The organism is Algoriphagus sp. oki45 (genome assembly GCF_036245605.1).
Taxonomy (GTDB): Bacteria; Bacteroidota; Bacteroidia; order Cytophagales; family Cyclobacteriaceae; genus Algoriphagus.
In genome coordinates this window covers 5,001-120,343 of the sequence record NZ_BTPC01000006.1, presented here as the reverse complement: position 1 = coordinate 120,343, position 115,343 = coordinate 5,001, and the positions used below count along the sequence as shown (strand labels likewise).

The following is a 115,343-nucleotide window of genomic DNA, read 5'->3' as shown; positions in this document are numbered from 1 at the left end:
AGTTTATTCATGCGTCAAAAGAAAAATAAAGGCTATTTTTAGCAAATATAGAACTGATTGATTCATAAATGAGAAATATACTTGTAACTGGTGCAGGGGGATCTTTGGGGTCCGCAGTGGTAGAAAAATTCAAAAGAGAAGGATATCAGGTGATTGGATTACTTCGCCCAAACAGTGGAGAAGAATCAGAAGAATCCGATTACACCTATGAGGTGGATGTGACTGATGAGAGCTCCGTCTCTGAATTTGTCAAAGAATATCAGATGCAGTATGGAGAATTGGATGCGGTAGCGATGATCGTGGGAGGATTTGCGATGGGGTCTATTGAAGAAACTACCCAAAAGGACCTGTTGGACATGTTTCATCTCAATTTTTTGAGTGCTTTTAATCTGGTCAAAGGATTCCTTCCTCTGATGAAAAAGCAGCAAAATGGCACCTTCCTTTTTGTAGGAGCTAGACCGGCCTTGCAGCCTACAGATGCCAAAGGAACTTTAGCCTATTCCCTGAGTAAAAAGATGGTCATCTCCCTTTCAGAGATTCTTGCAGAAGAAGTGAAAGGTACCGATATCCGGACCCACGTTTTTGTCCCCAGCATCATAGATACTCCGGCCAACCGGGAATCCATGCCAGATTCGGATTTTACGAAATGGGTGAACCCCGCTGATATCGCAGAGGCGATGCATTATGCGGTAAATACACCATCTTTGCGTCAAATGACTTTCAAACTTTACGGAGGAGTTTAAATCCAATGAAAAGAAAAATAACCTTAACCCTTTTTCTTGCTTTGCTGATACACTTTGCATCTTTTTCTCAAACTGAAGAGCAGCAGGTAGAGCAAGTGATTCGAAGTCTGTTTGAGGGAATGAAGTCCAAAAATGCAGACCAAGTAGCGATGGCCTTCTCTGAGGATGCCTTGATGCAGACCGTGATCGCCAAGCCGGAAGGCAGTGAAGTGGGAAGCAATGCAGTGGCTGATTTTGTCAAAAGAATTGCCACCACTCCTGAGACGACCACATTGGACGAACAAATCCTTGACTATCAGATCAAGATAGATGGTACCATGGCCTCCGCTTGGACTCCCTATAAATTTTACGTCAATGGAAATTTTAGCCATTGTGGAGTCAATTCCTTTCAGTTGGTCAAAAAAGCCGAGGGTTGGAAAATCGTATATATCATAGACACCCGTCGCAAGGAGAATTGCGATTGATTGTATGAATGAATTGAAAATGAAGGTTTATCAGGCTGCTATCGCCTCCCTGAAGACCAAGAGTGAATTACTTTCCCAAGAGCGGATAAAAATCATTGAAAGCATTCTCGAAGAGGAAAAAAACAGTGCCGGAGACAAATATGAGACTAGCAGGGAGATGATCACCCAAGACCTGAACTCCTTGGAAAAGCAAATCCAGCAAAACAAAAACGATCTCGAGGAACTTTATCGCCTTTTTTCCATCAAAGACACTCCTACCAGTGTTCAAGAAGGTGCTTTGGTCAAGTTGGGTACCGATTGGTTTTTGATAGCGGTCAGTGTGGGCAAAATCAATACAGAGGGAATCAGTGTGTTTTTGATGAGTAAAAATTCCCCTTTGGGATCTTTATTGATCGGAAAGAAAAAATCCGATCCGGTGGATTTTAGAGGGAAAACACAACGGATCGAAGAGTTATTCTGATTCTTCTTAATCTTCTTTTGGTACGAAGCTCATCAGTTCCTTGGCTCCATCGAGCAAGGTCAATTGGTCTTTGCCTACTTTGAAGTTTTTGACCTGACTCAGGGCCGCCATAAACTCATCTTCTCCAGTCCCCGGGCAGGTTTTTTTGGTCATAGCCCCTGGGTCAAGTTGCAGACCGGTTCCTTCCAGCGAGAAACCTCCGGAAAAGTTGTTGCAGCCGGCAAAGCCAGCCAATCTTCCTCCTTCCAGAAAGCTAAGGCTGGGGATCCCTTGAGAAAATTTACTAAGGTCAAGGCCTTGTCCCAAAAGGGTGTTTAGTGCCCAAGAATTCCCTGTAAGTAGGCTCAGTGGATTCAAGGAACTGCTGCTGCTGCATCCTCCGAAGGATAGGATTAAAATTGCGAGAATAAAAATTCGGATTGATTTCATGGTTTCCTGATTTTGGTTTCATCGAAAAATAGGAAAAATTTTCTGAACTCTCATTTGCCTTTTGGGCTAAGATTCTATTCCTGTTTTATGAAATGATTACTTTTTATGGGGATTTTCTGTAAAAAATGCAGAAAAATCGACTTTGTTTTTCGATTCTTTTGGCTAAACCGTTTTTTCGCTGTAGACTTGTCAAGTCAATTCACCGACTTATGGTATTTGCAGCTAATTCGTACGTTTTTTCAGATCCTTTCCAGATGACTGGTAAGGCGGCTGCTTTTTTCGGTACCAATACCGGTATGATGACCACGATGATTACGGGGTGACCCGTTATGATCTTTGAATACCCGCCCCCAAGGCCATTTTTAGGCCAGATTTAAATTTCCAGCAATCCCTTTTCCTATGAAAATCATCAAGTTTGGAGGTTCTTCCGTAGCCAATCCTGAAAACATCCAAAAAGTCTTTGCCATCCTGCAAAGCAAGCTCAAGCAGCATGAAATAGCCGTTGTTTTTTCTGCCTTCGGTGGAGTGACGGAAACCCTTTTGACTATTGCCCGACTGGCGAGAGAAGGAGATCAGGCCTATTGGGATATGCTGCAGACCCTGGAGGAAAAGCATCTTGATATCGTCCGGCAGCTTATTGCAGTACAGAATCAGTCCACAGTGATGACCTATGTCAAAGTTCGCTTCAAGGAATTGGAGGACCTTTTTCATGGGATATACCTGATCAAAGAAAATTCAGCTCGAACACTGGACTATGTAGCCAGCTTTGGAGAGCGCCTTTCTGCCTTTATCCTGGCAGAAGCTATGGCTGGTAAAGGCATTAAAACCCAATTTGTCGATGCTCGGGATGTAATTCGGACCAATGACCGTTTTGGACAGGCCCGAGTAGATTATGAGCAGACCAATCAGTTGATCAGGGAGTATTTTTCTAAAAATCCAGGGGTAAAAATCATCACTGGTTTTATTGCCTCTACTGCCAAAGGGGAAACTACCACCTTGGGCAGATCAGGGTCGGATTACACAGCGGCCATTTTTGCCGGAGCCTTGGATGCTGAGGATTTGGAAATTTGGACAGATGTCTCTGGGGTTTTGACTTCAGACCCTAAGTTGGTTTATACCGCATTTACCATTCCCCAGCTGAGCTACAATGAGGCAATGGAGCTTTCGCACTTTGGTGCCAAAGTGATCTTCCCAGCGACAATGCAGCCGGCGATGAAGAAAAATATCCCGATCTACATCAAAAATACCTTCGAGCCTGAAAATCCGGGAACGCTTATCAATGGCGATGTGAGTCACGGCGCTCTGATCAAAGGAATCAGCTCCATGTCTAATATTTCCATCGTGACCGTACAGGGTGCGGGATTGATCGAAGGAGGAGCTACGGTCAGTCGGGTATTCAAAGCCTTGGCCGATGCCAAAGTAAATATTGTGTTGATTTCTCAGGCTTCTTCCGAACACAGCATTTGCCTAGCGATCAAAACTCAGGAGTCTTACTTGGCGAAGGAAGCGATCGAGAAGGAGTTTTTCTACGAAATCAAATCCGGGGAAATGGATCAGGTTTCCCTTCTTCACGGTTTGGCAACCGTCGCGGTGGTGGGTGAAAACATGAAACAAAATCCGGGTGCTTCAGGCCGGATGTTCCGTGCTTTGGGGCAAAACAATATCAACGTCGCAGCTATTGCCCAGGGAAGTTCGGAGTTGAATATCTCTGCGGTGATTCCTCAGCCTGATTTGCAAAAAGCACTCAACGCCCTCCACGAGGCATTTTTCCTTTCTGAAAACAAAGTACTTCACGTCTTTTTGGTGGGAACTGGCTTGATTGGCAAGGCACTGATGAAGATGATTGCCCATCAGCAGCACAAGCTTTTGAAGGATAATGAACTTGACGTGCAGATTCACGGCTTGGCGAATAGCCGATACATGGCTTTCCATGAAGACGGGTTTGATCTAAAGCATCCCCACGAACTGAGTGAATCCGATCAACCGATGGATTTGGACAAGTTTATCACCCAAATGGAAGAGATGAACTTCTCCAACTCGGTCTTTGTGGATTGCACGGCAAGTCAGGATGTAGCGGATACGTATGCGCGGATTTTGGAAGCTAAAGTGGCCATCGTAACACCAAACAAGAAGGCAAACTCCTCATCCATGGACAACTACCGCGCGCTGAAACGAATTGCAAAGCGTCGAGGAGTCAAATTTCTCTACGAAACCAACGTGGCAGCTGGCCTTCCGGTGATCAATACCTTGCAGGATTTGATGCTCTCCGGCGACAAAGTCATCCGGATCGAGGCCGTGCTCAGTGGCTCGATGAACTTTATCTTCTCCGAACTCGAAAATGGAGCGCCTTTCTCAGAAGTAGTTAAAATCGCCAAAGATAAAGGCTATACCGAACCTGATCCTCGGGATGACTTGAGTGGAATGGACGTGGCCAGAAAAATTCTTATCCTTGGTCGGGAAGCCGAGCAGGAACTCGAATTTGAAGACATCACCATCCAAAGCATGGTGCCAACAGACTGTCAGCATGCCAAGACTGTGGATGAGTTTTTTGACAAGCTAAAAGGTCACGATGCTGACTTTGCCAAATTATTGGCTGATGCAAAAGCCAAAGGTGAAAAATTGCGCTTCATGGCCACGCTTGAAGATGGAAAAGCCAAAGTTGGCTTAAAATCTTTATCGGAATCACATCCTTTCTCCAGTTTGAAGGGAAGTGACAACATGATCTTGTTGACCACGGATCGCTATCATGATCGTCCGATGATCATCAGAGGTCCGGGTGCGGGAGCAGATGTGACTGCTGCGGGTGTGTTTGCTGACGTGATTCGAATCGGTAACTACACTCGAGAATAATGACCTCGGTTAGAGCTTTTGCACCAGCTACTGTCGCCAACGTGTCTTGCGGATTCGATATTCTCGGATTTGCGATTGATGCGATGGGTGATGTGGTGGAGGTGAGGGAAAAAAAGGAGCCCGGATTGCAGGTCGTATCAATAACTGGCGATGGAGGCAGATTGCCTTTTGAGGCCGAGAAAAATACTTGCGCGGTAGCCATACAGGCCATGCTCGACGAGTTAGGTCAGGAGGTTGGAATGGAAATTTACCTTGAAAAGGGACTTCCACTAGGTTCCGGCATGGGCTCAAGTGCAGCTAGCGCCGTCGCTGCCCTTGTCGCTGCCAATCGCTTGCTAGGTGAACCTTTTGAAAAAAAGCAATTGCTTCCCTTCGCGATGGTGGCTGAGAAAGTCGCCTGCGGTGCAGGACATGCAGACAATGTAGCTCCGAGTTTGCTCGGTGGATTTGTGTTGATTCGCGATTACCATCCGCTGGATGTGATCAAGCTCCATGTGCCGGATGGTTTGCATTGTACGCTTTTGCATCCGCATTTTGAGTTGAAGACTTCCGATTCCAGGTCGGTTTTGCGCGATAGCGTTTCCTTAAAGCATTCCACGATTCAGTCAGGAAATGTAGCTGGGTTGATTGCAGGGCTGTTTCAGGAAGATTTTGAGTTAATTGGTCGTTCCCTTCGAGATGTTATTGCGGAGCCTTATCGGGCTACTTTGATTCCAGGTTTTTACGAAGTAAAAGAGGCCGTCAAAGCTGCCGGAGCACTTGGGATGGGAATTTCGGGTTCTGGCCCGACACTCTTCGCCCTTTCCAAAGGAGAACAAACCGTCCAATCCATCATTGACGCAGCACAGCAGGTATATGATTCCATCGGTCTCGGTGTGGATGCCTACCATTCTGCGATTAATACCCAAGGAGCTATTGTCCTCGAATAACCCCCATCATGAAGTACTACAGCACCAACAATACCAATCATAAAGTTTCGCTCTCCGAGGCGGTCATCAAAGGACTCGCGCCGGACAATGGGCTCTACATGCCTGAGCGGATTCCTGTTTTGCCACAGGAACTCATCGAAAAGATGTCGGAAATGAGTTTTCGGGAAATCGGCTATACCGTGATTGGAGCCTTGTTTTCGGAAGATTTGAGTGAAAAGCAGATCCACGAACTCGTGGATCATACGCTGACTTTCGATGCACCAATCGTAAAAGTGGAGGAGGATATATACAGTTTGGAGTTATTTCATGGACCAACTTTGGCGTTCAAAGACTTCGGGGCAAGATTTTGCTCAAAGCTGATGAGCATGCTGGTAGGGGAGCAAAGCCAAAAAGTTCGGGTCTTGGTCGCTACTTCAGGGGATACCGGAAGTGCAGTAGCCAATGGTTTTTTGGGTGTACCAGGCGTGGAGGTGATTATCCTATTTCCAAAAGGAAAAGTCAGTAAACTTCAAGAACAACAGTTTACCACTTTGGGCCAAAACATCACCGCTTTGGAAGTGGATGGAGTTTTTGACGACTGCCAAACTTTGGTAAAGCAGGCATTTTTGGACCCCGAATTGAATCAAAAGTTGCTCCTAACCTCCGCCAATTCGATCAATATTGCCCGTTGGATTCCTCAATGTTTGTACTACTTCTACGCCTATTCCCGATTGCCAAAGGCTGGCAAAAAGGTTGTTTTTTCGGTGCCAAGCGGGAATTTTGGAAATATAGGAGCGGGGATTTTGGCACAGCGGATGGGCTTGCCGATCGACCGCTTCGTGGCAGCCACGAATGTAAACAAGGTGGTGCCTGAGTACTTGCATGGACTCCCGTTCCAAGCAAAGCCCTCGGTTCCTACCGTTTCCAATTCCATGGATGTGGGCAATCCAAGCAATTTTCCAAGACTTCAGGCCCTGTATGGCAGTGATGAGGAGCTGTTTCGGGAAAATGTCAAAGGCTATTATTACTCGGATGAGCAGACTGTCAGGGCGATTCAAGCTGTGCAGCCATTGGGCTATACCCTCGATCCGCATGGGGCAGTGGGGTATTTGGGTTTGAAGGACTTTATGTCAGAAAATTCAGGTTATGTCGGCGTATTTCTGGAAACAGCCCATCCGGGCAAATTCCGGGATGTGGTAGAGGAAGCTTTGGGAGAACAATTGGTGCTACCCGAGCGATTGGCGGCTTTTCTGCAAGGAAAAAAGCAGGTGATCCCGATGGGAAAAAGCTTTGAAGAGTTTAAGGGGTTTTTGGAGGGGTTGGATTGATGAAATAAAAAGTGATAGTATCATTTGATACCATCCTACTTTTTTGTTTTGAATTTCGAAAACCAATATCCTTCACTATTTTCAACCTCTATTTCAAACCTAATCTAACCATGCGTCAATCAATCCCTTACCTCAGTTTGCTGGTCTTTGCAGGAATCGCCTGTGCCCAGCCAAAGGAGACTACAGAAGTCCCTATAGCCGACACCACCGCTACCAAATTTGCTCATGCTCCATTAGTCGAGCATATCTATACCGCCGATCCATCTGCTCATGTTTTTGAGAGCAAAATTTTCATTTACCCTTCGCATGACATCGAAACCGATGTGGCCCAAGATGATATGGGTTCCCATTTTGACATGAAGGATTACCATGTTTTTTCTATGGAAAGTCCAGGAGGACCAGTTACCGACCATGGAGTTGCCCTCAAACTCGAGGATGTGCCTTGGGCAGGACGTCAACTATGGGCACCGGATGCAGCAGAGAAAGATGGGAAATACTACCTCTACTTCCCTGCCAAGGACAAGCAGGATATCTTCAAAATCGGGGTAGCTGTCTCGGATCGGCCGGAGGGACCCTTCACCGCCGAACCAGAGCCCATCGCGGGAACTTTCAGCATGGACCCCTCCGCTTTTCAGGATGGGGCCGAGTATTACCTTCTTTGGGGAGGAATCTGGGGCGGACAGCTTCAGTGGTATGAAGATCAAAAACTGGTCGAAGGACGAAAAGGCCCAACAGACGGCATTCCTGCAGCTGACCAAAAAGCGTTGATGCCCTACATCGCCAAGCTAGGGAGCTCTATGACAGAACTTGCGGATAAGCCTCAGGAAATCTTGATTTTGGATGAAAGTGGCGAGCCCATCCAAGCCGGAGACAATGCCCGAAGATTCTTTGAGGCAGCTTGGATGCACAAGTATAACGGGAAGTATTATCTGTCTTACTCCACGGGGGATACGCACTTTATCGCTTATGCAATTGGAGACAGTCCTTATGGCCCGTTTACCTATCAGGGCAATGTACTCGATCCGGTGGAAGGCTGGACGAATCATCATTCGATCGTGGAGTTTGAGGGGAAATGGTACCTTTTCTATCATGATACCCAGTTATCGGGAGATACACCACTGCGCAACATCAAAATGGCCGAATTGATCTATTTGCCGGATGGAAAAATTGAGACTGTGAAGCCAATGAAATAATTGAAAAAGCCAGAGTAATTCTGGCTTTATTTTTTTCGTTCGATGGTATAGCTTACCAAAGCGGATAGGGAGGATTTATATTCGGAGTCCGGAAAAGAATCTAAGATGGAAAGAGCTTCTTGGTAAAAAGCATTCATTATAGATTTAGCATAGTCTAATCCACCACTCTTCTTCACGAAATCAATCACCTCATTGACCGCTTTTTTGTCTTCGGAGCGATTGCGGATCAAGTAAATAATCTTCTTTTTGGTCAGCCAATCCGTATTTCGCAAGGCATAAATGAGTGGCAAGGTCATTTTCTTTTCCTTGATATCGATCCCTACGGGCTTGCCGATTTCGTCCTCGCCGTAATCAAAAAGGTCATCTTTGATCTGAAAAGCCATACCGACTTTTTCCCCAAAAAGCCTCATCTTTTCGCTTACTATTTCATTACTTCCCACACTGGAAGCACCCACCGAACAGCAGGAAGCGATCAGGCTGGCTGTTTTTTGCCGAATTATTTCATAGTAAACTTCCTCATCTACATCTAGCTTTCGGGCTTTGTAGCTTTGCAAAAGTTCCCCTTCAGACATTTCTTTGACGGCATTGGATACAATCCGTAGCAGATGAAAATCCCCGTGGTCAACACTTAGCAGTAATCCTCGAGACAATAAATAATCTCCGACCAATACTGCGATTTTATTTTTCCAAAGTGCATTAACCGAGAAAAATCCCCTTCGGTAGTTGGCATCATCCACCACATCATCGTGTACAAGCGTTGCGGTATGAAGCAATTCGATCAGCGCGGCACCTCGATGGGTAGATTCGTTGATTTCTCCACAAACTCCCGCTGTAAGAAAGACAAACATAGGGCGCATCTGCTTTCCTTTGCGCTTGACGATGTAGTTGGTGATGTGGTCGAGGAGCTTGACCTTACTCTTCATAAAGTCCCGAAACTTGTGCTCAAATTGAGCCATTTCGGCTTCGATGGGGACTTGGATTTGTTTGAGGTCTGGTTTCATCGGGGTTTTGGTGCCGTAAAAATAACATGGATTCCGGCTCCTACAAGGGTTTTGTTGGCATCTGGAATTCTAACAATTAGGAAGGCAAAACGTTCAGGCATTTTTTGTAATTTGTTAGACTGGAATTTATCCCAGCCTATCCATCCAGCACTATGAAGAAAATAAGAATTGAAATCAAATGGGGCCTGTTGTTCATTTTATCCGGCTTGATCTGGATGATTTTGGAAAAAAGCTTGGGATGGCATGATGTCCATTTGGAAAAGCATGCCACCTATACTCTGTTTTATGCTCCAATCGCAATCCTGATTTATGTTTTGGCACTCATCGACAAAAAGAGAACCGATTATCATGGTAAAATGACCTATGTCCAAGGCTTGGTTTCAGGCATTATTGTCACGGTGATAGTGGTTATACTTACCCCACTCAGTCAGTACATAACCCATACTTATATTTCCCCGGAATATTTCCCAAACATCATTGACATGTCTATTCAGCAGGGATATATGGATGAAGAGGAAGCCAAAGCTTATTTTTCCTTAAATAACTATATTTTACAGTCGTCCATTTTCGCGGCTTTTATGGGGATTTTGACCACTGCAGTTGTTAGTATTTTCATCCGTTCCAAAGGCTGAAATCCCAGCTTTGATTCTATGGTTCGTTTGGGTGAAGCCTTTTCTTTATCTTTGAGCCCTTTCCCTGTTTTAACCAGCATTTCCCTTGGAGGAGAATTACATCAAACATAAGTACGATCCTATTTTGCCCAAACAGGCAGAATGGCCCGTGGTCAAACTTGCCCGAGAGCGGAAGGAATTTGTACAGCGGGTAGCCGAGAGGGCAGAATCCAGAGTATTGGATTTGACCGGAAAAAATCCGGAGATTCTTAAGGAAGAACTAGAAACTACACTCTACCGGGAAAAACTCCGAATCAAACAAAACCCATGGGTAGTGGACCCGGATGATGAATATTCATTCTGGAATGAAGTGAAGCATGCTCTTTTGCAGATCAATTCAGAGTCCAAAAAATCCAAGATTGCTAAGCTGGATGCCTACAAGGAAGTGCTTCATAAGATCACGTCAAGATATTCCAATGAAATAGCATCCAATTTCAAAGCTTCCCATTACAAGTTTACCCGTCGTGTGGTCACCTTCGGGTTCTCCAGACTGCTCAATGCAGCCCGGGTGAAGGGCTTTAGATCCATTTTCAGCAACCAATACACGCTTCAGGACAAAATCCAGATCACTGGTCAGACAGATCAAATCCGGGATTTGGCCACCAAAGGAACCATCGTTATGGTGCCAACCCACTTTTCTAATTTGGACTCGATTCTGATCGGATGGATTATTTCCGTATTGGGTATGCCACCATTTATCTATGGTGCAGGACTCAACCTGTTCAATATTTCCATTTTTGCCTACTTCATGAATGCGCTCGGGGCGTACAAGGTGGACCGAAGAAAGAAAAATCTCCTCTATCTGGAGACGCTAAAGACCTATTCCAAAGAAGCCATTCAGTTTGGGTGCCATAGCCTCTTTTTCCCAGGAGGTACTCGTTCGAGAAGCGGAATGATTGAGTCTAAGTTAAAGCTGGGCCTACTTAGCACAGCCCTCGAGGCTCAGCGAACCAATTACCAAAATGGACAATCTGACGTATCGGGAAAAATCTTTATTGTCCCAGTGACTATCAATTACCATTTTGTACTGGAGGCTCCCAGTTTGATCAGTGATTACTTGAGTATCACCGGACAGGAGCGCTACTACAAGGAAAACGATGAGTTTTCTACCTCCTACAAAATATCCAAGTTTCTGGTGAAGTTTTTCACCAAAGGTTCCGACATCTCAGTTTCTATCGGGAAAGCAATGGATGTCCTGGGTAATTATGTCGATCAGGACGGGAACAGTTTGGACAAAAGAGGTCGAATCATCAATACCCAAGACTATTTTATTTCTGAAGGAAAAGTGACGGTAGATCATCAGCGCGAAGAGGAATACACTCACATGCTGGGTAAGCGAATCGTGGAGGAATTTCACAAAATCAATCGGGTTTTTAGCTCCCATTTGGTCGCTTTTGTAGCCTTTGAAATGATTAAAGCCCAAAACAGCAAATTGGATCTGTTTGATCTGATTCGATTGCCTGAGGAAGATATTGTAATTCCCTACGCAGAATTTAAAAAGTCCTGTCAGCTGGTTTTGGGTCATATCATGGAACTGAAAGAAAGAGGAAAAATAGGGGTCGCTCCACATATGTACAGACCAATGGACGAGATCATTTCCCATGGCTTGGACAATGTGGGAATGTATCATGCCAAAAGGCCTTTGCTGACCAATAAAGATGGGGACATCATTACCCAAGACATGAGTTTGCTTTATTTCTATCACAATAGACTTCACGGATATGCCCTCGAAAAGCTCTTCTGATTCGAAAATGATCGGAGTAGTCGGAATGGGTAGTTTCGGCACAGCGGTAGCCAATATGCTGGCGGAGAAAAATCCTGTTCTCGTGTATGCCCGAAAGGAAGAAGTGGTGCGAGAGATCAACGAGACTCACACCACCTCTGGGAGGAAAGTTCATCTGGATATACTGGCCACTTTTGATCCCGAGGAATTATGCCAACGATGCAATATCATTTTTTTCATGGTGCCTTCCGGAGCGTATTTTGAAGTGATCAGAAAGTTTGCACCCTACCTTTATCCCTATCACCTGATTATTCATGGGACTAAAGGGCTGGCTTTGAATTTTGAAGAGGGGCAAACTCTGGATAACCTAGACAAACTAAAGCGGGAGCAAATCCTGACTATGAGTGAGGTCATTCTTCAGGAAACTGTGGCTGTACGGGTAGGCTGTCTGGCTGGACCAAATATTTCTACCGAGTTGATACTTGGACAGCCGGCGGCCACAGTGATTGCCAGTCATTACAATGAGGTGATTCTAGAAGGGCAGAGACTACTCCGTTCGGAGCGATTTCAGGTTTATGGGAATTCGGATATCATTGGAGTGGAGCTTAGCGGAGTTTTGAAAAACATCATCGCCATTGCAGCTGGCGCCTTGGCTGGCTTGGGTTTGGGTGAAAATGCCAAAGGCTTGCTCATATCTAGGGGAATGGTCGAAATGGTGCATCTCAGCAAGGCTTTAGGCGGAAGCGTGCAGTCTGTCATCGGCTTGGCCGGAGTGGGAGATTTGGTGACTACCTGCAACTCTGTTCATTCCCGAAATTTCACTGTCGGTCATCGCCTAGCCAAAGGAGAACCACTAGCCCAAATCCTCAACTCAATGGAAGAGGTAGCGGAAGGAATCAATACCATTCGTATTGTCAATGCATTTATCAAGACAGCTGGTCTTCGCGCCCCTATTACCGAAAATCTTTATCGGGTTCTTTTTGAGGATCTGCAGATTGAAGAAGCACTTCAGTTTTTGATGAAGTATCCCTTCAGTGTGGATGTGGACTTTGTTTAGTCCGTCCATTAAGAGGAGGGAATTAGTTTTACCAGTAAACCTGGCCCTTCCGTGACAGCATAGATATATCCCTCCGGACTTTGGGCTACTTGTCTCACCCGGCCTATTCCAGGGAAGAGCTTTTCTTCTCCGCTTGCATTTATTCCGTTCATTTCTACTCGGGCGATATGGGTTCCGGCCAAGGCAGCTACCAAAATATTGCCTTTCCACGCTGGATATTTATCAGAAGTCACCATGGTCATTCCGCAGGTGGCTATGGAAGGAGTCCAATATTTGACTGGCTGCTCCATTCCTTCTTTTTCTGTAATATCGGTGATTGGGGTTCCGTTATAGTTGATCCCATAGGTGATCACCGGCCAGCCATAATTCTTCCCCTTCTCCAGCAGATTCAACTCATCTCCTCCGCGAGGACCATGCTCTACCTCCCAAAGTCGGTTGGATTCCAAGTCATAATACAATCCTTGAGGATTTCGATTGCCATAGGTCCAAATGGAAGAAACAGCTCCGGGGGTATTGATGAAAGGATTATCTGCCGGAATTCTGCCATCATCATGGATTCTGTGGATTTTGCCATGGGAGTTTTTCAAGTCCTGAGCATTGTTTTGGCTTCCCCGCTCCCCGTTACTGAAGTAGAGGTAATTTTCTCTATCAAAGACTACCCGGCTACCGTAATGCGTACCGCCATTCCAGGCAGGAGTGGTCACGATAAGTTCTTCAAAGTCGGTAATTGCATTTCCGCTAAGTTTAAATCTTGCGATGGTAGTGGCCCCACCATTTCCTACCGGCTTGGCGTAGGAGATGTATATCCACCCGTTTTGTGCGTGATTGGGATGGGTCGTGATGTCCAGAAGTCCTGCTTGCCCTGAGGCGTATATGGCTGGCAGTCCGGTGACCTTTTCCCCTGTATACTTATCCTCCTTGAAAATCAGAATCTCGCCTTTGCGCTCAGTGACCAGCATCCTTCCATCTGCCAACCAAGTCATTCCCCAAGGGTTTTGAAATCCGGTGTACAAGGTATCCACCTTTACGGTCATTTTCTCAGTTTGGGTGGTGATTTCCAAGTTGGGAAGGGGGGTGGGTTGAGTTTCAGAGTCCGTTGGTCCACAAGCAGTCGCAGTAGAAAAAAGAACAACATTCAAAATCCCCATCAAAGCTGTTTTCGTCAGTTTCATATTCCTCGTTTTTTCTTTAGGGAATAAACGAACAGAAAGTACAGGCAGTTTGAATGATGGCAGGATTTATCGTGAAATGCAAAAAAAATGGCCTTTTGGTTTGTCCAAAAGGCCATTTAAACAACAGTTTGGGATTATCTGATCGGGAGAAGCTTGACCAAAAGACCGGTCGCTTCCGTGATGGCGTAGATATACCCGTTGGGGCTTTCGGCAACTTGACGTACCCGCCCGATGTCTTGAAGGAGCTTCTCCTCGCCGACATAGGTCGTTCCGTTCAGCTCCACTCGCGCAATGTGTTGCTTGGCAAGTGCTGCTACCAGGATATTTCCTTTCCAAGCAGGATATTTGTCTGAGGTCACCAAAGTCATTCCGCAAGTGGCTATGGATGGCACCCAATAATGAACCGGCTGCTCCATTCCTTCTTTTTCAGTAATGTCGGTGATTGGAGTTCCGTTGTAGTTTTGCCCGTAGGTAATCACCGGCCAGCCATAATTTTTGCCTTTCTCGATCAGATTGAGCTCATCACCTCCCATCGGGCCATGTTCTACTTCCCAAAGCCTGTTGTTCACTTTGTCATAGATCATCCCTTGTGGATTTCTGTTGCCATAGGTCCAGATCGAACTAACATTCCCTAAAGAATCTGTGAAAGGGTTGTCTGCCGGGATGGTGCCATCATCCATAATTCGGTGGATTTTACCATGCGCATTGTTCAGGTTTTGAGCATTCATCGGGATGTTCCCTTTGTCCCCGTTGGAGAAATAAAGGTATCCATCGTTGTCAAAAACTATTCGGCTACCAAAGTGACGTCCTCCCTTCCAAGATGGTCCTGCCACGATTAATTCCTCCTGATTGAAGGCATTATTGCCGTCCAGTTTGAATCTCATGATCGTCGTAGCTCCGGTGCTGTCTTCGAAATGCTTGGCATAGGCGATGTAAATCCACCCGTTTTCTTCATACTTGGGATGGATTGCTATGTCCAGCAGGCCAGCCTGGTTGACCTCATGGACAGGGGGAAGGCCTTGGATTTTTTGTCCGGTGAAGGCATCATCCTGGAAAATTAGGATTTCTCCTTTTCTCTCGGTGATCAGCATTTTGCCGTCTGGTAGCCAGGTCATTCCCCAGGGATTTTCCAGTTCCGAATAGAGGGTGTCCACTTTGATCAGCAATTTGTCTGTCTGAGTGGCGAAAGTTTCATCGATCGGCTCCTCAGCAGCCTGCTTGGGTGCACAGGCAAAGCCTAGGAATAGAATTCCCGATAAGATGGCAATAGGTAAATAAGATTTTTTTCTGAGCATATTTTCAATCAATTAATCTCTGCAAATTAAGATTTTGGATTGGGAAAGAGAATTAAATTTTGCTCAACGGGCGAGAATCTCTTTTTCCATTGGGGTAGATTGGATGAGTCCTTTTACCTGTTCCACCATATTTCTGGATCCGATAATGAGAGGAGTACGTTGATGAAGGCTTTCTGGCTGAATGTCCAGAATTCTTCTATGGCCGTCAGTAGCCGTACCTCCGGCTTGTTCGATAAGCAGGGCCAAAGCATTGGCCTCATAGAGTAGCCTGAGTTTACCACTTGGATTTTTTTGAGTGGCAGGGTAGAGGTAAATTCCTCCTTTCAGCAAGTTTCGATGAAAGTCTGCTACCAAGCTGCCGATGTATCGGGATTGAAGTTTTTCAGCTTTGCATTGCCGGACATAGGCTGCTATCGCGGGTTCCCATTCCTGTTCCAAGCCCTCATTGATGGAATAAATTTTTCCGTCTTCGGGAGCTTTCATATCCGGGTGGGAGAGAAAAAATTCCCCGAGGCTATTTTCATAGGTAAACCCATTGATGCCGCAACCTGTCGTATACACCAGCATGGTTGAGCTGCCATATAGGACATAGCCTGCTGCCACTTGCTGATTTCCGGGCTGCATGATATCAGCCTCAGTGATAGGGCTTCCTACTGGAGTTTTTCTTCGGTAGATGGAAAATATCGTCCCTATGCTGATATTCACATCGATATTGGAGCTTCCGTCGAGCGGATCTATAGCGACCACATATTTTCCTGAATTATTCTTCAAATCAATCACAGCATCTTCCTCTTCGGAAACTATGGCACAAACTTCGCCACCTTTACTCAGCGCCCGCATGAATCGGATATTGGCGATGACATCCAGCTTTTGCTGCTCCTCGCCCTGTACGTTGGTTTGTCCGAAAGCTCCACCGATATTGGCTAGTCCGGCGCGGTTCGTTTCGCGGTTGACAATCTTGGCTGCAAGTGCAATGTCCCTCAGGAGCTGAGAAAGCTCACCGGAGGCAAAAGGAAAGTCGCTTTGCTTGAGCTTGATGAATCGGTCTAGGGTGATTCCTACGGAGTAGGCCAGATTGCTTTGATCCGGCTGGTATGGTAAAATTTTCATTCTTGGAAAAGTACAATTATTGGGTTTATACTCTCGAAAATTAGATAATATTCTTCATGGCAAAAAACTTCATTTACAAATTTGGCGGGGCTTCGGTCAAAGATAGTTCTGCAATTGAAAACTTATCAAAAATTTTGCGTAATCGATTGCGGAATCAGCTCGTGATTGTTGTCTCTGCAATGGGTAAGACCACCAATTCTTTGGAAGAGATTATTTGGAAAAAAATGGGGAATGAAGATTTTTCTCAGAATTGTTCAATTTTGAAGGGCTTTCATCTAAAAATCTGTCAAGAACTTTTCCCCGAAGAGCATCCGGTTTTTACTCTTTTGGAAAACCTTTTCATCAAGCTTGAAAAAGATCTCGAAAGACCGCTTACCAAGCAAACTTACGACGAGTATTATGACCGGATCGTAGGATATGGAGAGTTGATTTCTTCCCGAATTGTAGCAGAATATCTCTGTCTTCAGGGGCAAGTGGTGGTGTGGAAGGATGCGCGCGAGGTGATTCATACCGATTCTGACTTTCGCTTTGCCAAAATCAACTGGGAAAAGACCAGAATTCAAACCCGAGCTCAATGGATTCCGGTTTTGGAGCAGTTTCCTATTTTGACCCAAGGATTTATCGGTTCTGATCCAAAAGGTAAACCGACTACTTTGGGAAGAGAAGGCTCGGATTTTACAGCTGCCATTTTGGCTACCAGCTTGGATGCTTCATCTGTGACGATTTGGAAGGATGTCCCGGGAGTGCTCAATGCGGACCCCAAGCTTTTTCCAAATACCCAAAAATTTGAGGAATTGGCCTATCCTGAGGCAGCTGAAATGACCTACTTTGGAGCTTCTGTGATTCATCCCAAGACGATCAAACCCTTGGCTAATGCAGGGATTCCCCTGTTTGTCAAATCTTTTCTTGAGCCAGATGCCCAGGGAACAAAAATCCACCAAGATGCTCCATCCCAATCGATTCCTACCTTGGTGCTCAAAAAGAATCAGGTGTTGATCAGTTTCAAAGTCACGGATTTCACTTTTATTGAGGAAGGCCATATTCATCAGATTTACGAGCAGCTGAAAAAGCTCAAACTTAGAGTCAATATGCTTCAGCTCTCCGCTATCAGTGTTTCTGTGGTGATCGATGCCCAGGTTTTTAAATTAGAACAGCTCTTGGCAGCGCTCAAGGGTGCTTTTGAGGTCCGATACAATGAAGGATTGGAGTTGTTGACCATTTTACACCAAAACCCTGATGAAATCCCTGCTCTATTGGAAGGATACGAGATGTTGTTGGAGCAGTCCACCAGAAATACTTTTCAGGTGGTACGCAGAAAGTCAGGGATATAAGCGAAGTTTCTTAAATTCAGGAGAAATCAAAAACTGCGCTCATGACCACACGAAGACAATTTATTGAAAAAGCAAGCCTGTCTACCTTGGCGGTAACCTTGCCCTTTGCCTCCACATTTTCCTCATCCGTCAAGAAGCAGGAAGATAAAGTACTGAGAGTGGCTATCATGGGATTGGGAAGCTATGGAACTCGTGTGGCAGAAGCCATGAAGGACTGCAAACGAGCAAAGCTGGTGGGAGTGATCAGTGGAACCCCCTCCAAAATTGAAGCTTGGAAAGAGAAATATGGGATCCCGGCAAAGAATTGCTACAACTACGAAAATTACCATCAGATCAAGGACAATCCGGATATCGATGCCGTGTATGTCATCACACCAAATTCCCTTCATAAACCTCATTCTATCGGTGTGGCACGCGCTGGGAAGCATGTGATTTGTGAAAAGCCCATGGCTCTCAATGCTGAGGAGGGACGGGAAATGATCCAAGCTTGCCAAGAGGCAGGAGTTCACCTGCTGGTGGGATATCGTATGCATTTTGAAGCCAAAACTCTCGAAGTGATTCGCAGACAGCGGGCCGGGGATTTCGGAAAAACCCTCTTTTTTCAGGGTTTAAGTGGCTTTATGATCGGAGACCCCAAGCAGTGGAGGCTCAATAAGGCTTTGGCAGGCGGAGGAGCCATGATGGATATCGGGATTTACTCCATTAATGGAGCCAGATATATGCTTGGAGAAGAGCCGATTTGGGTGACAGCCCAGGAGGTAAAGACCGATCCTGTCAAGTTTAAGCAAGGGGTTGATGAGACGATTACCTTTCAGATGGGATTTCCTTCGGGTGCAGTGGCCTCTTGTCTTTCCACCTATTCGATGAATAATCTGGATAAATTTTTTCTAAACGGGACCAAAGGTTTTGCTGAAATGCAGCCATCTACCGGCTACGGACCCATTCAGGCCAGAACCAATCAGGGGCCAATCGAGGCTGAGCACATCACGCATCAAACGACTCAGATGGATGAGATGGCAGCGTTAATCTTGGACGGGAAACAGCCCATGGTACCGGTAGACGGGGAAGAGGGCCTGAGAGATTTGGTCATCGTCGATGCGATCTATGAATCGGTACATACTGGGGCGAGAATCAGCTTGATTTGATCAGACTTGCCTGGGATCTTGGCTGAGGTTGAGCTGCATGAAGACCAGGTTCAGCCATTTTCCAAACTTGAATGCGACTTCCGGAAACCTTCCAGCTTCCCGAAAGCCAAGTCTTTCATGAAAGCGATAGCTTCCGTGGTTTTCGGAATCCATCCCGGCAATCATGATATGATAGCCTTGATCTTTTGCCAACCCGATCAATTGTTTGAGTAAGGCAGTCCCCATTCCTTTTCCTTGAGTTCCCTCTCTAAAATAGATTGAGTGTTCTATGGTTCTGCAGTATCCCGGCTTGGCGCGAAACTTCCCGAAAGTGGCGTATCCACATACCCTGTTTTGCAATTCGCACACTAATACAGGAATGCCGTCCCGGATTTTTTCCAGGAACATTTCCTTGATTTCCTCCAGAGTTTTGGGGTAGTAGTCATAATTGAAGGAAGTATTCAAAATCGAATCGTTGATGATTTCGAGAATTGCAGGTGAATCCTCTTCTTTAAAAGACCTAATCTGAAAGCTCATGATCCGAATCGATTGATGATTTTTTCAATTCCTGGCAAATAAGCCGTCCCAAAAAGATTGAGATGAACCAAAAGAGGGTAGAGGTTGTAAAGGCTCATTCTGCTTTCAAAGTCGGGTTCCAAAGGCAAAACGGACTCATAAGCTTCGTAAAAGCGGGAGTCAAATCCGCCAAAAAGCCTGCTAAAAGCCAAATCCATCTCCCGGTGTCCGTAATAGACAGCAGGGTCTATCAGGCAGGGTTTTCCATCACTTCCGCAAATCACATTGCCAGACCAAAGGTCTCCATGAAGCAGAGAGGCTTTTTCCTTTGGGAGAAGCATATCCAACTTGGGATAAATAGCTTGGAATTTTTTGAGAAAATCCAAGGGAATCAATCGGTCAAAATAAGCCTTGCCAAGCATGGGCTCCAGCCTCTGCTCGATGTAAAAGTCTACCCAATTATCATGGAATTGGTTTTTTTGCGGAAGGGATGCAATGTAATTGTCAGATTCCAGCCCAAATTGTTTTTTACGGTTCAGATGGAGATGAGCCAGCCCCAATCCCAAATCTTCCCAATAGTCGACCTGATGCCTGGACCCCTGAATGTATTCCGACAGGAGGAAGTTGTAATCCTCTACCCGTCCAAAACCATAAATCTGAGGTATTTTCAAAAAGGTAGATTTTCTCAGCAGTCTAAGACCTTCTGCTTCTTTGGACAGGACATCTCTTTCGTGATCGAAATTTAGCTTGAGAAAAAATACCCCTTCGGAGGTTTTGAGTTGAATGCCCTGATTGTGATTCCCTGCAGCAATGAGTTGGGCGGATTTGAGTTGGGCTAAAGGGCCTAAAACCTGAAAAAGTACTTGTTCATAGATTTGGTACTGATCAAGCATAGAGTTGATGGGTCTCTTTTACCTTTTCCAGAAATCCATCGATAGACTGGTCAAGAATTCGGAAGATGTCTTCAAACTCTTTTTCTCCTCCATAATAGGGGTCAGGGACAGGCATTCCTTCATTTCCTTCCACAAAATCTCGCATGAGATAGATTTCTTTGTCCGGGAAATTGTATCTCTTTTTCAATTGATTGAGCGAGTTGAGGTTGCTTTCGTCCATGGCAAGAATGTAGTCGAAATCCCTGAAGTCAGTCCGATTGACTTGTCTTCCACGATGGGAAATTTTCAGGCCGTTTTTTACCGCACACCGGATCGTGCGATCATCGGGGAGCTCGCCAATATGGTAGTCTGAAGTACCCGCACTGTCTGATTTGAAATGGGCACTCAGGCCCGAAATATGGATTTTATGATCAAAAATAGCTTCTGCCAGAGGAGACCGACAGATATTTCCAAGACAAACAAACAGTACGCTAATCATTTTACTCTTTTGGCTAGAATGGAGAGTTTATTTAAAGAAGGCAATGAAAATAGGGAATTTCAAAAGCAATTGCACCAATTTGACTTGAATAATTTGTCCATTTTTCGCCAATTTTTATAGTGACCCTTTCCCAGTTAATCTTTGGGAATACATACTTTTACCAAATGAAAACCATTTATGGAGCGGTTATTTGGCTGATTTCGGGATTACTTCCTTTGGCTGCAATTTTTTCACACAAACTTAAGCACTTTTTAGAGGGAAGGGAGTTTCTTTTTCAGGATTTAAAAAAATTCAAAAGCACCAATCCTAAACCGGTCATTTGGGTGCATGCGGCTTCTTTGGGAGAATATGAAATGGCAAGGCCCATTATCTCAGAAATCAAGGAAAGAAGGCCTTTGCAACCGGTGGTGGTCAGCTTCTTTAGTCCATCTGGGTATGATCCCAGTATCAAGAAAAGTCAACCTGGAGTGGATTTCCTTACCTATTTACCTTTAGATAGAAAAAAATGGGCGGAGGAATTTGTGAGAATTCTTAATCCCAAGCTGGCTATCTTCATCAAATACGATTTGTGGTTTTTTCACTTGGAGGCTTTGAAGAAAAGAGGGATTCCCTACTTCCTTGCTTCAGCAAATTTCCGTTTGGACCAATCCTATTTTGGCTTATTTGGAAGTTTTTTCAGGAAAAATCTGGAGGAAATGAGCTGGATTTTCACCCAAAATGAAGAAAGTGTGAGCCTTTTGGAGAGGTACGGAATTCGGCAGGCAAGCAGAACGGGCGATACTCGGTTTGACCGGGTAGCCTCACAGGCGCAACAACCCAAATCTTTTCCGGATCTGGCAGCTTGGATTGGTCTGAAGCCCGTGGTCGTGGTGGGGTCCGCTTGGGAGGAGGATATGAATCTGTTGATTCCATTGATCAACCAATGGCCGGATTATCGCTGGATTATCGCTCCTCATGACCTTAACCCTGAGCCCATGGATCGATGGGCCACAGAATTGATGCTGAGTTCGGCAAAATATTCCCAATGGGATCCGCAGTCAAGCAATGAAGTCCTTTTTATTGATAATATTGGAATGCTTTCCTCCCTCTATCAATTTGCCTGGGTTTCCTATGTTGGGGGAGCTTTTGGTAAAGGATTGCACAATATCCTGGAATCTTTGGGTTTTGGAGTGCCGGTGATATTCGGTAAGGTTAAGAAAGCCTCCAAGTTTCCCGAGGCAGAGGAAAGCGAAAAGCAAGGATGCGGATTTTCGGTAAGCAACACAGAAGAGCTGAAGTGGATTTTTGCTCAGCTTCAAGAACCCGATTTTCACAAAAAGGCCCAAGAAGCAGCCCATAATTGGGTGAGTGCCAACCAAGGGGCGGCAAAAAATATTGTCTCCAAAATTGAAGAAATGACCCGACTATGATCCAAGGCAGAGTGATAAAGTCTACCGGCAGCTGGTATATCGTCCAAACAGAAAGTGGACCTGTATCGGCTCGACTGAAGGGGAAGTTTAAGCAAAAAGACCTCAAGCTGACTAATCCCATTGCTGTGGGGGACCTAGTCGAAATAGAAAAGGAACCGGGTCAGGACTCTGTTGTGATCAAGGAAATACTTCCGAGAGAAAATTATGTGATACGGAAATCGACCCGCAAGCAACATCATTCCCATATCATTGCCAGCAATATCGATCAGGCTCTTTTGGTCATCACCATGAAAAATCCCCGAACTTCCCTGGGATTCATCGACCGGTTTTTGGTCAGTACGGAGAGTTTTCGGATTCCATCTTTATTGGTGGTCAATAAGATGGACCAGCTTGAAGGTGAGGAGGAGGAAGATTGGCTTCAGGATATCCATGAGATCTATGAGCCCTTGGGTTATCAGGTTTTGGAGGTTTCTGCTCTCAAGGATGAGGATTTGAAAAAGAAATTTTCACCCTTTCTCAAAGATAAAACCACTTTGATAGCCGGCCATTCTGGGGTAGGCAAGTCTACGCTTCTAAATGTCCTGATCCCGGAAGCCTTGCAGGAGACAAAGGAAATATCTGAATACAGTACCAAAGGGGTTCATACGACTACTTTTGCAGAACTTTTTGCTCTGGAAGAAGGGGGGGGGTTGATCGATACGCCCGGGATAAAGGAGTTTGGAATTTTGGATATAGAAGAATACGAGCTTTCACATTATTTCCCGGAAATGCGCGAATACCTTGGCCAATGCAAATACAACAATTGCAAGCATGTCAATGAGCCGGGTTGTGTTATTCTCAAAAAGCTGGAAGAAGGGTATATCCATCCCTATCGATATAAGAATTATCTCAATATTCTCCAGGAAGAAGACACTCATCGATGATCTTCTTTGAATCCAAAAAGAATTGGTCTATTTTTCAATTTTGAAAAACACCATGAGCATCGTACTCAATCATAAGCAAATCGGCCAGAAACTCACCCGAATGGCCTATCAGATCTTTGAAAGAAATATTCATTCTTCGGGGTTGGTCATTGCAGGGATTTCTGGAATGGGTATGGTTTTGGCCCGCTTGCTGGCAGAGGAGCTTGGAAAAATATCTCCTCTTTCTATCGAGGTCATTGAAGTTTTGCTGGATAAAAGTCAGGTAGCCGAATCCGAGATTGAAATTTCCCCCGAAGTGGAGCTGTCAGGCAAGACCATTATTCTGGTAGATGATGTGCTCAATACAGGAAAAACTCTGGTCTACGCGATGAAGCCGTTTTTGGACTTTGAGATCCATAAGATGGAGATTGCAGTTCTGGTCAATCGAAGCCATGGTCTGTTTCCCGTACGTCCGGATTATACCGGATATGAGCTGGCCACCACGCTCAACGAGCATATTCAAGTTGATTTTTCTGAAAATCAGTATTCCGTTCATCTTCACTAATTCATGTCTGTTCATTCTTCAGCTTCTGTCAAGCGAATCACCACTCACACCCTTCAGGAAATGAAGCAGCGGGGGGAGAAAATCTCCATGCTTACTGCTTACGATTACAGCATGGCCAAAATCGTCGATGCTGCAGGGATGGATATCATTTTGGTGGGGGATTCTGCTTCCAATGTTATGGCCGGGCATGAAACTACCTTGCCCATTACCTTGGACCAGATGATTTATCATGCATCGGCCGTAGTCCGTGCTGTCAAGCGGTCTTTCATTGTGGTAGATATCCCATTTGGGAATTATCAGGGAAATAGTTCCGAGGCTTTGAGATCGGCTATACGGATTATGAAAGAATCCGGTGCCCATGCTGTCAAAGTGGAAGGCGGTTCAGAAATCAAAGAATCCGTACTTAGAATACTTAGTGCGGGCGTTCCGGTGATGGGACACCTGGGACTTACTCCACAGTCCATCTACAAATTCGGAACGTATACTGTAAGGGCTAAGGAAGAGGCAGAAGCTAAAAAGCTCCTCGAAGACGCTAAAATGTTGGAAGAGTGTGGCTGCTTTGCTGTTGTTTTGGAAAAAATACCCGCTAAGCTTGCCAAAAAAGTAGCCGAGTCACTCACTATTCCCGTGATTGGAATTGGGGCAGGTTCGGATGTGGATGGACAGGTATTGGTCATGCATGATATGCTGGGAATCACACAAGAATTCAAACCAAGATTTCTCCGACAATATGCAGATCTTCAAGGGGTAATGATGGGGGCTTTTCAGCAGTATATATCCGATGTGAAAAACAGGGATTTTCCTTCAGAAAAGGAAAGTTATTGATAAGATCTGTTCTTCCTTCATCTCATTCAATAATCCAAAAAAAGCCGCCTGTTTATCTTATTGTAAACAGGCGGCTTTTTGATTGGTCCAATATTTCCCCTTGGATATTATTTCTTGGATTGACTACTTTCCTTTACCCTCAGATCAAAATCGCTCAACACATTCATGTAATTGATGAATGCATCGTACGGAGTGTCATAGGGGCTAAAGTATTGATGGACCGAACCGTCTGAAAAGAACTTGGTACACATATAGTAAAAGTGGTCCGAGGTCTGAAGATATCCCCAATCCCGTTGCAATTCAGGGTCATCAATGGTTTTGATTTTGCTCTCGATTTCATATAATCGGTCAAAGGCCTCATCCTGAAGGTCATTACCCAGCCAAGCCGTCAAATCCCTTTCCTCGTCAGCCCATGAAATTGGAGTGGGAACATAGATTTTGCCTACTCCCGGCAATTGACGGATTACTTCTGATGGGGTGGAAAAGGAAAAGTCGGAGTGTCTGAAGATGGCCTCAGGCAAATGTCTCATGAACTCGAAGATTCCTGTATCCGCCCATTGATGCTCTCCGAAGGTCTCATAATCCATAAAGAGATTGACCACTTGCTCTTCCTTGGGGATGGCGTTGAGCCAAGTGACAAATTTCTCTGTAGTGAGGGGATAGTCTGCCCAGGTTTTATTGCTGAAGCGGAAGGCAATATCATCCGAAAGACGGAAGTTTTTGAGAAGGACTTTCAGTTTGGGCTCCAATGCATTGGTGTAAATGTAATTCGGGCTTTTCCATCCCAGAATGTGTTTAGCTCCTTCAGTCAATATTCCCTCATAGCCCAAATCATAGACCATTTTGCCGATTTCATCTGAATAAATCAGCTCCGTGTTTCTGAATACTTTCGGGGTATAGCCGTTAAACAATTCTTTGATTCTGTCCTGATGTTTTTTTACCAGAGCGGTGAATTCTTCCTTGCTCTTCAGTGCCGCAAGTGAATGAGTATAGGTTTCATTCAGCAATTCCACATGTCCGGTGGCCACTAATTTTTGGAAACTCTCCAACACATCCGGTGCGTAAGCTTCCATCTGGTCAAGAAAGGTTCCTGAGATAGAAAAGGCCACTTTAAATTTCCCCTTGTACTGATGGATCAAATCCATCAAGAGCGCATTCATAGGCAAATAACATCTCTGTGCAGCCTTTCTGATTACATTTTTGTTCAGATAATCGTCCCAGTAGTAATGGTCCTCACCTATATCAAAAAAGCGATAGGGCTTTAGTCGGAAGGGCTGATGCACCTGGAAATAAAAGCAGACGGTTCTCATGATTGTTGGGCTATAGTTTTTTCGTAAACAGTTATCAATTTGGCAGCGACATGTTCCCATTTTAGCTTTTTCAGCTCTTCACTGCCCAATTCTTTGAACATTTTGGAGATTCCTTCATAATGGAGCAAAGCAAAAATGGCATCGGCCATTGCGTCCACATCCCAGAAGTCGATTTTGATCGCATTTCTCAAGACCTCGGCTACTCCGGACTGTTTGGAAATAATTACCGGGGTATTGTGACGTACGGCCTCCAATGGAGCGATGCCAAATGGTTCGGATACCGAAGGCATAACATAGACATCCGAAATGGCATACATGTGGTCCACATCGTCCCCTTTAAGGAAGCCTGTAAAATGGAACTTGTTGGCGATTCGAAGTTCCGCTACACGCTGAATCATCCTGTTGAGCAAATCTCCTGATCCTGCCATGACAAAGCGCACATTGGGGTCACGGTCAATCACTTTTTTGGCTGCTTCTACAAAGTATTCCGGTCCTTTTTGGAAAGTGATTCTTCCCAAAAAAGTCACGATTTTCTCGGGGACCTTTTTCTGATAGGCCGATTTGATGATGCTTGCATCGAGTACGGCATTGTGAAGGACAGATACTTTATGGGCAGGTACGCCATATTTTTTGATCACAATATTTCGGGTCAAGGCACTTACTGCCAGTACGTGGTCCGCAGCGTGCATTCCGGCCCGTTCTATTTCATAGACCGGCTTGTTTACCGACTCCCCGGATCTGTCAAACTCAGTCGCATGAACATGAACCACCAAGGGCTTTCCACTGATTTCCTTGGCTGCAATTCCTGCAGGAAAGGCCAGCCAGTCATGGGCATGAATGATGTCAAAGTCGCTCCGATCTCGGGCAATCTGTGCTCCTACCAGGGCATATCTTGAGACCTCCTCCATGAGGTTTTTGCCATATTTCCCACTGAACTCGTACTTATTGGTAAAAATACTTTCGTCCACGTCCACCTTGTCGTGGATGGTATAGTCCGTGAATTTCTGAAACTCTTCGGGGCCCAGATAAGGGACCAAAAAGCTGCTTACCTCGAGATAGGTGAGGTTTTTCCAGATTTTTTTAAATTTTTTCTCCCGGTAATTGATGGAGATATCACTACCATTTACGAAGTCAGCCAGATTTTCCTCATCCCCCCATAATTTTGGCACTACAAAAATCACCTTCTGATTATGATGGTTCATACCCTTGACCAATCCATAGCAGGCAGTGCCTAATCCTCCGGAAATGTGAGGGGGAAATTCCCACCCGAACATCAAAACTCTCATAGTACCCTTATGTTTTTTTGACTAAATCCATCATTCGAAGCAGTTCTGCGATACTCCAGGCTTGGGAAATTGATCCCTTAGGCCGATGGGGTGCATCTCCGTCGTAAATTTCGGCCACTGTTCCTACCCCATATTGGGTCATCACTCCATCGAAGCTTTTGATTATTTTCTGAATGAAATGCTTAGCCGCTTTGCCGTGCAATTTCATGTAGCCTTCCACAAAATGCCCTAAAGGCCAGGCCCATACAGTACCATTGTGGTAGGCATTATCTCTGCTGATTTGATTACCAAAGTAGTAGCCCTTATACCCGGGGTCATCCGGCGACAATGAACGAAGGCCACGTGGGGTAAGCAGCTTGGATTTGGCTATTTCCAGAATCTGATCATTCTTTTCTTCACTCAGCATGGTGTAAGGAAGGGAGGTAGCAAAGACCATATTTGGTCGGATAGACCAGTCCTTTTCTTCTCCGTCTACCACATCAGCCAAATACCCGTAATCCCAAGACCAGAATTCACGGTCAAAGGAATCCTTCACTTTTCCCGCAAGGGTTAAATAATCCTTATCTCCGGACAACTCATGATAGAAGCAGAGGGCATTGTACCAGAGGGCCTGAATCTCTACCGGGCAACCTTTTCTTGGGGTTACAGGTCCATCCGGAGTGATTGCATCCATCCAAGTCAGTGCTACTCCGTCTTGACCACCCCAAATCAGGCCATTTTCCAGCATGTGAATATTGAATTCCGTACCTGCCTTATATCCCTCAATAATCCCCCGAAGCTTGTCCAAATACCGGGTTTTTACGGTCTTTTTGTCTCCGGTAAAGAAAATGTACTGCTGCAAAGACCAAAAAAACCATAGGGGAGCATCCATGGAGGTCATATTGGTGTAATCACCACTTCCTATGTTGGGGAAAAGCGGGCCTTTGAGGTCCTTGGACATGGTATCCATAATTTCCAAAAAGGTTTCTTTGTCTCCCATTGCCAAAGTCAATCCCGGGGCAGCAATGAAGGTGTCCCTTCCCCACCATCCAAACCAAGGATACCCAGCAATTATTCTTACTTCTCCGTTTCTTCTTCGGATAAACTGGCCAGCGGCATTTTTGAGGCAGTTTTCGAAGTTGTTTCTGGGAATTCGTCTTGCGATTTCCTTTTCAAAGGCATTTTGGCGTGTTTTCGGATCTGCCTCTGTGAGTCCCGCTGAAAAAATGACAGACTCGCCTTTCGCTATATCAAATTCAAAGTATCCGGGGACGAACAGGTCTTCCTGATAGTCATACCCTCTTTCTCTTTCCTGAATGTACTCGATGTTATAATACCAGTCCGGGGAAGAATTGAAGGTGTTCTTTTTTGAAAGCTGGAGGAAAAGCGGGTCGTACTGGGGATAAAGCTGGAATTTCAGTCCATTGGGGACCTTTTCTGCAGTTTTGTTGATTTCGTCATTGGCTTTCATCAGTGAATGATAGCCTCTGAAAGCCAAAAAGGGCTGAATTCTGATTTTGGTCGGGGAGTGCGCCTCCAGCAGGGTATATCGGATCATCACCCGATCCCGATTGGTGTCCAAAATGAGTTCCTTTTGCAAAAGGACTCCGCCTACTCGGTAAGTAAGCTTTGGAATGGGTTCGGAATCGAAATCTTCCAAATATTTATGGCCCCTTGGGGAGTAATTCCCGGGGAATTTGCTGATGCCCAAATTAAAACTTGCCCCATGCTGGATCACAGTTTCATGCACTGTGGACAAAAAAACATGATTTTGAGTATCTATTTGCGGTTGAGGCACTACCAAAAGCCCGTGATACTTGCGGGTATTGCAGCCAATAATGGTCGTACTTGTGTAAGTTCCCGAGCGGTTGGTCCGGATGATTTCCCGTTCCAGCGAATAGTTGAGGTTAACTAATTGGGTCTTGTCAAAATGGATATAACTCATAGTGAATTATTGTAAGAAGCTAAAAATAGAAGTTTGAACGGATAAGAAAAACTAAAGACAAAAAAATAAAGGTTATGTAATCATAACCTTCTTTTTAATCAGTGTAGCGAGTGAATCTTCTCTTTTTGGATCTCTTCAAAGTTGCGGATAGACTCCTCGAATTTGAGCAGATAATTTTGAACCTGCTTGATGTTCACCGGCTTTACTTCCGGGAATTTGGGAGAGGATTTGAACAAAGTAAACATCTCAAATTGGTTTAGTTTCTTCTGGAATTGTCAAATCTTGTGCCAAAACAACTCCGTTATATATAGCAAAACCCCTCGATTTGAGGGGTTTGGGTGAAAGACCGGGTTCGAACCGGCGACCTCTGGTGCCACAAACCAGCGCTCTAACCAGCTGAGCTACAATCACCGTGTGGTTTTTCCTCTGAGGTTTTTCTCATTGGGTGTGCAAAAGTAAGTAGAACCTTTGTTTGGCGCAAGCAGGTCCAAGCTTATTTCTAAAAAAAGTTAAATCATAATCACGATTTCCTTTATGCTCCAAGTCGCAGGATGGATATGTCCGAAACCGCTCACTCCTCGTTCATTTTTGATGAGTGTACTATAAATGAAACAGAAAAGCAGTGCCTTTTTTCCAAATCACCAGGCCAGAACCCAAGCTTCAAGTCTGTCAAGAAAACCGGGCTTCGAGGGTAATCCCTTCCTATTTGCCTATATTTGTAGCGAAATGCAAAAGTCTTTTTCCCTTAATACCTGGATTAGGATTTTTATTGATCACCTAACCCTATTCCCATGAGCGATGAAACTCCCGGATTTGATGGATTTAAGCTGAATAAGCAGCTTCTAGAAGCAGTAGCCGAATCCGGATATACTCAGCCTACACCTATCCAGCTAAAGGCAATTCCGTTGGCCTTGGCAGGTCACGATGTCTTGGGTATCGCTCAGACAGGTACAGGCAAGACGGCCGCGTACTTGCTTCCAGTGCTTATGAAGGTGAAATATGCTCAGGGAATTCATCCCCGAGCCCTGATTCTGGCGCCTACCCGTGAGCTAGTCATGCAGATCGAGGAGGTGGCTAGAGAACTTGGAAAGAATACGGATTTGAGAATTGTATGTCTCTATGGGGGAATCGGTCCGAAAACTCAAATCGAGCAGATCGAAGCGGGAGCGGACATTCTGATTTCTACTCCGGGTCGATTTATGGATATCTACCGCAAGGGAATTATCCATACCAGAGAATTGAAAACCATGGTACTGGATGAGGCGGATAAGATGATGGACATGGGGTTTATGCCCCAGATTCGGTCTATTTTGGAAGTGATTCCCAGCAAGCGTCAAAATTTGTTGTTTTCGGCCACTTTTTCAGGGAGAATTGAGCATTTGGCTGCGGAATTCTTGGAGTTTCCCGAGCGGGTAGAAGTAGCCCCTTCGGCTACTACCGCAGAGACGATCGCTCAGGTAAAATACACCGTGCCCAACATCAAGACCAAAATCAATCTACTAGCTTACCTGCTCGAAAGTGAGGAAATAAGCCGTGCGATCATTTTCACCCGAAGCCGGAAAAATGCGGAAGCCGTGTATTCTTTTCTCGAACGGAAAAATTTCGGAGAAATCCGGGTTATCCATGCCAATAAAGGTCAGAATACCCGGATCAATTCCATGGAAGACTTCAAGTCAGGGGAGGTGAGGCTGCTCGTGGCGACGGATGTGGCCTCCAGAGGCCTGGATGTCTCCATGGTTTCCCACGTGATCAATTTTGATGTGCCTTTGATCTATGAGGATTATGTGCATCGAATCGGAAGAACAGGTCGGGCAGAAAATGAGGGAAAGGCGGTCACTTTTATCAACCCGGCAGAAGCCTATCATTTTGAAAAAATCGAGGAGCTGATCCGAATGACGGTGGAGGAGTTGCCAATTCCGGATCCGGTGGATGTGCCTCCTACTCCCTTTGAGGAAAAGCAAGCCTATGAGCGGGAATTGGATAAGCTCAAGCAGCGGGATAATCCGGACTACAAAGGTGCTTTTCATGAGAAAAAGGCTCAGCCGAAGAAGAATATCGGCAAGGGGGAAAAGGTAAAAGCCAAAAAACAGGGGAAAAAACCCAATAGAAATCAGCTTAAGACCAAGAATCAGAAGAATAGGGGGAGTAAATAATTTATTTAAATTAGTTGTGTAGTATTTTTTTTTTTAAATCGAAAATGTTTGCAAACAACTAATTCAAATATTTAATCTTAATTATTTAAAAAATGAACTCATTCAAAAAAATTTTCGGGTTTTCGCTCATGGCGATTTTATCCTTCTCTTTACTTCCTAGTCAAGGTAATGCTCAAGATCTTGAACTTCCAGGTTCAGGGTGTTCCATGACTGTTTTAGGAGAAGAAATTCATTGTACAAGAGTTTGGTGCTCAACTACCATGAGTATGAGTGGTTGCGATTTTAGTGGGGCACTCACAAGTCAAACTTGTGATAAAATGAAATCTTGTTGAAATTACGGGCTGGAGTTCTCCAGCCCTTTTTACAATTCTTATGAAAAAACATCTTTTTTACAAAATTTTAATTTTGATTTTTACTTCCTGTAATAGTAAATCAATTGATAATGAGTTAATTCCAGATGTCAAAAGTTTAATTATTCCAATTTCATTAGATCAACTCAATTCATATCAAGTTTTCAGTAATTATTCTGAAAATGACAATAATAGGCTAGTTGCATATAATAGAGTTAAGCATTCTTTGGATTATTTTGATTTAGATAATTCAAAAGTCATAAAATCTGAAAATCTATTTTATGAAGGACCAAATGGGGTTGGAGAAGTTTCATCTATTTTCTGGCATAATTCAGATTCCATTTTTATGTACGAAAGAGGGAAGTTGCATCTATTTAATGAAAAGGGTATAAAAATTAACTCAATAGACTTATACAGTCTTTTTTCAGATAAAAAACTAGGAGAACCAGTATGTAACTTTTATTTCAAACTCTCTTATCGGGAAAAAGAAAAGCTGATTTACTTTTCTCTTATCCACCACGGTGTGAGTCTTCAAGAGAGAGCCAATCTCCCATTAATTGCTTCGTTGAATATTGAGACATTGGAAGTGAAAGCACTTCCGATTACCCATACGGATCATTATAAAAAAGCAGGAGGAAATGTAGGTTTTATCACCTATTTGGGTTTTCAAGGGTTCATGGAGGATCAAATGGTTTATAATTTTCAATATGAGTCAAGTCTATTCTCCTTTGATAGCAAAAATCAATTGGTTTCGTCAGGCCTTTCTCATGAAGGCAAGTTCATTCCAGAATTGATTGATTTGGAAAATATTGATCAACATGCAATCGATAATCCGCATTTTTTGACCCCAATACCCGACAACTACCGAAATTTGATTTATCGAGGAACTTGGGGTGCGCCTGATCCTTTACTTCCCGAATCTGGCTTTACTGAAAAGAAAATTTCAATTAGCGTTTTTGATTCCGATCTGTCCTTACTTTCAACATTTGACCTTCCCAATTACACCTATCAAATCAATAATTGGTTTGTTAATGAAAATGGGTTGTACCTGAATTATGCCCATCCGCGCAACGAAAGAGTTTCAGAAGATTTTTTAGTCTTTCATGTATTTCAATTTGATCAAAATCCTGAGTAGAAAATGATTGAGGCTATTGGTTTGATTTTTGGCCTTTTTCTTAATCCTGTCGCCGAAAGTATTCTTGTTCCCTTGGATCATTCAGATCCTGAAAGCAGGAAAATTCTGATTTCCTATCATTTTGAAAATGAATTTGATCCAGAAAGGGAGACGGTCTTTACGTTGGATGATCCGGTTGATGATGGTTTTTTGAAGTTGGATTTAAGTGAATCTGTCAAAACAGAATTCAACTGGGTTAGGATCTCAGGAAGACATTTTTCAGAAGATCTTCAAAATTTCATTCAAGAAAATTCGCAGGAGGACTGGGAAAAAATCTATCGATGGTTGAATCAAAATCAAGTATCTCAAGACATTGAAATAATCCGCAAAAAAATCCTTGGCAAAAAGAAAGTGATTCTTATTGGGTATTCTTCTTCCGCAGGGATTATGATGCATTATTTGTCGTCCTATTCACAAAGTGTGGAAAAATTGATTTTAATCAATCCCTTTTTGATGGATATTCAGACGAATCTAAGTTTTTGGAATTTTTCAAATTACTTTCAAAATCAGCCTACTGCTTTGACGAAATGTGAATTCTTTGAATTCGCCTACAGATCTTCTTTTGATTTCTTTAATTCAGATCCCTCTTTGAGAGATAGTTTGATCAATTCGTCGATGAAGGCCTTCAAAGAAGACACTATGAATTCAGTGGAGGTGAAATTTCCTTTCTCACTTGCAGTGCGATCTTTTGAGCATTCTATAGAACTAAGGTCAAAACCCAATACAGATTTCCCTGTTGCCAGTTTTTTGAAAGAAAAAAGTGAGCCAATTTGGAACATTTATTCCCAAAAGAAATTTCCCTTGATTGGTACTAATTATGATGTAGGGCTAAGCTTCAAAGGTCAGGTAATACTACTCGGCAGTGCTTATGATCTTTTGATTAATCCTAAAGTGGTCGATGTCCTTGCTGAGTTTTTTCCTGAAAGTACTTTGGTCATGTTTCGGGATGGGCATTCTTTGGAGAAAGTTCGGAAGACAGAAGAATTCTATATTTTGCTTTTGGCATTTTTGAAAAATGATTTCCAGCAAAAAGTCCGATCTTATCAGATTTTAATTGATTTAAACCTTCTTTTTCTTGGGAAGAATTACAACAATATTCCTATAGGATAAGAAAGATGGCCCCAAATTTTTGGGGCCATTTTTCTTATCGTTCACCTCTGGTATTTGTGCCATCCACAGGAGTTCTTTGCTCTCGGTTTGCCAAATCCCAAGCTGTGTGGAAGATTAGCTGGGCTCTTTTGGTCATCAGTGGGAATTCGATCTTATCCACGGTATCCGTCACCTGATGGTAGTCATCATGTACTCCATTGAAGAAAAAGATGACCGGAATATCAAACTTTGCAAAATTGTAATGGTCTGATCTGTAGTAGAATCGGTTAGGGTCATCTTCTGCATCGTAACGGTAATCCAAAATCAGATTGGTGTAGGTGATGTTGTTGTATTCGTTGATTTTCTTCAGATGTGAAGAAAGCATCTCCGAACCGATCACGTACACATAATCTTTGTTTTCAGCATTTTGGTATTCGTAGTCGATACGGCCCACCATGTCAATATTGATGTTATTGACGGTGTTTGCTATCGGGAAAATGGGATTTTCTGAATAGTACTGCGATCCCAAAAGACCTTTTTCTTCACCGGTTACATTCAAAAACAGGATGCTTCTTCTCGGTCTGTTTCCCTCTTTGGCAGCGATGGCAAAAGCCTCTGCAATTTCCATGACAGAGACAGTTCCCGAGCCATCATCATCTGCACCATTGAAAACTTCCCCTGTGGAGCTTACGCCCACGTGGTCATAGTGGGAGGAAATCACCAATACCTCCTCTTTTTTATCAGTCCCTTCCAAGAAGCCCATCACATTCACTGCTTCTACCGGGGTTTTGGTTTTGACTACCTGATAGGTGGCTTTTTGTGAAGCGATGGATTCCGGATTGGATTTGGCGGCTTCTTTCAGGGTTTCTACAGGAGTGGCAAAAAGCTCAGCCATCTTGTCAGAACTTACCATGAAAACAGGTCTCTGCTTGATTTCTTGATCGAAACCGATTCGTCCTCTGCCTGCAAGAGTCTTGTATCGATTGGCAATGCGGTCAAAGTTGGCCTGTCCTTCCATGGTCACGATCACGATGCCGGCTGCACCAGCATCCATGACTTTGGTGATCAGGTCATTGCTTCTCACGCCTACTGCCCAAAGGCCGACTAGCTTGCCTTTGACATCTACTTTTGCAAGATTTTCGTCAGTCACCAGCCCCAGGAATACCAATTCTCCCTTGGCAGCTTTGGCCATGTTTCCATCTCCGGTGAAAACGAAATCTTCATTTTCCACCAATTTATTTTTCCCCACCTGCAGGGTCACTTTGGTGAAGGCATTGCTCACCAAAGGAACTGACTGAAAGTAGCTGCCATCGGCAGGGCCGGTGAGCCCCAGATTTTTGTAAAAATCAGCCAGATAGTTAGCGGCAATTTTTCCTTCCTCAGAGCCGGTATCACGGCCTTTCATTTCGTCGGATGCCAAGTAGGTCAGGTATTCTCTTAGATCTTCTGCCGTGATGGTATTGGCATATTTTACTTGTACGGGATTTTGTCCAAAGGCTGAAAAAGCCATTGCAAGCGCCAGATTCGCGCTTAAAAACCATTTTTTCTTCATAAGATTCAGTTTAGGGTGCTAAGCTATTGATTTTTTTAAGCGACAAATAAACCGTTTATCAATTCCTCTGGTTTTCATGGAAATATTTAGCAAAAGCCAAATTCATTTTCTTTGAAGAAATGGTACCTTTGCACCCATAAAATCAGGAAGTTTCCAGACCCAAATAGAAAAAATCCTACCGTTCTTTATGAAGATTAATCTTACCAATGCTGTCAAGTTTGAGAGCAGACACAATGGCCCGACCGAGGCAGAGATCGCAGAGATGTTGGAAAAAATCGGGGCCTCATCCCTTGAGGAATTAATCAATCAGACTGTCCCTGAATCCATCCAGTTGGAGCGTCCCTTGGACCTCCCAAAAGCCAAGCTAGAATCAGACTTCCTGCGGGATTTCAAAAAGCTGGCTTCCAAAAACAAAGTGTTCAAATCCTTTATCGGATTGGGCTATTATGACACCTTCGTTCCTGGTGTGATCCTAAGGAATGTGTTGGAAAATCCGGGCTGGTATACTGCCTATACTCCTTATCAGGCGGAAATCGCCCAGGGAAGATTGGAAGCATTGATTAATTTCCAGACTGTAGTGAGCGAACTGACTGGGATGGAACTCGCCAATGCCTCTCTTTTGGATGAAGGTACCGCAGCCGCAGAAGCGATGACTATGCTGCATGCAGTGAAGCCAAGAGAGAAAAAGACAGCAAATAAGTTTTTTGTAGACGAGAAGATTTTTCCTCAGACCAAAGCGCTCTTGGAAACCAGAGCGGAACCTATCGGAATTGAGCTGGTCTTCAGATCCATTGATCAGTTGGATGTCACCGATCCTGAGCTTTATGGAATCCTTTTCCAATACCCGGATGCAACCGGTTCGGTAAGAGATTACTCTGCTATCGTAGCAGCAGCTAAAGAAAACAAGGTATTGACCGCTTTTGCTTCTGATCTTTTGGCCTTGACCCTACTTACTCCTCCCGGCGAGATGGGTGCAGATGTGGTGGTGGGTTCTGCTCAGCGATTCGGCGTACCTATGGGCTATGGAGGTCCTCATGCAGGATTCTTTGCTACCAAGGATGAATTTAAGCGACAAATCCCGGGAAGAATCATTGGGGTATCCATCGATAAGGCTGGAAATAAGGCCTACAGAATGGCCCTTCAGACTCGGGAGCAACACATCAAGAGAGAAAAAGCCACTTCCAATATTTGTACCGCACAGGTGCTTTTGGCAGTGATGTCCTCCTTCTACGCAGTCTATCATGGTCCAAAAGGTTTGAAAGACATTGCTTTACGAACTCACGGTTTGGCAAAAATCACTGCTCAAGCGCTGAAGCAAGTGGGTCTGCAGGTAGGCGAGCAGAATTTCTTTGACACCATAGAAGTGAAAATGAATGAGGTGTCTATCGAAAGAGTAAGAGGATTGGCTTTGGGAGAAAAGATGAACTTCCGCTATGAGGCCGATTCTGTTTTCATCTCTTTCGACGAAACCAAGACTTTGGAAGATGTGAAGACTATCGTTAATGTCTTTGCTACAGAAGAAGGGAAGCATACCCTGAATCTGGACGAAATGGTGAGCAACCTGAGCCTGGAGCTACCCGAAGCTTTGGTCAGAAAGTCAGAATACCTGACTCATCCGGTCTTCAATAGTTACCACTCAGAGCACGAGATGCTCAGATACATCAAGAGACTGGAGGCAAAAGATCTTTCCTTGGTTCATTCCATGATTTCCTTGGGATCATGTACCATGAAGTTGAATGCAACTGCGGAAATGATTCCGGTTACCTGGCCTGAGTTTGGTCAGATTCACCCATTTGCTCCTATGGATCAGACTTTGGGCTATCAGGAGCTTTTCACCAATCTTAGAACTTGGTTGACCGAGATCACAGGTTTTGCAGATACCTCCTTGCAGCCTAATTCCGGTGCGCAAGGCGAGTATGCAGGATTGATGGTGATCCGGGCGTATCATATCAGCAGAGGAGAAGGCCATAGAAATGTTGCTTTGATTCCTACCTCTGCTCATGGAACCAACCCTGCTTCCGCTGTCATGGCAGGGATGAAAGTCGTGTTGGTGAAATGTGACGAAAAAGGAAATATCGACTTGGCTGACCTAAAGGAAAAGGCAGCTGCTCATGCAAACGACCTTTCAGCCTTGATGGTGACTTATCCTTCCACTCACGGGGTATTTGAGGAAGCCATTCAGGAGATCTGCGCCACGATTCATGAATTCGGAGGTCAGGTATACATGGATGGAGCAAATATGAATGCTCAGGTAGGATTGACTTCTCCAGGTAGAATTGGCGCCGATGTATGTCACCTGAATTTGCACAAGACCTTCTGTATTCCTCATGGAGGCGGAGGCCCTGGTATGGGACCGATTTGCGTAGCATCTCATTTGGCTCCATTCCTACCGGGAAATCCATTGGTAAAAACCGGAGGAACACAAGCTGTATCGTCCATTTCGGCTGCTCCTTATGGTAGTGCGAGTATTTTGCCTATTTCCTATGCTTATATCGCGATGATGGGAGGAGATGGACTGACCAATGCTACTAAAATGGCGATTTTGAATGCCAACTACATTAAGGAAAGATTGGATGGACATTATCCGATTCTTTATACCGGAACTAAAGGACGTGCTGCACACGAAATGATCATCGACTGCAGAAGCTTTAAAGAATTTGGAGTAGAGGTAGAGGATATTGCCAAGCGATTGATGGACTATGGCTTCCATGCACCTACGGTTTCTTTCCCTGTGGCAGGTACCATGATGATCGAGCCAACTGAATCTGAGACCAAAGCTGAGTTGGACAAATTCTGTGATGCCTTGGTATCTATCCGGGAGGAAATTCGAGAAATCGAAAGAGGAGAAGCAGACAAAGAAAATAACGTACTGAAAAATGCGCCTCATACAGCCACTATGGTATTGGCAGGTGACTGGAACCTTCCTTATTCAAGAGAAAAGGCGGTGTTCCCACTGAGCTATGTAAAGGAGAATAAATTTTGGCCCACTGTCCGCCGAATTGATTCAGCCTACGGAGACCGAAATCTTGTTTGTAGCTGTATTCCGGTGGAGGAATATGCAAGCGAATCGGCTTTGGCATAAAGAAAAACAAAAAGAGCTGACCTGAGAGTCAGCTCTTTTTTTGTTTAGGCTTTCTGAATTATCTAAGAATTACGCTCGAAGACAAATCAAAAAGCACATCATTTGATGTGCTTTTTGATTTTTTATACATGAACATGCCGCTCTGCATGGTAGGAGGATCGGACAAGTGGACCGGACTCTACGTACTTTAGTCCTCTTCTTAGCCCTTCTTCTTTGTAATGAGCAAACAGATCTGGGTGAATGAATTCTGCTACTTCGATATGTCTTTTGGTAGGCTGTAGGTATTGACCTAGCGTGAGAATATCACATCCGTTTTCTACCAAGTCATCCATGGCTTTGTAGACTTCTTCTTTGGTCTCGCCTAAGCCAAGCATAATTCCTGTCTTGGTTCTTTTTCCGTAGGCTTTGGTGAGTTTGATTTGCTCGAGAGAGCGGTCGTATTTGGCTTGGGGTCTGACCATTCTATAAAGTCGGCCTACGGTTTCCATATTATGGGAAACTACTTCCTGACCTCCTTCGATCATCCTGTAAAGGGCATCCCAATTTCCTTTTACATCAGGAATGAGTGTTTCAATGGTCGTAGCAGGAGACAATTCCTTGGTCAATACCACGGTTTGATACCAAATCTCAGCTCCCCGATCTTTGAGTTCATCACGGTTTACCGATGTGATTACTGCATGTTTTACACCCATCAATTGGATGGCTTCAGCGACTCTTCTCGGCTCGTCAGTGTCATATTCATTAGGTCGGCCAGTGGCCACTGCGCAGAAAGAGCAGGATCGGGTACACACATTACCCAAAATCATAAATGTGGCAGTGCCCGCACCCCAGCATTCACCCATATTAGGACAGTTGCCACTCTCACAGATGGTATGCAGCTTATGCTGATCTACTAGTTTTCGGACTTTTGCATATTCCTTTCCTACGGGAAGCTTAACTCTCAACCAATCCGGCTTTTTTCTTTTAGTTGCTTCCTCGGAAATTACAGGTAATTCAATCATGTCAGGGAAATTTGGTACAAAGGTAATTCAGGACATCACAAATGCCAATCACTTCCTGAATCCGTAATAAAAGGTGAAGTAGGCAGATTGGAAAATCTGATTGTTTTCAGCAGTCGGAATCAGTGGGATTTCTTTGCTATAACCCTCAAGCATGTAGCCCAGTTCCAATCCGGTGGCACTACTTCGGAATACTCCAAATTCAAACATCAAAGCAGCCTTGACATGGGCTCCAATGGCTAATTCAGATTCTCCAAGACCTTGGAAAAGTCGCCCGGTTCCTAAAATGTTAAATCTACTTTGGTGGACTTCAGGGTCGTATTGCTCAGTTACTGTTTCCAGTCGATTCAAAGCATATTCGATGTAATAGGGAGCGATCAGCCCCAAGCTGGGACCTACCGCCGCCAAAGCGGAAACCTGAACTCCCTGATTGGGTGCTTTTTTAAATAAGATCACCTCTCGTCCATAGTGCGGTCTGATTGCGTAGAGGTAATTGGATTTTCCGAAAATATAACTATTGCCCAATACGGTATTGTATCGGGTTTCTTTTTGATTCTTCACATTAGATAGCTCCACTCCCCAAAAGGAAAATTGACTGTCATCTATCCGAGTGCCGGCTTTAAAAACAAATCCTCCAATCAGTCCTCCGTTGGTGTTTTTATTCAAACCAAAAAGATATTCCTTGTCGTATTCATAGTTTCCCACGTCATCTCTTTGGGCATTGGCCGCATTTAAGTTCAGTAAGGAAAAGATAAAAAGGAGGATAGGGAGTTTTCGCATTTGTTCTCGCGGATTTTGCCTACGTTTTAGAGGTATTTAACTCGAAATTAAAAGTAAGAGTTTAACTCGAGGATTAAAAGATTGCTTTTGATGGGACAATTGATTCTTCTTTTTCAAAAAGTGAAGAAAAGTTTTCAAATCACCTCCATCATAGGATTAAAACCGATATTTGAAGAAAAGAATATTAAACCCAAATAAATCGATCCACGATGTGCTATTTATTCGAAAGTTTTAAGGGCTGGAAAAGCTATTGTGAAGAAAGGCAGGTCTCTTTGGTCCAATCTGTCATGGAATATGAGATTGAGCAAAAGAATTCTTCTGAAGAAAGAATCAAATCTGGACTTGCGGAAGCATATACGGTCATGAAGGAGGCAGTGAATACCGGGCTGACTGAAGATATGACCTCCCGATCGGGGATGATTGCCAATGGGGCAAAAAAGGTATTCAATCATCCCTTGGCGGTATTGTCTCCAGAGTTTAAGCAGTTGATTTCCAGGGCATTGGCTGCCAAAGAGGTGAATTCCTGCATGGGTAGGGTAGTCGCTGCCCCTACGGCTGGTGCATCAGGGATTCTTCCAGGTACACTGGTAACTCTTCAGGAAATCCACAGATTGAGTGATGAAAAGATTGTAGAGGGACTCTTGATCGGGGCAGGAATAGCTTTGATAATTGAGGAAAAAGCGAGCTTGGCAGGTGCCGTCGGGGGATGCCAGGCTGAGACCGGTTCAGCTGCTGCCATGGCTGCAGGAGCCATAGTTTATTGCTTAGGCGGTACTACTGATCAGATTTTCAATGCGGTCGCTGTTACAATTCAATGCATGTTGGGATTGGTATGTGATCCGGTGGCAGGCTTGGTAGAGGTGCCATGCGTGGTGCGCAATGCAAGCGCTGCCTCTATTGCATTTAGTTCGGCTCAGATAGCGTTGGCCAGTGTGAGTTCGGTGATTCCAGTGGATGAATGTATAGAAGCCATGGGAGAGATTGGAGCTTCCATGGAAAGCAGATATAAGGAGACGGCTTTAGGTGGACTTGCTGCTACATTGACTGGTCAGGAGATTTCGCAGCGAATTCTGATTCAGGATATTGAAATCCTTCCGGACCAAACCTTACCCGATTAAGTTCTGAAAAAAAGGAATTCCCAGAATCTGTTCTATGGTTAAGCTAAAAAAGCAAGCCCAAAATAGCCCACTGATGAACATATAGAGAAAAATCTTCCTTTTTTGGGTGCCAAAGGAAACCAATATCAATGTGCCTCCAATCGGGGTAAGTAGGAGTGGGGTCAAAAAGGCAATTCCGATAATTCCTGATTTTTGCCATACCTGAACAATCCTTCTGGATCGCTTACTGAATGTTGGTCGCTTTTTTATAAAGTGTTTTTCAACCAATTTTTTTATCTCTGTTCCTATGAAAGTGAAGATGAACACGCTGGTCATCATTCCAGCTATAGTGACAAATACAGTTTCAAAAAAGGAATAACCAGCTGCATACCCCAAAACTGGGCCACTGATAAATTTGAAGAGACTCAGTATATAAATTCCAAAAAATGTAATCAGAGCTTCACTCATATCAAAAAGAAGATGTAGGCTATGTAGCAAGCCAATAAAATCAACCCTTCAAAGTAGGAAATCTTCATTTTGGTTTTCATCAATGGGAAAAGAATGGCTGAGAATCCAATCATCCAAAGAAAATCGGAACTCAGAAATGCATCTGAGACTCCGATAGGCTTGATAATGGCTGTAAGACCAATAATCGATAGGATATTGAGAATATTACTGCCCAGGATATTTCCCAAAGCCAAGTCTGTTTTTTTGGAAAGGGCCGCAAGGATGGAAGTAATCAATTCAGGTAAGCTTGTCCCAATGGCGATTACAGTCACCCCGATTACTCTTTCTGAGATGCCGAATTCCCGTGAAATTAGGACTGCATTTTCTACCAAAAGCTCAGAGCCGAAATAAAGCCCTACAATGCCTGCCAGAAAAAGCCCCACAGATGCCAGCCAAGAATAGCTTTTTACTTCTTCCAATTCTTCATCGGCTTCTTTCACTCCTTCTTTGATTCCTGAGCCAAGATTCCGAAAAAGATAGGCGTTGAAAGCGATAAAACTCCCAAAAAGTAAAATGCCTTCCCAAAGCCCAATTTGACTGTTTAGGCTTAGCAAATAAAAAACTACCGTGACAATCATCATCAAGGTATAATCAAATCTCAGGTGTTGGCGGGAAATCAAAATGGGATAAAATAGACCACTCAGTCCCAATACAAGTCCAATGTTTGCAATATTAGAGCCAACGACATTGCCAATCGAAATGTCAGCGTTACCCTTTAGTGCAGCATTTATGCTCACTAGGAGTTCAGGAGCAGATGTACCAAATGAGACAATGGTCAGACCAATTAGGCCTGCAGAAAGGCCAAGTTTGAGAGCAACTGATGAAGCACCGTCAACGAGAAATTTTCCGCCTAGCAATAAGATAGCAAGTCCTAAGATCAGGAATAAATAGGGGGTCATGGATTAAAGTTTTGGTCCAAAAGCCAAGTCTCCAGCGTCACCTAGGCCTGGGACTATATAGGATTTGGAGTTAAGTTTTTCATCTATGGCGCCAATCCATAGCGAATAGGGTAGAGAAAGGTTTTCTTTCAGAAACTGGATTCCTTCAGGTGCTGCAATAACCGCTGCAATATGAATGATTTCTGGAGTGCCATGCTGAAGAATTGTTTCTATAGATTTTAAGAAAGATTTTCCTGTGGCCAGCATAGGATCTGCCAATATTACGGTTTTCCCTTCCAGTGAAGGGGATGCATGATAGCCTAAGTTAATTTTAATATCGTTGCCTTCTTCTCTAAATGCGCCGATAAAACCACTTTCTGCGTTGTCAAAAAAATTCAGAAATCCTTGGTAAAAAGGTAGTGATGCTCTTAAAACAGCAAAAATTACAGGCTTTTCGTCAGGTATCAGGCTAATCGCTGAAGACAGTGGAGTTTGAATGGTTTTTTTTGAGAATTGGAACGTTTTAGAAATTTCGTAAGCCAAAATTTCACCTAGACGTTCCAGATTTTTTCTAAACCTCAGACTGTCTTTTTGAATCTCAAGATCCCTAAGTTCGGTGAGAAACCGATTTGCAATAGAAGGGGTATCGGTTAATTTAAACATGGGGGCTAATTTACGAGAAAAAACCCGTCTTGACTTTTTAAAATTGTGCTGTCAAAAATCTTTTGGGCAAAAAATCCGATAGATTATTGTTTTTATTATGGAAGATAAAAATTAGTGGTAGGGATTTTCAGTTAAAGAAGTCTCCATCTGATGTGAAAAAAAAAGCCTGACTCGAAAGTCAGGCTTTTCTATTTGGTTCGTCCTAATTATTTGATTTCGAAGCTTGCTCTTCTTGCCATTTGACGAGCATCGGCTGAAGCTTTGTCTACGCTGGTGTCCTCTCCATAACCTTTGAAGGACAATCTTGAAGCATCCACACCAGAAGCGACTAGCAAGTCATAAACTGCTTTTGCTCTCCTTTCAGACAACTTCATGTTGTAATCCTCTGGACCCAATTCGTCAGCATAACCTTTAACTTCCACATTTATGCCAGGGTTTCTCTTAAGGAAGTTAGAAACATATTGTGCAGCACTTACTGAGTATCCTAGTGGTTTGTCGCTATCAAAAGCATAGTAAACATTTACATATCCATCTTGAATGGCTTTCCTCATGTAATCAATTTCTTCACGGATCTCTTCAACTGGGCATCCGTTAGTAGAAGCTGGGCCAGGAAGGAATGGACACTTATCCAAATGGTCAGGAGTACCATCACCGTCAGAATCCAAGGTCATTCCTGCTGCATTAACTCTAGCACCAGCTGGAGTATTAGGCTCTTTATCCAGGTAATCAGGAACACCGTCTCCATCAGAATCTTTCAACATATCCTTGATTCCATTGATTTGGGTAGCCAATTCTTCTTTGGTTGCATACTTGTCTGCTGCAATAAACCAGTCAGCATGTTGTTCTGCTTTACCAAGGTAGAAGTTCAGACCAAGAGTTCCAGTCCACCAAGTACCATTAGCTCCGTAGAAACCGTTGCTGATGTCAGGTCTGATTGCTTCCGCACCATCCCAAGTTACAGTTTGACGGCCGTTTAGGATGGTAGAGATATCACCAACTAAAGCAACTCGCTCACTGATTTTGAATTGTGGAGTGATTCCGAAGATTAATGTGTAAACATTATCATCGAAGTCATTGAATTGATTTTCTTCTGGATTTACTAGTCCAATACCTGCACCAGTATGCAATAGTAATCCAAACTTTCTCGTGAATGATTCGAAATTCATCACTCTCCCGATGTTTGCAACACCTTGGAGATTTAGTCTGAAATATTTGGTGTTAAATGGTAAGCTTTGAGAATCACCACCTTGAGCTTCACGCACAGAGCCAAATCCGTAGTCCAGCTTCATACCAAACTTTTCATTGAACATGTATCTAGCCCCAAACTCAATATGTCCAAGATTGAGGGTAGGAGACAAGAAGTTTCTATTGAGAGGTGCCATAGGTTTGTTGAAACCTCCACCTACTTCAAGAGAGAATTTGTTGAATTCCTGGGCATTGGCAGTGATTGCCATTGCTCCAGCCATAATTGTTGAGAGTATGAGTTTTTTCATGAGAAAAAATTTTTTGTTCAGTTTTTATTTAAGTGATTGATGGATGCAGGGACAAATTTATAAACTTTTAACTTATTGCAAATCTAGATGAAATATTTAAATCTCAATTATACCAAATTAAATATCCCTCCAATTATCCGCAAATATTCTCATAATACAACATATTTAATGCCAATATGGAATTTTTAAAAGACCTACTTGGCCTATCTGGGGTATCCGGAGATGAATCCTTGGTTTCAGAATGGCTTTTAAAACAAATACTACAACGGATGGGTAGCTGGAAGGTTTGTCCCGAAATATTTTCTGGTGAAAAATTTCATGACGCCGTCTTATTAAAATTTGGATGCCCCAGGACCGCAGTTTTTGCCCATGTCGATACGATAGGATTTATGGTCAGATACAACAATCAGCTAATTCCGATTGGAGGGCCTGAGTTTATTGAGGGGACTATTTTGGTGGGAAAAGATCGATTGGGAGAAATCAGGTGTAAACTGAGTGGCACAGAAGACGCCATGTTTTATGATTTTCCCCGTGCTATTGAGCGTGGAACTCGTCTATCTTTTGAACAAAACGTCCGCATGGACTCTCATTTTATTCAAGCTGCTTATTTGGATAATAAGTTAGGGGTCTATAATGCTTTTCGGCTTTGTGAAAATCTAGAAAATGGTTGGATTGTTTTTTCGACCTATGAAGAACATGGCGGGGGCAGTGTCCCTTTTCTGCTTAAGTTTATTCAAGAAACTGCTCCGATCAAACAGGCCTTGATTTCGGATATCACTTGGATTACTGAAGGAATTCATCACCATGAAGGGGTGGTAATTTCGTTAAGAGATAAATTTATACCAAGAAGGAAGTTTTTGGATCGTATTCTTGCTTTGGCAGAGAAAAGTCAAATTCCTTTTCAGCTGGAAGTAGAGGCATATGGAGGGAGTGATGGACGTGAGGTTCAATTTTCTCCTTATGCAATTGATTGGTGTTTTATTGGAGCAGCGGAAGATCATGTCCATTCTCCAGATGAAAAAGTTTCTTTGGCAGACTTGGATTCCATGATTTCCATGTATCAGTATTTAATGAAAGAATTGTAACCACATTCTATGAAAAGAAGGATAAATGACCGGGATTTCGAATTGTTCTTAACCCATGAACGAATACAAGCGCGGCTACAAGAGCTGGGAGAAGAAATAAGCAGAGATTTCCAAGGAGAAGATTTGGTGGTTTTGGGAGTGCTTAATGGCTCTTTTATAGTTATGGCTGATTTAGTCAGGTCGATCGATCTTCCTATCAAATGTGAATTTTTGAGAATTTCTTCTTACAGCGGGATGGAATCCACAGGAAATATTCGGTCGGTGTTAGGGCTTTCCTCCGAGATAGCTGGAAAAAGTGTCCTGATTGTGGAGGATATTGTGGATACCGGAGTAAGCATGGATTTTCTTTTGGAAGATCTGCAAAAGCGTCAACCCAAAAGATTAGCTGTTGCCACTTTGCTTTTTAAAAAGGATGCTTTTCGGTTTAATTACCCGCTGGATTATGTGGGTTTTGAAATTCCCAATAAATTTGTCGTCGGCTTTGGCTTGGATTACGATGGTTTTGGCAGGAATTTGCCAGACCTTTATCAACTCAGTTTAAGTTAATTTTCTATTCAAAAATGCTAAATATTGTCCTCTTTGGCCCTCCAGGCGCAGGTAAAGGCACTCAAAGTGAGAAGCTCATCGAAAAATATAAATTAACTCACCTTTCTACCGGTGATCTTTTCCGAAAGCATCTCGGAGAAGGCACAGAATTGGGAATCTTGGCCAAGAAATATATGGATCAAGGTCATTTGGTGCCTGATGAAGTGGTAATCCAAATGGTAGAAGATAAAATCAGCTCTACTCCCGACAGCAAAGGGTTTATTTTTGACGGCTTCCCAAGAACTACAGCTCAAGCAGAAGCCTTGGATACCATGCTTCAAAAAAATGAGATGTCCATTTCAGGAATGATCGCTTTGGATGTTCCTGAGGATATTCTTCGGGAGCGGATTAAAGAAAGAGGCAAAACATCCGGAAGAGCAGATGATCAGGATGACGAAAAAATAACCACCAGAATTAAAGTGTACCTCTCCGAAACCCTTCCAGTGGCAAAGTATTATGAAAATCAAGGAAAATTTACCAAGATTCACGGAGTAGGTCAGATTGAAGAGATTTTCCAAAACATCTCAGAAGTGATTGATGCCTATTGATTTCCCATAATTTTCTAATTTTGCACTTCCAAGACATGGCTAGGCTCTCGGGCTTAGCCTTTTTCATTCTATATCATGGCCGATTCCAACTTTATTGATTACGTAAAATTCTGCTCCAGATCTGGTGCAGGAGGCGCGGGTTCTGTTCATTTCCGAAGAGAAAAGCACGTGCCCAAGGGAGGACCAGATGGAGGAGACGGAGGCCGTGGTGGGCATATTATTCTTCGTGGAAATGCCCAGTTGTGGACATTGCTTCACCTGAAATACAAAAAGCATGTCATTGCCGAGCCTGGCAAAGGAGGTGAAGGTGGACGTAGGACAGGGGCAGATGGCAAAGATGTCATTCTTGAAGTCCCATTAGGAACAGTGGCCAAAGATGCCGAGACGGGAGAAAAGCGATTTGAAATTACCGAAGATGGGCAGGAAGTGATCCTGACATCAGGTGGTCGTGGGGGGTTGGGAAATGACCATTTTAAAACATCTACCAACCAAGCCCCTCATTATGCTCAACCCGGAGAGCCGGGGATTGAAGAGTGGATTATCCTCGAACTCAAACTTCTGGCAGATGTAGGATTGGTCGGATTCCCTAATGCAGGAAAATCCACGCTGCTTTCTTCCATTTCGGCCGCAAGGCCTGAAATCGGCGATTATCCATTCACCACACTCGTCCCTAACCTTGGTGTGGTGGGGTATCGGGATGACAAATCCTTTGTCATGGCTGATATTCCGGGAATCATTGAAGGTGCCGCTGAAGGAAGAGGACTTGGCATCCGGTTTCTAAGGCATATAGAAAGAAATTCCATTCTCCTTTTTCTTATCCCGGCAGATGCTCCGGACATCGGTGAGCAGTATCGGATTTTGCTCAATGAATTAGAAAAATACAATCCTGAGCTCCTCGATAAAAAACGGATTTTGGCCATTTCAAAAGCTGATATGCTTGACGAGCAACTGATGAAAGAAATGGAGCAGGAAATTCCCAAGGATATCCCTTACCTCTTTATATCCTCAGTCAGTCAGTTTAATCTGGAAAAACTGAAAGATTTGATTTGGCAGGCTATACATCAATAGAGGTGTCACTTTGTCAGAAAATCTCCTCTGGCAAAATACTTGTTGATTAAGGCAAGACCAACTATTGCCCGAATAATATGAAAAACAAAGATCACGTGGAACAAGAACCTAAAGCGCAGACCGAAGAGCAACTAGTGGAAGAGACTCCTAAAGAAACAGCAACCCTAAGCGAGGAGGAAGTTAAGGCAGAGGAGAACAAAGAGGGAAAGCTTGAGGCCGAAGTCGCCGATCTTAAGGATAAATATCTCAGACTTTATTCAGATTTTGAAAATTTCAGAAAGCGTACAGCAAAGGAAAGGCTTGACCTGATTCAAACTGCCTCCGAAGGTGTTTTGAAAGACTTGATCCCTGTGGTGGATGATTTCGAGAGGGCCTTCAAAGCTTCCGAAAATGAAGAGGATGCAGGCAAAATCCGTGAAGGCAATCAGCTGATCTTTCACAAATTGGTTAGGATTCTTGAATCTAAGGGATTGAAAGTAATGGTAGACCTGATCGGAAAACCTTTTGATGCCGAGACCCAAGAAGCAATCACTCAGATACCTGCGCCATCAGAAGAAATGAAGGGAAAGGTCGTAGATGTGGTGGAAAAAGGATACACACTTGGAGAAAAGGTGGTCCGATACGCCAAAGTAGTAACCGGAGCATAAAATCATGGCAAAAAGAGATTATTACGAAGTATTGGGGGTGAGCAAATCAGCCACAGCCGATGAGATCAAAAAGGCTTATCGGAAGTTGGCTATTCAGTTTCATCCTGATAAAAACCCTGGAAATCCTGAGGCTGAAGAGAAGTTTAAAGAAGCGGCAGAAGCTTACGAGGTTCTGAGCAATCCGGACAAAAAGGCCCGTTATGATCAGTTTGGTCATCAAGGACTAGGCGGCAACGGCGGCTTCGGAGGAGGCGGAATGAACATGGAGGATATTTTCTCCCAGTTCGGGGACATCTTCGGCGGCGGCGGTTTTGGGTCATTCTTTGGCGGGGGAGGCGGAGGCCGACGGACCAAGAAAGGCACCAATCTTCGGGTAAAGCTTAAGCTGAATTTGCAGGAAATCGCGAATGGCGTTGAGAAAAAAATCAAAGTAAAGCGTCATGTGGTGGCTCCAGGAGTCACTTTTCAAACTTGCTCTACCTGCCAAGGTACGGGACAGATCAAAAAGGTAGTCAATACCATGCTGGGACAAATGGTTTCGGCGAGTACTTGTACTGTCTGTGGTGGTTCCGGTCAGATTGTTGACAAAAAGCCAGCTGAGGCCGATTCCAAAGGTCTCATTATTAAGGAAGAGATTATCTCTCTCAATATTCCTGGAGGCGTAGGAGAAGGCATGCAGCTCAGCATGTCTGGAAAAGGAAATGAAACTCCGGGAGGAATTCCCGGAGATTTGCTTATTGTCATCGAAGAAGCGGAGGACAAAGTGCTTCAGCGAGACGGCAATAACGTGGTCTACGACCTTTATATTTCTTTTATAGATGCAGCTTTGGGATCTTCTATTGAGGTTCCTACTATAGATGGCAGGGTGAAAATCAAAATTGACCCAGGAACTCAAAGCGGGAAAATGCTTCGACTCAAGGGAAAAGGAATAAAGGACATCAATGGATACTCTCGAGGAGACCAATTGATTATGGTCAATGTGTGGACCCCCACTCAATTGTCCAAAGACGAGCGGGCCATGCTGGAATCTCTCAAAAATTCAGAAAACTTTAAGCCGGATCCAGGTAAACAAGACAAGTCCTTTTTTGACAAAATGAAGGAATTCTTCTAAAACCTTTATAGCCAGAAGCAATTCTGGCTTTTTTTATATTTTTAAAAAACCTTTTACCCTCTGCGTCGTACCCTATCCGTATGTTAAAAAATTTGTGTCTGCTATACACTTGGATTTTCCTTGGGCTAAATTCCGGACAGGCGCAATTTGTCAAAGAATACCAAGTTGCTGATATTAAAGGGTTTGAGCTGGTAGACCTTAAGTTTTCTTCTTACAAAAGCCAAATCCAATTGCGCAGGTCCAAATCCTACGGACCTCTGCATATCCATGGGCATTTGGCCCAATCAAATATTCTACCTGAGTTTGATTATGGGGTAAAAAACGAGGTGCTTTCAGCCTCACTTGTTCACAAAAACATCGAAACAGATAATTTGGGGAAAAGTATAACATCCAAACTTTTTTCTTCCAATACAAGCTATGACCATTCTTGGGATGTTAGTCTCAATTCCAATTTTCTCTATGATTTGAATTTCAATTTGGGCATGGGCAAATCAGAACTGGATATCAGCCATTTGTCCATTTCGGGAATGAAAGTAAGAAGCGCCAGTTCGGACGTCAAGATATTTTTTGGTGACCCAGTTCCCAATTCAGTTACCATGGATACCCTTTTGGTCACACTCAGCATGGGGCTATTGGAAGTCGCTGATGCTAACTTTACCAATGCCAGGGAAATGATCTTTGAAGTGGACTATGGAAAAATCAAATTAGACTTCTCGGATGGGCTTCCTCAGTCCTGCAAGGTCATTTCAGCGGTCAGTGTGGGTAGTGTGCAGGTAGTTCTACCTCCTGATAAGTACCCTGTCAAAATCAAAATGAATACTACCCCGATGTGCAGAACTGTCCTTCCTAAATATCTCAAGTCCTTGGATAAGGGAGTCTATGTGACTAAAGGCTTTAGTGCATCCGACCCCCGGCTATTGGAAATGATCATCGACGTAGGGGTAGGTTCTGTGACCATCGAATAGAAAAAAATGCTTCAAATCACCGGCCTTAATAAATCTTATGGAAGTCATCACGCGCTCAGCGAAGTAAATATGCATGTTCCTTCCGGAGTGGTTTTTGGGCTTTTAGGTCCAAATGGTGCCGGGAAAACCACGCTGATTCGGATTGTCAATCAGATCATCGAGCAGGACAGCGGAGAGGTAGAATTGGACGGAAAGAAACTTTCCCCATCGGATATTCGAAAAATCGGATATCTACCTGAGGAAAGGGGGCTTTACAAGAAAATGAAGGTGTGGGATCAGCTTTTGTACTTTGCTCAGGTCAAAGATCTCCCTCCAAATGAAGCCAAACTCCAAATCAAATCTTGGCTGGAAAAGCTGGATTTGGGTGCTTGGAAGGATAAAAAGATCGAAGATCTTTCCAAAGGGATGGCCCAAAAAGTCCAGTTTATTTCCACAGTCATTCATCGACCATCTTTATTGATTCTGGATGAACCATTCTCCGGTTTTGACCCGGTAAACGCGGAAATCATTAAAAATGAAATCCTGGAACTGAAAGAAAAAGGAACTACGGTCATTTTGAGTACCCATAGGATGGAATCAGTGGAACTGCTCTGTGATCATGTAGCCATGATCAATAGGTCCCGAAAAATTCTTGACGGTACTATTCAGCAGGTCAAAAACAGCTTTCGCCCGGAAGTCTTTGAAATTACATTGACTCAGCTAAAGCAGCCCATTCCGCCGGAATGGATCCCAAAGCAGGCCGAAGATCTCTGGCATTTTTCTCTGCCCCTTTCCGGTAAATCTCCAAATCAGCTTTTGTCAGAACTTATGGAACTGGGAGAGGTATTGGTATTCCGAGAGAAAATCCCTTCCATGGAAGAAATTTTCATTCATCAGGTAAAAGCTAAGGCAAATGAATAAAGTCCTTTTGGTGATTCAGCGGGAGTATTTGGCTAGGGTCAAAAAGAAATCCTTTTTGATTGCCACTCTTCTTACGCCTTTGATTTTCCCTGCGATCATGGGGATTTTTGTCTGGATAGCAGTTAACGAAAGTGAAAATCAATCGCTCAGGATCATTGAGGTGTTTGATGAGACAGGCCTGTTTTTCATGGAGAGCTCGGATCAATATGCCTTTGTGTCCTCCGATTTGGAATTGGAGGAAGCAAAAAAAATGGTCCAGGATGGAGAGCGATATGGATTGCTTTTGATTCCCAAAATCGATCTTGAGGATCCAAAAGGGATTCAGTATTTCGGTGCAGAAAACCCTAGCATAAGTCTGATGAGCTACCTGGAAGGGGCTCTCAAGCGGAAAATAGAGGATCAAAAGCTGTATGAAAAGGGAATTGACCCCTCAATTATCAAGCAAATCCGTACTTCTGTATCCATCCAATCTATCACCTTGTCAGAGGGTGGAGAGGAAAAAATCAATGACGCCACGGTAAATTATGCCTTGGGCTTTGTTGCTGGGATTCTGATTTACATCTTCATTTTTGTCTATGGCAATCAAATCATGCAGGGGGTCATCGAAGAGAAATCCAGCCGAATAGTGGAAATATTGGTCTCTTCCCTTCGGCCTTTTCAGCTCATGATGGGGAAAATAGTAGGAATCGGAGCCGTAGGCCTAACTCAGTTTTTGATATGGGTAGTATTGATCGGGACGCTCACCTCTGTGGTGGTAGGGGTGTTAGGTATGCAAATGCCTCAGCAGCAGGCTATGGAAATGGCCAGCCCGGAATTGGCTCAGGCAGCTATGCCTGATACCGAAGTTGGGCAGATTCTTCAGGTCATTCAGGGTATCGATTTTGTATCTCTGGTGGTAAGCTTTATCATCTATTTCTTAGGAGGGTATTTGCTCTACGGAGCGCTTTTTGCCGCTGTGGGCTCTGCAGTGGATGCTCCTTCAGATGCCCAGCAATTCATGTTTCCGATTACTATCCCACTTATCGTGGCCTACATGGGGCTGTTTGTCTTTGTGCTCCAGGATCCCAATAGTACCACTTCGTTTTGGCTGTCCATTATACCTCTCACTTCACCGATAGCCATGATGGGTAGAATCAGTTTTGGGGTGCCTTTTTGGGAGTTGTCACTTTCTATTGGCTTATTGATTGGCGGTTTTTTGTTTACCACATGGTTAGCTGCCAAAATCTACCGAATCGGTATTCTAATGCATGGAACCAAGCCTACATACCGAATCCTTTGGAAGTGGATCAAATCCAGCGAATAAAAAAATCCCGGCCATTTGGCCGGGATTTGTTCTTATTTCAGGTAGGCTGATAGCATCCAGACTACCTTTTCTTTGGCAGTAATGTAATCACTCATCAGGGTGACTGTACCTTCATCTCCATTTTCGGAAGCCTCTTCGAGGGTTTTTCTTTCCAGATTTAAGAGATGATTGAGGTTGTCTCTTACGATCTCCACCATCTTTTTAGCATCTTCGACCTCCTTCGCTTCTTCTAACCCCGAATGCTCGATGTATTCGGCGTAAGAAGAAAAGGGCCTCTGCCCCAAAGTCAATATCCGTTCTGCGACCTCATCGACTTGAGTGTTAGCCGTAGTATACAATTCCTCAAATTTGGCGTGAAGCTCAAAGAAGTTGGGGCCAGATACATTCCAGTGGAAGTTTCTAAGGTTTTGATAGTAGACCTGGTAATTTGCCAAAAGCTTATTCAGGGTTTTGACCAGGTTTTTTGATTCTTTGATTTCTAATCCGATGTCGTTGGTTTTCATATTTGTAGTAGTTTTTTGCTTTTGATTAATACCTTAAATTTACTCAAATTAGGCCAGAAAGGCCAACTGATAAATTCTATCACCAACTTATACTTTCTATGACTCAAGGGAGTTATTTAGGGTGAAAGGCATTAAAAGATTTGAATGAAGACTCCTTTTCAGGACTTAACCTCCATAGATTTTTACCAGAATAAAAAGCAGGTCAAATGGCTTGTTTTCTTGGTGTCATTGCTGATCGGTTCGGGGTCAATCTGGTATACCAATCTTCTAGTGGACGAATTAAGAGAAAGGGAAAGCCGTCAGATTCAATTGCTTTCCTCTGCGCTCGAGTATGCAGCCACTACTTCTGAAAATCTCACTTTCATTAATCAGGAAATAATCCAGCAAAACTACTCCATCCCGATCATCATGGTCGATTCCGAAGGGAATCCCCTAGAGTTTAGAAATATCAATTTCAAAAAGAATGCGGATGAGAGGGATTCTACCAAAACCCTGGAAAAGGAGTTGGATGAAATGCAGGAAGAATATGAACCCATTTACCTCCGTGAGGCAGATATACGGGTCTATTACAGGAATTCGGAGCTCTTAACCAACCTGAAATATTATCCCTATGTGCAGCTTGTGGTCATTTTGCTTTTCGGGGCCTTGGCTTATGCCCTTTTCAACCAAAGCAAAATCGCAGAGCAAAACCGGGTATGGGCAGGCCTAACCAAGGAAACAGCCCATCAGCTTGGAACCCCCATCGCATCGCTGATGGCTTGGATCGATTATCTGCGAAATTCCCCCGTCTGGAACGAAAATAAGGAGGTTATTCAGGAAATGGATAAGGATGTGGTAAAGCTAAGAATGGTTACCGAGCGATTTAGCAGCATCGGAAGCAAGCCAGTCATCCAATCCGAAAACTTGTACGAGGTGATCAAAGAAACGATCAATTACCTCAAGCCCCGGATATCTACCAAGGTGGATCTGGTGATCAATTCCGACTCCAAAGACCTGGAGGCCATGATGAACAAGCCGCTTTTTGAATGGGTGGTGGAAAATATCTGTAAAAATGCAGTGGATGCGATGAAGGGAAAAGGGACCATTACCATTGATCTGGTTCAGGACAGCGACAAATTTGTCATCGTCGACATTACCGATACAGGAAAAGGGATTGAGAAAAAGAATTTCAAAAAAGTGTTTTATCCCGGTTTTTCTACCCGTCAGCGAGGTTGGGGATTGGGGTTAACCTTAGCCAAGCGAATCGTCGAGGGGTATCATGGAGGAAAGATTTTTGTCAAAAACTCCGAAGTCGGAAAAGGCACCACTTTTCGCATTATGCTTTTGGGCAATCTGGAGGACGCCTCGCAGTTTATTACAGAAGGTATTTTGGAATATTAGCGAATTTACGAAGGCAGAATTACGATTTACGACGGGAAACTGGACTTCAACCTTTTAACCACAAATTTTAGCCTTTGAAAATCAGGGTTGAGGTTCGGATTGATATCGTAAATCGTAATTCAAAAATCGTAAATCCATTTTCCTTACCTTTGCCCCCTGAATTTTACGACCCATGAGTTTGACTGAGGAAATCAAAAAGCGGAGAACATTTGCCATTATTGCCCACCCGGATGCGGGGAAAACCACTTTGACTGAAAAGTTACTCCTCTTTGGAGGGGCGATCCAGACTGCCGGTGCAGTCAAATCCAATAAAATCGACACCGCCACCAAATCCGACTGGATGGAAATCGAAAAGCAACGGGGGATCTCTGTGGCAACTTCGGTCATGGGTTTTGAATACAAGGATGTCAAAATAAACCTCCTCGATACGCCCGGTCACCAGGACTTTGCCGAGGATACGTATCGTACGTTGACTGCTGTGGATTCCGTGATCATGGTCATCGACTGCGTAAAAGGCGTCGAGATCCAGACCGAAAAATTGATGGAAGTCTGTCGCATGCGCAATACTCCTGTGATTTGCTTTATCAACAAGCTCGACCGGGAAGGTCGTGATCCATACGATTTGCTTGACGAAGTAGAGGAAAAGTTGAATATTAAAGTTCGTCCGCTTTCCTGGCCGATTGGGATGGGTAAAGGCTTTAAAGGGGTGTATAATCTGTACGAGAAAAAGCTCAACCTTTTTACACCTTCTCAGCGCAAGCTCAGCGACGACCGTCAGGTATTTGAAAATCTGGAGGATCCGCAGCTTGATGCCTTAATCGGCCCTGGAAATGCCAGCCAGCTTCGCGAAGATGTCGATCTGATCGAGGGCGTTTACCCTGATTTTGATGTCAAGGATTATCTAGAGGGAAAAATTGCTCCGGTATTTTTCGGCTCTGCGGTCAACAACTTCGGGGTCAATGAAATGCTGGATACCTTCATCAAAATCGCCCCAACCCCAAAGAGTCGGGATACCGATGTGCGGGAAGTGAATCCTGAAGAGTCCAAATTCTCCGGGTTTGTCTTTAAGATTCACGCCAACATGGATCCCAATCACCGAAACCGCATCGCCTTCTTACGGATCTGCTCGGGAACGTTTGAGCGGAATAAGCCTTACAACCATGTGCGTGGACCGAAGCCGCTTCGTTTTTCCAATGTGACTCAGTTTATGGCTCAGGACAAGGAAATCATAGATGAGGCTTTTCCTGGGGATATCGTAGGTCTTTACGATACCGGAAATTTGAAGATCGGAGATACCCTCACCGAAGGGGAAAATATGGTCTTTACGGGGATTCCGAGCTTTTCTCCGGAGATATTCCGAGAGGTGGTCAATAAGGATGCGATGAAGACCAAGCAATTGGAAAAAGGACTGAAGCAATTGATGGAGGAAGGAGTGGCGCAGCTGTTCACCTTCGAAATGGGACAGCGGAAAGTCGTCGGTACGGTCGGCCAACTTCAATTTGAAGTCATCCAGTTCCGATTGAAAAACGAGTACAATGCTACTGTGGAGTTTCATCCGATGAACCTATACAAGGCCTGCTGGATCAGCTGCAAAGACAAAAAGCAGTTGGATGAGTTTGTGCGTTCCAAGAATCGATACATTGCCCGAGACAAGGACGACAAACTGGTCTTTATGGCCGAGTCCAAGTCTTGGCTACAAATGGTGCAGGACAACTACCCCGAAATCGAGTTTCACTTTACTTCGGAGTTTTGATATTTACCCTCCAAGGGTTTCGAACCTTTGGAGGCTTTTCTTTGCTGCATTCGGAAAAGCAATACAGCGGAAAACTGGAAAAATATGGAATCAGATACCATGATTTTATCAGTTTTGGTTTAAGCTAAAATTACTTTGACACTAACATTAAAGAAAACATTAACAAACTCAGACCATTTGCCATCAAACAAGCCTTAATTTAGCAGTTTAAGCCCAAAATCACCGGCGACTGGGGCATTATGATTCATCTTATTTCCTGAAGTGCCTTTTGGTAATCCATAATATCGAAGGATTGAATATCATCTTTTCTAAAAAGTAAAATCTGATCCGTTATTTGTACCAATCCTTCCTTGATCAGAAGTTTTTGTTCGTCCAGGTAAAGAGGAATCTGAAAGTTTTCGATGAATGTGTGAAGCCGTAACGTTTTCGAATTTTTTGCAATCAGTACAACTGCCCCTGGGCTTTCTTTAGGAAGAAATTGAAGTTCGCTGTAGAAACTATCCAAACAGGTTTTGCAGCCTTCAGGATGAATGACAAGTATCCATTCCTCAGGTTCTGGGATATCGAGGATTGAGGAAACCTTTGATTTGGAAGGAGAAGAACATGCCCCCAACCAAAATACCCCGATCCAGAGAAAAAAGTGATCAATCCTCATACTCTAATCCCTCAAATCGGATAATATCATACCGAAGAATATTTTCATCAAAATCGTCCCGGTTGGGATTATTGGTGGATACGTAAAGTCCTTTTCGACCAACAAAGTAATTCCATGCTTCTAAGTAATTGTCATCAAATACCTTCTCTCCAATAACCTCAAGATTTTTGTCTAATACCAAAACCCCGATTTTAGGTCTGTTTGAATACAAATTCCTATATCCCAAATTATAATTCTCCCAATCTACTCCCATGAAGAAAAAACGGTAAAAGACATCCCGAAAAGGATCATGAAGGATCAATTCATACCTATCGCTAGCCAAGGCTTCAATAATTCCTTTATCACCCTCGGGAAGACCTTTTATGATTTGAAATCTGTTTACGGAATTTGAGTTCACTTCTTTATAACCCAGCAAATTGCCACCCCGCTTGGATATTATCCACAGGCGATGGTCAGTTTCAGGTGATACAATGATACTGTCATTTCGGTCTGTCCAGGTGAAATTAGGAGTTTTCTTGCCCTCGTCCCATGCGTCAGAGGGGTGGGAAATAGGTAGCCATTCTGCCTTTTCGGTCGTAAGATTAACTTTGTATATATGGCTGTAAGATGAGACATCCTTGGGTGTTGTTTCAAAGAAATTCCGAAAAAATGGTTGAGCACCGAATAATTCATGGTCACTGAATAAAAAAGGAATCTCATTATTTGAGCTTAAAAAGTTAACATGATTGATTGTGTCCAAAACAGGAATATCCTTGTGTTTGATTCCTTCAAAATTCAGGATTTTAATGGAAGGAGGAATAGAGGCGATCAGTAAACAGTCTTGGGCGATAATTCTGAATCCATTGGCAATACCGACTCTGTTTGGGCCATCTTGAGCTAACTTGATGCTGGTTACATGATGTTTGCTGTTTAAATTAAAAATCTCTATTCTTGGACCTATTTTATTTTGAAAAGCCAAATATTCTCCAGAATCGGAATTTATATATTGGAAGCTAGTTCCATTTGGACTGATATCTAATTCCAAGGGAATTCTGATAGTTTGGTGAATAGTTGATTTGAGATCCTTAATTGGTGTTTGTTGAGTACAGTCCAAAAGAATAAATAATATGCTGATGAAACTGAAGAATTTTTTCACTGAAAATGAGATGATTTAAAGAGGCTGCCCCAAAAAAAAATTTTTTTGAAGCAGCCAGTGTTCAACTATTAATTTTCGAGATTTAAGGATTGCCTGATCCGTTTTCACAAATACAATAATTATCCACAGATGGACTGAGACAATCTTTACCATTCCATTGGCAATATTCTACAGTTGATGCCTGTGCTTCAGCATCTGTGGCACCGAAATAAGAAATACCTATGGCACTTAGGCCTAGCAAGCCCATGCCCAGCAGGAAAATTTTTACTCTTTTCATGATTTTTAAAGTTTAAGGTAAATAATTGATTTTGTTTGGGAAGCTCTAGAATTTACCAGATTCGATACTTTGGCCAAAAAGATTTCTACCAAAGTAATAGGTCGAAAAAAACCAACTAATTGGGTAAAATATTTTAAAAAATTAATCACAAGCCGAAAAATAGATCACAAAAAGCAAAATTTCGCCCATCAAACAATCCCTTATCACTCAGCTTCAAATCCGGAATTACCAGCAAGGCCATAAAGCTCAGGGTCATAAAGGGAGAATTCAGATTTGAACCCATTTCCTTGGCCATTTGGTCGATTCGGGTGTAAGCCTCAGCGACCTGATAGCCGTCTTCCGGTGACATGATCCCTCCTACGGGTAGCGGGAGAACTTCCTCTTTTTCTCCCGAAACTGCGGAAATCCCGCCTTTTGCTTCGATCAGGAGATTCACCGCTCTGCAGATAGATTCGTCATCGATTCCCACAGCAATGATATTATGAGAGTCATGACCCACGGAAGAGGCGATCGCTCCGGTTTTTAGACCAAAGTTTTTGATAAAAGCCACCGCAGGTGGAGCATTTTGATAGCGGTTGACCACGGTGATTTTCAGAATGTCTTTTTCTGGATTCGATTCCGCAAAACCATCCCGGATCAAAATTTCCCCCTCGATCTCAGGGGTGATCAGTTGCCCGTCCAAGGCTTCGATTACTCGCACTTTTGTGCCTGAGGCTGAGAGCTGAAAATCTTCCGGCCTTTTGAGCGAGGTGTGGAAATTATTAATGACCTCATTGTTGACTCGGGGAATCAGTGTCTTTCCGTTTTCGGCTACTTTTTCTCCTTTAATATAGGTGGCGAGCACTTCAAACTTTTGCAGATCTTTTACCAAAATAAAATCAGCAGGATCTCCTTCCCGGACTTGACCTAACGGTAAGGAATAGTGAGCAATCGGATTGAGGCAGGCTGCTCTCAGCACATCAAACACGTCTTTTCCCTTGGCCACCGCACGGGCGGCGAGTTCATTGATATGACTGATAGCCAAATTGTCGGGATGCTTATCGTCGGAGCAGAACATGATCATCCCGAGATAGTCGTCAATCAGATCGATTAAGGCTTCGAAGTTTTTGGCAGCCGAACCTTCCCGAATGGAGATTTTCATTCCGAGTTTGATTTTGCCTAGGGCCTCCTCGTAAGTAAAGCACTCATGATCCGTGCTTGGCCCTGCGGACACATATTTTTCTGCCAGTTCTCCCATCAGACCGGGTGCGTGTCCATCGATGGGTTTGCTGTATTTCTGAGCAATCCGGATTTTCTCCATCACCAATGGATCCCGATTTACCGTTCCGGGCCAGTTCATCATCTCGGCGAGATAAAGTATTTCAGGGCGAGCCATCAGATTTTCGATATCTTCTGCATTGATTTCTCCTCCGGCAGTTTCAAAAGGCGTTGCAGGCACGCAGGAAGGTGCGCCAAAGAAAAAGTGAAAGGGCACCTGTTTGCCGTTTTCGATCATGTATTCCACGCCCTGCATGCCGCATACATTGGCGATCTCGTGGGGGTCGGAGATGGTGGCTATGGTACCATGGACCACCGCCAATCGGGCAAATTCCGAGGGAACCAGCATCGAGGACTCCACATGTACATGCGCATCGATAAATCCGGGCATCAAATAGGGGAGTCCTTCTTTCGCAGGAATTTCCTGAATTGAAATAATCTTTCCCGCTTCCAAGGAGAGCTGGACAGGCTGAAGTTGTTTTTTGGGAATATTTACAAGAATGCCTTCGATAGTCATAGGGAGAAGTTTTGGGGGAGACTGGGAGGGGATTTTGGATTTATCCCTCTCTTCCCTGGAAAATGGTTTGAATTAAAACTACTATATTTGCGCAAAATTAATAGCCAAACCAAGACAGGTTTTTTGATGGGCAAAATAGTCATTGCAATAGACGGATATTCAGGATGTGGGAAGAGTTCGACCGCAAAAGCTGTTGCAAAGACCCTAGGCTACACTTACATCGATTCAGGAGCGATGTATCGAGCGGTAACGCTTCATTTTTTGAACGAACATCTATCTCCTGGCAATCCCAAAGATGTGCAAAGAGGTCTGGAAGGCATAGACATTTCTTTCCAAATCAATCCCGATACCCAAAAGCAGGAAACCTATCTCAATGGGCTGAATGTGGAAGAAGAAATCCGAACCATGAGGGTATCCCAATCCGTAAGTGAAATAGCTGCTGTTGCCGAAATCCGACAGGCTATGGTTCGACAACAACAGCGTTTGGGGAAAAAGAAGGGAGTGGTAATGGATGGAAGAGATATAGGTTCAGTAGTGTTTCCTGAGGCAGAATTGAAAGTTTTCATGACTGCAGATTTGGAGACCCGAGCCGGAAGAAGGCAGAAGGAACTGATGGAAAAAGGAGATTTGGTGGATTTGGAAGAAATCAAGACCAACCTTGCAGAAAGAGACCGCGTGGATTCTTCCCGGGCAGCAAGTCCTTTGCTCAAGATGCCCGATGCAGCAGAAATAGATACGAGTAATTTGGAATTTGAGGAGCAAGTCCGGCTGATTGTGGATTTGGCTCAAAAAGCCATACAAAAAGAAAAAGATTATGCAGGTAACCATTGATAAAAACTCCGGCTATTGCTTCGGAGTGGAATTCGCCATCAAAATGGCCGAGGACGAAATGGAAAACAGCGATCAGCTGTATTGCCTTGGAGATATTGTACACAACGACATGGAGGTGAAGCGCCTTCGTGAAAGGGGGTTGATTGTCATCGATAGAGATCAACTAGCCGAGTTGAGCGACTGCAAAGTCCTAATTCGTGCCCATGGTGAACCGCCGGAGACTTACAAGACTGCCATAGAAAACAATATTGAACTCATTGACGCTTCCTGTCCGGTAGTGCTGAAGCTTCAGCATCGGGTCAAAACTGCATTTGACAAAATGGAGCGGGAAAATGGTCAGATCGTAATCTACGGAAAAAAAGGTCATGCGGAAGTAATCGGCCTTACCGGACAGACCCTGGAAAAAGCCATAGTGGTCATGGAAGATTCCGATTTGGAAAAAATCGATTACAACAAGCCGGTCACTCTATTCAGTCAGACGACCAAGAGTACCAAAGGCTTCTATGAACTTTCTCAAAAAATTGAAGAAAGAATCAAAAATTCCAAAGGTGAGCTAACCGAATTGGACTTTAATGCCAATGACTCCATTTGCCGTCAGGTGTCCAACAGAGAGCCTCAGCTTCAGAAGTTTGCCAAGGAAAACGATGTGATTCTCTTTGTTTCAGGCAAGAAAAGTTCCAACGGTAAGGCCCTTTATCAAGTCTGCCTGAGCGAAAATCCGAGAAGTTATTTTATCGAAAACGAAACAGAGTTGCAGGCAGAGTGGTTTAACCCTGAGGATAAAATTGGGATTTGCGGAGCCACCTCCACTCCGATGTGGCTGATGGAGCAGGTCAAAAACTCTCTGGAAACCATGGAAGAGAATCTAATGGAGGCTTGATTTCAGTGATTTGACCAACCAAGGAAAAGTTCCGATAATTCCCATCACTTTGGCTTCAATTCAAAAGGTTTTTCTTTAGATTTGGGGCGTTTTTCAAAAGCTCATAGTTCAAAAACAGATATGTCTAAAATAGTGAAGCTTAACAAGGGTTTTGACCTAAAGTTGGCAGGAAAGGCCTCTCAGGAGATGGCCAATTTCGCCCCGGCACAGACCTTCGCCCTTAAGCCGACAGACTTTCCCGGCATCCAACGCCCCAAAGTCCTCGTCCAAGAAGGAGATACCGTAAAAGCGGGTACTCCCATCCTGATCGACAAAGCCATGGATCAGGTCATCTATGCAGCTCCTGTCTCCGGTGAGATTGTCGAGATCAAAAGAGGGGATAAAAGAAAGCTCCTCGAAATCAAAATTCTGGCTGACCAAACGATCTCTCATGAAAATTTGGGCAAAATCGATCTAAACTCCGAAGATTTGGCAGCCAAGCTCGCCTCTTCCGGCGTGTGGCCAAATATCATCCAAAGACCCTTTGGAGTGGTAGCCAATCCGGCGGAAAAGCCAAAAGCTATTTTCATCTCTGTTTTTGATACCCATCCTTTGGCTCCGGATTATGGATTTACTCTTCAGGGAGAAGAGAAGTATTTTCAAGCTGGAATCGATGCTTTGACCAAACTTACTTCTGGAAAGGTTCATCTCAATGTAGACGGATCCAAGCCAGTACCAGCAGTCTTTTCCGGAGTTCAGAATGCTCAGGTGAACAAGTTCTCCGGGCCTCATCCTGCGGGAAATGTAGGCGTGCAAATCCACCATATCGACCCGATAAATAAGGGAGATCTGGTTTGGACAGTTAGCCCTTTTGGAGTTGTACAGATCGGGAAAGTAGTATTGGAAGGCATCTACGATGCTTCCAGAACTATCGCGATTACCGGGTCTGAGGTTACCAAAGCTGCCTATGTTAAGACCTTCGTTGGTGCCAATGTTTCCACTTTCGTGAAAGGCAACCTCAATTCAGGCCACGTTCGTGTGATTTCAGGCAATGTATTGACAGGTGAAAAAATCAGTCTGGATGGATATCTTGGATTTTACCACAATCAAATCACAGTAATTCCTGAGGGTGATTATGAGGAATTCTTGGGCTGGTTGAAGCCTAGTACTTCCAAGTTGAGCTTCCATAAAGCGCTTGGAATGTTTTCTTTCCTCAACAAAGGGGAATTTAAAGTAGATACCAATACTCACGGAGAAGAAAGACCATTTGTCGTTTCCGGTGTGTTCGAAAAGGTTCTTCCTATGGACATTCTTCCCACCTACCTATTCAAAGCGATTATCGCTGAGGATTTTGATGAAATGGAAGAATTGGGACTATATGAATTGGTCGAGGAAGATGTAGCCTTGTGTGAATTTGTAGATCCTTCCAAGAATGATTTGCAGGAGTTGGTAAGAAATGGGATTGAATTATTAATGTATAGTTAAAGATATGAAGGCGTTACAAAATCTCTTCGATAGTGTCAAGCCAAACTTTGAAAAGGGAGGCAAATGGGAAAAGTTTTATACCCTTTATGAAGGTCACCGAACCATTGCTTTTGCTCCGGATTTGACCACAAAGGCCAAAGGTGCTCAAATTAAAGATGCTACCGATCTGAAGCGAGTGATGATTACCGTGGTGATTGCCATGATTCCGGCTCTGCTTTTCGGTATCTTAAATGTTGGACACCAACACTTTATCGCTACTGGCGAAGAAGCTACCTGGATAGACAAAGCCATCTTTGGAGCTTGGTCTGTTCTTCCGATTGTGATCGTTTCTTATGCAGTAGGTTTGCTCACCGAGTTTACTTTCTGTGTGATAAGAAATCACCCCATCAGTGAAGGCTATTTGGTGACGGGCATGCTGATTGCTTTGGTCATGCCTCCTTACATTCCGCTATGGCAAGTGGCTTTGGCTACAATTTTCGCCGTAGTCGTGGGTAAGGAAGTTTTTGGCGGCACGGGAATGAATATCCTTAACGTAGCGATGACTGCGAGAGCATTCCTTTATTTCGCCTATCCTGCTCAGATTTCCGGTGACCAAGTTTGGACTTACTTGTCCGATAAGACAGCGGTTGATGGATTCTCCGGTGCTACCGCTCTGGCGGTTGCCTACAATGCAGGCATAGAAGGAACTCCGGTTGTTGATGCCTTAGCCACACACAATGCCTCAACCGGTGCAGATTTTAGCTTCTTTAATATGTTTATGGGATGGATTCCCGGTTCTATCGGGGAAACTTCCACTTTGATGGCGCTAGTTGGTGCTGTGATATTGATCGGTACTGGTGTAGCTAGCTGGAAAATTATTGTATCCGGTTTTGCAGGTGCCTATTTGATGGGCTTTGTGATGAATATTTTCGCTGTAAATGAGTTTATGGCCATGCCGCCTCAGTACCACTGGGTAATGGGAGGTTTGGCTTTTGGAGTAATCTTTATGGCCACTGACCCGGTATCTGCCGCACAAACCGAAGTAGGTAAATGGATTTATGGTTTGCTGATCGGTATGCTCACTGTGATTATCCGAGTTACCAATCCAGCTTATCCGGAAGGTATTATGCTAGCCGTTCTGTTTATGAACGTGTTTGCACCTTTGATCGATTATTATGTAGTAAAAGCCAATAAAACAAGGAGGTTACAACGTGCAACAGTCTAACGTTTACATTATCACATTTTCGGTCATATTGACCGTGGTTCTTGGTCTGCTTTTATCAGGTACTTCTCAGGTTTTGGGTCCTTTGCAAAAAGAAGCCATTGCCTTGGACAAGAAAAAGCAAATCTTGGGTGCTGTGATTTCCGGCGAGGAAATCGACGCTATGACCCCTGAGCAAATCAATGCGTTTTATGCCAACAGAATTTCTTCTGTGGTGGTGGATATCAATGGCAAAGAAGTAACTGAACAAGCTGGTGTGCCTGTCACTGCTGAAAATGTAGACATTGCTAAGAACTACAAAAAGCCTGCTGATCAGCGCTTGTTCCCTGTTTTCATCTTCCATGCTGAAGGAAATAATGAAGCAGTTGAATCCTACGTTTTCCCTCTTTATGGAGCTGGTTTGTGGGATGCGATCTGGGGCTACCTGGCTTTGGATACAGATATGAATACTGTGGGAGGGATTACCCTAGCTCATGCCGGTGAAACTCCGGGTTTGGGAGCAAGAATTACTGAGCCGGGAGTACAAGAGAGATATGTTGGAAAGGAAATATTCAATGAAAGTGGTGAATTGGTTGCCATTTCCATGCAGAAGGGTGAGGGTAAGGATTATTCTTCCGATCCGCATAAAGTAGACGGTATGTCCGGAGCCACTATTACCGGTAACGGAGTAAATTCCATGCTGCAAAACTACCTAGGCTACTACAAGTCTTTCATCGAATCCAAAAAGAGTAATCAGGCAGTCGCCGAGGCTATTTAATCTCAACTTTCCACCTTTCTAGAAATAAAGACCTATGAGTGCTGAAACTATAGAAAAAGCGATTGAAAAGAAGCCGGCAGAGGCCCTTCTTTCCAAGCGTAGAAAAAAACTGGTTACTGACCCTTTAGTAGATGATAATCCGATCACCATTCAGGTATTGGGGATTTGTTCTGCTTTGGCGGTAACCACCCAGATGAAGCCAACCCTAGTAATGGCGATATCAGTAATTTTCGTAGTAGTGATGTCCAACTTGGCCATCTCCTTATTGAGAAATACCATCCCAACCCGAGTTCGAATTATCGTACAATTGGCTGTGGTTGCTACTTTGGTAACCTTGGTATCCGAGGTGCTGAAAGCTTTCGCCTACGACATGTACAAAGAACTTTCTGTATTTGTGGGTTTGATCATTACCAACTGTATCGTAATGGGCCGCTTGGAAGCATTTGCTTTGGGTAATAAGCCTTACGACTCCATCCTCGATGGTTTGGGTTCTGCCTTGGGTTATTCCTGGATCATCTTGGCAGTAGCCTTCTTCCGTGAGTTGTGGGGTTCAGGTTCAGTATTTGGGGTTCCTGTATTTGATTATGTTTCCGGTCTTTTTGGTCCTGACTTCAAGTTAGCTACCAATGGCTTGATGGTTTCTCCTGTAGGTGCATTTATCATCTTGGGATTGATCATCTGGGTACAGCGTACCAAAACAGGATATGTTGAACACTAAAAATCGCTTAGAAAAATGGACTTAATTAATCTTGGAATCCGGTCGATCTTTATCGACAACATGGTTTTCGCCTACTTCTTGGGGATGTGTTCTTTCCTTGCCGTTTCCAAAAAAGTAAGCACAGCCCTTGGCTTGGGTGCTGCAGTTATTTTCGTATTGACGGTAACTGTTCCTGTCAACTGGTTATTGAACGAATTTGTATTGAAAGAAGGAGCCTTGGCTTGGGCAAACGCATCTTTAGCGTCTGTTGATTTGACTTTCCTTCGCTTTATCATGTTTATCGCCATCATCGCAGCGATGGTGCAGTTGGTAGAGATGGTTGTCGAAAAATTTGCTCCTGCTCTATATGGTCAGTTGGGTATCTTCCTTCCATTGATTGCGGTAAACTGTGCGATCTTGGGTGGCTCTCTCTTCATGGCTCAGAGAGATTATACTTTTGCTGAATCTGCAGTTTATGGATTTGGTTCAGGTACAGGGTTCTTCTTGGCTATCGTAGCATTGGCTGCTATCCGTGAAAAATTAAAGTATTCTGCAGTTCCTGACGGCTTGAAAGGCTTGGGAATTACCATGCTTTTGACCGGTTTGATGGGTATTGCCTTCATGTCCTTCATGGGAATTGATTTGTAAAATCACCTGATCATAAAAAAATGGCTCCGGAGAGATTCTTCGGAGCTTTTTTGTTTTTGATGGTAAAGTAATCTTGCCAAATATGCTTTATCTTGATCCTTGCTAATCAAAACCTTGCCTTATGAAAAAACTTACTTTCCTTTTTGCCTTCACCTTTCTTTCTGTGGCTGTTTTTGCTCAAAAGGGAGAATGGATCGAGCTTTTCAATGGAAATAACCTGGATGGTTGGAAAGTTTCTGAAAACCCAGGTTCCTTCACGGTAGAAGATGGGGTCATCAAAGTGGCCGGACCTCGTGGACATGCCTTTTATGTGGGGCCTGTTGGCGATCATGACTTCAAAAACTTCGAGCTGATGGTAGAGGTAAAGACCATGCCTAAGGCCAATTCCGGCATATTTATCCATACCGAATACCAAGATACCGGGTGGCCCAATGTAGGCTATGAAATTCAGGTAAATCAAAGCCATGGAGACTGGAGAAAAACAGGCAGTGTGTATTCTTTCCAGGATGTCCGGGAAGTATATGTAGAAGATGGAGAATGGTATACCGAACATGTAATTGTAGAAGGAAGTAAAATTACGGTCAAAGTAAATGGCCAAACCATCAATGAATACGATGAGTCCAAGGACGAAAAGCGGGGTGGCGATTTGGGTACAAAGAAGCTGAGTAGCGGAACCATCGCTCTTCAGGCCCATGACCCGGAAAGCGTGATTTACTACCGAAGTGTCAAAGTGAAAATTTTAGACTGAAATCCCTGAAGACCAACAATAAAATGCCTTTTCTTCTGATTGGGCATTTTTTTTGAAACACGTTTTATATGGCTTTTACCTATCGCAGAATCTTATCCTACTTCTTTCGAGGATTACTTTTTCTCACCCCCTTGGCTGTCACCATTTATGTGATGTATGCCATTTTCGTTTTTCTGGATAATCTGATTCCTGTGCCTATTCCCGGTATCGGGATTTTGATGGTTTTGGCCCTGATTACCTTTATTGGCTATTTGGCCAGTCTCTTCTTCACCAAGCCTTTCTTTGAGTGGTTTGAGCGGGGAGTGTTTAAGATTCCTTTGGTTAACCTGCTTTATACTTCTATCAAGGATTTGATGGGGGCTTTTGTGGGGGAAAAGAAAAAATTCAGCTCTCCGGTCATTGTGGAAATTTCGGACTCTATGTGTCGCTTGGGTTTTATCACGCAAGAAGATATGTCCGTGGTGGGAAAAGAAGACATGGTAGCGGTGTATTTTCCGCATAGTTACAATGTGTCCGGAAATGTATTTTTAGTCAAAAAGGAAAAGGTGACTCCGCTTCGAGGGGTGAAAAGCTCGGATGTGATGAAGTTTATGGTGTCAGGTGGGGTGTCCAGTTTGACCTGAAAAAAAATTAAAAAAAAAACCAACTAACTCCTTGCTTCTTTCTTTCTTTCTTTCTTTCTTTCTTTGACTATACAGTTTTCAAGGTTATCTATCTAAAAAAAAAAGCATGAAAAAGTATTCTAAGATTTTATTCGCACTTGGGGTAGTTGCGAGCTTAAGTTCAATTGCCGTATTTGGTCAAGCCAGTGTTGACCCTGGAGAGGGAAGTGGAGGGGAGTGTGTTACTTTACAGACAAATGATGCTACTTGTCGAGGGGGAGATATTATTCCGAAGTGTGGGTTTGTTATTTCTGGTCCACAAGTAAAAGATTGTAATTTTACTGCTTCCACCTAAAAAATCTTTTTATTCATATCCCATGCATCTTTCTGATGTATGGGATGTTTTAATATATTGTTCCGAATGAAATCTTCCTTTATTCTACTTCCTTTAGCTATAATTGTTTTTGGGTGTCAAAATCCTAATGTTTCAAGTTCCATAAAAAAGCTTGTAGCCATTGAAGAAATAAAATTTGAATTAGACTCCCTAACACCAGATTATTTTCATGGGATGGAGATAGTAGAAAAAAATGACTCTTTATATTTCACTTTTTTGAATGACTTGACTAATTCAATTTACTACTATGATTTTGAGTCCAAACAATTTGTAAACAGACTAGAATTTGAGGTAGGTGAAATGGGTATTCATCGTGGAGTTATGACATATTCTCATTTCGGTATGGATTCCATTTTTCTTTTCGGGAAAGGTAGAACTTCTTATTGGTCAAATTTTAAAGGCGAGATTTTAGATAAATTTGAATTAATTGATTTATCATTAAGACAAAGTCCTTATTCCTCAAACGTAAGTCCAATTATAATAACTGAAGATGCATTTTATTATAATTCAATTATGTGGGGAAATTATTTTCGAGAATTTCAACCAATATTGAAATTTGATGTAAGAAATAGGAAAGTTGAGCTTTTTGATCATTATCCTGAGGTTTATTTTCAAGAAGGTGACTGGGGGGCATTTGCCTTTGACTATATATACCAGGTTCATGATAAATCTGAGAATCAAGTCTATTATTCTTTTCCAAATTCAAATACCATTTTTGTCCGTGATTTAGCTACTGAAAAAATCTTAGAAATGACAGATAGTTATTTCGGACCAAGAATTACTCCACCATTTGAAAATAATAACTATGTATTTGAATCTGAGGATTGGCTTCTCAAAATGAATTCGGTTTCAATTTTTGGTCCAATATTTTTAGATAAAGGTTCGAATACATTGATAAGAACTTTTTCATATGGAGTTAAATCCCCTTTAAGGGATCCTCTAAGGAAAGTTAATCTCATACATTATGATATCAATTTAAATAAAATTATCAATGTATTTGAATTGCCTAATAATAAATATATACTAAAGAATTCCTTTTTTGCCAATGGAGAGTTCTATATACGAAAAAAATCTAATGAAGAAGATTATATTGTATTTGAAAGATTTAAATTGTAAAATCTTAATTTTATTCACATTTTTTTTATTATCTTGTAATTCTGCTCCTTCAAATGAGCTTGATTCAATGTTAGATAGTTATTACTATGACCCTATTTCTCATGAAAGTCGATCTGTTTTTTTATTGTTAGATCTGGGGTCATGTGGTAAATGTGTTGATGAAGTGATTCTTCAATTAAAAAATGATATTGTAAGTAAATATTTTAATATTATTCCGATTTTGGAACAAAAAGCAAAATATGAGCTTCTTCAATTGGACTCGAAGATCGGGAACGTTGTTTTTGTTAAGGAGGAGGATTTTCTAAAAATATCTAGTGGCTATGGAATATTTATTCTTTTTTATAAAGACAATGATTTACTATCTATCAATAAACTTAATAGTATTAACACAAAAGAATTTTTTCAAATTGGAATTGAATTCTTGGAGGTAGATTAAAGTAAATATTTTTTTAACAGCCAAGTTTTGAGTTTATATTGGATAAATCTATAATCTTAAATTCCTTTTTATGGATAATTGTTAAACAATTGATTTCAAAAATCTCATTAAATTATTTTGAATAAATAATATGTGTTTTCATTTTTCTAAAATTTCCTAATTCCCAAAAAACCTGATTTTCCTGCTTCATGGTGGCTTCAAACCAGTCCTTGTTTTCAGGAGCAACTGCAATCAGTAAACCACCACTGGTCTGAGGATCGCAGAATTTGACCAAATCCATTCCCTGAATTCCGGTGACTTTAGAACTGAAGGCATTCCAGTTTCGGTAAGTATTGTCCGGGAAAATAAACTGGTTGATGTAGTCCTGTATCCCTTCAATCAAAGGAATTCTGCCCAATTCGATTTCAGCACTCAATCCAGCCCCTTCCGCCATCTCAATCAGGTGGCCCAACAGTCCAAATCCAGTCACGTCGGTCATGGCGTGGACTTCCTCATGATTGCCTAGGATCTCTCCGATAGAGTTTAGCTTACATGCAGTATCCAGAAGATTCCAATAGTCTTTTTCCTGGATTTTGCCTCTTTTCAAGGCCGTAGCCAAAACGCCGATGCCGATCGGTTTGGTCAAAAAAATCAAATCCCCTTCTTTGGCACCGGTGTTGGTTTTGATCTTTTTGGGATGAATGATCCCATTGACTGATAGTCCAAAAATCGGCTCCTTTGCGGCAATACTATGTCCGCCGGCAAGCTCAATTCCTGCTGAATTACAAATACTTTTGGCTCCTTCCAATACCTTCGCTGCAAGCTCTGGAGCCAGCTTTTCCACCGGCCAACTCAAAATTGCATTGGCGAAAATGGGTTTGCCCCCCATGGCATAGATGTCTGAAATCGCATTGGCAGCCGAAATTCTGCCGAAATCAAATGGATCATCGACAATCGGGGTAAAAAAATCAACCGTGTTGATGACAGCCAAGTCTTCCGAGACCTGATAGACTGCTGCATCGTCTTTGGAAGAATTGCCCACCAGGAGATTGGGGTCTTTTTGGGAAAAGGATCCGCTTGAAGCCAGGATTTGCTCCAAAATCGCGGGAGCAATCTTGCAGCCACAGCCTGACCCTTCGCTCCATTCTGTCAGTCGTATTGGGTTAGTTTCCATAAAGCTGGTTTTTAGCCTGTAAAAGTTGATGGATTTGGTTCTCTATAGAAAGATGACTCAAATCCAGATGTTTTGTTTTTTCTTCCTGATGCCGTTCCAAGTCAAAATCGTAGGTTTTGTCGTAATAGATCAAAAGATTTCTAATCCAGGAGGCATGATCTTCTGATTCAATTGCAGCAATCGCTTCCTGAGTTCTGAGACCACCCAAACGCTTCTGAAGCCTTTTCACGGCTTGAATCAGGTCTGATTTGGGAAGTTGGGCATATTCCTCTGCGATGTGTTCGATTCGCTCTTCTTCTGTTTTTTGAATATCTATGAATGGACTTTGGAGCATTTGCTCAAAAAACCGATCCGGTAGAATCACCCGGCCGATTTTTCGGCTTTCATTTTCTACCCAAACAGGCTGGGTGGAATCTAACCTGCGAATCATTTCTGCCAAAAGATTCTCAAACTGCTCCACACTCGGCTGGGGAGGAAGCCCGATGGATCCAAAAGAGGACCCTCGATGATTGGCTAATCCTTCGAGGTCTAGGACCTGTTCACCTCTTTGTGCAAGAGTTTTTAAAAGTTGGGTTTTACCCACTCCTGTTTTTCCTCCCAAAACCAAAAAGCGAAGATCTTTTCGGACCTCCTTAAAAGTGAAATTCCGATAGGTTTTATATCCCCCTTTGAGCCGAAAGATTTCAAATCCCGCCATGCTCAAAAGCCAGGAAAGAATCTGACTCCGCATACCTCCTCTCCAGCAATAGACGATAATCTTTTTCCCGGGAAATTTAGAAAGTGCTTCTTTTTGAATCAGATGAAAACGAGGTCCTACCAATTCAAAACCCTTCAAAATTGCCTCCTCAGGGCCTTTTTGTTTATATAGGGTTCCTACTTCAGTCCTTTCTGAATCATTCAGAATGGGAAGATTGAAAGCTCCCGGGATATGGCTTTGGGCAAATTCCCCTTCACTTCGGGCATCGATCATTGGAATTTGCTCTCGCAAAGTCCAAATCTCATCCAAGGAAATCATTGTCTCGGCCATATTGGTGGTGAAGATAAAAAAAGCCGTGAAGATATCTCCACGGCTCGATTCTCAGTGTAATTAAGAATTAAAGTTGTGCATCCAGCTTTTGAGCTAGGACTGCTTTTGGCACAGCGCCGATTTGCTTGTCTACAATCTGTCCATCTTTGAAGAACAGCAGCGTAGGGATAGAGCGGATTCCGAAAGCCTGAGCTACAGAAGGATTGGAGTCCACATCCACCTTACCGATGACTGCTTTGCCCTCATATTCTGCCGCCATTTGCTCTACTACGGGGCCGATCATTTTACATGGTCCACACCACTCTGCCCAAAAGTCTACCAATACTGGCTGATCACCGGAGATGATTTCCTCAAAATTCGCGTCGGTGATTTCAATTGCTTTTCCCATTTTATTTTTGTTTGATTCTGTTCGGATTTTCAAATATATCAGAGAAAGTGAATCGTCGCCCGATTAGTTCCTCAGTGTTTGAAATAAATGTCTATGAATCATAGTTTCTGTCGATGATTTGCTTTCAAATCACCCTGTAAATTACTTCCGGGATGGATTTTAGTTCCTGAATCATCTCCGAACTGGGGTCCACGGTGAATTTTTTGGAAAAGAGCTCCAAGGTGATGTTTTCTTTTTTGTCAATCACATCAATAAATAGCTTGGCTGCCCCTTTGTATTTGGTGGTGATGGCCTCCAATTTTTCCATCAGGTCCAAATTCAGATCATCCAAGTCGATATGCACCCGGATTCCCTTTACCATTTTTCCCCTGACTTCACTGAGGAGCATCATGGTATTTATCTTGAATTCCAGCTCGTTTTCATTACCCCATTTTCGCTGTTCCGCTTTTCCTGTGAGGAAAATAAACCACCCCGTCATGAAGTATTCTTTGTACTTGACATAGTCCTCCCCAAAGAGGAAGAAGGTGTGAGACCCGTGATAATCTTCCAGAGTCAAGGTACCAAAAGGATTACCTTTTTTGGTGGTTCTATGGGCAAAAGAAGCCACTGAGCCCGCCATTTTCAGTTCTTTCCCTCTCAGACTCTCCAAATCCGAAAGGGCTGTCAGGGCACAATTGGTAAAAGATTCGATTTCCAGCTTGTATTGATCCAAAGGATGCCCGGAAATAAAAAGCCCAACCACTTCCTTTTCGATATTCAATTGTTGAATCTGTGAGAAGGGCTCCATCGGTGCCACGGAAGGCAAGGGGATTTCAGCATTTCCGCCACCGCCTCCGAAAAGGCTGACTTGTGCACTTTCTTCCTCCTGCTGCACTTTTTGGGCATATTTGGTCGCTTTTTCTATGAGTGTAATGTCTCCATCGGGAGCTTCCAGATATTGACGGCGATGATGCTCTTTGAAGCAGTCAAATCCTCCTGCCATGGCTAAAGCTTCCATCGTCTTTTTGTTCAGGGCCCGGGAATTTACCCGCTTGGCAAAGTCAAAGATATTTTTGAAGAATCCGCCTTTCTCTCTTTCCTTGATGATTTCCTCTACTGCGGCCGCTCCTGCTCCCTTGATGGCTGCCAGTCCAAAGCGGATTTCTCCAGCGGCATTGACCGTAAAGCCGCTTTTGGATTCGTTGACATCTGGACCCAAAACCAGGATCCCCATCCGTTTGCACTCCTCCATGAAGAAAGTCACCTGAGTGATGTCATTCATGTTGTTACTGAGTACTGAAGCCATATACTCTGCAGGATAGTGGGCTTTGAGGTAGGCTGTCTGATAAGCTATCCAGGCATAGCAGGTGGAGTGGGACTTGTTGAAGGCATAGGAGGCAAAAGCTTCCCAATCCGTCCATATCTTTTCCAGTTTTTTTGGTTCATGTCCTTTTGCAGCTGCTTGCTCGATGAATTTGGGTTTCATCTTGTCCAGTACGTCCTTTTGCTTTTTACCCATGGCTTTACGTAGCACGTCTGCCTCACCTTTGGTAAAGCCGGCGAGTTTTTGGGAAAGGAGCATGACTTGCTCCTGGTAAACGGTAATCCCATAGGTCTCCTCGAGATACTCCTTCATATCATCGAGGTCATAGGTGATTTCTTTTTTGCCGTGCTTTCGATCAATAAACTCCGGGATGTAGGCCAAAGGTCCCGGACGGTAGAGCGCATTCATGGCAATCAAATCGGCAAAAGCTGTGGGTTTCAAATCCCGCATGTATTTCTGCATTCCGGGACTTTCATATTGGAAAATGCCAACCGTCTCACCTCTCTGGAAAAGTTCGTAGGTCTTGATGTCATCTATAGGAAAGGCATCTGAATCGAGCGCTACTCCGTGGCGTTCTTTGACGATTTTGATCGCATCTTTGATCAAAGTCAGGGTTTTGAGACCCAAAAAGTCCATCTTCAGCAGGCCGGCGGATTCTACAACCGAGTTGTCAAACTGGGTGCAAAACATGTCTGAGTCCTTAGCCAAAGCAACCGGGACAAAATTGGTGATGTCATCCGGAGTGATGATTACCCCACAGGCATGGATTCCCGTATTCCTTACCGAACCCTCCAGGACCGTTGCCTGATTGACTGTTTTGGCCAGTTCGTCCTGTCCCTGTGCGATCCGAAGCAATTCTTCTGCTTTTTGGATCAGTTCCCCCTGTCCTTTGAGCTTTTCGTGAAGGGAAGGACGATTTTTTGCAAGATCAAACAAGGCTTTTAATTTGATATCCGGAACCAAATTGGCTAAGCGTCCGGCCTCCTGCAATGGTAAATTGAGCACCCGGGCGGTATCTCGGATCGCAGATTTTGCGGCCATGGTGCCGTAGGTGATGATTTGAGCGACTTGATTGGAACCGTATTTTTTAATCACATAGTCGATGACATCCTGTCGTCCTTCATCGTCAAAGTCGATGTCAATATCGGGAAGGGATACCCGGTCCGGATTCAGAAATCTCTCAAAAAGCAGATCGTACTCAATGGGATCTACATTGGTAATTCCTACACAGTAGGCTACAGCCGAACCAGCCGCAGACCCCCGTCCCGGGCCTACGGATACCCCCATGTCCCGAGCAGCTCGGGTAAAGTCCTGGACAATCAAAAAATAGCCTGGATATCCTGTTTTTTCGATTGTTGCCAATTCAAAATCCAATCGCTCCTGAATCTCCGGGGTAATTTCTTTGTACCGTTTTTTGGCGCCTTCATAGGTCAGGTAGCGTAGGTAAGCATTTTCCCCTCGCTTTCCTCCATCTACCTCATCCTCTGCATGCTTGAATTCCTCAGGAATGTCAAATTTGGGAAGCAATACCTCCCTGGCTAGCTTGTAAGCTTCGCACTTGTCCACGATTTCCTGAGTGCATGCTATGGCTTCAGGAAGGTCCGCGAATAGCTTTTTCATCTCCTCGGGACTCTTGAGGTAAAACTCATCATTGGGAAACCCATATCGGAACTCTCGGCCTCGCTTGCCGATGTATTTTTTGGGCTTTTCTACGAGTTCACCATCCTTCACACAGAGCAAAATGTCATGAGCTTTGGCGTCTCCTTTGTCGTTGTAGTAGGTGTTGTTCGCTGCGAAATACTTGACATTATATCGCTTCGCAAACTCGAGAAGTACCTCATTTACTTTTTCTTCTTCGGGTATCCCGTGTCGATTGAGCTCCACGTAGAAGTCCTCCCCGAACTGCTCTTTCCACCAAAGGAAAGCTTCCTCGGCTTGGGTTTCACCTACATTGAGAATCAGATAAGGAATTTCCCCCCAAAGACCTCCTGTGGTGGCAATCAAGTCCCCTTTGTATTGGACCAAGACTTCTTTGTCAATTCGAGGTAAGTAGTAAAACCCTTCAATATTGGCATAGGAGGCCAACTTAGCCAGATTGTGATAGCCGGCTTTGTTTTTGGCAATTAGGACGGTTTGATAGCCGTCATCCTTATTGGCTTTGTTTTTTCGGTCCCGGCAGAGATTAAACTCACATCCCAAAATTGGTTTGAGTTCTTTCCCCATCGCTTCCTTTACGAAATGGAAAGCTCCCATCATGTTTCCGTGGTCGGTCATGGCTACAGCAGACATGCCCATGGATTTGGCTTTGGCTACGATGGCAGGGATTTCGGAGGTAGCTTGGAGTACGGAGTATTGAGTGTGGACATGGAGATGGGTAAATGGAACATCTGCCAAATCAGAGATATCCGCTTTGCCGGCTTGCTTCAAAATGTCTTTAGCAGCCTTTTGCTCGTCTTTCGCTTGGACAAAATTGGCTTCTGCCAGCTTAGGCGCCTCATAGATTACCTCTTCGAGCAAAATTCCAGGTTCGGGTTTTTGCACGCCCTGAGTGATCAGTCCAAAGAAGCATCGGGCCGTGGCATCCACGTCATAGGCCGCATCGTGTGCATCGTCAAATCCGACTCCAAAAAGCTTTTGATGCAGTTCCGTCAGGGTTGGCCATTTGAATTTCCCACCTTTCCCGCCGGGAAGAGCACAGAAATCTGTGGAGATGTCTTTCGTATCAAGCTCAGCCTTGCTTTCCAGTGGCATCACCAGCTCAGCGCGCAGGTATTCTGAACCCACCACATTGATATCAAACCCGATATTATGGCCTACCAAGAATTTGGCCTGAACTACATCCTCTCGGAAGACTTGGAGGATTTCCTTCAGGTCATGCCCCTCGGCTAATGCTCGCTTGGTAGAGATGCCGTGGACTTTTTCGGCATTGTAGGGAATGGTAAATCCCTCCGGGCGGATGATGTAATTGTGATTGGAAATGAGCTTGCCTCGGGCATCGTGCAACTGCCAGGCGATCTGAACCAGCCTGGGCCAATTATCCACATCGGACATGGGAGCATTGTAGTCCCGGGGCAAACCGGTAGTCTCGGTATCAAATATAATGTACATACTTCTAGCGGTAATGAGGCTTCAAATTAGGGGATTATGCCCAAGCAAAAAATCGATTGGCGGGAATTGTCACAATAAAAGTCTAAGACTCTGATTGTCTTATATTTGTTGATAAAAAATTGAAAATCAGGTAGTAATGAAATTTTAACTTTGAAATTGTACAGATTAGGATCTTGGATTTCAATAGAAGAAACCAAGCAAAAACAAGGGTAGCTTTCTTCCCCAGCCTATTTCCAGATCATCAGAAAAGATGAGGTGGTTTTCAAAATCCGAAACTTGGGAGGAGTCTTTTCCTATCCCGCCGATTTCCAATAAATAGGTTTCATCAACAAGGAAATCTCCTTTTTTTGGGAAAGTAACTGAATAGCCTGCGTTTTGAAGTTGGTCAATTGCAAAAGTCTCTCGGAGATTTCCTTGATTTCTTCCCTTTTCTGAAAAACTATGGATTAAACTGGTGTTTGAAAGGTAGATTTTTTCGGGCTTATTAAGCAGTGAATTTCCTTTGGTGGCGGATCGAAGATTTCTGACCAAGCGTGATTCCTCTAGCAAGTGCAACATTTCAGTTAAAATAGGCCGAGTCGTTTCGAGTTGGGTTGCCAGTTTTGAAATATTTGGAGTGAATGGAACTGATTCTGAGAGTATAAAGAGGAGCTTTTTCAGTTTATTTTGGGTACTTACAGAGATGTCTTTGGCCTCGGGTAAATCATAATCGATTACCACATTGACTACCTGCTGAAGTCTATAGCTGAAATCTGCAATTCCTTCTATGAAGTACGGATAAGCGCCGAATTCTAAAAACTCATGAAAATAAGTTAGAGGTGAATCCAGCTTTTCTTTGATGCTCTGTGCGATTGAAATATGATTTTTCTGCAGTTCTTCCAGTGTGAATTTTGGAATAAAGATCCCATATTTCAACTCTAAAAATTCTCGAAATGAAAGGCTTGTTAATTCATAAAAAAGAACTCTTCGGCTAAGATCCACACTTGACTTTTGCAGCTCAAGAATTGAAGAGCCAGAAATGATCAACTTCAGATCGGGATAGAAGTCATACAAGTTTTTGATTTCCCTTTGCCAATCTTGGTATTTATGGACTTCGTCCAAGTAAAGATTTCGGATTCCATCTCGATAAAGGCGCTCAGCAGTTTCTAGCACAGTATTACTTTTGAAATAGAGGTCGTCTAAGGAAATATATACTGATTTGGAAAAGTCTCCCTTCTTTTTGATTTGCTGAAGCATTAATGTGGATTTACCAGTTCCCCGAGCTCCTTTTAGCCCAATAGCTCTTGCCTCCCAGTTGATCTTGGAGGATAGATTCCTATCAAATTCCAGCTGGACTGTAGATAGAAGAGACTGATATCTTTTTAGAAGGACTTCCATTGTATCTTTGAAGATACAAAAATAATAAAAAATTGTATCTTCAAAGGTGCAATAAGTTAAAAATACTGACTCTTCAAAGATGCAGTCTCCTACCTTTTATCTTCCCAAGGCATGTAAACCACCTTTTTGGTCTCAAAGAAATCCTCTTTGAAGTAATCACTCAAGTGGTAAGTGACATAGGACTTGCCGGTTTCTTCCATTTCTTCATCCACATCCCCACCTTTGAGATAAAGGATGCCATTGGGAAACTCGTTGAAGTCTTCTTTTTTGATTTTCCCTTTCACCCAAGGATAAAAATTAATCATTCGAGTCACAGCCCGGCTGATCACAAAGTCATATTTCCGCACCAAAGTCTCGGCTCTAGCCTGCTGGGCTTCGACATTTCTTAGTTTGAGTTCTTTGGCGACTTCCTTGACCACGGTGATCTTTTTTCCAATCGAATCAACCAAATGGAAGTGGGTGTCGGGAAAAAGAATGGCCATCGGAATCCCCGGGAAACCACCCCCAGTACCAATGTCGAGTACTTTGGTACCCGGTTGAAAGCGCATGACTTTGGCAATTCCCAAGGAATGCAGCACGTGATGGACATAAAACTGATCCATATCCTTGCGGCTGATCACGTTGATTTTGGCATTCCAGTCTTCATAGAGCTCTTGCAAGCGGTCAAATTGCTCGATTTGCTTCTCGGTGAGGTCAGGAAAGTAAGAAATAATCAGCTGGGTGCCGGAGTTCATCAGATGTGTTTTTCTTTGCCTGAGGCGATTTCGTACAGCAACTCTCGAGAGCGGTGAAGCTGGGCTTTTACGGTTCCGAGGGGTTTTTCCAATTCTTGGGCAATCTCTTCGTAGGAGAGTTCATCGAAATAGCGAAGTTGGACAAGCTTTCTGTATTTGGCAGGAAGCTTATCCACGAAAATCCTCACCATCTCGATACGTTGGGATCTGATGAATTCATCCTGAGGATTGTTGTCGTCATCTTCTACATCGATATTGACCGAGTTCCCGCTGTCATCCGATAGTGTATTGTTCAAGCTCATGGTTTTGAGCTTTTTCTTTCGGATAAAGTCAATGGTATTGTTGGTAGCAATACGAAACAGCCAAGTAGAAAAGGTGTAGTCCTTTTTGAACCGGTGAAGGTTTCTAAAGGCTTTGGCGAAGGCCTCCATAGTCAGGTCCTCGGCATCATCTGCATCTCGGATCATTTTTAAGATCATGAAATAAACGGCCTTTTTGTACCGCTTCATCAGGGTAGCATAGGCTGTCTGATCTTTTTCGATGACTGCTTTGTCAATCAGATCAAAGTCCTGAAGCGCTTTGTTTGAAAAACCTCGTTCGTTTATTTCCATTTGATGTCTTTTGCCTGGTAGGAAACTGTGCCCAAAACCCAGAAATAAGCGAGGTAAAACAAATCGTGAATCAGGGTTTGGGATACCTTTACCTTGCCTTGGATTCTTTTGGAAGCGGAGCGGAAAATACTCCAAACCAAAATAACCCTCATGGTGATAATACTGAAAACGACCAAAAATTGTTCCCATTGCTTGAAAACTCCCAAATAGATCAATAAGCCCAGGCCACCAATCCAGAATAATGCATGGGAAAAAGAGTAAAGTCCTATTTTTCGCTTGTCTTCTCCTCTGAGGTATTTTCCTGCATGGAGATGACGCTTCTTTTGAATCAGATATTCCTTCCAAGTTTCCTTTGGCAAGGAAAGGGTCGAAGCTTCCGGGTCAATGACCAATCCGGTATTTTTCCCGGTAGCGTAGGCATTGACAAACAAGTCGTCATCCCCACCTTCCAAATGCCAGATTCCTTTAAATGCTTTTACATCCATGAAGAAGCTCTTGCGGTAGCACAAGTTTCTTCCGACACCCATGAAAGGTGCTTTCCACAATCCAAAGGAAAGGTATAACAATCCAGTCAGTAAGGTTTCAAACTGAATCCAAGCATTTAGCATGCCTTTTTTGGATTCATAGCCCGAAAATCCCAAAGCAAAGGTTTTTCCTTCGTCTCGTACCGGAGCGGTCATTTTTTCTATCCATTGAGGGGTGGAAGGCATACAATCTGCGTCAGTCAAAAGGATGACGTCGTACTTCGCCACTTTGATACCCAAGGTCAATGCATATTTTTTGGAAGTGACGTGATTGGGTGTGTATTTGACAGTCACGGATCTGAGGCGGGGATATTCTGCCATCATTTCTTCCAAAAGTCGTTTGGTGCGATCTGTACTTCGATCGTTCACGATCATGACATCGTACTTGGGGTATTCCTGTTCAAAAAGCTTGGGAATCAGCTTCTTCAGGTTGTGGTATTCGTTGTGTGCAGATATCAAGACAGTGACTCCTTCTGCCGATTCTGAAGCAGAACTGGAAGAAGATGGAGTCTTGGACCAAGCGGTCCTACCAAATATCAACAGGAGATAAACTGCCTGAATAAGAATACCAATGCCAAAGAGAAACCAAAGTAAAAATAGGCCCATAGGTCGATTTTGCTGGGCAAATATAAAATCTATTTCAGCAAGTCATTTAGGAATAAGTGGATATTTTTGCGAGTCCAAACTCTTTGGTGAAAACCAATGGGTTTACGGAAATAATCTACCCCATGAAGTTTACTTTAGAGAAAAAAGACGCTCAATCCCAAGCCCGTGCCGGACAGATACAGACCGATCATGGCACCATCCAAACTCCTATTTTTATGCCAGTTGGTACAGCAGGAACGGTCAAAGCTGTTCATCAGCGGGAGTTGAAGGAAGACATTCAGGCTCAGATAATTTTAGGAAACACCTATCATCTTTACCTGCGTCCGGGGTTGGATATTTTGGAAAAAGCAGGGGGGCTTCACCGATTCAACGGTTGGGATCGGCCGATTTTGACGGACTCAGGAGGGTATCAGGTCTTTTCTCTTGCTGGAACCCGCAAAATCAAAGAAGAAGGCGTGACCTTCAAATCCCACATTGACGGTTCCAAGCACGTCTTTTCTCCGGAAGGGGTAATGGACATCCAGCGGACAATCGGAGCAGATATAATCATGGCTTTTGATGAGTGTACTCCCTATCCTTGCGAGTACGGGTATGCCCGCAATTCCATGGAAATGACCCATCGATGGCTGGATCGCTGCATTAATCGATTTGATGCCACGGAAGGGAAATATGGCTACAGCCAAACTCTTTTTCCGATTGTTCAGGGTTCGGTTTACAAAGATCTTCGAAAGCAAAGTGCGGAATTCATCGCTTCCCGTAACAGGGAAGGAAATGCTATCGGTGGCCTTTCGGTTGGGGAGCCAGCAGAGATGATGTACGAGATGACTGAGGAAGTGACTGCAATTTTGCCACAGGACAAACCCCGATATTTGATGGGAGTGGGAACTCCGGCCAATATTCTGGAATGCATTGCCTTGGGCGTGGATATGTTTGACTGCGTGATGCCGACCCGAAATGCCCGAAACGGAATGCTTTTCACTTCGGAAGGAATCATCAATATCCGTAATGAAAAATGGAAGGATGATTTTTCATCAATAGATCCTGCGATTGGCAACTATGCCAGCACCTTTTACTCCAAAGCATATTTGAGGCATTTAACTATTTCTAAGGAAATTTTGGCCGCTCAAATTGCCAGTATTCATAATTTAGCTTTTTATCTCTGGCTGGTAGGGCAAGCTAGGGAGCACATCCTTGCCGGAGATTTTGCCGTTTGGAAGGATCAGATGGTGAAAAAAGTAAGCACGAGACTATAATCATGAAAATACTGGATTGGCTGATCATCAAGGAGTTTCTAAAGACCTACTTTTTTGTAGTGGTCATGCTCATCCTGATTGTTTTGGTTTTGGACTTCACAGAAAAAAACGACACCTATATCCGAAATGAAGTTCCTTCGGGGGAAATCCTCCGATATATGGGCAACTACGGGCTCTATCTGAACAATCTCCTGACTCCGATTACCGTATTTATCGCCGTTATTTTTATCACTTCCAAAATGGCTGGCAGGACAGAAATTATTGCCATTCTGAGTTCGGGAGTAAGTTTTATCCGGCTTTTGGTTCCGTTTCTTTCAGCTGCAGTCATGATTGGCGCGATCAGCTTTGTGTTAAATGGCTGGGTACTTCCGGGAGCAACTGCAGGAGTGACCGAGTTTAGGATCAAGTATTTGGATAAAGGCCGAGCTTCTACCGATCCTAACATCCATATCAAAGTGGGACCGGATACCTATGCTTATCTAAGCAGATTTTTTCGTACAGGAAATACAGGGTATAATTTCACATTGGAAGAAATTCGCGATGGGGAGTTGATTTCCAAGCTTTCGGCGGATCGGATTCTCTGGGATACCACCACCAATGCCTGGAAGGTTATGAACTGGAGATTGAGAAAGCTCAGGCCTGATGGGGAAGATTATTCTGTGGGAGAGCAGTTGGATACCGTGCTTTCTATCACTCCAGCTGATTTTGATTTGCCGGAAAATCACCACGAGACACTCAAGTTGCCTGAGTTGACCAAGCAGATCAAAATCCTGGAAGACCGAGGTGCTGACAATGTCAACTACTACCGAATCGAGCGCTATGTCCGATTCATGTCTCCGTTTGCAGCTTTGATTCTGACTTTTATCGGGGTGATCATGTCCGCCCGAAAGACCCGGGGAGGATCCGGATTTCAGATTGCGATGGGATTTCTTCTGGCCTTTATTTACATTCTCCTTTTTATCCTGTCGAGAACCTTTGCCGAAAACGGAGCTCAATATCCCATTTTTGCCGTCTGGCTTCCCAATATTCTTTTTGCATTAACAGGACTTGTTCTTTACAAAACAGTTCCCCGCTAAATGATTCATTCCAATCTTAAAGACTACCTCATGCTGCACTTTATTGTGCTGATTTGGGGATTTACGGCGATTTTGGGGTTACTCATCAGCCTTCCTTCTCTTGAATTGGTTTTTTATCGAACTCTCCTTGCTACCGTAGGAGTAGCATTGATCATGGTATTCAGGAAAGAAAGCATGTGGGTTAGGACTCCCGAACTTTTGAAAATTGCCGGTGTAGGAGCTATTATCTCCTTGCATTGGATTTTATTCTTTTGGTCGGCCAAAGTTTCCACGGCCTCTGTTTGCCTTGCAGGAATGGCCACGACCTCACTTTGGACGGCATTTGTGGAGCCGCTGGTCAACCGAACCCGAATAAAATGGTATGAAGTGGCCTTGGGCCTACTTGTTATTTCCGGATTGCTTGTCATCTTTCAGTTTGAGACTGGGTATTGGTTGGGCCTGACCATGGCTTTGGTTTCTGCATTTTTGGCGGCTCTTTTTTCTGTGCTCAATGGCAGGCTGACGCAAAGGCATACACCTTATCAAATCACGCTTTATGAGATGGGGGCGGCAAGCTTATTTGCTTTGCTCTTTATGCCGTTTTATTCTGCGTTTTTAATGGATGGCGCTCCAATCCAATGGACTTGGAAAGGCTTAGACTGGTTTTGGCTGTTGATTTTGGGAGGAATCTGTACTGTTTATGCTTTTTCTGTTTCCGTGGAACTGATGAAGCGGCTACCCGTTTTTTCAATCAACCTTACTATCAATCTGGAGCCGGTTTACGGTATTTTGCTGGCTGTGCTGGTTTTTGGAGAAAGTGAAAAAATGACTCCCCAGTTTTACCTAGGCACTCTGATAATTCTGATCTCGGTTCTGATTTATCCGGTATTGAATTATTGGAATAAAAGGAGGAAGGCGGTCAAACTCATCAATTAATCAAAGAGCACTCTCAAAAACGAAATAATTTTCTTGCCAGCCAAGACTATTAGGCTTTTCCTCAAAAAGACCAAAAACGCTCGAGCCTGAACCGGACATGGCTGAGTAAAAAGCTCCGGCTTCATACATTTTCTCTTTAATCCCGGCGATTTCAGGATGGTTTTTGAAAATGCTGGCTTCAAAGTCATTGACTAGTTCGGCCTTCCACCTGCTTCTGTCCTCCAATACCTCTTCAAGATTAACTTTTGGGGCTGCAGGAGTCACACCTGCATAGGCTTCTTTGGTGCCTACATGGATACCTGGATTGATCAAAACGAGGTAGCTACCTTTTAGCAAGAGATCAATAGGTTCTAAGATTTCTCCCCGGCCTCTGGCGATTTTTGGGGTATTTTCTATGAAAAATGGACAGTCGCTTCCTAGCTGGGCAGCGTATTCTTCCAGAAAGAAATCATCCAGATGCAGGTCAAAAAGATTGTTCATCAGCTGCAAGGCAAAAGCCCCGTCTGCGGATCCTCCACCAAGTCCTGCTCCCATGGGGATGTTTTTGTGCAGGTGAATGGAAAGATTGGGCAGACCTTGGAAGTCTTTCCGGATCAGTTTTTCAGCTTTCAGGATCAGATTGTCCTTAGGATCTCCAGGGATGGCAAGTCCGGAGGAGTTCCAGCTCGGTTTTTTGTCCAAAACCATTTCCAGTGCATCGCAAAGAGGAATCGGGACCATGCAGGTTTCGATGTCGTGGTATCCATCTTTCCTTTTGGAAGTAATGTGAAGACCGAGATTGATTTTTGCGTTGGGAAAGGTGATCATGAGAAAAGCTTTGAGGCAAATTTAAGCGAAATGCTCAGGAGGAGATGGCTTGAGATCGGAATTGAATAATCGTTAATAAATCAAGGGAATTTTGAAGGATTTTAAACGATAGAAAAATTTTCTTTAAATAAAAGGAAAATATTTTTCATGAATTTTATCAAAATTACAAATCGGAACAAAATTTTGGATTTGAGTCCTTTTTTCAGCCTTTCAAAAATATAGGTTTTGATAACTGTGAAAAAAAGAAATTAAATTTTGAAAAAATTCATATTTGATATTATTTAATCTTGTGCAGGTCGAATTGTGAAGAATTAAATATTGTAAGTCTGGGAAATGGGTTTTAATATTGTCCTGTGATTCTCAATAGAAGCATTCACTATTCCAAATCGCTATGTACCCATTGGTCGTCCTGCTAAGCTTTATTATTCTCATCGGATTTTCGAAGTGAGGCACTAGACCATATCTAATACAGCATATAAAATCTAAAGTGCCTCACGCCAATGAGGCACTTTTTTATTATTCGAACCTATGACCCAGAACCACCTGAAAAAGTATAGTTGGGAAATCAGTGACAACGACGAGCATCCTGCAGGCAAGGCCATGCTTTATGCCACAGGACTGTCGGACAAAAAAATGAAGCAGCCCTTTGTAGGGATAGCGAGTTGCGGATACGAAAGTAATCCCTGCAATATGCACCTCAATGACTTCGCCGGTCTGATCAAGTCCTCCTCGCAGGAATACGATCTGACCGGTTTGGTTTTTAATACCATTGGGATATCGGATGGCACTTCAATGGGTACCTTGGGGATGCGCTATTCTTTGGTTTCCAGAGAAATCATCGCAGATTCTATCGAATCCTTCATTTTGGGACACTCCTTTGACGCTTGCGTTGCAGTCGCTGGCTGCGACAAGAATATGCCCGGTGCGATTATCGGAATGCTCCGTATCAATCGACCCGCAATCATGGTCTATGGAGGTACGATTGCCTCTGGACTTTACAAAGGGGAAAAGCTAAATATCGTTTCCGCTTTTGAGGCTTTTGGAAAGAAAATCCAAGGTGCCATTTCCGATGAGGACTACGATGGCGTAATCCGAAATGCCTGTCCAGGTGCCGGTGCCTGTGGAGGCATGTACACAGCCAATACCATGTCTTCGGCAATTGAGGCCATGGGGATGTCTTTGCCCTATTCCGCTTCTTTTCCGGCCAATTCACCGGAAAAATTGAGAGAATGCCGTGAGGTCAATAAGTACATTCAAATCCTTTTGGAAAAGGACCTGAAGCCCAAGGATATCATCACCCGAAAAAGTATAGAAAATGCGGTTCGAGTGGTAATTTCTCTTGGTGGCAGTACCAATGCAGTGCTTCATACGCTGGCCATAGCCCGAACAGCAGGGGTGGATTTCACCCTTCAGGATTTCAAAGACCTAAATGCAAAAACTCCGCTGATCGGCGACTTCAAGCCTTCGGGTAAGTTTTTGATGGAAGACCTTCACGAGCAGGGAGGCTTGCCAGCCTTCATGAAGTATTTCCTGGACAAAGGATTCCTCCATGGGGATTGCATGACGGTGACAGGAAAGACTTTGGCAGAAAATCTTGAAAAAGTAGAGGCCATCATCCCCTCCAAAGTCAATGTAATCCATCCCGTAGAATCCCCGATCAAGGAAACTGGACACCTCTGTATCCTTTCCGGAAATCTGGCCCCTGAGGGAGCTGTGGCAAAAATTACCGGAAAAGAGGGGCGACTATTTACTGGTCCAGCCAAAGTATTTGATTCCGAATTGGAGGCCAATAATGCTATCCGAGACCACAAAGTTCAGGCTGGTGACGTGGTGGTGATCCGAAATGTAGGGCCAAAAGGAGCTCCCGGAATGCCGGAAATGCTCAAGCCTACCTCCATGATTATCGGAGCGGGATTGGGTGCAGATGTAGCCTTGATTACCGACGGCAGATTTTCAGGAGGTACTCACGGCTTTGTAGTGGGGCATGTCACTCCGGAAGCCTGGTGCGGTGGGCCAATTGGTTTGCTCAGGGATGGGGATTTGGTCACCATAGACACGGACAATCAATCCTTGTCCGTGGAAGTAAGCGATGCAGAATTTGCAGAAAGAAAGAAAACATGGTCCCCCAAGCCTATTGAAGGCCTACAGGGTACTCTCAAAAAATACAATAAACTCGTAGCAACTGCCTCTGAAGGTTGCGTTACCGACAAATTCTAAAGCCTATGAAGGACTTGATAAGAGGTGCGGACATTGTAGTACGCTCGCTGATTGCCGAGCAGGCGGAGCTTATCTTTGGCTATCCCGGAGGTGCGATCATGCCCGTTTATGATGCCTTGTATGATTACCATGATCAGATCAAGCACGTGTTGACTCGCCATGAGCAGGGAGCTATCCATGCCGCTCAAGGCTATGCCAGAGTTTCTGGAAAAGTAGGTGTCTGCCTAGCTACTTCAGGCCCGGGTGCTACCAATTTGATTACGGGTCTTGCTGATGCCCAGATTGACAGTACTCCCTTAGTCTGCATTACTGGACAGGTGGCTGCACATCTTTTGGGAACAGATGCTTTCCAAGAGACGGATGTGGTCGGTATATCCATGCCGGGTACTAAATGGAATATTCAGGTGAGAAGGGTAGAGGATATTGCTCCTGCTATCGCCAAAGGATTCTATATCGCACGCTCAGGCCGACCCGGTCCGGTTTTGATTGACATAACTAAAAATGCCCAAGTGGACTTTGGGGAATTCAACTATACGCCTTGCCTAGGGTTTAGGTCCTATAAGACTCATCATCCTGTTGACCTTTCGGCCATACAGCAGGCAGCAGAATTGATCAATCAAGCCGAAAGACCCTATTTGCTTTTTGGTCAGGGAGTGGTTTTGGGTAAAGCGGAGGCAGAACTGAAGTTTTTCCTGGATAAATCGGGAATTCCGGCAGCTTCTACCCTTTTGGGTTCTGGAGCGCTGTCAGAAGATCACCCGAATTTCGTCGGAAAGCTGGGAATGCATGGCAATTATGCGCCCAACCTATTGACCAATCAATGTGACGTATTGATAGCTGTGGGAATGCGATTTGATGACCGGGTGACCGGAGACTTGAAGCGCTATGCTAAACAGGCCAAGGTGATTCATTTGGAATTGGACCCTGCGGAAATCAACAAAAATGTGAAAGCAACTGTGGCAGTGCAGGGGGATTGTCGGGAGAGTTTGGCCATGTTGACAGATTCCATTCAGGCAAAGAAACACGGAGATTGGATGGCCAAATTCCGTGAATTGGAGCAATTGGAAAAATCTTCAGTAGTCCAGCATGACCTGACACCTACCAAAACAGGCCTGACCATGGGAGAAGTGATCCATCAGATCAATCAATACAAGGCAGACGACGCCGTCTTGGTCACTGACGTAGGACAGCATCAGATGATTGCCTGGAGGTATTTCAACTACAAAAAGCCAAGAACACAAGTGACGTCAGGCGGATTGGGCACAATGGGTTTTGCATTGCCTGCGGCCCTTGGCGCACAGCTATATGATTATTCCAGACAGGTAATCTGTGTAGCTGGAGACGGCGGAATTCAGATGACCATTCAAGAATTGGGTACGATTAAGCAGACCAAGGCTCCAGTCAAAATCGTTCTGCTCAACAACAACTACTTGGGTATGGTAAGGCAATGGCAGCAGATGTTTTTTGATAAGCGCTATTCCTTTACTGAGCTGGATAATCCTGACTTCATCAAACTTGCCGAAGCCTATGGAATCAAAGCTCAAAAAGTAGTTGAGCGAGGAGATCTCAAAGAAGCCATCGAAGATATGCTGATCCATGATGGACCCTATTTCCTTGAAGTGGTGGTGGAGAAAGAAGACAATGTATTCCCGATGATCGCTACCGGGTGCTCGGTAGAAGAAGTCAGACTCAGCTAATCACAAGCCCATGAAACGCTATACCATTTTCGTCATCACAGAGAATTTCATCGGGATACTCAACCGGATCACGATCATTTTCACCCGAAGAGGAATCAATATCGATGCTCTTACGGCATCAGAAAGCCGGATTGCCGGAATTCACCGAATTACCATTGAAGTCACGGTAAGTGAAGAAACAGTGATCCATCTGGTCAATCAGATCGAAAAAATCATCGATGTGATCAAAGCCTTTTATCACGAAGATTCTGGGGTAGTTTATCAGGAGATAGCTCTTTACAAAATACCGGTCACCCGATTGGATTCAGGTTTGGAGAAAATCATCCGGCAGCACAATGCCAAAATCATTGCTGCAGAGCCGGAGTTTGTCGTACTCGAACTCACCGGACACAAGGAGCAAACCCAAGAACTGTTGGAAATCCTGAAAAGCTATGGTTTGCTGGAGTTTGCCCGATCAGGAAGAGTAGCAGTGGCCAGGAGAATGCTAACTATAGATACGCTATTGAAATAAGTATAACCTATTGAACATCAAATTTTAAATAAATCCAAGACTATGAAATCAAGCCGGTCGAGGTGCTTTCACTGAAAAGTTGGACTTCAACTAGGCGAGATTCTATAAAGCCTTAAAAATCAAACCACACACTTATGAAATTGAAATTTGGAAACGTTGAGGAAAACGTAGTGACAAGAGATGAATTCCCTTTGGAAAAAGCCAGAGAAGTTCTCAAAGATGAAGTAATCGCAGTCATCGGCTACGGTGTCCAGGGACCAGGTCAGGCATTGAACCTTAAGGACAATGGCTTCAACGTAATCGTAGGCCAAAGAAGCGGCTCCAAAACTTGGGACAAGGCCATTGCCGACGGCTGGGTTCCTGGTGAGACTCTTTTTGAAATCGAAGAAGCTTGCGAAAAAGGTACAATCATCCAATTCCTTCTTTCTGACGCGGGACAGATTGCCCTTTGGCCAACGGTTAAGAAGCATTTGACTCCTGGAAAAGCATTGTATTTTTCTCACGGTTTTGGCGTGACTTACAAGGAAAAGACGGGCATTATCCCGCCAGCTGATGTGGATGTGATCTTGGTAGCTCCAAAAGGCTCAGGCACTTCCTTGAGAAGAATGTTTGTCGAAGGCAGAGGCTTGAACTCTTCCTATGCCATCTATCAGGATGCGACCGGCAAAGCCAAAGATCGAGTGGTTGCTTTAGGCATCGGAGTTGGTTCTGGATATCTATTCGAGACAGATTTTTACCGTGAGGTGACTTCCGATTTGACCGGAGAGCGAGGAACCTTGATGGGTGCTATTCAGGGGATTTTTGCAGCCCAGTATGAAGTATTGAGAGCCAATGGCCATACTCCCTCCGAGGCATTCAATGAAACGGTAGAAGAATTGACCCAGTCTTTGATGCCTCTGGTGGCAGAAAACGGAATGGACTGGATGTACGCCAACTGTTCCACTACCGCTCAGCGCGGTGCTTTGGACTGGTGGAAGCCTTTCCGTGATGCCACCAAGCCGGTTTTCGAGGCGCTTTATGATTCAGTAAAGACAGGTAAGGAAGCCCAGAAATCCATCGATTCCAACTCCAAAGCCGATTACAGAGAAAAGCTGGAGGCTGAATTGAAAGAACTACGAGAGTCTGAAATGTGGCAGGCCGGAGCGGTCGTCCGTCAGTTGAGACCAGAGAATAATTAAAAACCCAAACCCGAAAGATTATGAGTGACAAGCTGTGGATATTCGATACGACCCTGCGTGACGGGGAGCAAGTGCCCGGGTGCCAGCTCAATACCCAGGAAAAGATCATAGTGGCCAAGGCTCTTGAAGAGCTTGGCGTGGATATTATCGAGGCGGGATTTCCGATTTCCAGTCCGGGAGATTTCAATTCCGTGCAGGAGATTTCAAAAGCCGTTTCCAATCCCATCATTTGTGCCCTTTCCCGAGCTGTAGAAAAGGACATCGAAGTAGCCGCCGCGGCACTCAAGTACGCCAAAAAAGGCCGAATCCATACGGGAATTGGAGTGTCTCCTTATCACATCCAATACAAGCTGCGCTCTACGCCTGATGAAATTATTCGTCGGGGTGTGGCCGCGGTGAAGTTTGCCAAGCGCTTTGTGGAAGATGTGGAGTTTTATGCAGAAGATGCGGGTCGCTCTGAGCCGGATTTTCTCTTCAAAATCATCGAAGAAGTAATCAAAGCCGGAGCTACTGTAGTCAATATTCCGGATACAACGGGGTATACTCTTCCCGAACAGTACGGTGCGATCATAGCAGGCTTGAAAAACAATGTGCCGAACATCGATAAGGCCATCATCGCTACTCACTGCCACAATGACCTCGGGATGGCGACGGCAAATACGGTAGCTGGAGTTCAAAATGGGGCTCGTCAGGTGGAAGTGACCATCAATGGCATAGGAGAGCGAGCCGGAAACACCTCAATGGAAGAGGTGGTCATGGCCATCAAATGCCACAAATCTATTCCTGTTCACACGGATATTGTGACTCAGAAAATATATCAGACCAGCCGCTTGGTATCCAAGCTGATGAATATGCCCGTGCAGCCCAACAAGGCGATCGTAGGAAGAAATGCGTTTGCCCACTCTTCCGGCATTCACCAAGATGGGGTATTGAAGCATCGAGAAAACTATGAAATCATCGACCCAAAAGAGGTGGGCGTGGAGGAATCTTCCATCGTATTGACCGCAAGATCAGGACGTGCGGCGTTGAAGCATCATTTAGATGCTTTGGGAGTCGAACTCGAAGGAGAAGAGCTTCGAGAAGTATATGAAGCATTCCTGGTTTTGGCTGATTCCAAGCGTGATATAGGCCGAAAAGACCTGTTGGAACTGGTAGGGAAATATATGGAGGAGTCCAATTTCATTGAATTGGAAAAGGTCAGCTATTCCTCCAATGGTTCGGTGAAAGCGGAAGTTCATTTGAAAATCGGGGAGGAAAAACATGAGGCTTCTTCTTCGGGAGTCGGTCCTGTGGATGCTGTTTTAAAAGCTATTGAAAAGATCGTAAAGCCACAGGTTGATTTGGAAGAATTCCTCATTCAGGCGATCACTCACGGAAGTGATGATGTGGCTAAAGTTCACATGCGCCTGATCAAATCCGACAAACCCTACTACGGTTTTGCCTCCAATCAAGACATTGTCCTGGCTTCTGCCCAAGCCTTTGTCGATGCACTCAACAAAATACCAGTCAAAGAATACGCGACTGCCTAATTATGGAAAAGACAACATTATTTGATAAAATCTGGGATTCACACGTAGTGAAATCTGTCCCTGCCGGCCCGGATGTATTCTTCATCGATAAACACTTTATTCATGAAGTAACCTCCCCTGTGGCCTTTCTCAACCTAGAGAAAAGAGGAATTGGTGTGAAATATCCGCATCGTACAATTGCTACTCCTGACCATAACGTGCCCACGGTAGATCAGGATCAGACGATTAAGGACAAGCTTTCCCGCATGCAGGTGGAAAAGCTCCGCGAAAACTGTAAGAAATACGGCATTGAACTTCATGACTTGGGCTCTGCTCATCATGGAATCGTACACGTGATCGGTCCCGAACTCGGAGTGACTCAACCCGGAATGACCATCGTCTGCGGGGATTCACATACTTCTACTCACGGTGCTTTTGGAGCAATTGCTTTTGGTATAGGTACTTCCGAGGTGGAAATGGTGCTTGCTACCCAATGCATCATGCAGTCCAAGCCCAATAAAATGCGGATTTCTGTGGAAGGGGAGCTTGGAAAAGGAGTTACTTCCAAAGACATCATTCTTTATATCATCTCCAAAATCTCCGCTGCCGGTGCAACAGGCTATTTCGTCGAGTATGCTGGTTCAGCTATCCGAAATCTATCTATGGAAGCCCGTATGACCATCTGCAACATGTCCATCGAAATGGGCGCCCGTGGAGGTTTGATCGCTCCTGACGAGACGACTTTTGCTTTCCTGAAAGGCAAACAGTATGCTCCAAAAGGAGAGGCTTGGGATCAGGCAGTAGCTTATTGGAAAACCTTAAAAACCGACGAAGGCGCGGTTTTCGACAAGGAATTGGTCTTTGATGCCGTTGACATTGAGCCGATGATCACCTATGGAACCAATCCCGGTATGGGGATCAAAGTCGTCGAAAACATCCCGACTACCGATGGCATGGAAGGCTCCAACAAGACTTCTTACCTCAAATCACTCGAATACATGGGCTTTCAGCCGGGCGAACCGGTAAAAGGAAAGCAAGTAGATTATGTATTTGTGGGTTCATGTACCAATGGCCGAATCGAAGATATCCGAGCTGTAGCAAACTTTGTTAAAGGCAAGAAAAAGGCAGACAACATCACTGCCTGGATTGTGCCGGGTTCCAGAGAAGTTGAAAAACTGGCTCATGAAGAAGGCTTGGTGAAAATCCTGGAGGAAGCTGGTTTTGAACTTCGCCAGCCAGGCTGTTCCGCTTGTTTGGCGATGAATGACGATAAGATTCCAGCCGGAAAATATGCGGTTTCTACTTCCAACAGAAACTTCGAAGGTCGTCAAGGTCCAGGAGCGAGAACGATGTTGGCTTCTCCGTTGACGGTTGCAGCGGTCGCTGTCACTGGCCGTATTACCGATCCTAGGGAAGTCTTTGGAAATTAAGTTTCCTGGTTATTGAGTTCATGGTTACTAGTTAGCAGTGTTTGGATAGGATCCTTCACTACACTAGTAACCCACTAATAACTGGTAACAATTAACTAATCAACAAAAATATGGCTTACGATAAATTTACCGTCCTACGCAGTACCGCAGTTCCTTTGCCAGCCGAAAATGTGGACACCGACCAAATCATCCCTGCCCGATTCCTGAAGGCAACCGAGCGGGAAGGTTTTGGAGACAATCTCTTCCGTGACTGGAGATACGATGTAGAAGGCAACCCAAAGAAGGACTTTGTCTTAAATAACCCAACCTACTCGGGAAAAATCCTTGTGGCAGGCAAAAACTTCGGTTCAGGATCCAGCCGCGAGCATGCCGTCTGGGCGATCTACGATTATGGATTCCGCTGTGTGGTGTCCAGCTTTTTCGCAGACATCTTCAAAAATAACTGTCTGAATATCGGCGTCCTTCCGGTGACAGTTTCCCCCGAATTTGCCGAAAAACTCTTCGCTGCCATCGAGGCCGATCCTAAGACCGAAATTGAAGTCAATCTCCCCGAGCAAAAGATCAAATTGCTTTCCACAGGAGAGTCTGAATCTTTCGATATCAATGAATACAAAAAAGACAACATGCAAAATGGTTTCGATGACATCGATTACCTGTTAAACATGGCGTCTGAAATCGATGCATTTGCTGCATCCAGATAAATCAAAAATGGAGGCAAATAAAAATCATACTGCCCAACCCTCCAAGGGTGCTGAACCCTTGGAGGGTTTCAACCGCCGGCGTATCGAAATCATGGATACCACGCTGAGGGATGGCGAACAGACCTCAGGGGTTTCCTTTTTGCCTTCGGAAAAGCTCCAGATTGCCAAGTTGCTGCTCGAGGAGCTGAAGGTGGACCGTATTGAGGTTGCCTCGGCCCGGGTATCCGAAGGAGAACTGGAAGGAGTCCAGAAAATTACCCAATGGGCAGCTCAAAAGGGCTATTTGGACCGTGTGGAGGTTTTGGGCTTCGTGGACACCCCGGTTTCAGTCAATTGGATCGTGGAGTCGGGAGCCAAAGTGCTCAACCTGCTGACCAAAGGTTCTCTGAATCATTTGGTACACCAGCTAAAGAAAACGCCGGAGCAACACTTTGCCGAAATTTCCCAAAGCATTGCCTATGCCCAGGAAAAGGGAATCGCAGTCAATGTGTATCTCGAGGACTGGTCCAATGGTATGCGTAATTCTCCGGAATACACCCTAAATCTGATCGAGTTTCTGACCCATCAACCCGTGATACGGATCATGCTTCCGGACACCTTGGGTTTGCTTTCTCCAGAGGAAGTGAAAACTTTCCTGGCGCAGATCACGGCTAAATTTCCGGGAGTTCACTTCGATTTCCACGCGCACAATGACTATGATCTATCCGTAGCCAATGTGCTGGAAGCGGTAAATCATGGCGCCTCGGGCATCCACACCACGGTCAACGGCTTGGGTGAGCGGGCAGGAAATGCGCCTTTGGAATCTGTGGTGGCAGTGATCAAAGATTTTACTGATTTGGAAATCGGGATTCAGGAACAGAAAATTTTCCGGGTTTCCAAGCTGGTAGAGCAGTTTTCCGGTCATCATATTCCTTCCAATAAGCCCGTTGTGGGTGAAAATGTATTCACTCAGACTGCTGGGATTCATGCAGATGGAGACAATAAAAAAAACCTGTATTTCAATGATTTGATGCCAGAGAGATTTGGGCGCCAGCGAAAATATGCCTTGGGTAAAACTTCCGGTAAAGCCAATATCCTCAAGAATCTGGAGGAATTGGGGATTTCTCTGGAAAAAGAAGAACTCGCCAAAGTCACCCAACGAATCATAGAATTGGGAGATAAAAAGGAGCGGGTCACTACAGAGGATTTGCCTTATATCATTTCCGATGTCCTGCAAAACAACTCCATTGCCAAAACGATCAGCATCGAAGGCTACCACATGACTCATTCCAAGGGCTTGAAACCTACCGTGCAGCTTCGGATGAATATCCACGGGAAGTTTTATGATGAAAGCGCCACGGGAGACGGGCAGTACGATTCCTTTATGCGTGCGCTGAAAAAGATTTACAAATCTTTGGGCAGAGAACTTCCCAAATTGACCGATTACCATGTTTCCATTCCTCCAGGGGGAAAAACCGACGCCTTTGTGGAGACGGTGATTACCTGGGATTATGGCAAAATCTTCAAAACCAAAGGGCTAGACCCTGACCAAACCGTGGCAGCGATGATGGCCACTGAGAAAATGCTCAACATCATCGAAAACATGACTTACCAACCAGAAAAAGAAGAATCCACCTATTATGGAAATGAATATCGCGTTATTGCCGGGTGACGGCATCGGTCCTGAGGTCATCGCCCAGGCGGTCAAAGTAGTAAAAGCTGTAGGGCAAAAGTTTGGCCATACGATTACTTTCAAAGAAGGACTAGTCGGTGCTTGCGCTATCGATGCCACGGGAGATCCCTATCCGGATGCTACCCATGAGATTTGCGCAGGGTCGGATGCGGTTCTTTTTGCAGCGATCGGTGACCCGAAATATGACAATGACCCCAAAGCCAAAGTCCGTCCGGAGCAAGGTTTGCTCAGAATGAGACAGAAGCTTGGTCTATTTGCAAACGTTCGTCCGACCTTTACTTTTCCCTCTTTGGTGCATAAGTCTCCTTTGAAATTGGATCGAGTAGACGGAGTGGATTTGGTATTTTTTAGAGAGTTGACCGGCGGAGTGTATTTCGGAGAACCCAGAGGCCGAAATGAGCAGGGTACCAAAGCCTTTGATACCAATGTGTACAGCAAGGAAGAGATTGTGCGCTTGGCGAGAATGGGCTTTGAAGCTGCGCAAAAAAGAAGAAAGCTCCTAACCTGCGTGGACAAAGCCAATGTGATGGCGACTTCCAGACTCTGGAGAGAAACTGTGCAGGAACTCGCACCGGAATATCCTGATGTGAAGGTTGAATATGAATTTGTGGATGCCGTGGCCATGCGGCTGATCCAGTGGCCTAAGGCTTACGATGTGTTGATTACAGAAAACCTGTTTGGCGACATCCTAACCGATGAAGCGTCGGTGATTTCCGGTTCTATGGGCTTAATGCCGTCCGCTTCTTTGGGTTCCAAAGTGAAGCTATTCGAACCAATTCATGGTTCCTATCCTCAAGCTGCTGGGAAAAATATCGCAAATCCGCTTGGAACGGTGCTTTCAGCGTCGATGATGTTTGATTATGCTTTTGGATTGGCAGAAGAAGCCAAATTGATCAGCGATGTGGTGAATCTTTCATTGGCCGAAGGAGTGGTCACCGAAGATATCGCCGAAGGCGGCAAAGCTTACAAGACTTCTGAGGTGGGAGACTGGCTGGCTGCTAAGATTTTTGGATAATCTTTTCTTCTAAAAAAAACGAAGAAACCACCTCAGGAATGGGGTGGTTTGTTCCCCTCTCTCGAGGGGAATAAATTTTTGCTACAATTCGATTGACAGCATCTTTAACGATTAACTCTTTAACTATTAACTTTCTCAATCCCTCGCCGGATTGATCATGATATGCGCCCGATGCGTTCCCGGATCCATAATCCAAGGTAAACCGGGACCGGCTGGTTTCAGTGGTAATCCGGTGCTTTCCGCAGTAGCCCAAGGGATATAGACCACCGAGCGTGTGTAGGTGTTTTTAGCTTCACCCTTGGTCCAATTCACATCTGAATGTTCTGCTGTCAGCGCATTCAAAAGGCTTCCCTGATCAGGAAGCTTGAGTATGCCGGCTTTTGATTCTGACTCCCGGATATCAAATATCTCTTGAGCATTTTTTCCCTCTTTTCTAAGCGCCCATCCTCTTTCCATAAAAGGCTGCGCGCTGATATGATAACAGGAAACAGAAAGTCCTTCTCGGCCGGGATCATCACCTAAGCAAACAGTTTGATTGGTGCCTTTTCGAAGCAGGGTACCGTCAAAAGCATACACCGTGGCACCAGCCCGCTGATCTTCCGGAGCTGCCTGGACAGCCAGTTTGATTTGGATTTCTTTACTTGGAACAGTTTGTGACAAAGCTGAAAAACCGATAAAAAGGAGCAGGAGGCTGAGAAATGTTTTCATAGCGCGTATTTTTGGGTTTGTACCAAGTTACCCAAGATCAGGGAGAAATAAAATTCTCCGACCAAATCATCTCATTACCTCAAATGCTTTCTCGTCCTTTCTCCTACCTTTTTTCTATTTCGTATTACGGCGCCCGATTCAAGGGTTGGGCCAAGCAGAAAGGCCAACCGACCATCGAGGGAAAGCTTGAACGAGTGTTTCGCTTTGTGCTGGGACATGAAGATTTCCGCTTGATCGGATCGAGTCGGACCGATTCAGGAGTGAGTTGCAGACAGGGATTTGTTCAGTTGTTTTTGAGGGAGAAAACCGACTTGGAGACACTTTTGCCAGTACTTAATCTGAATCTATCCGGAGAAATTGTGCTGAATTCAGTACGGGAGGTCCCTCGAGAATTGAATCTTATTCAGGCTGTTTCTCATAAAACCTACCGCTATTTCTTTGCAGAGGAACATAGCTTCCCGGCTTTTGCTTCTGCCTTTGTTACCCAAGTCCATCAGTTTTCCCCTTTGGATCAGATGGGAGAAAAGGCCCTAATTTTTGCTGGAAAACATGATTTTCAAGCCTTTTGCAAGATCAGCCCCAACAAAACGGATTTCGTGAGGGAAGTCCTAGAAGCTAAAGTTTACCAAACGAAGGAGTTTGAAGGTCCTTTTTTCCCTGAAAGTGTCTACTGTTTTGAGGTCACCGGAACTGGCTTTCTATACAATCAGGTGCGAAAAATGGTTGCTGCGATTTGGCATTTTTCATCCGATGAAATCAAAGAAAGGCTAGCTGTTCCCGAAAAAGAATACAAGCAAGTTCCCACTGCCCCGGCCCATGGATTGGTGCTTTGGGAGACGGTATTGCGGGATTTTTGATTGGGTTTTGATTTCTAGGGAAATAAAACGCATTTTAACAGATAAATCCCGACCAATGAATACATTACAGCTTTGGAATCCGCTAAGCTTTTTGTCTGCCCTACTTTTCCTCCTTTCATGCACTCCTTCTGAAAAGGTTCAGGAAAATCAGGCCACGCCTCCCAATATTTTATTCATCTATCTCGACGATCTCGGCTATGGAGATGTCAGTGCCTATGGAGTAGGGACACTCCAAACTCCCAACATGGACCGATTGGCCAATGGTGGGGTGAGGTTTACCAACGGCTATGCCTCCTCTGCCACCTGTACGCCTAGCCGCTATGCACTTTTGACAGGTACCTATCCATGGAGAAATCAAAATGCCAAAATTCTCCCCGGCACAGCTCCTTTGATCATTGATACGGCTCAGATGACGCTTCCAAAAATGCTCAAAAACCAGGGATATCACACCGCAGTAATCGGAAAATGGCATTTAGGATTGGGTACGGGAGTAGTCGATTGGAACCAAGAGATCGCTCCAAACCCGAATCATGTAGGATTTGATCATTCGTATATTTTGGCAGCAACTCAGGACCGCGTACCTACTGTCTACATAGAAAATGGTAGGGTAGTCAATTTGGACCCAAATGACCCCATTCAGGTGGATTATGAGAAAAATTTCGAAGGAGAACCTACAGGACTGGAAAATCCGGAGCTACTTACCATGAAGTGGCATCACGGGCATAACAACAGCATCGTAAATGGAATCCCTCGCATCGGATTTATGAAAGGAGGCAAAAGTGCCCACTGGAGCGATGTGGATATGGCCGATCATTTTTTGGAGAAAGGAAAAGCCTATATCCAGGAAAAAGTGAAATCGGAAACCCCTTTCTTTTTGTTTTTCCCCATGCAGCAGCCGCATGTGCCTCGTACGCCGCATCCCAGATTTGAGGGAAAATCAGGCATGGGCCCTCGTGGAGATGCTATTTTGGAGGCGGATTGGGTGATCGGAGAAATTCTGAAGACGCTGGAGGAATCGGGTATTTTGGAAAATACACTAATCATTTTGTCAAGCGACAATGGACCTGTGCTTAATGACGGGTACTATGATGATGCCGTGGAAAAATTGGGAGACCATACGCCATCAGGTCCTTTGAGAGGTGGGAAATACTCCTTGTTCGAGGCTGGAACGAAAGTTCCATTCATCACTTTTTGGAAAGGGGAAATCCAACCAGGAGTTTCTTCTGCGTTGGTTACACAAATTGATTTGATGAATTCTCTGGCAGCTTTGGTCGAGAGTTCCGAAACAGGACCTGATAGCGAAAACCTACTGGAAGCCTTTTTAGGAAAAAGTGAAAAAGGAAGGGAAGCCGTGATTTTGGAAGCCACTAGCCGTACAGCTCTTCGTGCTGGGGATTGGGCCATGATTCCTCCCTATCCCGGTCCTGAGGTGCAAAAACAAGTAAACATTGAGTTGGGGAATTCTACGGATTACCAACTATATAACCTGAAGAAAGATCCCGGACAACAAACCAATTTGGCGGCTTCCAATCCTGAAAAACTGGAGGAAATGAAAAAAATCTATCAGAAGATTCGAGGAGGGGAAAGCAAAGTGGAGGCGCTGGAGTTAAAGTGATTTATTTTCTCACAGATGACACGGATTTGAACAGATGAATATGCTATCTGTGGTCTTCTGAGTCATCTGCGAGCTGATTTTTTTGATTCAAACTTTCGAGGTTTTCAAAACCTCAAAGGTTCAATTCCATCACCACGTCATCCATCACATAGCCATTTCCGATGTCAATGACTTCTTTGTAAATCTCCACAAAACCCATTTTCAGGTAAAAATCGATAGCCTTTTGATTGTATTTGTTGACGTTTAGGAGGAGACCTTGCTGGCCGGCTTTTCTGGCCCGATCCGCAACTTCAAGGAGCAAGGCCTTTCCAGCCCCTTTTCCCTGAGCCTCTGGCAAAAGGTAGATTTTATGCAGTTTGGCTTTTGGGCCTTCAGAATAATTCAGCTCAAATCCCGCAAAACCGAGTTCTTCTCCATTTTCCTCAGCCAATAAAAAGGTATGACCTTTTTCCAACTGAGATTCCAGCATTTTGAGATCATACATCCAGTTGAGCATGTAGTCAATCTGCTCTGGACTCAGAATATTGGCGAAAGTCGATGGCCAAGTGCGGTGAGCGATGGATTGAACAGTGGAGAGTTCCTTTTTGGCTAGCTGTCTGATTTTCATTTACGATTTTTGAATTTCGATTTACGAGGTGCTGAGCAGAGTGGATGTCAAAAAATGGTTCAAAACCTAAAAGGCCTGAAAACTTTACCACCTTCCAACATTACCACTTTTCAACCCAATCTTCCAATTTTCAAATCTTTCAATATTTCAATCAAAAATTAGAATTCAACCAACTCCCTCAACTTCCCCTTGAATCGCTCTGTCGGCAAAAACTGCTTTTCCAAGTTTGGAGCAAAAGGCACAGGCGTATCCAAGCTTCCTTCCCGCATCACAGGAGCATCAAGGTCTTTAAAGCAATGCTCGGAAATCCAAGCACAAATCTCCGCCCCGATTCCGCCCGTGAGCGTGTCTTCTTGAAGGAAAATTACCTTTCCGGTCTTTTTCACCGTGGCTGCTACTGCTTCCTGATCCCAAGGTAAAAGTGTTCTCAAGTCGAGAATATCGGCTGAAATTCCCATTTCTTCGACGGCTTTGATCGCCCAATGCACGCCCATCCCATAGGTGATGATGGAGACTTGGTTGCCTTCCTGTGCCAAAGCAGCCTTTCCCACTTCCACTGTGTAGTAGTTTTCTGGAACAGACCCCGAAATGGATCTGTATAGCAGTTTGTGCTCAAAGTACAGGTATGGGTTTGGGTCTTCCAAAGCTGCGTTCAGCAGGCCTTTGGCGTCATGCGGATTAGAAGGATAGACGATTTTCAATCCCGGAGTGTGGAAAAACCAAGCTTCGTTGGATTGGGAGTGAAATGGACCTGCGGCTGTTCCTGCACCGGTTGGCATTCGGATTACAACATCAGCTTGCTGTCCCCAGCGATAGTGAATTTTGGCTAGGTTGTTCACGATTTGATTGAAACCCACGCTCACAAAGTCCGCAAACTGCATCTCGACCATGGCTTTGTAGCCTTTGATGGAGAGCCCGAGTCCTGCGCCGATAATGGCGCTTTCGCAAAGTGGGGTATTGCGCACCCGATCTCCTCCAAATTTCACTTTGAAACCATCCGTGATTTTGAAAACTCCTCCATATTCCCCGATATCCTGACCCATGAGGATCAGATTGGGATACTTTTCCATGGATTGTCGAAGCCCATCGCTGATCGCATCGATAAAGCGCTTTTCGGTACTTGGCCCTTTTGGAGCTATGACTTCTTGGGAAAAAGGCGCATAGACATCGGCGAGTTCTTCTTCCAAATTTGGAGTGATAGGTTCTTCTGCAAAGGCAATTTCCAACCCATCGTTGATTGCCTTTTTGACTTTCTGATTCAGCTTCTCTTTGGTAGCTGCATCAAGCACTCCGATTGATTCCAAGTAGGCTTCGTAATTGTCTACCGGATCGAGTTGGGCCCATTCTTCCATCAGGTGTTTGGGCACGTATTTGGTGCCGGAAGCTTCTTCATGGCCGCGCATGCGGAAGGTGATCGCTTCGACCAATACAGGTCTTGGATTTTCCCGGATATCTTCTGCCAGTCTCAGAATGGTGTCATAGACATCCAGCACGTTGTTTCCTTGTACCCGAACGGCCTCCATGCCATAGCCTGGGCCTTTTTCGGTAAAGTACTTGAAAGCAAACTGCTCCTCACTCGGAGTAGAAAGTCCGTAACCATTGTGCTCGACGACGAAAATCACCGGTAGCTTCCAAACAGCCGCGACGTTTAATCCCTCGTGAAAATCCCCTTCTGAACTTGCTCCGTCGCCCGAGAAAACCAGCGTCACTTTCTTTTCTTTAGAAAGCTTATGCGCCAATCCGATCCCATCTGCAATCGCCAATTGAGGACCGAGGTGGGAAATCATTCCCAAAATATGGTGCTCAATACTACCGAAGTGAAAGGATCGGTCCCGGCCTTTGGTAAAGCCGGACTTTTTCCCCTGAAACTGAGCGAAAAGTCTTTCTAGTGGCAGATTTCTGCCGGTAAAGATCCCCAAATTCCGATGCATAGGCAGGATAAATTCATCCGAGTTCAAGGCATTGACCGCACCGATTGAGATCGCTTCCTGTCCCCATCCGCTAAACCACTTGCTGATCCGACCCTGACGAAGGAGAATGAGCATTTTCTCCTCGATTCGGCGAGGAACAATCAGGGATTCGTAAAGCTTGAGTAGAGCTTCATCCGAATGATTTTTCCTGTCAAAAGTTAAAATTTGGGCATTTGGGGCGCTGAATTCCATAGGGTTCGATTTGGGAATCTAAGGTACAGGAAGCCCTGAAATCGGCAAAGGATTTTTGAATTGGTGGGTTCGAAGTTTAGAGGTTCCCACAAATAGACACAGATAAAATCACAGATTTTCACAGATATTGAAAACTTTGAGAATCAAAAAATCCGAAATCTGACATCCCAAACTCCGAAATCGAAACTCCCCTGCAATGCACCCCGATTCACATCGGGGGCAAAAAGTTAATGCAAGGAGTTAGAAAAGTATTTGCTGTACGGTTCAAAATTAGGCAAAGGATTCTCCCCGATACGAAGACCTGCGTTAAGCTTGTTTTATCAAAGTGTTAAGAGGAGAAGTGAGAAAGTTGCAAAGTGGAAAAGTTGTAAGGTGAGTGGGACTAACTTTACAACTTTTGAACCTTACAACCTTTTCAACCCTTTTTTAATTACCTTTGCCCTCCCAAATCGAAGCGAATTCTGTGAAAGCGAGAACATTAAAGAAAGACAAAGTCAATATCATCACCATGGGTTGCTCTAAAAACCTGGTGGATTCTGAAGTCCTTTTGACTCAATTAAAAGGAAATGGAATCGACGCCAGCCACGAGTCCAACTCTGAAGACAATAACATTATTATCATTAACACCTGCGGATTTATCGACAATGCGAAGCAGGAGTCGATTGATACCATTCTCCAATATGTGGATGCCAAAGAGCAGGGTTTAGTGGACAAAGTTTATGTAACGGGCTGTCTTTCTCAGCGATACAAAGACGATTTGGAAAAGGAAATCCCACAGGTTGATGCATTTTTTGGCACTCGTGATTTGCCTGCGATCTTAAAGAAATTCAAGGCTGACTACAAGCACGAGTTGGTTGGAGAGCGTTTGTTGACGCACTCAGCACATTATGCCTACATGAAGATTTCAGAAGGTTGTGATAGACCATGTTCCTTTTGTGCGATTCCTTTGATGCGTGGAGGCCATATTTCCAGACCCATCGAGGAATTGGTGAAAGAAGCCCAGCACAAGGCCGCCAATGGAACGAAAGAACTTCTTTTGATTGCGCAGGATTCCACCTATTACGGCTTGGACTTGTATAAAAAAAGAAACCTGGCAGAATTGATGGATCGATTGGCGGATGTGGAAGGGATTGATTGGATTCGACTGCATTATGCGTATCCAACAGGTTTCCCGATGGATGTAATCCAAGTCATGAAGGATCGTCCGAACATCTGTAAATACTTAGACATTCCTTTGCAGCATGGCTCTACCTCAGTTTTGAAAACGATGCGAAGAGGTACAACCCGTGAGAAGCAGGAAGAATTGATCCACAGCATTCGGGAAATGATCCCGGAGATTGCCATCAGAACCACCTTGATCGCCGGGCATCCGGGTGAGGGAGAAAAGGAGTTCCAGGAGATGGTTGACTTTGTGGAGCGAATGAAATTTGAGCGATTGGGCGTGTTTACTTATTCCCATGAGGAAAATACCCATGCCTTCTCCATGGAGGATACCCTTACCCAAGAAGAAAAACAGGACCGCGCCAATCACCTGATGGAGGTGCAGGAGCAGATCAGCTACGACCTCAATCAGGAGAAAATCGGCAAAACTTTCAAAGTCCTGATCGATAAGAAAGAAGGCGGATACTTCGTCGGCCGGACTGAATTTGATTCTGTCGAAGTTGATAATGAAGTGCTGATCGATTCTTCCAAGTTTTACTGCCGAGTGGGAGACTTTGTCCAAGCGAAAGTTTTTGATGCGACGGAGTTTGATCTGTATGCGACGGTTGAGGAATAAATAAAAATGAAAAGGGGGAAATTGTAGATGGTTTCTCCCTTTTTTCGTTTTAGGAGTATCAAGCAAAATTGCTAACTTTCATTATGCTGACAATCAATCCTAAATACATCACAGACCATGCAGGGAATAAGATTTCCGTGGTGATCTCTGTCAAAGAGTTTGAAGCAATGGTTGAAAAGATCGAAGAATTGGAGGATATCAAGCTTTATGACCAAGTCAAGAATTCCGATGAATCCTCCCTTCCTATTGACGAGGCCTTTGAAATGATCGAAATTCTCCGAAAAGAAAAATAATGGCTTACCAAATAGCCATTAAGAAGTCTGCGATTAAATCTCTTTCCAAGATTTCAGAACCTTATTTTTCAAGCTTAAAAGAGGCCATTTATAATTTGGCGGAAAATCCAAGACCTTTAGGATATAAAAAGTTGAAAGGCAGAGACGCCTATCGAATTCGAGTATCGGATTACCGAATTATTTATGAAATAGAGGATAGAATTCTAACCATTGAGGTTATTGCTATTGGACATAGAAAGGATATTTATGAATAATCTTTCTATTTTTTTTAAAATCTTAATTGGATTAGTTCTTTTCGGCTGGGGATATTATCGGTATCAAAGGGTCATAAAGCCAGATAAAGTAGGATTTCACAAATTCAATTTCTTATACAAATTCGAGAGAAACGCATTCATCTACGCTTTGATGGCATGTGGTCTGATTATGGTTGTGAGAGAATTGGTTATTTTGATTTGGTTTTAGATTCTATTTAGTCAAGCTTTTGGAAAAGCAGGAATACTCGTCTTTTGCCCTTTCCCCCCGATCCCCTAATTTAGCCGATCTAAAATTCCCCGAATGAAGCTGATAGAAGTCACTACTCCTGCCCATCAGAAAGAGTTTATCGAGATGGCGGTGAGGCTGTATAAGCATGAGAAAAACTGGATTCGACCGCTCGATAAAGACATCGAGGGACTTTTTCATCCTGAAACCAACAAGCTTTTCCGAAACGGAGCCAAAGCCAAGCGCTGGTTGCTTCAAAATGACAAAGGAGAGACCATCGGGAGAATTGCAGCTTTTATCAATCCCAAAATGAAGGAAAAGCAGCCGACCGGTGGGGTCGGTTTCTTTGAGTGCATCGATAATCAGGAGGCAGCATTTTTGCTTTTGGATACCGCCAAGGAATGGCTTCAAAGCGAAGGAATGGAAGCCATGGATGGTCCGATCAATTTCGGGGAGCGGGACAAGTGGTGGGGACTGTTGGTGGACGGATTCTCCGAACCGAATTACAACATGCCTTGGAATTTTGGGTACTACCAGAAGTTTTTCGAGGATTATGGATTCAAACTCTACTTCAAGCAATACACCTACATGCGGCCGGTGCAGGATTTGGGCTTTGATGAAAAGATGATTCAGCGGGCCAATGCGATAATTGCTAACCCGGAGTATTCCTTCCGATATATTCAGGGCAAAGAACTTCAGGAAAAGGCACCGGAGTACTTCATGACCGTATACAACAAAGCCTGGGCACGCCATATGGGCAAGTCCATTGCCTTAAAAGAAGCCCAATTGATGTTTGGTAAAATGAAACCCATCATCGATCCGAGGTTGATTTACTTTGCCTTTTACAAAGGGGAACCGGTAGGCTTTTTTATCCAAATCCCGGAAATCAATCAGATTTTCAAGCATGTGAATGGAAAAATGGACCTGATCGGGAAGCTGAAGTTTCTGTGGTACAAGACCTTCTTTCCACCCAATAAAATGCTCGGATTGGTATTCGGTGTAGTGCCGGAGCATCAGGGCAAAGGAGTGGAAAGCGCCATGATCATCAGTTATGACAAGATGAGCGGAAAGTCCTCTTTCCCCTACAAAACCATTGAGATGAACTGGATTGGTGATTTTAATCCCAAGATGATGCGGGTATGCGAGCAGCTTTTGGCGACGATCTACAAAACGCACCATACCTACAGGTACTTATTTGATCGGGAAAAGCCGTTCGAGAGACATCCTATCTTTGATTGACGAGTTACGAAGTACGATATACGAGGCTTATGAGAACATCAATCGATATCTTTAGGGCTGGAGGTTTTAATATCGAATATCGAATGCTGAATTTCGAATAATGAAGTGAACCAACTTTACAACCTTTAAACATTACAACTTTCCAACTATCAAAAAATGAAAAAATACGACGTAGCCGGCATCGGTAATGCCCTGGTAGATATTGAGTTTAAAGTGACTGATCAGTTCTTTTTGGAAAACGGGGTCGAAAAAGGCCTCATGACGCTAGTCGACGAGGAGCGCCAAAACTCTCTTATGGGGGTGATCAACACCGAAGAAGCTAAAAAACAGGCGGGAGGATCGGCAGCCAATACCATTGTTGCAGTAAGTCAGTTTGGAGGCAAGTCCTTCTACTGTTTCCGCGTAGCCAACGACGAATTGGGACATTTTTACCTTCAGGATTTGAATGATTCCGGAGTGGATATTGCCTTGGTTCCCGAGCGTTTGGAAAATGGAGTGACCGGAAAATGCCTGGTCATGGTAACGGAGGATTCTGAGCGGACCATGAATACCTTTTTAGGTATTACCCAAAATTTTTCCGTGAAGGATATCCATGAATCAGCCATAAAAGATTCCAAATACTTATTTATCGAAGGGTATTTGGTTACTTCTCCCAATGGGAAAGAGGCTATGCTTCATGCCAAAAAAGTGGCCGAGGAAGCAGGCACTAAGGTGGCTTTGACTTTCTCCGATCCGGCGATGGTCAAGTATTTCAAAGAAAATTTCGATGACGTCATTGGTCCAAGTGTGGATTTGCTGTTTGCAAACGAAGAGGAGGCGATGCTCTACACTGGCAAAGACAACTTAATGGATGCCCGGGAGGAGATGAAAAAAGCGGCTAAGCATTTTGTCATTACCCAAGGGAAAAACGGGGCGATGATTTTTGATGGGGATACCTTCATCGATATCGAACCGTACAAAACCACAGCGATCGATAGCAATGGGGCAGGAGATATGTTCGCCGGAGCCTTCCTATACGGAATCACCAATGGGCATTCCTATGCTTCCAGTGGGAAGTTGGCCTCCATGGCAAGTTCTCAGATCGTAAGCCAGTTTGGGCCTAGGCTGCAGTGGCATCAGGCAAAAGACATTTTAGCGAGATTAAATCCGTAATTTCTGCAGAGGTTGTCCCCAAAAGGCAACCTCTTCGCTTGTCCGTTTTTTTCCTCATCGATGGATTTATCACTCCTTTTTTCCAAGAAGAAGTGAAAATTGCCCACTCATCATCTTAAAGTAGATGAGTTGCTCAAACAAAAATCAATTAATTCAGTAATATTCCAACTAGAAACCCTATTCAGTCTTTTTGTCATGAAGAAAACTACCCTACTCGGGCTACTGATGGGAGTGATTTCGCTCTCTTCTTTTGCCCAAAACAAAATTGAGTTCAAGGAATTCACCTTGGATAATGGCTTGCATGTTATCATGCATCAGGATAATACTACTCCCATTGTGGTGACTTCAGTATTATATCATGTGGGATCAAAAAATGAGAATCCCGAAAGAACAGGCTTTGCCCACTTTTTCGAACACCTCATGTTTGAGGGATCAGAAAATATTGACCGTGGTCAATACATGAATATCATTCAAAGCCGTGGGGGAACATTGAACGCCTACACCTCGAATGATATCACCTATTACTACGAGCTACTTCCGTCCAATGAGTTGGAACTTGCCCTATATATGGAAAGTGAGCGAATGCTTCACTCCAAGGTGGATATTACCGGAGTAGAGACACAACGGGAAGTAGTCAAAGAGGAATATAGACAGCGATACGAAAATCAGCCTTATGGCACCATCCTTTTGGAGACTCTGAAAAGGGCGTATTCCGATCATCCCTACCGATGGGCGCCGATTGGTTCTCTGGAGCACCTCAATGCGGCTTCTATCGAGGAGTTTCAGCAGTTTTACAAAGATTTCTATGTGCCTAACAATGCAACCTTGACCATTGCCGGTGACATCGATTACAAGACTACCGAAGATTTGGTAAGAAAATACTTCTCCGAGATTCCAAAAGGAACCAAGGAAATTTATCGTCCGGATGTGACTGAACCCAAGAAAACTGCCGAAATCCGGGATATTGTTTACGATAATATTCAGATTCCGGCAGTGATTCAGGCATACAATCTGCCTCCAAGAAATCACCCCGACAGCTATGCACTTTCCATGCTTTCTACCTATCTGACTGGAGGCAATTCCTCATTGATGACCAAGGAATTGGTAGACAAGCAGCAGAAAGCATTGGCCTTAGCTGCTATTCCTTTGGAATTGGAAGACGGAGGGATCTTCATCATGTATGGAATCACCAACATGGGCGTGGAGCCACAGGATTTGGAAGCTGAAGTGGATAAATTGATTCAGCAAGTTCAGGAGCAGGGAATTTCAGATCAGGAATTTGAAAAGCTGAAAAACCAAATGGAAAATGCCATTGTAAGCGGAAACTCAACCGTTGCCGGTGTCGCCGAAAACCTTGCAGAAGCCAAAGTGATTTACGGCGATACCAATTATATCAATCAGGTGATGGATAAATATTCCCAAGTGACCAAAGCTGACATCCAACGGGTGGCTAAGGAATATTTGGACCTAAAAGGAAGAGTAGTGCTTTATTACCTTCCTAAATCAGCCCAACCGACTACCGAATAATTGTTTCACCTTATCAATCATCTGAAGAAATGAAAAAATTAGCAATAGTATTTGTATTGAGTTTGATCTCTGCTGTCGCGGCGTTTGCCCAGGTAGACAGAAGTCAATTGCCTGCATCCGGTCCTGCACCGGAAATCCAAATCAAGGATGCAGAAACCTTTTCCCTTCCCAATGGGCTCAAGGTCTTCGTGGTCAACAACAATAAACTTCCTCGGGTATCCTTCACTTTGGTCTTGGAAAGAGATCCAATTTTGGAAGGAGATAAGGCGGGACTGACCGGATTTGTAGGAGATATGATGATGGGAGGGACCACCAATAGAACCAAGGATCAGTTGGATGATGAAATTGACTTTATCGGGGCCAGCATTGGGGCTTCCTCTACTTCAATGTTTGCTTCCTCTTTGAAAAAGCATCAGGACAAAACCTTGGAACTGATGGCTGATATTCTATACAACCCTGTTTTTCCTCAGGAAGAATTGGATAAGTTGAAGAAGCAGACTCTGACCGGTTTGGCTCAAAGCAAAGACAATCCGAATGCCATTTCAGGTAGACTGTCCAGAGCAGTTTTGTATGGACCAAACCACCCTTATGGGGAAACTGAGTCTGAGGCGACAATTAATAATATTGAAGTTGCCGATTTCAAAGCTTACTACCAGACCTACTTTAAGCCAAATATTGCCTACTTGGCTATTGTGGGCGACATGACCAAGGCGGAAGCTGAGAAGGTGGTCAATCAATACTTTGGAAAGTGGCAACAGGGAAATGTCCCTACTTTCACTTATCCTATGCCTGAGCGAGCTGCGAAGCAGGCTGTAGCCCTCGTGGATAGAAGCTCCTCTGTGCAGTCGGTCATCAATGTGACCCAGCCTGTAGAAATGAAAGTTGGCGATCCGGATTACATTTCCAGCCGACTTCTGAATCAAATTTTGGGGGGAGGTTCTGCGTCCCGATTGTTCATGAATCTTCGTGAAGACAAAGGCTATACCTATGGTGCCTATTCTTCCATCGGTGCAGACAAATTGGTAGCGACGATTTCAGCCAATGCATCCGTCCGTACCGAAGTGACCGATTCGGCAGTTTATGAGTTCATCTACGAAATTAGAAACCTGGTAGAAAACGGGGTCACTCAAGAGGAATTGGATAAAGCCAAGGCCGAGCTCTCCGGCAGTTTCGGTCGATCCCTGGAGCAGCCTTCTACTGTAGCCAACTTTGCATTGAACATTGAGCGATTCAACTTACCGAAAGACTACTATGCTACTTACCTCCAAAAGTTGAATTCCTACACTGTGGAGGACATCAATGCCACTGCAAAGCGCTTGATCGATCCGGATAAGTTTATCATCACCACAGTAGGAAATGGATCCGAAATCAAGGAAAAACTGGCACAGTTTGGTGAAGTCATCGAATACGACAATATGGGACAGCCTGCCAAAAAGCTGGAAGCAGATGCCTCCATGACTGCTGAGCAGGTGATCGAAAATTACCTCAATGCCATCGGTGGAAAAGAAAAAGTGCTGGCTATTCAGACGGCAAAGATTTCAATGGATGCCAATGTGATGGGGACTGCCTTGTCTATTGCCTTCGTCTATGACTCTCAAGGTGGAAGATACGGTCAGAAAACCTCTGTGGCAGGAAACGTAATGCAGAAAACTTCACTATCTGAGGGCTCTGGCTCTATGGAAGTGCAGGGTCAATCTATAGCAATGAATGAAGCACAATTGGCCGAAGCCAAGCTCAATTCCTATTTGTTCCCGGAGGCGGTTTATGAGAAAAACGGCTATACACTGACGCTTGATGGACTAAAAGACGTAGAGGGTACTCCTGCATACAAAGTCATCCTCGCTGCACCAAGCGGAGCCAAATTGACGAACTACTATGCTCAGGACTCCGGATTGAAAATCAAATATGAAAATCCGGCTTCAGGAGATACTTTCTATTCCGATTATCAGGAAAAAGAAGGTGTATTGCTCCCCATGACCTGGACGATCAAATCTCCGATGATTCCAGTACCTCTGGAAGCCAAAGTCACAAGTATGGAACTCAATGTGCCGGTGACGGACGAGGATATTAAATAATCAACGGGAAAGGCGGTTTTCGCCTTTCCTTTTTCTATTTTTCACAAAAAAATTAACTCTTTATGAAAATCAAGTATTTATTCTTCTCGGCAGCTTTGGGCTTGGTCTCTTTTTCAGATGTTTTGGCTTTTGGAAATCCAGAAAATTCCTCAGAAGTAGCAATTATTGAAAACGACCCTGCTACAGTGATTGCAAATTACATCAAAGCTGTAGGAGGAAAGGATAAGGTTAACGCCATAAAAAATGCCAAACTGGTCATGGAAGCAAATATTCAAGGCCAAGTCTTGGAATTGAGCTCCATTGCAGATGCTGAGAATAGCAGAATGATCCAGACCACTTCTGTGGGAGGTAATGTTTTGCAAAAAACCATGTTTGTAAACGGGAAAGCTCAGGTAATGGCAGGTGGACAAGTGCAGGAGCTTCCTGACGAGACTGCCGCTATGCTCAAGCCTCAGACTTTCGTTTTTCCCGAAGAGCGATATGAAGAAATGGGATTTGCCTTGGCTTATGTAGGCGTGGAGCAAATTGATGGGGAAGATGTCCATGTATTGGATATCACTGCTCCCATTGGCATCGTGACCAAGGAGTATTATTCTGTTGCCACAGGATTGAAGGTAAGAACCAGCAGCGATGCCACTGGAGAGATCACCTACTCAGACTACCAGGAAGTCGATGGGATCAAGTTCCCTATGACTATGACCATCAAAAATCCCATGCTTCCGGTGCCTATGGAGGCGAAAATCAAATCAATTGAATTCAATGCTTCCTTGATGGATTCAGACTTTCAATAATTCAATTATTTAATTGGTAACCTCCTTCAGGCTTGTTTTGAAGGAGGTTTTTTTATTTTCTCCATTTCTGGAAAAGCTCCGTTTCCCTAGTTAAAACGAGATCATAAATCGGGAAAAATTGATTGTTTGTCACCTCCAATTCCACTTCCAGAATTCGGTTGTTTCGGTTGATTTTCAGTTTTAAAGTCTCCGGAGAAATCAGGATATCTTCTTCTATTTGGTCGTTTGCCATAACCCAATTATAAGCATGGGATTCAAGATGGATTTGAAGCACTTTTCCAGTGGAGGAAGTCCTGACTCCTGCCTGATGAAGAAGAAAATTATCTTTAAAAGAGGGTTGGAGGTTTATTCCTAAAAGGCTTAGCTTTTGTTCAAGGAAGGGAAAAAGGTCTTCGTGCCCTTCCACATAGTTTGAAAAAAAGTCGGTCAGCATACCTTTGGAGCTCATTGCCTGTCCGACTTTGTTTTTAAAATCCTCCATGAGATACCCTTTAAAGGGTTTTCCAAATTCTTTCCACATTGCTTTCATGACTTCTGAAAGCGAAGACCCACATTCCAGAAGCATCAAGTCCAGACAAAAAGCCAAAATAGCTCCGCGGGTGTAAATGTTTACTTTTCTGTCAGGAATCCCGGACTGATAGCCATCCAGCCAAAGGTCAAAAGAGGACTCGAGTATGGTGTAATTCCTCCATCCGAAGGAATCGGCTTCCCTTTGAATGACTTTTCCAAAATGTCTCAAATACGTTTCCAAAGAATATACCCCGGATTTCAGCAAATACAGATCCCCCATATAGGTAGTAACACCTTCCAGGACTAGACCTGCTTCGGTGTATGTTTCACTGCCGAATCGGTATGGTAAAAGTTCCACGGGACGAATCCTGCATACATTCCAGGCATGGTACAACTCGTGGCAGCTAACCCCAAGTAATTCCTCCATTTGCTGAGAATCTTTGAGGCTTTCTGCTGGACCAAAGGTGATGACGGTGCCTCTTCGGTGTTCTACTCCATGGTAATGAGGGTAGGGAAGCAATTGGAAGATGAAATGGTACTCTTTTTCAGGAAATTCCCCAAAATCATGAATTAGTCTTTGGGAGAAGGCTTGGAAGGACTTCATGAAAAGGGCCTGGTCAAAAAATACCCTTCCATTGATCCAAATATGAAACAGAGTACTTTCTGACGAATAGGTCCAGTGGGATAAGGTTTTTGCTGCTACTAGCGTAGAATCAGCGAGCATTTGAAAGTTGGAAGCCTTTCCTTCTGCCCCATTCACATCCATCAGCGTACAGACTTGCTGAGTTAGAAACGGGAAGTTCCACGATACCTGAATCTCTGTGTCACTTTGTCCCAAAATCTCAAAGCAACAATTGACAAAATTCAAATAAACCTGCTCGTCGTCTGCCCAAGAATTTCCGGCGTCCATTTTTCCTGCCCAATAGGAATAGGATACAGTCAGAGAAGCAGGTTGGACTAGATCAATTTCCCAGGTGTTTTTATTGATTTTTTTAAAAGGGACAGGATTATTCTTGTGATTATTGACCTTAAATCCTTTGATGTTTTGGGCGTAATCAGCCAGCTGATACCTTCCTGCACGCCATGCAGGTAGCTGCAGACGGGTTTTTTGATCGGGAAGAGGATCAAAAGTCATCTGGATCTCTACAAGTTGAGAAGCAGGGTTAGGGCAGGAAAATTGAAATTCAATCATGTGTTTGTCCTTGTTATTCAAAACAAATGTAGAGGCCTAGTTTGCAATTCAAAAAATGGTACATATCTTTGCAGTCCTTTTTGGGGGAAATACTGAAAAGGAAATCCGGAGAGCAACAGATATAAAGATATTCGATCATGAAAAGAACATTCCAGCCTTCTCGCAGAAAAAGAAAAAACAAGCATGGCTTCAGAGAAAGAATGGCTACTGCAAATGGTAGAAGAGTATTGAGAGCCAGAAGAGCAAAAGGCAGACATAAGTTGACTGTGTCTGACGAAAAGACGCTGAAGAAATAATTCTCTGCTTTGATTTTCGTATGTTCACATACGATTCAAGTCCCTGCGATGAATTTAAGACTACCCAAAAGCGAACGGCTTCATGCCGACAAACTAATCAAGGAACTTTTTAACGAAGGTTCCTCTTTTTTTTTGTACCCTTTCAAAGTTGTTTTCCTTAACAAAGAGAAGAAAGAGGGAGAGGTGAATCAGATCCTGATTTCTGTTTCGAAGAAAAAACTCAAGAAGGCTGTCGATAGAAATCGGGTAAAAAGGAAAATCAGAGAGGCTTACAGGTTAAATAAGCATAAATTATCCCCTGTAGGGATGATGCTCGGCTTTATATTTGTTGGCAGTCCTGAAATCAACTATTCTGAACTGGAGTCCAAAATGATTGCTTCTTTGGAAAAGTTACAAAAGGAAATATCCCCAAAATCCAATACTGATGAACACTAATTCAAGAAAGTCCTTTTTCATAGGAGGTTTCGTCATCCTTGTTCTGTCCATGACCTTGGCGTTTCAAGTAAAGAATGACAAGCTTTTCGCCCTCGCCAAAAACATTGATATTTTTGCCACCCTGATTCGTGAATTGGATTCCTATTATGTAGATGAAATTGACCCAGATCAATTGGTTACTGTAGGTATCAATGCCATGCTGGAAGAGTTAGACCCCTATACAGAATATATTCCTGAGGAGGACTCGGATGATTTCCGAATGCTTACTACCGGGGAATACGGTGGGATTGGAGCTTTGATTGGAAATAGAGGGGGAGGAAATATGATCCTGATGCCCTATACAGGCTTTCCTGCCCAAAGTACAGGGCTCAAGATCGCAGATATGATTTTGAAAATTGACAGTGTGGATGTCTCTTCAAAACCCACCTCCCAAGTCTCTGAATTGCTGAAAGGTCCTGCTAATACACCTGTTAAGGTTGTGGTGAAAAGAGATCAGGATACCTTGGAATTTTCCTTGATTCGAAAGAAGATTTCTCTCAAGAATGTCCCCTATTACGGTAAGCTCGATGA

106 protein-coding genes and 1 tRNA gene (2 of these 107 cut by a window edge) are annotated in these 115,343 nt (G+C 44.0%); 69 read left to right on the top strand and 38 right to left on the bottom strand.

Annotation, left to right across the window (positions count from 1 at the left end):
• Positions 1–11, bottom strand: the beginning of a protein-coding gene (locus AAA942_RS19965; protein ID WP_338222073.1) for a mechanosensitive ion channel family protein. Its footprint begins 892 nt before the window's first position; 11 of the gene's 903 nt are visible here — the first part of the coding sequence; the start codon lies at positions 9–11; its stop codon lies beyond the left edge, outside the window.
• Positions 12–68: 57 nt separating this feature from the next.
• Here AAA942_RS19965 and AAA942_RS19960 point away from each other — a divergent pair, with 57 nt between their 5' ends.
• Genes AAA942_RS19960 through AAA942_RS19950 form a run of 3 tightly spaced genes read left to right on the top strand, consistent with a single transcriptional unit; the run spans position 69 to position 1,667 of the window.
• On the top strand, positions 69–743 hold the full coding sequence (locus AAA942_RS19960; RefSeq protein WP_338222072.1) for an SDR family NAD(P)-dependent oxidoreductase: 675 nt from the start codon (positions 69–71) through the stop codon (positions 741–743).
• 5 nt (positions 744–748) lie between these two features.
• Positions 749–1,207 carry a nuclear transport factor 2 family protein gene (locus AAA942_RS19955; RefSeq protein ID WP_338222071.1) on the top strand — a complete coding sequence of 153 codons (459 nt, stop codon included), beginning with the start codon at positions 749–751 and terminating at the stop codon, positions 1,205–1,207.
• Positions 1,208–1,211: 4 nt separating this feature from the next.
• The gene (locus tag AAA942_RS19950) at positions 1,212–1,667 is read left to right on the top strand and encodes a hypothetical protein (RefSeq protein ID WP_338222070.1); all 456 of its coding nucleotides are present in this window, start codon (positions 1,212–1,214) and stop codon (positions 1,665–1,667) included.
• Positions 1,668–1,673: 6 nt separating this feature from the next.
• Here the strand turns inward: AAA942_RS19950 and AAA942_RS19945 are convergent, their stop codons facing one another.
• Complete coding sequence (locus AAA942_RS19945) at positions 1,674–2,096, bottom strand: META domain-containing protein (RefSeq protein ID WP_338222069.1); 423 nt, start codon at positions 2,094–2,096, stop codon at positions 1,674–1,676.
• A gap of 399 nt (positions 2,097–2,495) precedes the next feature.
• On the opposite strand from AAA942_RS19945, the gene thrA reads away from it, so the two are divergent.
• The 4 genes from thrA (at position 2,496) to AAA942_RS19925 (ending at position 8,375) form a co-directional block, all read left to right on the top strand.
• A complete protein-coding gene (thrA, locus tag AAA942_RS19940; protein ID WP_338222068.1) occupies positions 2,496–4,946 on the top strand; it encodes a bifunctional aspartate kinase/homoserine dehydrogenase I in 2,451 nt (816 codons plus the stop codon).
• Entirely contained in the window at positions 4,946–5,875 is a 930-nt protein-coding gene (locus AAA942_RS19935) for a homoserine kinase (protein ID WP_338222067.1), read from the top strand. The genes thrA and AAA942_RS19935 overlap by 1 nt, the downstream gene beginning before the upstream one ends.
• Before the next feature lie 8 nt (positions 5,876–5,883).
• The gene (gene thrC / locus AAA942_RS19930; protein ID WP_338222066.1) at positions 5,884–7,182 is read left to right on the top strand and encodes a threonine synthase; all 1,299 of its coding nucleotides are present in this window, start codon (positions 5,884–5,886) and stop codon (positions 7,180–7,182) included.
• Between the two features lie 110 nt (positions 7,183–7,292).
• Positions 7,293–8,375 (top strand): glycoside hydrolase family 43 protein, encoded by a 1,083-nt coding sequence (locus tag AAA942_RS19925; RefSeq protein WP_338222065.1) that lies wholly within the window; start codon positions 7,293–7,295, stop codon positions 8,373–8,375.
• 26 nt (positions 8,376–8,401) lie between these two features.
• Here the strand turns inward: AAA942_RS19925 and AAA942_RS19920 are convergent, their stop codons facing one another.
• Entirely contained in the window at positions 8,402–9,376 is a 975-nt protein-coding gene (locus tag AAA942_RS19920; protein ID WP_338222064.1) for a polyprenyl synthetase family protein, read from the bottom strand.
• Between the two features lie 152 nt (positions 9,377–9,528).
• On the opposite strand from AAA942_RS19920, the gene AAA942_RS19915 reads away from it, so the two are divergent.
• The 3 genes from AAA942_RS19915 to AAA942_RS19905 all read left to right on the top strand — a co-directional run bounded on the left by AAA942_RS19915 (position 9,529) and on the right by AAA942_RS19905 (position 12,827).
• Positions 9,529–10,008 carry a DUF4199 domain-containing protein gene (locus AAA942_RS19915; RefSeq protein ID WP_338222063.1) on the top strand — a complete coding sequence of 160 codons (480 nt, stop codon included), beginning with the start codon at positions 9,529–9,531 and terminating at the stop codon, positions 10,006–10,008.
• Between the two features lie 85 nt (positions 10,009–10,093).
• Positions 10,094–11,791, top strand: a complete 1,698-nt coding sequence (locus AAA942_RS19910; RefSeq protein WP_338222062.1) for a 1-acyl-sn-glycerol-3-phosphate acyltransferase — start codon at positions 10,094–10,096, stop codon at positions 11,789–11,791.
• Complete coding sequence (locus AAA942_RS19905) at positions 11,769–12,827, top strand: NAD(P)H-dependent glycerol-3-phosphate dehydrogenase (RefSeq protein WP_338222061.1); 1,059 nt, start codon at positions 11,769–11,771, stop codon at positions 12,825–12,827. Before AAA942_RS19910 ends, AAA942_RS19905 begins: the two co-directional genes overlap by 23 nt.
• 8 nt (positions 12,828–12,835) lie before the next feature.
• On the opposite strand, the gene AAA942_RS19900 is transcribed toward AAA942_RS19905, so the two are convergent.
• The 3 genes from AAA942_RS19900 to fbp form a co-directional block, all read right to left on the bottom strand.
• Positions 12,836–13,999, bottom strand: a complete 1,164-nt coding sequence (locus tag AAA942_RS19900) for a PQQ-dependent sugar dehydrogenase (protein WP_338222060.1) — start codon at positions 13,997–13,999, stop codon at positions 12,836–12,838.
• A 134-nt stretch (positions 14,000–14,133) separates the two neighbouring features.
• Positions 14,134–15,294 carry a PQQ-dependent sugar dehydrogenase gene (locus tag AAA942_RS19895; RefSeq protein ID WP_338222059.1) on the bottom strand — a complete coding sequence of 387 codons (1,161 nt, stop codon included), beginning with the start codon at positions 15,292–15,294 and terminating at the stop codon, positions 14,134–14,136.
• 63 nt (positions 15,295–15,357) lie between these two features.
• Positions 15,358–16,404 (bottom strand): class 1 fructose-bisphosphatase, encoded by a 1,047-nt coding sequence (fbp, locus tag AAA942_RS19890; RefSeq protein ID WP_338222058.1) that lies wholly within the window; start codon positions 16,402–16,404, stop codon positions 15,358–15,360.
• Positions 16,405–16,460: 56 nt separating this feature from the next.
• On the opposite strand from fbp, the gene AAA942_RS19885 reads away from it, so the two are divergent.
• Positions 16,461–17,735 carry an aspartate kinase gene (locus tag AAA942_RS19885; protein WP_338222057.1) on the top strand — a complete coding sequence of 425 codons (1,275 nt, stop codon included), beginning with the start codon at positions 16,461–16,463 and terminating at the stop codon, positions 17,733–17,735.
• A 41-nt stretch (positions 17,736–17,776) separates the two neighbouring features.
• The gene (locus tag AAA942_RS19880) at positions 17,777–18,880 is read left to right on the top strand and encodes a Gfo/Idh/MocA family protein (RefSeq protein ID WP_338222056.1); all 1,104 of its coding nucleotides are present in this window, start codon (positions 17,777–17,779) and stop codon (positions 18,878–18,880) included.
• Here the strand turns inward: AAA942_RS19880 and AAA942_RS19875 are convergent, their stop codons facing one another.
• Genes AAA942_RS19875 through AAA942_RS19865 form a run of 3 tightly spaced genes read right to left on the bottom strand, consistent with a single transcriptional unit; the run spans position 18,881 to position 20,746 of the window.
• Entirely contained in the window at positions 18,881–19,396 is a 516-nt protein-coding gene (locus tag AAA942_RS19875; RefSeq protein ID WP_338222055.1) for a GNAT family N-acetyltransferase, read from the bottom strand.
• Positions 19,393–20,268, bottom strand: a complete 876-nt coding sequence (locus tag AAA942_RS19870; protein ID WP_338222054.1) for a fructosamine kinase family protein — start codon at positions 20,266–20,268, stop codon at positions 19,393–19,395. Before AAA942_RS19870 ends, AAA942_RS19875 begins: the two co-directional genes overlap by 4 nt.
• Complete coding sequence (locus AAA942_RS19865; RefSeq protein WP_338222053.1) at positions 20,261–20,746, bottom strand: low molecular weight protein-tyrosine-phosphatase; 486 nt, start codon at positions 20,744–20,746, stop codon at positions 20,261–20,263. The genes AAA942_RS19870 and AAA942_RS19865 overlap by 8 nt, the downstream gene beginning before the upstream one ends.
• Positions 20,747–20,910: 164 nt before the next feature.
• On the opposite strand from AAA942_RS19865, the gene AAA942_RS19860 reads away from it, so the two are divergent.
• Genes AAA942_RS19860 through panB form a run of 4 tightly spaced genes read left to right on the top strand, consistent with a single transcriptional unit; the run spans position 20,911 to position 24,447 of the window.
• The gene (locus AAA942_RS19860) at positions 20,911–22,155 is read left to right on the top strand and encodes a 3-deoxy-D-manno-octulosonic acid transferase (RefSeq protein ID WP_338222052.1); all 1,245 of its coding nucleotides are present in this window, start codon (positions 20,911–20,913) and stop codon (positions 22,153–22,155) included.
• Complete coding sequence (rsgA, locus tag AAA942_RS19855; RefSeq protein ID WP_338222081.1) at positions 22,155–23,078, top strand: ribosome small subunit-dependent GTPase A; 924 nt, start codon at positions 22,155–22,157, stop codon at positions 23,076–23,078. The genes AAA942_RS19860 and rsgA overlap by 1 nt, the downstream gene beginning before the upstream one ends.
• A gap of 52 nt (positions 23,079–23,130) precedes the next feature.
• Positions 23,131–23,622: a phosphoribosyltransferase family protein gene (locus AAA942_RS19850; RefSeq protein ID WP_338222051.1), complete on the top strand. Its 492-nt coding sequence runs from the start codon at positions 23,131–23,133 to the stop codon at positions 23,620–23,622.
• Positions 23,623–23,625: 3 nt separating this feature from the next.
• Positions 23,626–24,447 (top strand): 3-methyl-2-oxobutanoate hydroxymethyltransferase, encoded by an 822-nt coding sequence (panB, locus tag AAA942_RS19845; RefSeq protein ID WP_338222050.1) that lies wholly within the window; start codon positions 23,626–23,628, stop codon positions 24,445–24,447.
• Between the two features lie 107 nt (positions 24,448–24,554).
• Here the strand turns inward: panB and AAA942_RS19840 are convergent, their stop codons facing one another.
• The 5 genes from AAA942_RS19840 to AAA942_RS19820 all read right to left on the bottom strand — a co-directional run bounded on the left by AAA942_RS19840 (position 24,555) and on the right by AAA942_RS19820 (position 29,379).
• Positions 24,555–25,757, bottom strand: coding sequence for a glycoside hydrolase family 57 protein (locus AAA942_RS19840; RefSeq protein WP_338222049.1), 1,203 nt, complete (start codon positions 25,755–25,757; stop codon positions 24,555–24,557).
• Positions 25,754–27,043, bottom strand: coding sequence for a glycosyltransferase family 4 protein (locus tag AAA942_RS19835; RefSeq protein ID WP_338222048.1), 1,290 nt, complete (start codon positions 27,041–27,043; stop codon positions 25,754–25,756). The genes AAA942_RS19840 and AAA942_RS19835 overlap by 4 nt, the downstream gene beginning before the upstream one ends.
• Positions 27,044–27,050: 7 nt before the next feature.
• The gene (locus AAA942_RS19830; protein WP_338222047.1) at positions 27,051–28,967 is read right to left on the bottom strand and encodes an amylo-alpha-1,6-glucosidase; all 1,917 of its coding nucleotides are present in this window, start codon (positions 28,965–28,967) and stop codon (positions 27,051–27,053) included.
• A gap of 98 nt (positions 28,968–29,065) precedes the next feature.
• Positions 29,066–29,212 (bottom strand): hypothetical protein, encoded by a 147-nt coding sequence (locus tag AAA942_RS19825; RefSeq protein WP_338222046.1) that lies wholly within the window; start codon positions 29,210–29,212, stop codon positions 29,066–29,068.
• Between the two features lie 91 nt (positions 29,213–29,303).
• Positions 29,304–29,379 (bottom strand) — tRNA-His (locus AAA942_RS19820).
• A gap of 379 nt (positions 29,380–29,758) precedes the next feature.
• On the opposite strand from AAA942_RS19820, the gene AAA942_RS19815 reads away from it, so the two are divergent.
• The 3 genes from AAA942_RS19815 to AAA942_RS19805 all read left to right on the top strand — a co-directional run bounded on the left by AAA942_RS19815 (position 29,759) and on the right by AAA942_RS19805 (position 33,754).
• Positions 29,759–31,120 (top strand): DEAD/DEAH box helicase, encoded by a 1,362-nt coding sequence (locus AAA942_RS19815; RefSeq protein WP_338222045.1) that lies wholly within the window; start codon positions 29,759–29,761, stop codon positions 31,118–31,120.
• Between the two features lie 372 nt (positions 31,121–31,492).
• Positions 31,493–32,605, top strand: a complete 1,113-nt coding sequence (locus AAA942_RS19810; RefSeq protein ID WP_338222044.1) for a DUF4221 family protein — start codon at positions 31,493–31,495, stop codon at positions 32,603–32,605.
• A 3-nt stretch (positions 32,606–32,608) separates the two neighbouring features.
• The gene (locus AAA942_RS19805) at positions 32,609–33,754 is read left to right on the top strand and encodes an alpha/beta fold hydrolase (RefSeq protein WP_338222043.1); all 1,146 of its coding nucleotides are present in this window, start codon (positions 32,609–32,611) and stop codon (positions 33,752–33,754) included.
• 34 nt (positions 33,755–33,788) lie between these two features.
• Here the strand turns inward: AAA942_RS19805 and AAA942_RS19800 are convergent, their stop codons facing one another.
• Entirely contained in the window at positions 33,789–35,285 is a 1,497-nt protein-coding gene (locus tag AAA942_RS19800; protein ID WP_338222042.1) for a M28 family metallopeptidase, read from the bottom strand.
• Positions 35,286–35,472: 187 nt separating this feature from the next.
• On the opposite strand from AAA942_RS19800, the gene gcvP reads away from it, so the two are divergent.
• Positions 35,473–38,367 (top strand): aminomethyl-transferring glycine dehydrogenase, encoded by a 2,895-nt coding sequence (gene gcvP / locus AAA942_RS19795; RefSeq protein ID WP_338222041.1) that lies wholly within the window; start codon positions 35,473–35,475, stop codon positions 38,365–38,367.
• 122 nt (positions 38,368–38,489) lie between these two features.
• On the opposite strand, the gene lipA is transcribed toward gcvP, so the two are convergent.
• Positions 38,490–39,368 (bottom strand): lipoyl synthase, encoded by an 879-nt coding sequence (gene lipA, locus AAA942_RS19790; protein WP_338222040.1) that lies wholly within the window; start codon positions 39,366–39,368, stop codon positions 38,490–38,492.
• 48 nt (positions 39,369–39,416) lie between these two features.
• Positions 39,417–40,145 (bottom strand): hypothetical protein, encoded by a 729-nt coding sequence (locus AAA942_RS19785; protein WP_338222039.1) that lies wholly within the window; start codon positions 40,143–40,145, stop codon positions 39,417–39,419.
• A 209-nt stretch (positions 40,146–40,354) separates the two neighbouring features.
• Here AAA942_RS19785 and sdaAA point away from each other — a divergent pair, with 209 nt between their 5' ends.
• Entirely contained in the window at positions 40,355–41,263 is a 909-nt protein-coding gene (gene sdaAA, locus AAA942_RS19780; RefSeq protein WP_338222038.1) for an L-serine ammonia-lyase, iron-sulfur-dependent, subunit alpha, read from the top strand.
• A 443-nt stretch (positions 41,264–41,706) separates the two neighbouring features.
• Here the strand turns inward: sdaAA and AAA942_RS19775 are convergent, their stop codons facing one another.
• The 3 genes from AAA942_RS19775 to AAA942_RS19765 all read right to left on the bottom strand — a co-directional run bounded on the left by AAA942_RS19775 (position 41,707) and on the right by AAA942_RS19765 (position 44,783).
• Positions 41,707–42,648, bottom strand: a complete 942-nt coding sequence (locus tag AAA942_RS19775; RefSeq protein WP_338222037.1) for a calcium/sodium antiporter — start codon at positions 42,646–42,648, stop codon at positions 41,707–41,709.
• Positions 42,649–42,651: 3 nt separating this feature from the next.
• The gene (gene upp / locus AAA942_RS19770) at positions 42,652–43,290 is read right to left on the bottom strand and encodes a uracil phosphoribosyltransferase (protein ID WP_338222036.1); all 639 of its coding nucleotides are present in this window, start codon (positions 43,288–43,290) and stop codon (positions 42,652–42,654) included.
• 206 nt (positions 43,291–43,496) lie between these two features.
• Positions 43,497–44,783: an OmpA family protein gene (locus AAA942_RS19765; protein WP_338222035.1), complete on the bottom strand. Its 1,287-nt coding sequence runs from the start codon at positions 44,781–44,783 to the stop codon at positions 43,497–43,499.
• 176 nt (positions 44,784–44,959) lie between these two features.
• On the opposite strand from AAA942_RS19765, the gene AAA942_RS19760 reads away from it, so the two are divergent.
• The 9 genes from AAA942_RS19760 to AAA942_RS19720 all read left to right on the top strand — a co-directional run bounded on the left by AAA942_RS19760 (position 44,960) and on the right by AAA942_RS19720 (position 52,995).
• On the top strand, positions 44,960–45,868 hold the full coding sequence (locus tag AAA942_RS19760; protein WP_338222034.1) for an aminopeptidase: 909 nt from the start codon (positions 44,960–44,962) through the stop codon (positions 45,866–45,868).
• A gap of 9 nt (positions 45,869–45,877) precedes the next feature.
• On the top strand, positions 45,878–46,414 hold the full coding sequence (hpt, locus tag AAA942_RS19755) for a hypoxanthine phosphoribosyltransferase (RefSeq protein WP_338222033.1): 537 nt from the start codon (positions 45,878–45,880) through the stop codon (positions 46,412–46,414).
• A 14-nt stretch (positions 46,415–46,428) separates the two neighbouring features.
• Positions 46,429–47,001, top strand: coding sequence for an adenylate kinase (locus AAA942_RS19750; RefSeq protein ID WP_338222032.1), 573 nt, complete (start codon positions 46,429–46,431; stop codon positions 46,999–47,001).
• Positions 47,002–47,076: 75 nt separating this feature from the next.
• Positions 47,077–48,069, top strand: a complete 993-nt coding sequence (obgE, locus tag AAA942_RS19745) for a GTPase ObgE (protein ID WP_338222031.1) — start codon at positions 47,077–47,079, stop codon at positions 48,067–48,069.
• A 77-nt stretch (positions 48,070–48,146) separates the two neighbouring features.
• Positions 48,147–48,716 (top strand): nucleotide exchange factor GrpE, encoded by a 570-nt coding sequence (locus tag AAA942_RS19740; RefSeq protein ID WP_338222030.1) that lies wholly within the window; start codon positions 48,147–48,149, stop codon positions 48,714–48,716.
• A 4-nt stretch (positions 48,717–48,720) separates the two neighbouring features.
• Positions 48,721–49,827, top strand: coding sequence for a molecular chaperone DnaJ (dnaJ, locus tag AAA942_RS19735; protein WP_338222029.1), 1,107 nt, complete (start codon positions 48,721–48,723; stop codon positions 49,825–49,827).
• An 80-nt stretch (positions 49,828–49,907) separates the two neighbouring features.
• Entirely contained in the window at positions 49,908–50,792 is an 885-nt protein-coding gene (locus tag AAA942_RS19730; protein ID WP_338222028.1) for a hypothetical protein, read from the top strand.
• Between the two features lie 6 nt (positions 50,793–50,798).
• Positions 50,799–51,692 (top strand): ABC transporter ATP-binding protein, encoded by an 894-nt coding sequence (locus AAA942_RS19725; RefSeq protein WP_338222027.1) that lies wholly within the window; start codon positions 50,799–50,801, stop codon positions 51,690–51,692.
• Positions 51,685–52,995, top strand: coding sequence for an ABC transporter permease (locus tag AAA942_RS19720; RefSeq protein WP_338222026.1), 1,311 nt, complete (start codon positions 51,685–51,687; stop codon positions 52,993–52,995). Before AAA942_RS19725 ends, AAA942_RS19720 begins: the two co-directional genes overlap by 8 nt.
• A gap of 32 nt (positions 52,996–53,027) precedes the next feature.
• Here the strand turns inward: AAA942_RS19720 and AAA942_RS19715 are convergent, their stop codons facing one another.
• Positions 53,028–53,498 (bottom strand): Dps family protein, encoded by a 471-nt coding sequence (locus tag AAA942_RS19715; RefSeq protein ID WP_338222025.1) that lies wholly within the window; start codon positions 53,496–53,498, stop codon positions 53,028–53,030.
• Between the two features lie 144 nt (positions 53,499–53,642).
• Here AAA942_RS19715 and AAA942_RS19710 point away from each other — a divergent pair, with 144 nt between their 5' ends.
• Both AAA942_RS19710 and AAA942_RS19705 read left to right on the top strand, forming a co-directional pair.
• Positions 53,643–54,878, top strand: a complete 1,236-nt coding sequence (locus AAA942_RS19710) for a sensor histidine kinase (protein WP_338222024.1) — start codon at positions 53,643–53,645, stop codon at positions 54,876–54,878.
• A 172-nt stretch (positions 54,879–55,050) separates the two neighbouring features.
• Positions 55,051–56,631 carry a peptide chain release factor 3 gene (locus AAA942_RS19705; protein ID WP_338222023.1) on the top strand — a complete coding sequence of 527 codons (1,581 nt, stop codon included), beginning with the start codon at positions 55,051–55,053 and terminating at the stop codon, positions 56,629–56,631.
• Positions 56,632–56,875: 244 nt separating this feature from the next.
• Here the strand turns inward: AAA942_RS19705 and AAA942_RS19700 are convergent, their stop codons facing one another.
• The 4 genes from AAA942_RS19700 to ade form a co-directional block, all read right to left on the bottom strand.
• Complete coding sequence (locus AAA942_RS19700; protein WP_338222022.1) at positions 56,876–57,286, bottom strand: hypothetical protein; 411 nt, start codon at positions 57,284–57,286, stop codon at positions 56,876–56,878.
• Positions 57,276–58,310: a DUF4221 family protein gene (locus tag AAA942_RS19695; protein ID WP_338222021.1), complete on the bottom strand. Its 1,035-nt coding sequence runs from the start codon at positions 58,308–58,310 to the stop codon at positions 57,276–57,278. The genes AAA942_RS19700 and AAA942_RS19695 overlap by 11 nt, the downstream gene beginning before the upstream one ends.
• Before the next feature lie 193 nt (positions 58,311–58,503).
• Complete coding sequence (locus AAA942_RS19690; RefSeq protein WP_338222020.1) at positions 58,504–58,698, bottom strand: hypothetical protein; 195 nt, start codon at positions 58,696–58,698, stop codon at positions 58,504–58,506.
• A gap of 145 nt (positions 58,699–58,843) precedes the next feature.
• Positions 58,844–60,472: an adenine deaminase gene (ade, locus tag AAA942_RS19685; RefSeq protein ID WP_338222019.1), complete on the bottom strand. Its 1,629-nt coding sequence runs from the start codon at positions 60,470–60,472 to the stop codon at positions 58,844–58,846.
• Positions 60,473–60,598: 126 nt separating this feature from the next.
• Here ade and cmk point away from each other — a divergent pair, with 126 nt between their 5' ends.
• The 12 genes from cmk (at position 60,599) to AAA942_RS19625 (ending at position 70,246) form a co-directional block, all read left to right on the top strand.
• On the top strand, positions 60,599–61,303 hold the full coding sequence (gene cmk, locus AAA942_RS19680) for a (d)CMP kinase (protein WP_338222080.1): 705 nt from the start codon (positions 60,599–60,601) through the stop codon (positions 61,301–61,303).
• Positions 61,287–62,183 (top strand): 4-hydroxy-3-methylbut-2-enyl diphosphate reductase, encoded by an 897-nt coding sequence (locus AAA942_RS19675; RefSeq protein ID WP_338222018.1) that lies wholly within the window; start codon positions 61,287–61,289, stop codon positions 62,181–62,183. The genes cmk and AAA942_RS19675 overlap by 17 nt, the downstream gene beginning before the upstream one ends.
• Before the next feature lie 120 nt (positions 62,184–62,303).
• Positions 62,304–63,647 carry a Na(+)-translocating NADH-quinone reductase subunit A gene (locus tag AAA942_RS19670; protein WP_338222017.1) on the top strand — a complete coding sequence of 448 codons (1,344 nt, stop codon included), beginning with the start codon at positions 62,304–62,306 and terminating at the stop codon, positions 63,645–63,647.
• A 4-nt stretch (positions 63,648–63,651) separates the two neighbouring features.
• Positions 63,652–64,851 (top strand): NADH:ubiquinone reductase (Na(+)-transporting) subunit B, encoded by a 1,200-nt coding sequence (locus AAA942_RS19665; RefSeq protein WP_338222016.1) that lies wholly within the window; start codon positions 63,652–63,654, stop codon positions 64,849–64,851.
• Positions 64,838–65,605, top strand: a complete 768-nt coding sequence (gene nqrC / locus AAA942_RS19660; RefSeq protein ID WP_338222015.1) for an NADH:ubiquinone reductase (Na(+)-transporting) subunit C — start codon at positions 64,838–64,840, stop codon at positions 65,603–65,605. The genes AAA942_RS19665 and nqrC overlap by 14 nt, the downstream gene beginning before the upstream one ends.
• A 34-nt stretch (positions 65,606–65,639) precedes the next feature.
• Positions 65,640–66,323 carry an NADH:ubiquinone reductase (Na(+)-transporting) subunit D gene (locus AAA942_RS19655; protein ID WP_338222014.1) on the top strand — a complete coding sequence of 228 codons (684 nt, stop codon included), beginning with the start codon at positions 65,640–65,642 and terminating at the stop codon, positions 66,321–66,323.
• Positions 66,324–66,338: 15 nt separating this feature from the next.
• On the top strand, positions 66,339–66,950 hold the full coding sequence (gene nqrE / locus AAA942_RS19650; RefSeq protein WP_338222013.1) for an NADH:ubiquinone reductase (Na(+)-transporting) subunit E: 612 nt from the start codon (positions 66,339–66,341) through the stop codon (positions 66,948–66,950).
• A gap of 121 nt (positions 66,951–67,071) precedes the next feature.
• Entirely contained in the window at positions 67,072–67,698 is a 627-nt protein-coding gene (locus tag AAA942_RS19645; RefSeq protein WP_338222012.1) for a 3-keto-disaccharide hydrolase, read from the top strand.
• Positions 67,699–67,766: 68 nt separating this feature from the next.
• Complete coding sequence (locus AAA942_RS19640) at positions 67,767–68,321, top strand: DUF502 domain-containing protein (RefSeq protein ID WP_338222011.1); 555 nt, start codon at positions 67,767–67,769, stop codon at positions 68,319–68,321.
• Between the two features lie 106 nt (positions 68,322–68,427).
• Positions 68,428–68,655: a hypothetical protein gene (locus AAA942_RS19635; protein WP_338222010.1), complete on the top strand. Its 228-nt coding sequence runs from the start codon at positions 68,428–68,430 to the stop codon at positions 68,653–68,655.
• A 66-nt stretch (positions 68,656–68,721) separates the two neighbouring features.
• Complete coding sequence (locus AAA942_RS19630) at positions 68,722–69,810, top strand: hypothetical protein (protein ID WP_338222009.1); 1,089 nt, start codon at positions 68,722–68,724, stop codon at positions 69,808–69,810.
• A complete protein-coding gene (locus AAA942_RS19625) occupies positions 69,770–70,246 on the top strand; it encodes a hypothetical protein (RefSeq protein ID WP_338222008.1) in 477 nt (158 codons plus the stop codon). Before AAA942_RS19630 ends, AAA942_RS19625 begins: the two co-directional genes overlap by 41 nt.
• A gap of 112 nt (positions 70,247–70,358) precedes the next feature.
• Here AAA942_RS19625 and selD read toward each other — a convergent pair whose 3' ends face one another.
• From selD to AAA942_RS19585, 8 genes are all read right to left on the bottom strand, one after another.
• A complete protein-coding gene (gene selD, locus AAA942_RS19620) occupies positions 70,359–71,399 on the bottom strand; it encodes a selenide, water dikinase SelD (protein ID WP_338222007.1) in 1,041 nt (346 codons plus the stop codon).
• Positions 71,389–72,426, bottom strand: a complete 1,038-nt coding sequence (mnmH, locus tag AAA942_RS19615; protein ID WP_338222006.1) for a tRNA 2-selenouridine(34) synthase MnmH — start codon at positions 72,424–72,426, stop codon at positions 71,389–71,391. Before mnmH ends, selD begins: the two co-directional genes overlap by 11 nt.
• 67 nt (positions 72,427–72,493) lie before the next feature.
• Entirely contained in the window at positions 72,494–72,814 is a 321-nt protein-coding gene (trxA, locus tag AAA942_RS19610; RefSeq protein ID WP_338222005.1) for a thioredoxin, read from the bottom strand.
• A gap of 124 nt (positions 72,815–72,938) precedes the next feature.
• A complete protein-coding gene (dnaE, locus tag AAA942_RS19605) occupies positions 72,939–77,225 on the bottom strand; it encodes a DNA polymerase III subunit alpha (protein ID WP_338222004.1) in 4,287 nt (1,428 codons plus the stop codon).
• Between the two features lie 180 nt (positions 77,226–77,405).
• The gene (locus tag AAA942_RS19600) at positions 77,406–78,602 is read right to left on the bottom strand and encodes an ATP-binding protein (RefSeq protein WP_338222003.1); all 1,197 of its coding nucleotides are present in this window, start codon (positions 78,600–78,602) and stop codon (positions 77,406–77,408) included.
• Between the two features lie 89 nt (positions 78,603–78,691).
• Complete coding sequence (gene rsmG, locus AAA942_RS19595; protein WP_338222002.1) at positions 78,692–79,336, bottom strand: 16S rRNA (guanine(527)-N(7))-methyltransferase RsmG; 645 nt, start codon at positions 79,334–79,336, stop codon at positions 78,692–78,694.
• Positions 79,336–79,947, bottom strand: a complete 612-nt coding sequence (locus AAA942_RS19590; RefSeq protein WP_338222001.1) for a sigma-70 family RNA polymerase sigma factor — start codon at positions 79,945–79,947, stop codon at positions 79,336–79,338. The genes rsmG and AAA942_RS19590 overlap by 1 nt, the downstream gene beginning before the upstream one ends.
• Positions 79,938–81,077, bottom strand: coding sequence for a glycosyltransferase (locus AAA942_RS19585; RefSeq protein WP_338222000.1), 1,140 nt, complete (start codon positions 81,075–81,077; stop codon positions 79,938–79,940). The genes AAA942_RS19590 and AAA942_RS19585 overlap by 10 nt, the downstream gene beginning before the upstream one ends.
• A 122-nt stretch (positions 81,078–81,199) precedes the next feature.
• Here AAA942_RS19585 and tgt point away from each other — a divergent pair, with 122 nt between their 5' ends.
• From tgt to AAA942_RS19570, 3 genes are read left to right on the top strand one after another with little or no spacing between them, the layout of a single operon-like run.
• Positions 81,200–82,330, top strand: coding sequence for a tRNA guanosine(34) transglycosylase Tgt (tgt, locus tag AAA942_RS19580; RefSeq protein WP_338221999.1), 1,131 nt, complete (start codon positions 81,200–81,202; stop codon positions 82,328–82,330).
• Between the two features lie 2 nt (positions 82,331–82,332).
• Complete coding sequence (locus AAA942_RS19575) at positions 82,333–83,406, top strand: LptF/LptG family permease (RefSeq protein ID WP_338221998.1); 1,074 nt, start codon at positions 82,333–82,335, stop codon at positions 83,404–83,406.
• Positions 83,407–84,321, top strand: a complete 915-nt coding sequence (locus AAA942_RS19570; RefSeq protein WP_338221997.1) for a DMT family transporter — start codon at positions 83,407–83,409, stop codon at positions 84,319–84,321.
• Here AAA942_RS19570 and ispE read toward each other — a convergent pair whose 3' ends face one another.
• Positions 84,322–85,128 carry a 4-(cytidine 5'-diphospho)-2-C-methyl-D-erythritol kinase gene (gene ispE, locus AAA942_RS19565; RefSeq protein ID WP_338221996.1) on the bottom strand — a complete coding sequence of 269 codons (807 nt, stop codon included), beginning with the start codon at positions 85,126–85,128 and terminating at the stop codon, positions 84,322–84,324.
• A gap of 528 nt (positions 85,129–85,656) precedes the next feature.
• Here ispE and ilvD point away from each other — a divergent pair.
• The 9 genes from ilvD to leuB all read left to right on the top strand — a co-directional run bounded on the left by ilvD (position 85,657) and on the right by leuB (position 97,057).
• On the top strand, positions 85,657–87,345 hold the full coding sequence (gene ilvD, locus AAA942_RS19560; protein ID WP_338221995.1) for a dihydroxy-acid dehydratase: 1,689 nt from the start codon (positions 85,657–85,659) through the stop codon (positions 87,343–87,345).
• A gap of 5 nt (positions 87,346–87,350) precedes the next feature.
• Complete coding sequence (gene ilvB / locus AAA942_RS19555; protein WP_338221994.1) at positions 87,351–89,042, top strand: biosynthetic-type acetolactate synthase large subunit; 1,692 nt, start codon at positions 87,351–87,353, stop codon at positions 89,040–89,042.
• A gap of 10 nt (positions 89,043–89,052) precedes the next feature.
• Positions 89,053–89,553, top strand: a complete 501-nt coding sequence (gene ilvN / locus AAA942_RS19550) for an acetolactate synthase small subunit (RefSeq protein WP_338221993.1) — start codon at positions 89,053–89,055, stop codon at positions 89,551–89,553.
• A 134-nt stretch (positions 89,554–89,687) separates the two neighbouring features.
• On the top strand, positions 89,688–90,731 hold the full coding sequence (ilvC, locus tag AAA942_RS19545) for a ketol-acid reductoisomerase (RefSeq protein WP_338221992.1): 1,044 nt from the start codon (positions 89,688–89,690) through the stop codon (positions 90,729–90,731).
• Positions 90,732–90,751: 20 nt separating this feature from the next.
• The gene (locus AAA942_RS19540) at positions 90,752–92,260 is read left to right on the top strand and encodes a 2-isopropylmalate synthase (protein WP_338221991.1); all 1,509 of its coding nucleotides are present in this window, start codon (positions 90,752–90,754) and stop codon (positions 92,258–92,260) included.
• A gap of 2 nt (positions 92,261–92,262) precedes the next feature.
• A complete protein-coding gene (leuC, locus tag AAA942_RS19535; protein WP_338221990.1) occupies positions 92,263–93,669 on the top strand; it encodes a 3-isopropylmalate dehydratase large subunit in 1,407 nt (468 codons plus the stop codon).
• 110 nt (positions 93,670–93,779) lie between these two features.
• The gene (leuD, locus tag AAA942_RS19530; protein ID WP_338221989.1) at positions 93,780–94,370 is read left to right on the top strand and encodes a 3-isopropylmalate dehydratase small subunit; all 591 of its coding nucleotides are present in this window, start codon (positions 93,780–93,782) and stop codon (positions 94,368–94,370) included.
• A 91-nt stretch (positions 94,371–94,461) separates the two neighbouring features.
• On the top strand, positions 94,462–96,021 hold the full coding sequence (locus AAA942_RS19525; RefSeq protein WP_338222079.1) for an alpha-isopropylmalate synthase regulatory domain-containing protein: 1,560 nt from the start codon (positions 94,462–94,464) through the stop codon (positions 96,019–96,021).
• Positions 95,990–97,057: a 3-isopropylmalate dehydrogenase gene (leuB, locus tag AAA942_RS19520; protein ID WP_338221988.1), complete on the top strand. Its 1,068-nt coding sequence runs from the start codon at positions 95,990–95,992 to the stop codon at positions 97,055–97,057. The genes AAA942_RS19525 and leuB overlap by 32 nt, the downstream gene beginning before the upstream one ends.
• A 135-nt stretch (positions 97,058–97,192) precedes the next feature.
• Here leuB and AAA942_RS19515 read toward each other — a convergent pair whose 3' ends face one another.
• On the bottom strand, positions 97,193–97,765 hold the full coding sequence (locus AAA942_RS19515) for a hypothetical protein (RefSeq protein WP_338221987.1): 573 nt from the start codon (positions 97,763–97,765) through the stop codon (positions 97,193–97,195).
• A gap of 83 nt (positions 97,766–97,848) precedes the next feature.
• Here AAA942_RS19515 and AAA942_RS19510 point away from each other — a divergent pair, with 83 nt between their 5' ends.
• Positions 97,849–98,622, top strand: coding sequence for a tRNA pseudouridine(38-40) synthase TruA (locus tag AAA942_RS19510; protein WP_338221986.1), 774 nt, complete (start codon positions 97,849–97,851; stop codon positions 98,620–98,622).
• Positions 98,623–98,677: 55 nt separating this feature from the next.
• The gene (locus AAA942_RS19505) at positions 98,678–100,237 is read left to right on the top strand and encodes a sulfatase family protein (RefSeq protein WP_338221985.1); all 1,560 of its coding nucleotides are present in this window, start codon (positions 98,678–98,680) and stop codon (positions 100,235–100,237) included.
• A 112-nt stretch (positions 100,238–100,349) separates the two neighbouring features.
• Here the strand turns inward: AAA942_RS19505 and AAA942_RS19500 are convergent, their stop codons facing one another.
• Positions 100,350–100,844, bottom strand: a complete 495-nt coding sequence (locus AAA942_RS19500; protein ID WP_338221984.1) for a GNAT family N-acetyltransferase — start codon at positions 100,842–100,844, stop codon at positions 100,350–100,352.
• Positions 100,845–101,002: 158 nt separating this feature from the next.
• On the bottom strand, positions 101,003–103,006 hold the full coding sequence (locus tag AAA942_RS19495; protein ID WP_338221983.1) for an alpha-ketoacid dehydrogenase subunit alpha/beta: 2,004 nt from the start codon (positions 103,004–103,006) through the stop codon (positions 101,003–101,005).
• Between the two features lie 463 nt (positions 103,007–103,469).
• On the opposite strand from AAA942_RS19495, the gene rimO reads away from it, so the two are divergent.
• From rimO to AAA942_RS19455, 8 genes are all read left to right on the top strand, one after another.
• On the top strand, positions 103,470–104,783 hold the full coding sequence (gene rimO / locus AAA942_RS19490; protein WP_338221982.1) for a 30S ribosomal protein S12 methylthiotransferase RimO: 1,314 nt from the start codon (positions 103,470–103,472) through the stop codon (positions 104,781–104,783).
• An 83-nt stretch (positions 104,784–104,866) separates the two neighbouring features.
• Complete coding sequence (locus tag AAA942_RS19485) at positions 104,867–105,076, top strand: hypothetical protein (protein ID WP_338221981.1); 210 nt, start codon at positions 104,867–104,869, stop codon at positions 105,074–105,076.
• Positions 105,076–105,330: a type II toxin-antitoxin system RelE family toxin gene (locus tag AAA942_RS19480; protein WP_338221980.1), complete on the top strand. Its 255-nt coding sequence runs from the start codon at positions 105,076–105,078 to the stop codon at positions 105,328–105,330. The genes AAA942_RS19485 and AAA942_RS19480 overlap by 1 nt, the downstream gene beginning before the upstream one ends.
• 301 nt (positions 105,331–105,631) lie before the next feature.
• On the top strand, positions 105,632–106,795 hold the full coding sequence (locus AAA942_RS19475) for a hypothetical protein (protein ID WP_338221979.1): 1,164 nt from the start codon (positions 105,632–105,634) through the stop codon (positions 106,793–106,795).
• Between the two features lie 156 nt (positions 106,796–106,951).
• The gene (locus AAA942_RS19470; RefSeq protein ID WP_338221978.1) at positions 106,952–107,947 is read left to right on the top strand and encodes an adenosine kinase; all 996 of its coding nucleotides are present in this window, start codon (positions 106,952–106,954) and stop codon (positions 107,945–107,947) included.
• Positions 107,948–108,142: 195 nt separating this feature from the next.
• Positions 108,143–109,474: a M16 family metallopeptidase gene (locus AAA942_RS19465; RefSeq protein WP_338221977.1), complete on the top strand. Its 1,332-nt coding sequence runs from the start codon at positions 108,143–108,145 to the stop codon at positions 109,472–109,474.
• A 29-nt stretch (positions 109,475–109,503) separates the two neighbouring features.
• Positions 109,504–111,549 (top strand): M16 family metallopeptidase, encoded by a 2,046-nt coding sequence (locus AAA942_RS19460; protein ID WP_338221976.1) that lies wholly within the window; start codon positions 109,504–109,506, stop codon positions 111,547–111,549.
• 62 nt (positions 111,550–111,611) lie between these two features.
• On the top strand, positions 111,612–112,340 hold the full coding sequence (locus tag AAA942_RS19455; RefSeq protein ID WP_338221975.1) for a peptidase, M16 family protein: 729 nt from the start codon (positions 111,612–111,614) through the stop codon (positions 112,338–112,340).
• Positions 112,341–112,392: 52 nt separating this feature from the next.
• Here AAA942_RS19455 and AAA942_RS19450 read toward each other — a convergent pair whose 3' ends face one another.
• Entirely contained in the window at positions 112,393–114,042 is a 1,650-nt protein-coding gene (locus AAA942_RS19450) for a M61 family metallopeptidase (protein ID WP_338221974.1), read from the bottom strand.
• A 137-nt stretch (positions 114,043–114,179) separates the two neighbouring features.
• Between AAA942_RS19450 and rpmH the strand changes: the two genes are divergently transcribed.
• The 3 genes in view from rpmH to AAA942_RS19435 are tightly spaced (at most 48 nt apart) and all read left to right on the top strand, a layout consistent with a single transcriptional unit that may run on beyond the window.
• Positions 114,180–114,338: a 50S ribosomal protein L34 gene (gene rpmH, locus AAA942_RS19445; protein ID WP_082792274.1), complete on the top strand. Its 159-nt coding sequence runs from the start codon at positions 114,180–114,182 to the stop codon at positions 114,336–114,338.
• Positions 114,339–114,386: 48 nt separating this feature from the next.
• Positions 114,387–114,773 (top strand): ribonuclease P protein component, encoded by a 387-nt coding sequence (rnpA, locus tag AAA942_RS19440; RefSeq protein ID WP_338221973.1) that lies wholly within the window; start codon positions 114,387–114,389, stop codon positions 114,771–114,773.
• Positions 114,763–115,343 carry the 5' portion of a S41 family peptidase gene (locus tag AAA942_RS19435; RefSeq protein WP_445083359.1) on the top strand. 1,081 nt of this gene lie beyond the right edge of the window, so the window shows 581 of its 1,662 coding nt (coding positions 1–581); it begins with the start codon at positions 114,763–114,765; its stop codon lies beyond the right edge, outside the window. The genes rnpA and AAA942_RS19435 overlap by 11 nt, the downstream gene beginning before the upstream one ends.

Bases quoted from the DNA above. Each gene is read 5' to 3' on its own strand.
- AAA942_RS19485 (WP_338221981.1), top strand. From the start codon at position 104,867: ATGCTGACAATCAATCCTAAATACATCACAGACCATGCAGGGAATAAG.
- AAA942_RS19510 (WP_338221986.1), top strand. From the start codon at position 97,849: ATGCTTTCTCGTCCTTTCTCCTACCTTTTTTCTATTTCGTATTACGGC.
- ispE (WP_338221996.1), bottom strand. From the start codon at position 85,128: ATGATCACCTTTCCCAACGCAAAAATCAATCTCGGTCTTCACATTACT.
- AAA942_RS19750 (WP_338222032.1), top strand. From the start codon at position 46,429: ATGCTAAATATTGTCCTCTTTGGCCCTCCAGGCGCAGGTAAAGGCACT.
- AAA942_RS19495 (WP_338221983.1), bottom strand. From the start codon at position 103,006: ATGGAATTCAGCGCCCCAAATGCCCAAATTTTAACTTTTGACAGGAAA.
- leuC (WP_338221990.1), top strand. From the start codon at position 92,263: ATGGAAAAGACAACATTATTTGATAAAATCTGGGATTCACACGTAGTG.
- trxA (WP_338222005.1), bottom strand. From the start codon at position 72,814: ATGGGAAAAGCAATTGAAATCACCGACGCGAATTTTGAGGAAATCATC.
- AAA942_RS19730 (WP_338222028.1), top strand. From the start codon at position 49,908: ATGTTAAAAAATTTGTGTCTGCTATACACTTGGATTTTCCTTGGGCTA.
- AAA942_RS19640 (WP_338222011.1), top strand. From the start codon at position 67,767: ATGGCTTTTACCTATCGCAGAATCTTATCCTACTTCTTTCGAGGATTA.
- AAA942_RS19575 (WP_338221998.1), top strand. From the start codon at position 82,333: ATGAAAATACTGGATTGGCTGATCATCAAGGAGTTTCTAAAGACCTAC.
- AAA942_RS19865 (WP_338222053.1), bottom strand. From the start codon at position 20,746: ATGATTAGCGTACTGTTTGTTTGTCTTGGAAATATCTGTCGGTCTCCT.
- AAA942_RS19600 (WP_338222003.1), bottom strand. From the start codon at position 78,602: ATGGAAGTCCTTCTAAAAAGATATCAGTCTCTTCTATCTACAGTCCAG.
- AAA942_RS19950 (WP_338222070.1), top strand. From the start codon at position 1,212: ATGAATGAATTGAAAATGAAGGTTTATCAGGCTGCTATCGCCTCCCTG.
- upp (WP_338222036.1), bottom strand. From the start codon at position 43,290: ATGTTTAAATTAACCGATACCCCTTCTATTGCAAATCGGTTTCTCACC.
- AAA942_RS19860 (WP_338222052.1), top strand. From the start codon at position 20,911: ATGAAAACCATTTATGGAGCGGTTATTTGGCTGATTTCGGGATTACTT.
- AAA942_RS19765 (WP_338222035.1), bottom strand. From the start codon at position 44,783: ATGAAAAAACTCATACTCTCAACAATTATGGCTGGAGCAATGGCAATC.
- AAA942_RS19655 (WP_338222014.1), top strand. From the start codon at position 65,640: ATGAGTGCTGAAACTATAGAAAAAGCGATTGAAAAGAAGCCGGCAGAG.
- ilvD (WP_338221995.1), top strand. From the start codon at position 85,657: ATGACCCAGAACCACCTGAAAAAGTATAGTTGGGAAATCAGTGACAAC.
- AAA942_RS19915 (WP_338222063.1), top strand. From the start codon at position 9,529: ATGAAGAAAATAAGAATTGAAATCAAATGGGGCCTGTTGTTCATTTTA.
- ilvB (WP_338221994.1), top strand. From the start codon at position 87,351: ATGAAGGACTTGATAAGAGGTGCGGACATTGTAGTACGCTCGCTGATT.
- AAA942_RS19590 (WP_338222001.1), bottom strand. From the start codon at position 79,947: ATGGAAATAAACGAACGAGGTTTTTCAAACAAAGCGCTTCAGGACTTT.
- AAA942_RS19800 (WP_338222042.1), bottom strand. From the start codon at position 35,285: ATGAAGAAAAAATGGTTTTTAAGCGCGAATCTGGCGCTTGCAATGGCT.
- dnaJ (WP_338222029.1), top strand. From the start codon at position 48,721: ATGGCAAAAAGAGATTATTACGAAGTATTGGGGGTGAGCAAATCAGCC.
- AAA942_RS19670 (WP_338222017.1), top strand. From the start codon at position 62,304: ATGTCTAAAATAGTGAAGCTTAACAAGGGTTTTGACCTAAAGTTGGCA.
- nqrE (WP_338222013.1), top strand. From the start codon at position 66,339: ATGGACTTAATTAATCTTGGAATCCGGTCGATCTTTATCGACAACATG.
- AAA942_RS19935 (WP_338222067.1), top strand. From the start codon at position 4,946: ATGACCTCGGTTAGAGCTTTTGCACCAGCTACTGTCGCCAACGTGTCT.
- AAA942_RS19630 (WP_338222009.1), top strand. From the start codon at position 68,722: ATGAAATCTTCCTTTATTCTACTTCCTTTAGCTATAATTGTTTTTGGG.
- AAA942_RS19665 (WP_338222016.1), top strand. From the start codon at position 63,652: ATGAAGGCGTTACAAAATCTCTTCGATAGTGTCAAGCCAAACTTTGAA.
- AAA942_RS19500 (WP_338221984.1), bottom strand. From the start codon at position 100,844: ATGAAAATCAGACAGCTAGCCAAAAAGGAACTCTCCACTGTTCAATCC.
- tgt (WP_338221999.1), top strand. From the start codon at position 81,200: ATGAAGTTTACTTTAGAGAAAAAAGACGCTCAATCCCAAGCCCGTGCC.
- AAA942_RS19830 (WP_338222047.1), bottom strand. From the start codon at position 28,967: ATGAGTTATATCCATTTTGACAAGACCCAATTAGTTAACCTCAACTAT.
- AAA942_RS19515 (WP_338221987.1), bottom strand. From the start codon at position 97,765: ATGAAAACATTTCTCAGCCTCCTGCTCCTTTTTATCGGTTTTTCAGCT.
- sdaAA (WP_338222038.1), top strand. From the start codon at position 40,355: ATGTGCTATTTATTCGAAAGTTTTAAGGGCTGGAAAAGCTATTGTGAA.
- AAA942_RS19460 (WP_338221976.1), top strand. From the start codon at position 109,504: ATGAAAAAATTAGCAATAGTATTTGTATTGAGTTTGATCTCTGCTGTC.
- rpmH (WP_082792274.1), top strand. From the start codon at position 114,180: ATGAAAAGAACATTCCAGCCTTCTCGCAGAAAAAGAAAAAACAAGCAT.
- AAA942_RS19450 (WP_338221974.1), bottom strand. From the start codon at position 114,042: ATGATTGAATTTCAATTTTCCTGCCCTAACCCTGCTTCTCAACTTGTA.
- AAA942_RS19905 (WP_338222061.1), top strand. From the start codon at position 11,769: ATGCCCTCGAAAAGCTCTTCTGATTCGAAAATGATCGGAGTAGTCGGA.
- AAA942_RS19875 (WP_338222055.1), bottom strand. From the start codon at position 19,396: ATGAGCTTTCAGATTAGGTCTTTTAAAGAAGAGGATTCACCTGCAATT.
- AAA942_RS19470 (WP_338221978.1), top strand. From the start codon at position 106,952: ATGAAAAAATACGACGTAGCCGGCATCGGTAATGCCCTGGTAGATATT.
- ade (WP_338222019.1), bottom strand. From the start codon at position 60,472: ATGACTATCGAAGGCATTCTTGTAAATATTCCCAAAAAACAACTTCAG.
- hpt (WP_338222033.1), top strand. From the start codon at position 45,878: ATGAAAAGAAGGATAAATGACCGGGATTTCGAATTGTTCTTAACCCAT.
- AAA942_RS19955 (WP_338222071.1), top strand. From the start codon at position 749: ATGAAAAGAAAAATAACCTTAACCCTTTTTCTTGCTTTGCTGATACAC.
- AAA942_RS19805 (WP_338222043.1), top strand. From the start codon at position 32,609: ATGATTGAGGCTATTGGTTTGATTTTTGGCCTTTTTCTTAATCCTGTC.
- AAA942_RS19625 (WP_338222008.1), top strand. From the start codon at position 69,770: ATGAAGAAGATTATATTGTATTTGAAAGATTTAAATTGTAAAATCTTA.
- AAA942_RS19740 (WP_338222030.1), top strand. From the start codon at position 48,147: ATGAAAAACAAAGATCACGTGGAACAAGAACCTAAAGCGCAGACCGAA.
- AAA942_RS19705 (WP_338222023.1), top strand. From the start codon at position 55,051: ATGAGTTTGACTGAGGAAATCAAAAAGCGGAGAACATTTGCCATTATT.
- AAA942_RS19540 (WP_338221991.1), top strand. From the start codon at position 90,752: ATGAGTGACAAGCTGTGGATATTCGATACGACCCTGCGTGACGGGGAG.
- AAA942_RS19570 (WP_338221997.1), top strand. From the start codon at position 83,407: ATGATTCATTCCAATCTTAAAGACTACCTCATGCTGCACTTTATTGTG.
- AAA942_RS19700 (WP_338222022.1), bottom strand. From the start codon at position 57,286: ATGAGGATTGATCACTTTTTTCTCTGGATCGGGGTATTTTGGTTGGGG.
- selD (WP_338222007.1), bottom strand. From the start codon at position 71,399: ATGGAAACTAACCCAATACGACTGACAGAATGGAGCGAAGGGTCAGGC.
- AAA942_RS19825 (WP_338222046.1), bottom strand. From the start codon at position 29,212: ATGTTTACTTTGTTCAAATCCTCTCCCAAATTCCCGGAAGTAAAGCCG.
- AAA942_RS19920 (WP_338222064.1), bottom strand. From the start codon at position 9,376: ATGAAACCAGACCTCAAACAAATCCAAGTCCCCATCGAAGCCGAAATG.
- fbp (WP_338222058.1), bottom strand. From the start codon at position 16,404: ATGAAAATTTTACCATACCAGCCGGATCAAAGCAATCTGGCCTACTCC.
- AAA942_RS19675 (WP_338222018.1), top strand. From the start codon at position 61,287: ATGCAGGTAACCATTGATAAAAACTCCGGCTATTGCTTCGGAGTGGAA.
- leuD (WP_338221989.1), top strand. From the start codon at position 93,780: ATGGCTTACGATAAATTTACCGTCCTACGCAGTACCGCAGTTCCTTTG.
- AAA942_RS19810 (WP_338222044.1), top strand. From the start codon at position 31,493: ATGAAAAAACATCTTTTTTACAAAATTTTAATTTTGATTTTTACTTCC.
- AAA942_RS19870 (WP_338222054.1), bottom strand. From the start codon at position 20,268: ATGCTTGATCAGTACCAAATCTATGAACAAGTACTTTTTCAGGTTTTA.
- AAA942_RS19815 (WP_338222045.1), top strand. From the start codon at position 29,759: ATGAGCGATGAAACTCCCGGATTTGATGGATTTAAGCTGAATAAGCAG.
- AAA942_RS19885 (WP_338222057.1), top strand. From the start codon at position 16,461: ATGGCAAAAAACTTCATTTACAAATTTGGCGGGGCTTCGGTCAAAGAT.
- rsmG (WP_338222002.1), bottom strand. From the start codon at position 79,336: ATGAACTCCGGCACCCAGCTGATTATTTCTTACTTTCCTGACCTCACC.
- thrC (WP_338222066.1), top strand. From the start codon at position 5,884: ATGAAGTACTACAGCACCAACAATACCAATCATAAAGTTTCGCTCTCC.
- AAA942_RS19900 (WP_338222060.1), bottom strand. From the start codon at position 13,999: ATGAAACTGACGAAAACAGCTTTGATGGGGATTTTGAATGTTGTTCTT.
- AAA942_RS19760 (WP_338222034.1), top strand. From the start codon at position 44,960: ATGGAATTTTTAAAAGACCTACTTGGCCTATCTGGGGTATCCGGAGAT.
- ilvC (WP_338221992.1), top strand. From the start codon at position 89,688: ATGAAATTGAAATTTGGAAACGTTGAGGAAAACGTAGTGACAAGAGAT.
- AAA942_RS19505 (WP_338221985.1), top strand. From the start codon at position 98,678: ATGAATACATTACAGCTTTGGAATCCGCTAAGCTTTTTGTCTGCCCTA.
- cmk (WP_338222080.1), top strand. From the start codon at position 60,599: ATGGGCAAAATAGTCATTGCAATAGACGGATATTCAGGATGTGGGAAG.
- AAA942_RS19720 (WP_338222026.1), top strand. From the start codon at position 51,685: ATGAATAAAGTCCTTTTGGTGATTCAGCGGGAGTATTTGGCTAGGGTC.
- AAA942_RS19835 (WP_338222048.1), bottom strand. From the start codon at position 27,043: ATGAGAGTTTTGATGTTCGGGTGGGAATTTCCCCCTCACATTTCCGGA.
- dnaE (WP_338222004.1), bottom strand. From the start codon at position 77,225: ATGTACATTATATTTGATACCGAGACTACCGGTTTGCCCCGGGACTAC.
- AAA942_RS19585 (WP_338222000.1), bottom strand. From the start codon at position 81,077: ATGGGCCTATTTTTACTTTGGTTTCTCTTTGGCATTGGTATTCTTATT.
- AAA942_RS19475 (WP_338221979.1), top strand. From the start codon at position 105,632: ATGAAGCTGATAGAAGTCACTACTCCTGCCCATCAGAAAGAGTTTATC.
- lipA (WP_338222040.1), bottom strand. From the start codon at position 39,368: ATGATTGAATTACCTGTAATTTCCGAGGAAGCAACTAAAAGAAAAAAG.
- AAA942_RS19690 (WP_338222020.1), bottom strand. From the start codon at position 58,698: ATGAAAAGAGTAAAAATTTTCCTGCTGGGCATGGGCTTGCTAGGCCTA.
- ilvN (WP_338221993.1), top strand. From the start codon at position 89,053: ATGAAACGCTATACCATTTTCGTCATCACAGAGAATTTCATCGGGATA.
- AAA942_RS19725 (WP_338222027.1), top strand. From the start codon at position 50,799: ATGCTTCAAATCACCGGCCTTAATAAATCTTATGGAAGTCATCACGCG.
- AAA942_RS19895 (WP_338222059.1), bottom strand. From the start codon at position 15,294: ATGCTCAGAAAAAAATCTTATTTACCTATTGCCATCTTATCGGGAATT.
- AAA942_RS19960 (WP_338222072.1), top strand. From the start codon at position 69: ATGAGAAATATACTTGTAACTGGTGCAGGGGGATCTTTGGGGTCCGCA.
- AAA942_RS19715 (WP_338222025.1), bottom strand. From the start codon at position 53,498: ATGAAAACCAACGACATCGGATTAGAAATCAAAGAATCAAAAAACCTG.
- AAA942_RS19525 (WP_338222079.1), top strand. From the start codon at position 94,462: ATGGATACCACGCTGAGGGATGGCGAACAGACCTCAGGGGTTTCCTTT.
- AAA942_RS19480 (WP_338221980.1), top strand. From the start codon at position 105,076: ATGGCTTACCAAATAGCCATTAAGAAGTCTGCGATTAAATCTCTTTCC.
- AAA942_RS19880 (WP_338222056.1), top strand. From the start codon at position 17,777: ATGACCACACGAAGACAATTTATTGAAAAAGCAAGCCTGTCTACCTTG.
- panB (WP_338222050.1), top strand. From the start codon at position 23,626: ATGTCTGTTCATTCTTCAGCTTCTGTCAAGCGAATCACCACTCACACC.
- AAA942_RS19645 (WP_338222012.1), top strand. From the start codon at position 67,072: ATGAAAAAACTTACTTTCCTTTTTGCCTTCACCTTTCTTTCTGTGGCT.
- AAA942_RS19785 (WP_338222039.1), bottom strand. From the start codon at position 40,145: ATGCGAAAACTCCCTATCCTCCTTTTTATCTTTTCCTTACTGAACTTA.
- thrA (WP_338222068.1), top strand. From the start codon at position 2,496: ATGAAAATCATCAAGTTTGGAGGTTCTTCCGTAGCCAATCCTGAAAAC.
- AAA942_RS19945 (WP_338222069.1), bottom strand. From the start codon at position 2,096: ATGAAATCAATCCGAATTTTTATTCTCGCAATTTTAATCCTATCCTTC.
- AAA942_RS19775 (WP_338222037.1), bottom strand. From the start codon at position 42,648: ATGACCCCCTATTTATTCCTGATCTTAGGACTTGCTATCTTATTGCTA.
- mnmH (WP_338222006.1), bottom strand. From the start codon at position 72,426: ATGGCCGAGACAATGATTTCCTTGGATGAGATTTGGACTTTGCGAGAG.
- gcvP (WP_338222041.1), top strand. From the start codon at position 35,473: ATGAAGATTAATCTTACCAATGCTGTCAAGTTTGAGAGCAGACACAAT.
- AAA942_RS19465 (WP_338221977.1), top strand. From the start codon at position 108,143: ATGAAGAAAACTACCCTACTCGGGCTACTGATGGGAGTGATTTCGCTC.
- AAA942_RS19635 (WP_338222010.1), top strand. From the start codon at position 68,428: ATGAAAAAGTATTCTAAGATTTTATTCGCACTTGGGGTAGTTGCGAGC.
- AAA942_RS19455 (WP_338221975.1), top strand. From the start codon at position 111,612: ATGAAAATCAAGTATTTATTCTTCTCGGCAGCTTTGGGCTTGGTCTCT.
- AAA942_RS19850 (WP_338222051.1), top strand. From the start codon at position 23,131: ATGAGCATCGTACTCAATCATAAGCAAATCGGCCAGAAACTCACCCGA.
- AAA942_RS19840 (WP_338222049.1), bottom strand. From the start codon at position 25,757: ATGAGAACCGTCTGCTTTTATTTCCAGGTGCATCAGCCCTTCCGACTA.
- AAA942_RS19710 (WP_338222024.1), top strand. From the start codon at position 53,643: ATGAAGACTCCTTTTCAGGACTTAACCTCCATAGATTTTTACCAGAAT.
- obgE (WP_338222031.1), top strand. From the start codon at position 47,077: ATGGCCGATTCCAACTTTATTGATTACGTAAAATTCTGCTCCAGATCT.
- rnpA (WP_338221973.1), top strand. From the start codon at position 114,387: ATGAATTTAAGACTACCCAAAAGCGAACGGCTTCATGCCGACAAACTA.
- leuB (WP_338221988.1), top strand. From the start codon at position 95,990: ATGGAAATGAATATCGCGTTATTGCCGGGTGACGGCATCGGTCCTGAG.
- AAA942_RS19925 (WP_338222065.1), top strand. From the start codon at position 7,293: ATGCGTCAATCAATCCCTTACCTCAGTTTGCTGGTCTTTGCAGGAATC.